At 43.5% G+C, this 115,343-nt stretch carries 84 protein-coding genes, 3 tRNA genes and 1 pseudogene (2 of these 88 cut by a window edge); 55 read left to right on the plus strand and 33 right to left on the minus strand.

Annotated features, from left to right (window positions below):
• Both HMPREF9009_RS18435 and HMPREF9009_RS18440 read right to left on the minus strand, forming a co-directional pair.
• A protein-coding gene (locus HMPREF9009_RS18435; RefSeq protein WP_008997724.1) for a bifunctional DNA primase/helicase crosses the window boundary here: on the minus strand, positions 1 to 570 show its 5' end (the start). It extends 1,224 nt beyond the left edge of the window; 570 of the gene's 1,794 nt are visible here — the first part of the coding sequence; its start codon is at positions 568 to 570; its stop codon lies beyond the left edge, outside the window.
• A gap of 181 nt (positions 571 to 751) precedes the next feature.
• Positions 752 to 1,720 (minus strand): DUF7833 domain-containing protein, encoded by a 969-nt coding sequence (locus tag HMPREF9009_RS18440; protein ID WP_008022120.1) that lies wholly within the window; start codon positions 1,718 to 1,720, stop codon positions 752 to 754.
• Between the two features lie 148 nt (positions 1,721 to 1,868).
• On the opposite strand from HMPREF9009_RS18440, the gene HMPREF9009_RS18445 reads away from it, so the two are divergent.
• The 12 genes from HMPREF9009_RS18445 (at position 1,869) to HMPREF9009_RS18500 (ending at position 17,056) form a co-directional block, all read left to right on the plus strand.
• Positions 1,869 to 2,207, plus strand: coding sequence for a hypothetical protein (locus HMPREF9009_RS18445; RefSeq protein WP_008017359.1), 339 nt, complete (start codon positions 1,869 to 1,871; stop codon positions 2,205 to 2,207).
• Positions 2,208 to 2,281: 74 nt separating this feature from the next.
• Positions 2,282 to 3,397: a glycosyltransferase family protein gene (locus HMPREF9009_RS18450; protein ID WP_049702948.1), complete on the plus strand. Its 1,116-nt coding sequence runs from the start codon at positions 2,282 to 2,284 to the stop codon at positions 3,395 to 3,397.
• 41 nt (positions 3,398 to 3,438) lie between these two features.
• Positions 3,439 to 4,407: a glycosyltransferase family 2 protein gene (locus HMPREF9009_RS18455; protein ID WP_004315921.1), complete on the plus strand. Its 969-nt coding sequence runs from the start codon at positions 3,439 to 3,441 to the stop codon at positions 4,405 to 4,407.
• Positions 4,400 to 5,851 carry a lipopolysaccharide biosynthesis protein gene (locus HMPREF9009_RS18460; RefSeq protein ID WP_004315922.1) on the plus strand — a complete coding sequence of 484 codons (1,452 nt, stop codon included), beginning with the start codon at positions 4,400 to 4,402 and terminating at the stop codon, positions 5,849 to 5,851. Before HMPREF9009_RS18455 ends, HMPREF9009_RS18460 begins: the two co-directional genes overlap by 8 nt.
• A gap of 43 nt (positions 5,852 to 5,894) precedes the next feature.
• The gene (locus HMPREF9009_RS18465; RefSeq protein WP_004315923.1) at positions 5,895 to 7,040 is read left to right on the plus strand and encodes a glycosyltransferase family protein; all 1,146 of its coding nucleotides are present in this window, start codon (positions 5,895 to 5,897) and stop codon (positions 7,038 to 7,040) included.
• 4 nt (positions 7,041 to 7,044) lie between these two features.
• A complete protein-coding gene (locus HMPREF9009_RS18470; RefSeq protein WP_008770970.1) occupies positions 7,045 to 8,211 on the plus strand; it encodes a glycosyltransferase family 4 protein in 1,167 nt (388 codons plus the stop codon).
• Complete coding sequence (locus tag HMPREF9009_RS18475; RefSeq protein ID WP_004315925.1) at positions 8,208 to 9,059, plus strand: glycosyltransferase family 2 protein; 852 nt, start codon at positions 8,208 to 8,210, stop codon at positions 9,057 to 9,059. Before HMPREF9009_RS18470 ends, HMPREF9009_RS18475 begins: the two co-directional genes overlap by 4 nt.
• 4 nt (positions 9,060 to 9,063) lie before the next feature.
• Entirely contained in the window at positions 9,064 to 10,155 is a 1,092-nt protein-coding gene (locus tag HMPREF9009_RS18480) for a hypothetical protein (RefSeq protein WP_004315926.1), read from the plus strand.
• Positions 10,156 to 10,321: 166 nt separating this feature from the next.
• Positions 10,322 to 11,962: an LTA synthase family protein gene (locus HMPREF9009_RS18485; protein WP_015531241.1), complete on the plus strand. Its 1,641-nt coding sequence runs from the start codon at positions 10,322 to 10,324 to the stop codon at positions 11,960 to 11,962.
• Positions 11,963 to 11,970: 8 nt separating this feature from the next.
• Positions 11,971 to 13,185, plus strand: a complete 1,215-nt coding sequence (locus tag HMPREF9009_RS18490) for a glycosyltransferase family 2 protein (protein WP_008770969.1) — start codon at positions 11,971 to 11,973, stop codon at positions 13,183 to 13,185.
• Between the two features lie 70 nt (positions 13,186 to 13,255).
• Positions 13,256 to 15,913, plus strand: a complete 2,658-nt coding sequence (locus HMPREF9009_RS18495) for a hybrid sensor histidine kinase/response regulator (RefSeq protein WP_049702949.1) — start codon at positions 13,256 to 13,258, stop codon at positions 15,911 to 15,913.
• 45 nt (positions 15,914 to 15,958) lie between these two features.
• A complete protein-coding gene (locus HMPREF9009_RS18500) occupies positions 15,959 to 17,056 on the plus strand; it encodes an endonuclease/exonuclease/phosphatase family protein (RefSeq protein ID WP_008022106.1) in 1,098 nt (365 codons plus the stop codon).
• A gap of 47 nt (positions 17,057 to 17,103) precedes the next feature.
• Here HMPREF9009_RS18500 and HMPREF9009_RS18505 read toward each other — a convergent pair whose 3' ends face one another.
• The gene (locus HMPREF9009_RS18505; RefSeq protein WP_004311593.1) at positions 17,104 to 20,349 is read right to left on the minus strand and encodes a TonB-dependent receptor; all 3,246 of its coding nucleotides are present in this window, start codon (positions 20,347 to 20,349) and stop codon (positions 17,104 to 17,106) included.
• A gap of 216 nt (positions 20,350 to 20,565) precedes the next feature.
• A complete protein-coding gene (gene ettA, locus HMPREF9009_RS18510) occupies positions 20,566 to 22,257 on the minus strand; it encodes an energy-dependent translational throttle protein EttA (protein ID WP_004311592.1) in 1,692 nt (563 codons plus the stop codon).
• Between the two features lie 121 nt (positions 22,258 to 22,378).
• On the opposite strand from ettA, the gene HMPREF9009_RS18515 reads away from it, so the two are divergent.
• A tRNA-Lys gene (locus HMPREF9009_RS18515) sits at positions 22,379 to 22,451 on the plus strand.
• A gap of 73 nt (positions 22,452 to 22,524) precedes the next feature.
• Here the strand turns inward: HMPREF9009_RS18515 and HMPREF9009_RS18520 are convergent.
• Positions 22,525 to 24,396, minus strand: coding sequence for a PAS domain-containing sensor histidine kinase (locus HMPREF9009_RS18520; protein WP_049702950.1), 1,872 nt, complete (start codon positions 24,394 to 24,396; stop codon positions 22,525 to 22,527).
• 192 nt (positions 24,397 to 24,588) lie between these two features.
• Entirely contained in the window at positions 24,589 to 25,974 is a 1,386-nt protein-coding gene (locus HMPREF9009_RS18525; protein WP_049702951.1) for a GDSL-type esterase/lipase family protein, read from the minus strand.
• 91 nt (positions 25,975 to 26,065) lie between these two features.
• Here HMPREF9009_RS18525 and HMPREF9009_RS18530 point away from each other — a divergent pair, with 91 nt between their 5' ends.
• The 3 genes from HMPREF9009_RS18530 (at position 26,066) to mtgA (ending at position 29,018) form a co-directional block, all read left to right on the plus strand.
• Entirely contained in the window at positions 26,066 to 27,418 is a 1,353-nt protein-coding gene (locus HMPREF9009_RS18530) for an MATE family efflux transporter (protein WP_049702952.1), read from the plus strand.
• A gap of 162 nt (positions 27,419 to 27,580) precedes the next feature.
• The gene (locus HMPREF9009_RS18535; protein WP_004306354.1) at positions 27,581 to 28,297 is read left to right on the plus strand and encodes a YiaD family glycine zipper/OmpA-like lipoprotein; all 717 of its coding nucleotides are present in this window, start codon (positions 27,581 to 27,583) and stop codon (positions 28,295 to 28,297) included.
• Positions 28,275 to 29,018 carry a monofunctional biosynthetic peptidoglycan transglycosylase gene (gene mtgA / locus HMPREF9009_RS18540; protein WP_049702953.1) on the plus strand — a complete coding sequence of 248 codons (744 nt, stop codon included), beginning with the start codon at positions 28,275 to 28,277 and terminating at the stop codon, positions 29,016 to 29,018. Before HMPREF9009_RS18535 ends, mtgA begins: the two co-directional genes overlap by 23 nt.
• A gap of 144 nt (positions 29,019 to 29,162) precedes the next feature.
• Here mtgA and HMPREF9009_RS18545 read toward each other — a convergent pair whose 3' ends face one another.
• Entirely contained in the window at positions 29,163 to 29,666 is a 504-nt protein-coding gene (locus tag HMPREF9009_RS18545; RefSeq protein WP_004300346.1) for an RNA polymerase sigma factor, read from the minus strand.
• A 240-nt stretch (positions 29,667 to 29,906) separates the two neighbouring features.
• Between HMPREF9009_RS18545 and HMPREF9009_RS18550 the strand changes: the two genes are divergently transcribed.
• The 3 genes from HMPREF9009_RS18550 (at position 29,907) to HMPREF9009_RS18560 (ending at position 32,155) form a co-directional block, all read left to right on the plus strand.
• On the plus strand, positions 29,907 to 30,467 hold the full coding sequence (locus tag HMPREF9009_RS18550; protein WP_004311585.1) for a LemA family protein: 561 nt from the start codon (positions 29,907 to 29,909) through the stop codon (positions 30,465 to 30,467).
• A 45-nt stretch (positions 30,468 to 30,512) separates the two neighbouring features.
• Positions 30,513 to 31,475, plus strand: coding sequence for a M48 family metallopeptidase (locus tag HMPREF9009_RS18555; protein WP_008643886.1), 963 nt, complete (start codon positions 30,513 to 30,515; stop codon positions 31,473 to 31,475).
• A gap of 182 nt (positions 31,476 to 31,657) precedes the next feature.
• Complete coding sequence (locus HMPREF9009_RS18560; protein WP_008022096.1) at positions 31,658 to 32,155, plus strand: DUF4251 domain-containing protein; 498 nt, start codon at positions 31,658 to 31,660, stop codon at positions 32,153 to 32,155.
• A 198-nt stretch (positions 32,156 to 32,353) separates the two neighbouring features.
• Here HMPREF9009_RS18560 and HMPREF9009_RS18565 read toward each other — a convergent pair whose 3' ends face one another.
• Positions 32,354 to 32,977, minus strand: a complete 624-nt coding sequence (locus HMPREF9009_RS18565) for a trimeric intracellular cation channel family protein (RefSeq protein WP_004311582.1) — start codon at positions 32,975 to 32,977, stop codon at positions 32,354 to 32,356.
• Positions 32,978 to 33,069: 92 nt separating this feature from the next.
• On the opposite strand from HMPREF9009_RS18565, the gene wecB reads away from it, so the two are divergent.
• From wecB to HMPREF9009_RS18585, 4 genes are all read left to right on the plus strand, one after another.
• Positions 33,070 to 34,155 (plus strand): non-hydrolyzing UDP-N-acetylglucosamine 2-epimerase, encoded by a 1,086-nt coding sequence (gene wecB / locus HMPREF9009_RS18570; protein ID WP_004311581.1) that lies wholly within the window; start codon positions 33,070 to 33,072, stop codon positions 34,153 to 34,155.
• A gap of 366 nt (positions 34,156 to 34,521) precedes the next feature.
• Positions 34,522 to 37,098 (plus strand): DUF5686 and carboxypeptidase-like regulatory domain-containing protein, encoded by a 2,577-nt coding sequence (locus tag HMPREF9009_RS18575; RefSeq protein ID WP_049702954.1) that lies wholly within the window; start codon positions 34,522 to 34,524, stop codon positions 37,096 to 37,098.
• 6 nt (positions 37,099 to 37,104) lie between these two features.
• Positions 37,105 to 38,376, plus strand: coding sequence for a replication-associated recombination protein A (locus HMPREF9009_RS18580; RefSeq protein WP_004316871.1), 1,272 nt, complete (start codon positions 37,105 to 37,107; stop codon positions 38,374 to 38,376).
• Positions 38,377 to 38,523: 147 nt separating this feature from the next.
• Complete coding sequence (locus HMPREF9009_RS18585; RefSeq protein ID WP_049702955.1) at positions 38,524 to 39,480, plus strand: D-2-hydroxyacid dehydrogenase; 957 nt, start codon at positions 38,524 to 38,526, stop codon at positions 39,478 to 39,480.
• A 360-nt stretch (positions 39,481 to 39,840) separates the two neighbouring features.
• Here HMPREF9009_RS18585 and cydB read toward each other — a convergent pair whose 3' ends face one another.
• From cydB to HMPREF9009_RS18600, 3 genes are read right to left on the minus strand one after another with little or no spacing between them, the layout of a single operon-like run.
• The gene (cydB, locus tag HMPREF9009_RS18590) at positions 39,841 to 40,983 is read right to left on the minus strand and encodes a cytochrome d ubiquinol oxidase subunit II (RefSeq protein ID WP_049702956.1); all 1,143 of its coding nucleotides are present in this window, start codon (positions 40,981 to 40,983) and stop codon (positions 39,841 to 39,843) included.
• A gap of 33 nt (positions 40,984 to 41,016) precedes the next feature.
• Positions 41,017 to 42,564, minus strand: a complete 1,548-nt coding sequence (locus HMPREF9009_RS18595) for a cytochrome ubiquinol oxidase subunit I (protein ID WP_049702957.1) — start codon at positions 42,562 to 42,564, stop codon at positions 41,017 to 41,019.
• A 20-nt stretch (positions 42,565 to 42,584) separates the two neighbouring features.
• Entirely contained in the window at positions 42,585 to 42,821 is a 237-nt protein-coding gene (locus tag HMPREF9009_RS18600; RefSeq protein ID WP_004313359.1) for a DUF4492 domain-containing protein, read from the minus strand.
• Positions 42,822 to 43,039: 218 nt separating this feature from the next.
• Here HMPREF9009_RS18600 and HMPREF9009_RS18605 point away from each other — a divergent pair, with 218 nt between their 5' ends.
• The 7 genes from HMPREF9009_RS18605 (at position 43,040) to HMPREF9009_RS18635 (ending at position 50,265) form a co-directional block, all read left to right on the plus strand.
• On the plus strand, positions 43,040 to 44,437 hold the full coding sequence (locus tag HMPREF9009_RS18605; protein ID WP_049702958.1) for a TolC family protein: 1,398 nt from the start codon (positions 43,040 to 43,042) through the stop codon (positions 44,435 to 44,437).
• Between the two features lie 46 nt (positions 44,438 to 44,483).
• Positions 44,484 to 45,704 (plus strand): efflux RND transporter periplasmic adaptor subunit, encoded by a 1,221-nt coding sequence (locus HMPREF9009_RS18610; RefSeq protein ID WP_049702959.1) that lies wholly within the window; start codon positions 44,484 to 44,486, stop codon positions 45,702 to 45,704.
• Positions 45,705 to 45,752: 48 nt separating this feature from the next.
• On the plus strand, positions 45,753 to 46,496 hold the full coding sequence (locus HMPREF9009_RS18615; protein ID WP_004313363.1) for an ABC transporter ATP-binding protein: 744 nt from the start codon (positions 45,753 to 45,755) through the stop codon (positions 46,494 to 46,496).
• Positions 46,497 to 46,673: 177 nt separating this feature from the next.
• Complete coding sequence (locus HMPREF9009_RS18620; RefSeq protein WP_015531250.1) at positions 46,674 to 47,894, plus strand: ABC transporter permease; 1,221 nt, start codon at positions 46,674 to 46,676, stop codon at positions 47,892 to 47,894.
• A gap of 38 nt (positions 47,895 to 47,932) precedes the next feature.
• Positions 47,933 to 48,994 carry a sensor histidine kinase gene (locus HMPREF9009_RS18625; RefSeq protein WP_008643898.1) on the plus strand — a complete coding sequence of 354 codons (1,062 nt, stop codon included), beginning with the start codon at positions 47,933 to 47,935 and terminating at the stop codon, positions 48,992 to 48,994.
• Positions 48,995 to 49,090: 96 nt separating this feature from the next.
• Positions 49,091 to 49,789 (plus strand): LytR/AlgR family response regulator transcription factor, encoded by a 699-nt coding sequence (locus HMPREF9009_RS18630; protein WP_004313366.1) that lies wholly within the window; start codon positions 49,091 to 49,093, stop codon positions 49,787 to 49,789.
• A gap of 263 nt (positions 49,790 to 50,052) precedes the next feature.
• A complete protein-coding gene (locus HMPREF9009_RS18635; protein ID WP_004314093.1) occupies positions 50,053 to 50,265 on the plus strand; it encodes a hypothetical protein in 213 nt (70 codons plus the stop codon).
• Between the two features lie 35 nt (positions 50,266 to 50,300).
• Here HMPREF9009_RS18635 and HMPREF9009_RS18640 read toward each other — a convergent pair whose 3' ends face one another.
• The 4 genes from HMPREF9009_RS18640 to gnd all read right to left on the minus strand — a co-directional run bounded on the left by HMPREF9009_RS18640 (position 50,301) and on the right by gnd (position 55,379).
• Complete coding sequence (locus HMPREF9009_RS18640; protein ID WP_008022078.1) at positions 50,301 to 51,251, minus strand: Dyp-type peroxidase; 951 nt, start codon at positions 51,249 to 51,251, stop codon at positions 50,301 to 50,303.
• 45 nt (positions 51,252 to 51,296) lie between these two features.
• Positions 51,297 to 52,022, minus strand: a complete 726-nt coding sequence (gene pgl, locus HMPREF9009_RS18645) for a 6-phosphogluconolactonase (RefSeq protein ID WP_049702960.1) — start codon at positions 52,020 to 52,022, stop codon at positions 51,297 to 51,299.
• Positions 52,019 to 53,515, minus strand: coding sequence for a glucose-6-phosphate dehydrogenase (zwf, locus tag HMPREF9009_RS18650; protein ID WP_004314090.1), 1,497 nt, complete (start codon positions 53,513 to 53,515; stop codon positions 52,019 to 52,021). The genes pgl and zwf overlap by 4 nt, the downstream gene beginning before the upstream one ends.
• A 388-nt stretch (positions 53,516 to 53,903) precedes the next feature.
• Entirely contained in the window at positions 53,904 to 55,379 is a 1,476-nt protein-coding gene (gene gnd, locus HMPREF9009_RS18655; RefSeq protein ID WP_049702961.1) for a decarboxylating NADP(+)-dependent phosphogluconate dehydrogenase, read from the minus strand.
• Positions 55,380 to 55,488: 109 nt separating this feature from the next.
• Here gnd and HMPREF9009_RS18660 point away from each other — a divergent pair, with 109 nt between their 5' ends.
• The 5 genes from HMPREF9009_RS18660 (at position 55,489) to HMPREF9009_RS18680 (ending at position 62,284) form a co-directional block, all read left to right on the plus strand.
• Positions 55,489 to 56,658 carry a dicarboxylate/amino acid:cation symporter gene (locus HMPREF9009_RS18660; protein ID WP_004316342.1) on the plus strand — a complete coding sequence of 390 codons (1,170 nt, stop codon included), beginning with the start codon at positions 55,489 to 55,491 and terminating at the stop codon, positions 56,656 to 56,658.
• 93 nt (positions 56,659 to 56,751) lie between these two features.
• Positions 56,752 to 57,822 carry a GDP-mannose 4,6-dehydratase gene (gmd, locus tag HMPREF9009_RS18665; RefSeq protein WP_004316341.1) on the plus strand — a complete coding sequence of 357 codons (1,071 nt, stop codon included), beginning with the start codon at positions 56,752 to 56,754 and terminating at the stop codon, positions 57,820 to 57,822.
• Positions 57,823 to 57,929: 107 nt separating this feature from the next.
• Positions 57,930 to 59,000 carry a GDP-L-fucose synthase family protein gene (locus tag HMPREF9009_RS18670; RefSeq protein WP_049702962.1) on the plus strand — a complete coding sequence of 357 codons (1,071 nt, stop codon included), beginning with the start codon at positions 57,930 to 57,932 and terminating at the stop codon, positions 58,998 to 59,000.
• A 422-nt stretch (positions 59,001 to 59,422) separates the two neighbouring features.
• Positions 59,423 to 61,081, plus strand: a complete 1,659-nt coding sequence (locus tag HMPREF9009_RS18675) for an AMP-binding protein (RefSeq protein WP_008022073.1) — start codon at positions 59,423 to 59,425, stop codon at positions 61,079 to 61,081.
• Positions 61,082 to 61,135: 54 nt separating this feature from the next.
• Positions 61,136 to 62,284 (plus strand): LA_2272 family surface repeat-containing protein, encoded by a 1,149-nt coding sequence (locus tag HMPREF9009_RS18680; protein ID WP_049702963.1) that lies wholly within the window; start codon positions 61,136 to 61,138, stop codon positions 62,282 to 62,284.
• A 196-nt stretch (positions 62,285 to 62,480) separates the two neighbouring features.
• On the opposite strand, the gene HMPREF9009_RS18685 is transcribed toward HMPREF9009_RS18680, so the two are convergent.
• The 3 genes from HMPREF9009_RS18685 to HMPREF9009_RS18695 form a co-directional block, all read right to left on the minus strand.
• On the minus strand, positions 62,481 to 64,475 hold the full coding sequence (locus HMPREF9009_RS18685; RefSeq protein WP_008775961.1) for a fructose-bisphosphatase class III: 1,995 nt from the start codon (positions 64,473 to 64,475) through the stop codon (positions 62,481 to 62,483).
• A 65-nt stretch (positions 64,476 to 64,540) separates the two neighbouring features.
• A complete protein-coding gene (locus tag HMPREF9009_RS18690) occupies positions 64,541 to 66,205 on the minus strand; it encodes a putative transporter (protein WP_008019318.1) in 1,665 nt (554 codons plus the stop codon).
• Positions 66,206 to 66,576: 371 nt separating this feature from the next.
• Positions 66,577 to 67,023 carry a hypothetical protein gene (locus tag HMPREF9009_RS18695; protein ID WP_008644218.1) on the minus strand — a complete coding sequence of 149 codons (447 nt, stop codon included), beginning with the start codon at positions 67,021 to 67,023 and terminating at the stop codon, positions 66,577 to 66,579.
• 213 nt (positions 67,024 to 67,236) lie between these two features.
• Between HMPREF9009_RS18695 and HMPREF9009_RS18700 the strand changes: the two genes are divergently transcribed.
• The 4 genes from HMPREF9009_RS18700 (at position 67,237) to HMPREF9009_RS18715 (ending at position 70,869) form a co-directional block, all read left to right on the plus strand.
• A complete protein-coding gene (locus HMPREF9009_RS18700) occupies positions 67,237 to 68,811 on the plus strand; it encodes an AAA family ATPase (protein WP_032842191.1) in 1,575 nt (524 codons plus the stop codon).
• The gene (locus HMPREF9009_RS18705) at positions 68,786 to 70,213 is read left to right on the plus strand and encodes a vWA domain-containing protein (protein WP_049702964.1); all 1,428 of its coding nucleotides are present in this window, start codon (positions 68,786 to 68,788) and stop codon (positions 70,211 to 70,213) included. Before HMPREF9009_RS18700 ends, HMPREF9009_RS18705 begins: the two co-directional genes overlap by 26 nt.
• A 430-nt stretch (positions 70,214 to 70,643) precedes the next feature.
• A tRNA-Ser gene (locus HMPREF9009_RS18710) sits at positions 70,644 to 70,730 on the plus strand.
• 67 nt (positions 70,731 to 70,797) lie between these two features.
• Positions 70,798 to 70,869 (plus strand) — tRNA-Glu (locus HMPREF9009_RS18715).
• 202 nt (positions 70,870 to 71,071) lie between these two features.
• Here HMPREF9009_RS18715 and HMPREF9009_RS18720 read toward each other — a convergent pair.
• Positions 71,072 to 71,893, minus strand: a complete 822-nt coding sequence (locus HMPREF9009_RS18720) for a DUF3845 domain-containing protein (RefSeq protein WP_049702965.1) — start codon at positions 71,891 to 71,893, stop codon at positions 71,072 to 71,074.
• A gap of 15 nt (positions 71,894 to 71,908) precedes the next feature.
• Here HMPREF9009_RS18720 and HMPREF9009_RS18725 point away from each other — a divergent pair, with 15 nt between their 5' ends.
• Positions 71,909 to 72,493 (plus strand): Crp/Fnr family transcriptional regulator, encoded by a 585-nt coding sequence (locus HMPREF9009_RS18725; protein WP_004316331.1) that lies wholly within the window; start codon positions 71,909 to 71,911, stop codon positions 72,491 to 72,493.
• 2 nt (positions 72,494 to 72,495) lie between these two features.
• Here the strand turns inward: HMPREF9009_RS18725 and HMPREF9009_RS18730 are convergent, their stop codons facing one another.
• The 3 genes from HMPREF9009_RS18730 to HMPREF9009_RS18740 all read right to left on the minus strand — a co-directional run bounded on the left by HMPREF9009_RS18730 (position 72,496) and on the right by HMPREF9009_RS18740 (position 77,167).
• A complete protein-coding gene (locus tag HMPREF9009_RS18730; protein ID WP_049702966.1) occupies positions 72,496 to 73,398 on the minus strand; it encodes a helix-turn-helix domain-containing protein in 903 nt (300 codons plus the stop codon).
• A 95-nt stretch (positions 73,399 to 73,493) separates the two neighbouring features.
• A complete protein-coding gene (locus tag HMPREF9009_RS18735) occupies positions 73,494 to 75,236 on the minus strand; it encodes a bifunctional metallophosphatase/5'-nucleotidase (RefSeq protein WP_049702967.1) in 1,743 nt (580 codons plus the stop codon).
• Positions 75,233 to 77,167, minus strand: a complete 1,935-nt coding sequence (locus HMPREF9009_RS18740) for a sensor histidine kinase (RefSeq protein ID WP_049702968.1) — start codon at positions 77,165 to 77,167, stop codon at positions 75,233 to 75,235. The genes HMPREF9009_RS18735 and HMPREF9009_RS18740 overlap by 4 nt, the downstream gene beginning before the upstream one ends.
• A gap of 118 nt (positions 77,168 to 77,285) precedes the next feature.
• On the opposite strand from HMPREF9009_RS18740, the gene HMPREF9009_RS18745 reads away from it, so the two are divergent.
• Positions 77,286 to 79,418 (plus strand): Tex family protein, encoded by a 2,133-nt coding sequence (locus HMPREF9009_RS18745; protein ID WP_008644202.1) that lies wholly within the window; start codon positions 77,286 to 77,288, stop codon positions 79,416 to 79,418.
• Here the strand turns inward: HMPREF9009_RS18745 and HMPREF9009_RS18750 are convergent.
• Positions 79,390 to 80,286 (minus strand): CPBP family intramembrane glutamic endopeptidase, encoded by an 897-nt coding sequence (locus HMPREF9009_RS18750; protein WP_008022056.1) that lies wholly within the window; start codon positions 80,284 to 80,286, stop codon positions 79,390 to 79,392. The two genes, HMPREF9009_RS18745 and HMPREF9009_RS18750, sit on opposite strands and share 29 nt — an antisense overlap.
• Before the next feature lie 103 nt (positions 80,287 to 80,389).
• Between HMPREF9009_RS18750 and HMPREF9009_RS18755 the strand changes: the two genes are divergently transcribed.
• A complete protein-coding gene (locus HMPREF9009_RS18755; RefSeq protein ID WP_008770942.1) occupies positions 80,390 to 81,439 on the plus strand; it encodes a leucine-rich repeat domain-containing protein in 1,050 nt (349 codons plus the stop codon).
• A 91-nt stretch (positions 81,440 to 81,530) separates the two neighbouring features.
• Here the strand turns inward: HMPREF9009_RS18755 and HMPREF9009_RS25845 are convergent, their stop codons facing one another.
• The 3 genes from HMPREF9009_RS25845 to HMPREF9009_RS18770 form a co-directional block, all read right to left on the minus strand.
• On the minus strand, positions 81,531 to 81,632 hold the full coding sequence (locus tag HMPREF9009_RS25845) for a smalltalk protein (RefSeq protein WP_151433306.1): 102 nt from the start codon (positions 81,630 to 81,632) through the stop codon (positions 81,531 to 81,533).
• A gap of 187 nt (positions 81,633 to 81,819) precedes the next feature.
• Positions 81,820 to 82,263: an N-acetylmuramoyl-L-alanine amidase gene (locus HMPREF9009_RS18765; protein ID WP_049702970.1), complete on the minus strand. Its 444-nt coding sequence runs from the start codon at positions 82,261 to 82,263 to the stop codon at positions 81,820 to 81,822.
• Between the two features lie 50 nt (positions 82,264 to 82,313).
• A complete protein-coding gene (locus HMPREF9009_RS18770; protein WP_008644168.1) occupies positions 82,314 to 82,814 on the minus strand; it encodes an HU family DNA-binding protein in 501 nt (166 codons plus the stop codon).
• A gap of 295 nt (positions 82,815 to 83,109) precedes the next feature.
• Between HMPREF9009_RS18770 and HMPREF9009_RS18775 the strand changes: the two genes are divergently transcribed.
• The 4 genes from HMPREF9009_RS18775 (at position 83,110) to HMPREF9009_RS18795 (ending at position 88,482) form a co-directional block, all read left to right on the plus strand.
• Positions 83,110 to 83,355 (plus strand): DUF4248 domain-containing protein, encoded by a 246-nt coding sequence (locus tag HMPREF9009_RS18775; protein WP_004297879.1) that lies wholly within the window; start codon positions 83,110 to 83,112, stop codon positions 83,353 to 83,355.
• A 608-nt stretch (positions 83,356 to 83,963) separates the two neighbouring features.
• Positions 83,964 to 84,221, plus strand: a complete 258-nt coding sequence (locus HMPREF9009_RS26030) for a hypothetical protein (protein WP_009039383.1) — start codon at positions 83,964 to 83,966, stop codon at positions 84,219 to 84,221.
• Between the two features lie 127 nt (positions 84,222 to 84,348).
• Complete coding sequence (locus HMPREF9009_RS18790; protein WP_049702972.1) at positions 84,349 to 86,541, plus strand: VapE domain-containing protein; 2,193 nt, start codon at positions 84,349 to 84,351, stop codon at positions 86,539 to 86,541.
• A 189-nt stretch (positions 86,542 to 86,730) separates the two neighbouring features.
• Positions 86,731 to 88,482, plus strand: a complete 1,752-nt coding sequence (locus tag HMPREF9009_RS18795) for an ATP-binding protein (RefSeq protein ID WP_049702973.1) — start codon at positions 86,731 to 86,733, stop codon at positions 88,480 to 88,482.
• Between the two features lie 222 nt (positions 88,483 to 88,704).
• Here the strand turns inward: HMPREF9009_RS18795 and HMPREF9009_RS18800 are convergent, their stop codons facing one another.
• On the minus strand, positions 88,705 to 90,324 hold the full coding sequence (locus HMPREF9009_RS18800; protein ID WP_004315798.1) for an ABC-F family ATP-binding cassette domain-containing protein: 1,620 nt from the start codon (positions 90,322 to 90,324) through the stop codon (positions 88,705 to 88,707).
• A gap of 330 nt (positions 90,325 to 90,654) precedes the next feature.
• On the opposite strand from HMPREF9009_RS18800, the gene HMPREF9009_RS18805 reads away from it, so the two are divergent.
• The 3 genes from HMPREF9009_RS18805 to HMPREF9009_RS18815 all read left to right on the plus strand — a co-directional run bounded on the left by HMPREF9009_RS18805 (position 90,655) and on the right by HMPREF9009_RS18815 (position 93,977).
• The gene (locus HMPREF9009_RS18805) at positions 90,655 to 91,236 is read left to right on the plus strand and encodes a nucleotide exchange factor GrpE (protein WP_004315797.1); all 582 of its coding nucleotides are present in this window, start codon (positions 90,655 to 90,657) and stop codon (positions 91,234 to 91,236) included.
• Between the two features lie 99 nt (positions 91,237 to 91,335).
• Positions 91,336 to 92,523 carry a molecular chaperone DnaJ gene (gene dnaJ / locus HMPREF9009_RS18810; RefSeq protein WP_008022049.1) on the plus strand — a complete coding sequence of 396 codons (1,188 nt, stop codon included), beginning with the start codon at positions 91,336 to 91,338 and terminating at the stop codon, positions 92,521 to 92,523.
• Positions 92,524 to 92,837: 314 nt separating this feature from the next.
• Positions 92,838 to 93,977, plus strand: coding sequence for a DNA alkylation repair protein (locus HMPREF9009_RS18815; protein ID WP_015531287.1), 1,140 nt, complete (start codon positions 92,838 to 92,840; stop codon positions 93,975 to 93,977).
• 9 nt (positions 93,978 to 93,986) lie between these two features.
• Here HMPREF9009_RS18815 and HMPREF9009_RS18820 read toward each other — a convergent pair whose 3' ends face one another.
• The 6 genes from HMPREF9009_RS18820 to HMPREF9009_RS18845 all read right to left on the minus strand — a co-directional run bounded on the left by HMPREF9009_RS18820 (position 93,987) and on the right by HMPREF9009_RS18845 (position 107,713).
• Entirely contained in the window at positions 93,987 to 95,804 is a 1,818-nt protein-coding gene (locus tag HMPREF9009_RS18820) for a RagB/SusD family nutrient uptake outer membrane protein (protein ID WP_053095315.1), read from the minus strand.
• Positions 95,804 to 98,548, minus strand: coding sequence for a SusC/RagA family TonB-linked outer membrane protein (locus HMPREF9009_RS18825; protein ID WP_049702974.1), 2,745 nt, complete (start codon positions 98,546 to 98,548; stop codon positions 95,804 to 95,806). Before HMPREF9009_RS18825 ends, HMPREF9009_RS18820 begins: the two co-directional genes overlap by 1 nt.
• Positions 98,549 to 98,743: 195 nt before the next feature.
• The gene (locus tag HMPREF9009_RS18830) at positions 98,744 to 100,819 is read right to left on the minus strand and encodes a glycoside hydrolase family 20 protein (RefSeq protein ID WP_049702975.1); all 2,076 of its coding nucleotides are present in this window, start codon (positions 100,817 to 100,819) and stop codon (positions 98,744 to 98,746) included.
• The gene (locus HMPREF9009_RS18835) at positions 100,819 to 103,143 is read right to left on the minus strand and encodes a glycoside hydrolase family 20 protein (protein WP_049702976.1); all 2,325 of its coding nucleotides are present in this window, start codon (positions 103,141 to 103,143) and stop codon (positions 100,819 to 100,821) included. The genes HMPREF9009_RS18830 and HMPREF9009_RS18835 overlap by 1 nt, the downstream gene beginning before the upstream one ends.
• Positions 103,144 to 103,177: 34 nt before the next feature.
• Positions 103,178 to 105,790 carry a beta-mannosidase gene (locus HMPREF9009_RS18840; RefSeq protein ID WP_053095316.1) on the minus strand — a complete coding sequence of 871 codons (2,613 nt, stop codon included), beginning with the start codon at positions 105,788 to 105,790 and terminating at the stop codon, positions 103,178 to 103,180.
• Between the two features lie 291 nt (positions 105,791 to 106,081).
• The gene (locus HMPREF9009_RS18845; protein WP_049702977.1) at positions 106,082 to 107,713 is read right to left on the minus strand and encodes a sialidase family protein; all 1,632 of its coding nucleotides are present in this window, start codon (positions 107,711 to 107,713) and stop codon (positions 106,082 to 106,084) included.
• Positions 107,714 to 107,793: 80 nt separating this feature from the next.
• On the opposite strand from HMPREF9009_RS18845, the pseudogene HMPREF9009_RS18850 reads away from it, so the two are divergent.
• From HMPREF9009_RS18850 to HMPREF9009_RS18875, 6 genes and pseudogenes are all read left to right on the plus strand, one after another.
• A pseudogene (locus HMPREF9009_RS18850) lies at positions 107,794 to 108,291 on the plus strand (MFS transporter); the annotation flags it as partial.
• A 140-nt stretch (positions 108,292 to 108,431) separates the two neighbouring features.
• Complete coding sequence (locus HMPREF9009_RS18855) at positions 108,432 to 109,607, plus strand: n-acyl-d-glucosamine 2-epimerase (protein WP_049702978.1); 1,176 nt, start codon at positions 108,432 to 108,434, stop codon at positions 109,605 to 109,607.
• A gap of 19 nt (positions 109,608 to 109,626) precedes the next feature.
• Positions 109,627 to 111,021: a DUF4434 domain-containing protein gene (locus HMPREF9009_RS18860; RefSeq protein ID WP_053095317.1), complete on the plus strand. Its 1,395-nt coding sequence runs from the start codon at positions 109,627 to 109,629 to the stop codon at positions 111,019 to 111,021.
• 26 nt (positions 111,022 to 111,047) lie between these two features.
• Positions 111,048 to 112,235 carry a discoidin domain-containing protein gene (locus HMPREF9009_RS18865; protein ID WP_049702980.1) on the plus strand — a complete coding sequence of 396 codons (1,188 nt, stop codon included), beginning with the start codon at positions 111,048 to 111,050 and terminating at the stop codon, positions 112,233 to 112,235.
• An 18-nt stretch (positions 112,236 to 112,253) separates the two neighbouring features.
• Positions 112,254 to 113,438, plus strand: a complete 1,185-nt coding sequence (locus HMPREF9009_RS18870; RefSeq protein ID WP_232313617.1) for a hypothetical protein — start codon at positions 112,254 to 112,256, stop codon at positions 113,436 to 113,438.
• Between the two features lie 74 nt (positions 113,439 to 113,512).
• Positions 113,513 to 115,343 carry the 5' portion of a SusC/RagA family TonB-linked outer membrane protein gene (locus HMPREF9009_RS18875; RefSeq protein WP_232313620.1) on the plus strand. 1,268 nt of this gene lie beyond the right edge of the window, so 1,831 of the gene's 3,099 nt are visible here — the first part of the coding sequence; it begins with the start codon at positions 113,513 to 113,515; its stop codon lies beyond the right edge, outside the window.

Below are 115,343 nucleotides of genomic sequence, written 5' to 3' on the forward strand. Positions count from 1 at the left end.
ATCCAGTTCCCCCTCGTGGATGATGCAGGAGGTTTGCCCCAGGATGGAGTCGATGTTGTAGGGAATCAGTTCGGCACCCTGCACCATTTTGAAAAGTTTCGGGAGAGCGCGAAATTTGGTGTTTATCAGTTGTTCCCCTTCAAAATAGTTGAAGCAGATGCAACGTTCCTTTTTGCCGGATTGCGGCATAAATTCTTCCTGTTCGGTGATGCGTAGGGCGGCTATGACGGACTGCGGGATGCAACGCGTCTCCACCAGCCAACGCTCCGTGTCTTCGGAAAGCGTGGTTTTCGAGGCATCAAACACTGGACGCTGAAAATGCTGCGGAATGGCTGCTGCACGACGCTTGCGGGCTGCCACACGTTCGGCATTCTTGCGCTCTTCCACATCATCGGGAACATAAAAATCAGCGCCACAATGATAACAGTGACAGTGGCCCGTGTCGACGTTGACACGTAGCGAACGGTCGCGCTTATTCTTGCGGGTAGGAAGACATTTTTTACAAATCGTCTTGAGGACTCCACTCGATTTACCGTGGATGTCGACATCATAGTTGGCAAAATTTCTCATATTTTTTTCCTTTTTTCTAATTAAAAAATAGTTTAAAATAATCATTCACACGCAGAGGACTTACCTGCCGGACGAGTGTCTGCCACCTGCCGGACGAGCTTCCGTTACCTGCCAGACGAACATCAACAACCTACCAGACGAACATCGGCAACCTACCGGACGAAGCCAGTCATCTGCCGGATTAATGCGCCCATCTTTTCTTCACATCATCCCACACAGCTGATGCATCGGGACGTGGCGGCGCATCAACCGGAATAAGATGTCCCAGATACGTTCGCCGCCCGTCGACGACGCTTTCAAAGCGGTTTACATCCTTGTCGACCGTATTCTCAAGCTCTTTCAGCAAGGTTTCCCTCAACGTGCGACAAGTAACGGAACCGGCCGCGATATAATTTGAAAAATACCGTTTCACGTCCTCCGGAAAAAGCAGTCCCGCTCCTTTGTCATAAAGGCGGATATGTTTTTTGAAGATTTCCAAAATAAGTTTTTGATGGTCTACAAAAAGCTTTCCCAAACCGGAATGCTGCCCGGCCAATTCCATATATGACTGGAAAGTAGAAAGTTGGTCCACCAACTTTTCCCAAGGCAACACGGGTTGTAACGGGCCATGATTGCCTTCATCCGCCAAACGGCTCACAAGAGACGGTGTTTCTATATTACTCCTATTATTGTTTACAACAGAAACACTTCCTTTACTCTCCTCTTCTTTACTTTCCTCTTCTCTCCTCTTCTGGTTTTCAGTGGGTTTTCTCCCTTTACTGACGGGCGTTTCAGCACTTTTTGCCACCTTTTTCGGACGCCCTCCTTTTTTACCGTTTTCGATGTCCATTTTCCGCTTCTCTTCCAAGCTTTTCATCACCCTATCCAAGTAAGAAGAACGAAACATCTGTCGTTCCTCATCCAGTTCGAAGAGATCGAATTCGCGAAGTACCCGCTCCACCGCAACTTCATCCACATCATACCGCCGGGCCATGGCCTTCAGTAAAACCGGTTTGCACGACGCCTCATAAGCATCTTTAGTGCGCAGATGCAACAGCAACATCACGTAAATTCCGAGTGCTTCCGCGGCATTCATCTCTGACATCATACAGGCAATATTGTCGTCATTCAACAAATTTACCTCCAAATTGAAATACTGATCTTTCTTCATTTTCATTTATCATTTATTATTCCACATTTAATACTTCCGGGGCGCAAAGGTGCAAAATGTATTTTATTCCAGCTATCGCAAAAATGAGAGAGGGATTATATATTTTTTATCCGACCTTTGCCAAAAATTATTAATAATCCCAAACAATATGGACACAAAACGCAACCAAACGTTGGAAGAAATAGAAGAAAATAAAATAGTGAACGAGCATTACCAGAACAGAGTAATGCTGATAAAAAAGCTCTTGAAAACGTCACGGCTAGCCACAGTAGACCTCTGCGTGCATATCGACATCAGTGAAGCCTCCTACTACCGTTACATAAATTTCACCAGCTATATGAAAGCAGACATTTTCATACATGCTTGTCTCTTCCTCAAGCAATATATTGAAAGTCACCACATTCCTTATACCCAAGAAGAAAAACGGCTTATAAAAACATTAGACCTGTTTCAGATTTCCTCAAATAGCAACTTAAACTGCAATTAAAACACAGAAAAGGAGAAACTTATCATAAGTTTTATTACATTTGCAATGTAATAAAGGTCTTTAAAACTTAAAAAATGAGTGATAGCGAAACAGACAGCCCATCAATAAAAGCACTGATCGTTTTCAGAGAAAACGGAGAAACCGACAATCTATTTGTTCCTATCTTATGCGATGCTATCAGAATGGCTGGAATCAATGTAAGATACTCCCAAAAAGAATTCTGGGAATCGGATACGACTTATGACATCATCCATTTCCAATGGCCGGAAGAACTGGTGGGATGGACATGCAAAGACCCCGACGTCATCCGCCGCCTGAAAGAACGCATTGATTTTTTCCGCTCGCGAGGAACTCATTTCATATACACACGGCACAACATTCACCCCCACTATGCAAATGATATCATCAGCCGGGTCTACGACATAATCGAATCGGAGAGTGACACCGTAGTGCACATGGGACATTACAGCCAGACAGAATTCATACAAAAATATCCCGACAGCAGGAACGTCATCATCCCGTACCACATCTACCAACACACCTACAAAGAAGATATCAGCATAGAGCGCGCGCGCCAATATCTGAACCTGCCACAAGAAGCATTCGTCGTCACCGCCTTCGGGAAATTCCGCAACCGGGAAGAAAGACGTATGCTGCTCGGAGCGTTCCGCGACTGGGACAAAGAACGGAAACTACTGATAGCCCCTCGCTTATGCCCCTTTTCAAGGCGCAATAACTATGGCGGAAATATCCTCAAACGATGGGCTTCCCGAATTGGCTACTATGTCCTCATGCCGTTGTTAAACCGTATGTTCAGACTACAAGCGGGAGCCAACGACGAACCGATAGACGAGTGCGACCTCCCTTATTATATGTCTGCCTCTGACGTGATATTCATCCAAGAAAGAAATGCACTAAACTCCGTAAATATTCCTCTTGCTTTTCTTTTCCACAAGATAGTCGTAGGACCAAATACCGGCAATATAGGCGAACTATTAAAAAACACAGGCAATCCGACTTTCAATCCGAATCATAAAGCCGATATCATACGGGCACTGAAAATGGCCTGGCAGTTATCTACTTGGGGAAAAGGAGAAATGAACTATACCTATGCACTAGAAAACATGAGTATAGATAAAGTGGGCAAACAATATGCCGAAGTATATAGAGATTTGAACAGCAGATTGTAATGCTGCTGCCAGTATCAATAATTTATCAGAATACGAAATGCATGAAATATAATGAAATAAAAGTCAGTGTCGTCATTCCTGTCTATAACACTGAAAAATATGTTCGTCAAGCAGTAGAAAGCGTGATGTATCAAAGCTTGAAAGAACTGGAAATAATAGTTGTAGATGACGGATCAACAGACAAAAGTTTAAGTATAGTAGAAAAACTGGGTGACACTGACAAACGTATACAAATATATACACAAGCGAATCAGGGACAATCAATTGCGCGTAACAGAGGGATCTCACACGCACACGGAGAATATATCTATTTTATGGATAGCGACGATCTGCTGGAAGAAGATGCTTTGGAATTGTGTTATCATAAATGCAAAGAAGAAAAACTTGATTTTGTATTTTTTGATGCTTTAGTTTTCTTTGAAAACAACGTTGAAAATGCTCCAACACTGAATTACAAACATACAGAGAAATTAGAAGACAAAATCTATACCGGCCAGGAAGCACTTGAAATTCAATTACAGAATAAAGAATATACTCCTTCCGTTTGCCTGCACTTTATTCATAGAAACGTGATAGAAAAACATAATCTATCATTTTATCCCGAAATCGTACACGAAGACCAACTGTTTACTACCTTGCTTTATCTACAAAGCACGAAAGCAGCTTGCATTAAACGAACTTTTTTTCATCGTCGTATGAGAAAAGATTCTACAATGACGAGTAAATTCGCAATGCGGAACATAAAAGGATATCTTGTCGTCACAGAAGAGATTCTTAGCTTTAGAAGACAGACTACCGAAGATAAAAATAAAGAAATTATTGATTTATATTTATCTCAAATGCTTGACGCTGCCATGTGGCAAGCACATTCACTAAAATTACCGGAGCGGATCAAACTCGCACGGTTGTGCCTGCAAAAATATAAAAAGTATGTATCGACAAAAACGATAGGGGCATTACTTTTCAAATTCCTATTTATAAACCATAAAAAAACGGTCGACAATGGCTAGCAACATTAAAAATCAACTCTTTTCAGGAGTGTTCTATACCGCACTGGCCAAATACAGCGGCATTGTCATTTCTCTTGTAATAGCAGGAATACTGGCCCGCCTCCTATCTCCGGACGACTTCGGAATCGTAGCCGTTGCCACCGTAATCATCGCTTTTTTCAGCCTCCTCACCGATATGGGAATATCTCCCGCTATCATACAGCACAAATCACTGACAAAAGATGAACTATCAACTATTTTCTCGTTTACCGTATGGACCGGCATCGGAATCAGCATCTTGTTTTTTGCAGCTTCATGGATGATTGCCGACTATTACGAAAGCGAAATCCTGCGGACACTGTGTCAACTGCTGTCCGTTAATCTATTCTTTGCCTCCGCCACCATCGTGCCGGGAGCACTATTCTATCGGAACAAGGAATTCAAATTCATCGCTATCCGTAGTTTCGTTATCCAGATTTCCGCAGGTGCGGCAGCCGTGACTGCCGCCCTCTGCGGAGCAGGATTATATGCACTGATTATCAACCCAATAATATCCAGCATACTCATATTCGTCATCTCCTACCAGCGCTATCCGCAACGACTGCGTTTCACGCTGGGGCTGACGGCGCTCCGGAAGATATTCTCCTATTCCGCCTACCAGTTTCTATTCAACGTCATCAACTACTTCAGCCGCAATCTGGACAAATTACTGATTGGCAAATACATGAGTATGTCCGACCTCGGATATTACGAAAAATCCTATCGCCTGATGATGCTTCCCTTGCAAAACATCACCCAGGTCATCACTCCTGTAATGCACCCCATCTTCAGTGATTTCCAAAATGACAAAGCAAAACTAGCCACCTCTTATGAACGTATTCTCCGATTCCTCGCTTTCATCGGATTGCCTCTTAGCGTGCTGCTCTTCTTTACAGCAGAGGAAGTAACGTTGATTATTTTTGGAGTCCAATGGCTGCCCTCCGTACCCGTTTTTCGGCTACTCTCCCTGTCCGTAGGAATTCAGATCATACTCTCCTCGTCCGGTTCCATCTTTCAGGCGGCAGGCGATACACGGAGCTTATTTGTATGCGGAGTGTTCTCGTCTGTGCTCAACGTGACAGGCATACTGCTCGGAATCTTCTATTTCGGAACGCTGACAGCAGTGGCTAGTTGCATTGTGGTGACGTTCTCCATCAACTTTATACAATGTTACTGGCAAATGTACCGGATAACCTTCCGTCGAAGTGCGTGGCCATTCATTCGTCAGCTTATTTCTCCGTTCATCATTAGCATTTTGATAGCATTAGCCCTCATTCCCATGCAGTATGCACTGGAAGGGATGAATATTTTTGTGACAATTATAGCCAAAAGTATCGTTAGTTTTATTATCTTTGGCATTTATATACAAATGACGCATGAGTATGACATTATCGGCAAAGTGCGAAGCATCCTGTGTAAGAGATAATAAAAAGAACAGAATAAACAATATATAGAGATTTGAGCAACCAATGAAAGCCTTATTCCTTATATTCCACGGCTTCGACAAAGCCAACGGAATTAGCAAAAAAATACACTATCAGGTAAAAGCCCTCAAAGAATGTGGGTTAGATGTTCGTTTATGTTATTATGACATAAGCCCTTCCGGTGAACGCCGCTGGATGGCAGACAATGCAGTGATTGCTGAATTGGGACAAGGAGTGTTTGCGAAAATTCGGAAACGGTTGGGCCTAAACTGCATAGCAAACTACGTACTTCGCGAAAATATACATTTTGTCTACATCCGTTCATATCATAATGCAAACCCTTTCACCATAAATATGGTGAAACGTATGAAGAAAAAAGGAGCAAAAGTGGTCATGGAGATACCGACTTTTCCTTACGATCAAGAGTACATCACATGGCCTATGAAATTCAAAAGGCTCACAGATCGTTGTTTTCGTCATCGCCTGGCCTCTTTCCTTAATGGAATAGTCACCTTTTCAAACGCTAAAAATATCTTTGGCGAACGAACAATCCGCATATCTAACGGAATTGATTTTGATGCCATTCCTATGAAGAAACAAATGAATGACACGACACATGAGCTACATTTAATAGGAGTAGCTGAAGTACACTATTGGCATGGATTCGATCGACTTATCCGTGGATTAGCTGAATATTATTGTACGAATCCTGACTACAAAGTTTATTTTCATATCGTGGGACCATTATCCGGCGAACGTGAAAAGCAAGAAATCCTTCCCGTCATTCGTGATAATAAACTAGAATCTTATGTTATCCTCCATGGACCACAGCATGATCAGCAACTTGACGCCATGTTTGAGCAGGCAGATTTTGCTATCGGTAGTTTAGGCCGACACCGCAGTGGTATCACACATATCAAAACTTTAAAAAATCGCGAATATGCTGCACGAGGATTGGCATTTACTTATTCAGAAATCGACGAAGATTTTGATAAGATGCCTTACATTTGGAAAGCACCACCAGATGAATCACCTATTAATATTCAACAGTTAATCAGCTTTCAAAAGTCTCTGACTATGACTCCGCAGAATATTAGAGAATCTATCCGTCCATTGTCCTGGACAGCGCAAATGAAAAAAGTCATCGATGAATTGGACATCAGACCACAGCATACAATACTTGAAAAGTAATCCGATGAATAAAAAAGTAAAAATAGCCTATTGCATCCCCTCGCTCTATTATCCTAGTGGAATGGAACGTGTACTTACACTAAAAGCAAACTATTTTGCAGAACATTTAGGGTATGACATACACATCATATTGACCGATGGAAAAGGAAAAGAACCTTACTATAAATTGTATCCATCCATCACCACCCATCAGCTCGACATCAACTATGACGAATTGTATGGCCTTTCCTTACCGAAACGAATTCACCGATATTGGAGCAAACAGAAATTGTTTAAAAAAAGGCTGGAGACATGCCTCAATGAGATTGAACCGGACATTACCATCTCTCTCTTACGACGTGATATAAACTTCATCAATAAGATGAAAGACAAAAGCATTAAGCTTGGAGAAATCCACTTCAACAAGTCCAATTACCGGGAATTCAGCGACAACTGTCTTCCTGGTATCATTCAGCGTGCCGTCAAGCAATACTGGATGTGGCAACTCATCAGGCAGGTGCGACAACTCAAAAGTTTTGTCGTCCTTAGCCATGAAGATGCTGCCGAATGGACAGAGCTCAATAATGTAACCGTAATCTACAATCCACTCCCGTTTTTGCCGGAACAACAATCGGATAACACCCCCAAACAGGTCATTGCCGTAGGCAGATATGTCCCTCAAAAAGGATTTGACCGTTTAATATCTGCTTGGAGCATTGTCAATAAAAAACACCCGGACTGGATTCTCCGTATCTATGGTGATGGTATGCGGGAACAACTTCAGAACCAAATCTACGAACTAGGAATTAGCCCCAGTTGTATTCTGGAGCATAGCACACCGGATATTGTCGATAAGTACTGTAAAAGTTCTATCTTCGTCCTTTCTTCGCGTTATGAGGGATTTGGCATGGTTATTATAGAAGCAATGGCATGTGGAGTACCTCCCGTCTCATTTACATGCCCCTGCGGACCGCGTGATATCATCAGCGACGGAATAAACGGACTATTAGTAGAAAACGGTAATATAGAGGGATTAGCAGAGAAAATCTGCTATCTGATAGAAAACGAAAATGTACGACGAGAAATGGGACGGCAAGCTCGAATGGATATAGAACGTTTCAGGATCGAACCAATCGCAGAACAATGGAAAACATTGTTTGAAAGTATCATTGAAAAAAATAAAGATTTATGAAATGGTATACTAAATATCTGCAAGTTTACGAACAACCTTTCGATTCAGCACCAAAGGAAGCAGTAGATTTCGTAAAAACTAAATTGCAGAAATTATCGGAAAACAAACAACCCTTAGCATCTGTCATTCTCATCTGCTATAATGAAGAAAAGCGTTTGCTAAGTTGCTTATGGTCGCTTTGTGACAACATCTGTGACTTTCCGATTGAAATTCTGGCTGTCAACAACAATTCTTCCGATCGAACTGAAAGTGTGCTCCAACAGTTGGGAGTCACTTATTTCAATGAGCTTAAGAAAGGACCGGGACATGCCCGCCAATGCGGATTAAACCAAGCAAAAGGAACATACCATATCTGTATTGACACCGATACCATGTACCCGAACAATTACATCAAGACACATGTAAAAAAACTAATGCAACCAAACGTAGTCTGCACGTTCAGCCTTTGGAGCTTTATTCCTGATGAGCAACACTCTAAATGGGGATTATGGTGGTATGAATCATTAAGAGACTTTTACCTGCGCATTCAAGCCATACAGCGTCCGGAACTTTGTGTACGCGGCATGACATTCGCATTCAAAACAGAATTAGGCAAGCAGTTAGGATTCCGCACAGATATCATTCGTGGTGAAGACGGCTCACTGGCTTTAGCGATGAAACCTTACGGAAAACTCGTCTTTATCCATTCTTCAAAAGCACGGGTTATAACCGGATATGGAACAGTAGGAGCAGATGGAGGACTGTTTAAAAGCTTCAAAGTGCGTTTTATCAAAGGATTAAAAGGTATTGGAGGATTATTCACCAGAAAGAAAAAATATAAAGATAAAGACAATAATTTAATCAAATAAGCAAATGAAAATAATAAGAAAAATTATTCTAGTTGTTATTTGTGTAATATTAGTTGACTATATATACCAGTATAATCAATTTCAAAAGTATAATCAGGCTCCATTAATTATCAAGACTCCGGAAGGTAGTAACCAACCCTATCACCCATCAGTAATATACATTCCGGAAGGATGGAATGGATATAAATACTGGATGGCGGAAACTCCATATCCCTTAGGTGAGGATGGTGATTGGAAAGGATTGCCTCCATATAGAGAACGATGGGAAAATCCATGTGTGCATGTATCTAAAGACGGAATACATTGGAACGATTTTGAGGACTCTCAAAATCCAATAGATGATTTAGACGAAAACAATATTATAAATAAAGATTATTTTTCAGACCCACATTTAGTCTTTTATAAAGATACTTTAGAGTGCTGGTACCGCATCAGCCATCAAAAAAATAATGCTACTTATATATTACGCAAATATACTCTCAATGGAAAAGACTGGTCTCCCCGAGAGGTGATGATAAATCTACAAGATACCTCTATCATAAAAAATGAAACAGGTAATATGGTTATAAGCCCTGCGATACATAAAGGTACTAATGGATATGTAATGTGGTATGTGAACAGTATAGAAAAGCCAAGAGAAATCTGTAGAAGTTTTTCTACAGATGGGAAAAAGTGGAGCAAAAAAGAAACATGTCATCTACCTGACAATTCTGTTACCCCTTGGCATATTGATTTAGCATATATAGACAAAATATATTATCTAGTTATATATGATTATGATACTAATAACCTAGTATTATACTCCAGTTCCGACGGCTTATCATTTAACAACAAAAAATATATATTATCCAAAGCTCCAATGCTGGGTTCTTTTTATTCCTATGGTTTATATCGAAGTTCACTTATTAAGGACAATGAAAAATATAAGCTATATTTTAGTGCTTTTGAGAAAAAAACTGCTATAGGACTAATGGAAGGAAATTCAATAAGTACATTACATGCTACTTCTGCAGAGGGAAATTTTATATCTTTCTGCAAATTTCCAATTGTATATTTGAGGAATAAAAAACAGTCGCTAAAGGAATTATTTCAATAGCATAGTTGAAAACAAACAATATAATTATGATTGGCGGCACCTTAAGCGTATTTAAAAGTATTTGCAGACAAAATAGTGAGATAGAAATATGAATATAAAATTATTAATCAAACAATTTACATTCCCCTTGTCGTTAATATTACTATGCTATATTAATTTACAATACATGCACTACTCAATTCTTATTGATAAATATTCTCTTACTCCATTCTCATATCTGGAGAATATCATTCATGCTTTTATCGATATATGCCTATTATTCTTTATTCCACTTTATCTAATTGGAAAAAAGACTTATTTATTTTTCATTCCATATACTATCATTACAATACTGGTAATTGTAAATGTATCTTATAGTAGATTCTTCTACACATATATGCCTCCAATATTATATGGAGAATTCAACAATCTTGACGGACTATCAGCTAACGTATTTGCAACTATTAGGTTCTCTGACATTACAATACTAATAACAACTCTTGCAAGTATCTTATCTTATAAACAATTTCATAGAGCTTATTCTGAAATAAGAAGAAAGACACGAAGAATCTTTTCCCTTTACATATTAGGAATTGCATTTATTTTATTAGGAGGATTAATAGCTACAGCAACAATACATTGGTCATCATTAAACTACAAGTATGTTCACCCTTTTAAAAATAGTCCAACAGAAAGTATATTCAAATTCGGAATAATTTATGGGACCATTATACAATGTGCATCAAACAACAAACAAGACTGTAACCCAGAGGAAGTGGCAAAACTGGAACCATTCTTTTACGAATCAAAATATAGTATTGAATATCCACCAAAAGAAAATATTATTCTCATTATAGTAGAATCCCTTCTTTCGTTCCCTACAGATCTAAAAATAAATGGAATAGAAATTACTCCTACCCTCAACAAATTAGTAGAAAAAGGAGCATACTACAATAATAACATGACTTCTCTGATACAATTAGGCGAATCGAGCGACGGACAATTCACATACCTCAACGGACTTATACCCAAAACAAAAGGTGTTACCATTTACGATTATTTTAATAATACTTTCGTGTCCTTGCCCAAACTTTTAAAGAAACAAAAACCTGGAATCGAATGTAGAATGGTTATTCCTACTTCATCTAAAACATGGAGACAAGATGGAGTATGTATCCAATATGGGTTTGATAAACTCTATTCACGAAAGGAATATACATTGAGTAATTATAAAGAAAATTGGTTAAATGATAAGCTTCTTTTTGAATATGCAGCAAGCATAGACAAAAATAGCAAACAACCTTTTTTCTCACTTATCCTCACATCATCAACGCATTCTCCATATACCAAAGCAGTTGAAGACTACCTCATTCCATTCCCTGACACATATTCAGAAGAATTAAAAAATTATCTATCTAATGTGCATTATATGGATAAATACTTAGGTAAGTATTTGAATTTCTTAAAAGAAAATCATCTTTACCACAATTCTCTAATTATAATAGCCAGTGACCATTCCATTTCAAATGACTGGCTTAAATCCAAAGAAGAAGATAATGTTTCTTTTCAAATCCCATTGTATATTGTAAACTCTCCACAAAAGATCGACAAAACAAGCGATTATGTTATCACGCAAGCTGATTTATTTCCAACCCTTCTTGATTTGGGGGGTATTCATTCTGAATGGAGAGGAGTAGGAAATAGCTTACTTTGCCCTGATTCCATTTTGAACACCGAAAGAGAAAAAAAACGAATAATATATAGAGAAAAAATTTCTGATATTATATTAGATAGTGATTATTTTAAAGGAAAGAAAATATCTAAATAAATACAGCTATGAACGAAATCATCACTCTTTGTCTTGAAATAATTTTCTGGTTTGCCTTGTTCATTGTGTTCTACACATATCTGGGCTACGGAATCGTGCTTTACGTTCTCGTCAAGTTGAAAGAACTTTTCGTGAAGCCTGTGAAGCGTTCGTTGCCGGCATCGGACGCTGGTTTGCCGGAAGTGACTCTCTTCATTACAGCATTCAATGAAGAAGATGTTATAGACGAAAAGATGGAGAACAGTCTTGAACTGGACTACCCTGCGGACAAACTGCATATCGTATGGGTGACAGACGGAAGCAACGACGGTACGAACGAACGACTGAAAACCCGTTGGCAGGGAAAAGCGACCATACACTTCCAACCCCTACGACAGGGTAAGACAGCCGCAATGACACGTGGAATGACGCTGGTGGACACTCCGCTCGTCGTCTTTACGGATGCTAACACTATGGTAAACCGGGAAGCAATACAGGAAATCGTACTTGCTTTCCAAGACCCGAAAGTGGGCTGCGTGGCCGGCGAAAAACGGATCGCCGTACAGACCAAAGACGGAGCCGCTGCCGGTGGGGAAGGTATTTACTGGAAATACGAATCAACACTGAAAGCACTTGACGCCCGCCTCTACTCTGCTGTAGGAGCAGCAGGCGAACTATTTGCCGTGCGTCGTGAACTATTCGAAGCAATGGAACCGGATACGTTGCTCGATGATTTTATTCTTTCGCTCCGGATCACCATGAAAGGTTATACCATTGCTTATTGCACCAATGCTTACGCCATCGAAAGCGGTTCGGCAGATATGCGCGAAGAAGAAAAGCGGAAAGTGCGCATCGCTGCGGGAGGATTGCAGTCCATCTGGCGACTTCGTCCGTTGCTGAATCCTTTCCGCTACGGGACACTTAGCTTTCAATATACGTCTCACCGGGTATTGCGATGGTCTATTACTCCGTTCCTGTTGTTTGCTCTCTTCCCGCTGAATATTGCGATTCTGCTGTTAGGTGGTTCCGCGATATTCTACGGAGTGCTGCTTGCCATGCAGGTTCTTTTTTACGGGTTGGGATATTGGGGATATTATCTATCCACCAAACAGATAAAAAACAAGTTGCTTTTTATCCCCTACTATTTCCTATTTATGAATGTCAATGTGCTGAAAGGCATCCGTTATCTGAAAAAGAAAAAAGGAAGCGGAGCCTGGGAAAAGGCAAAGCGCGCTGAAAAGTAAAACAAATGCTATTATCTTTTGTTATCCTTACTATAAGACATTAGTCTCTATCATCTAATAAAAAACAGACATGAACAGAATATTACATGATGCGAATAACGCACAAAGAATATTGAAACTGACGGCAGATACAATGCTATTGGTTGACAGGCACGGAGTCTGCGTAGACATTGAGCCTCATTGTGATCTATGGTTTCTGCAAGAGGATATACTTTTAGGAAAAAATATATTTGAGCTTTTACCAGAATATACGAGAGAGGGGGTGATGCCCATCTTCCAGATTGTACTCGAAGAACAAAGAAGCATCAGCAAGAACTTCAAGTTGGTGCTGAAAGGCGAAACTTTTTACTTCAAATGCCTCATGTTCCCTTATGACGGTATGGTGCTTTGCCAATATCGCGACATCACGCAAAGAAGCAACGTAAAAAGACAGTTGGAACAGGCAAATCTCACCCTGCGGGCTATCCAAAAGGTAGCCCAGATAGGACAATGGACGTACAATACGAAACAGAATATTTTTCATTATCTTGGATATACCGGTGTTTTGTGCGAGGAAAATGTGCAAAACCTTGCCATTGAGAAATATGTGGAACTGATTGTAGAAGAAGACCGTCAGAGTTTTATGGAATGGTGTCGGGTGAACGAAAAAGAACTCAACATGGAAAGCATCAGCTACCGTGTCCGCCTGAACGGAGAAATCTTCTATATGCGTATCCAGACTTATCTGCGTGAACAACGCTCCGACGGTAGTTTCAATATCGAAGGCTATATCCAGAACATCACGGACATACAGCATCGTAGAAATGACATCAATACACTGACTCATGCCATCAACAACGCCAAAGAAAGTATCTTTGCCGCCAAGCCCGATGGCACGATTATCTTTGCCAACCGTCGTTTCCTGTACAATCATGGTATTTCAGAAAACGAAGACATCAGTCAATTAAAGATTTACAATGTCGCCGCAGATATGCCTACACAAGAGGCTTGGAACGAACGTTGCAAAGATGTCATACACGGTGGCAGCAGTAACTTTGTGGCTCATCACCCATCTAAAATCAATAAAGGTATATTGGCTTATGAAGGCACGATGTACAACGTGACCAATGATTCCGGAGAAGAAAGTTACTGGTCGTTTGCCCATGATATTTCCGAGAGGATTCGGTACGAAGCCCAAATCAAACGGCTCAACCAAATCATGGATACAACCATCAACAATCTCCCTGCCGGGATTGTAGTGAAGGAAATCAACAACGACTTCCGATACATTTACCGGAATCGGGAGGCCTACAACCGCGATCTTTATAAGAACGACCCTGTCGGCAAGAATGACTTCGATTTCTACCCGCCTATCGTAGCCGAAAAGAAGAGACAAGAAGATATCCAGGTGGCCACCACCGGAAAAGGTCTGCACTGGACTGCTGAAGGAAAGGACAGAAACGGAAACATGATTATCCTCGACAAACGGAAAATCCGGGTGGACGGTGACGAATTGTCTTCGCCTATCATCGTCAGCATCGAATGGGACATCACGGAGCTGGAAATGATAAAACGGGAACTTCAATCGTCGAAAGAGAAAGCGGAAATGTCTGATAGCCTGAAGTCGGCCTTCCTCGCCAATATGAGTCATGAAATACGTACGCCGCTGAATGCTATCGTAGGTTTCTCGCATCTCATTGCCGAAAGCGACGATGCGGAAGAACGGAAGACGTATTATAACATCGTAAACGCGAACAACGAACGTCTCCTGCAACTTATCAACGAGATTCTCGACCTCTCGAAGATTGAATCGGGAACCATCGAGTTTTCCTTCGGACCGGCTAGTCTCCATAATCTCTGCCGGGAAGTGCACGATGCTCATATATTCCGTACTCCGCAGGGAGTAAGCCTTGTCTATGAATCCTCGGACGAAAGTCTGATGATTGAAACGGACAAGAATCGAGTATTCCAGGTGATTTCAAATCTGATTGGAAATGCTGTCAAGTTTACGAAGGAAGGAAGCATCAGTTATGGTTACAAACTGGCGGACAATCAGATTGTATTCCACGTAACGGATACCGGAACAGGAATTGAACCGGAGAAAGTGGGGCGTGTGTTCGAGCGTTTCGCAAAGCTGAACAATCATGCACAGGGCACTGGGTTGGGATTATCTATCTGTAAGTCTATCGTTGAACGTCTCGGGGGCAAGATTTCCGTCAGCTCCGAATTTGGTAAGGGAACGACGTTTACATTTACTTTGCCATACACGATTGCAAATCCTGCAAATGTGGATTCTTCAAAGAAAGAGAATGGTGAAGGAAACATCGCTGGAATAGCATCTGCCGGAAAAACTGCTGATTCGAGTGTTGACAATTCTGCAAATACACGGCATGCCTGTATTTTGGTTGCCGAAGATACGGACAGCAATTTCGACTTATTGAAGGCTATTCTAGGTAAAGACCATCAGCTTATACGTGCGCATGACGGAATGGAAGCTGTCACGATGTTCGATGAAGTGAAACCGGATCTTATCTTGATGGATATCAAGATGCCGAATCTGGACGGACTGGAAGCTACAAAAATCATCCGTGAACTGTCTGCCACTGTTCCTATTATTGCTCAAAGTGCCTTTGCATACGAACAGGACCGGAAAGCGGCTGAAGAAGCGGGGTGCAATGATTTTATAGCTAAACCAATAGCGGATGATAAGTTGAAAGCAATGATTCATAAATGGTTGCTTCCTTCGTAGAGAGCTTAATCCCTCATGATATAACCAGCAAATAATTTAGATTAAATGAAAGCCTTTTACAGACTGTTTTATTACATATCCATCGTGCTGACCAGTATTTTGGCAGGAGTTACCATTGCGGGTGCTTTCGTAGGCAATGCCGCACCGGATAGTTTCAAATTTATGCCTTTCATCGGTTTGGTACTACCGATACTTTTATTGGCTAATCTTGCTTCTGCTATCTACTGGACGATTCGTTGGCGGTGCTGGGTTTTCATCCCTCTGATTGCTATATTCAGCAATTGGGGGTATATGAGCTGTGTATTACAATCGCCTTTTTTCAGTCCGGCTTCGTCACCGATGGTTAAAATGAATGTATATACTCCGGGGGTGTTGACGGTTGCTACTTACAACGTCGATGCCTTTAACCACGAGCATACCGGCTACTCATGCAAGGAGATTGCTTCTTACATGAGAAACCTGCAAGCAGATATTCTCTGTTTTCAAGAATTTGGCATAAACGATGAGTTTGGCATCGATAGTATATCCGCAGCTCTTTCTAATTGGCCGTATCATTATATTCCTTCTTCGCCCGAAGGGAAAAATCTGTTGCAACTGGCTGTTTTCAGCCGTTATCCTATCAAGGAGGAGCATCTTATCATCTATCCTGATTCGAAAAATTGCAGTCTTGCATGTGATATTGAAATCAATGGTCGCACCATCCGCCTGTTCAACAATCATCTCCAAACAACGGAAGTAAGCCAGAACAAGCGCAAACTGGAAAAGGGACTTCGTACGGATGATTCCCAAAGAGTGGAACATGCTACCCTGGGACTTATCGACGGCTTACATGAGAATTTCCGGAAACGGGCCGTACAAGCTGATCTTCTCAAGCAACTGATAGCCGCCTCCCCCTATCCAACTCTAGTCTGCGGTGACTTTAACTCTCTGCCGTCTTCGTATGTTTATCACACTATAAAAGGTGATAAGTTGCAGGATGGCTTTCAAACGAGCGGACATGGGTATATGTATACTTTCAAGTACTTCAAGCATCTGTTGAGAATCGACTATATTCTCCATTCACCGGAACTGAATAGCACGGATTACTTCTCGCCGGATCTTAATTATAGCGACCATAATCCGGTGGTGATGAGGATGAAATAAAAAAGATGCTCCGTTTATTGAACGAAGCATCTTTTTATATAAATATTCTAGAATGTAAACTTAACGCCTAACTGCATCTGCCATGCACTACCTGTAGAAGCAGTATAATCCCATTTAGAATTTTTCTGGAACACCTCGCGAGAAGATGCATTCATCTGATAAGTAAGAGGTTCTCCTACCTTACTTGCTGTTTTTAACAACCTTACATTATCATAACTCTGCAAACCGCAAGAGCGATAAGCCCCCCACTTCGAATTTAATAAGTTACCAATATTCAACATATCAAGACTTACTTGAATACCGTACTTACGGCTACCAATCTTAGCATAAAAATCCTGTGCTATCTTCATGTCAAAACGGTGAATCCACGGTTCTAAAGAAGAAGCACGTTCTACATACTGCCCCTTGTGATCATTCAAATAAGAGTCATTATTTACATAGTTCCAAAAATCTTCTTGTTGGTCTACCGCCGAATAAGTCACATTATTTTGTTTATCTTTAATATCCACAAATGTCATTTCTTCTTTAGAAGCAGGCACATACATCAAATCGGAATAGTTTCCGTCACCGTTCATATCATTAGAATAGGTATAAGAAAAACGTCCTTGTTGGTAACCTGTATAGAACAAAGAAACAGTCGTTTTCATATTCGCATAAGCAACTTCATAAGAAGCATTAGCTATCAAACGATGCGGGGTAGAAAATAAAGAATAAGAGACACCCGGATCATTCAATGAATTAACTGCAACATTATTCTGCCATACTGAAGCCGCCGATGAACCTGGATTTGCCGTCATATCTTTAGCCATTGTATAAGTGTACCCAAATGAACCTGTAAAGCCAAAATCAAATTTCTTCGTTAATACTGCATTAAAAGAATATTGATAACCTTTTTCATCCCCATTAGTCAACTGTATAACGGTTTTCGTCTTAGGATTGTCATAGTAATTATTCTTAGTCCAATATACACGTCCCGGTTGTTCATTATAGGTTCCAGAAGGGGCCTTTTCGTTCATATTCTTCTGAACAACATTATATATATCACGTGTATACATAGCACCAACAGAAAGCATAAATCCATAAGGTAACTGAAACTCTGCATTTACATTACTACGCCAAACTTGAGGCATTTTAAAATTCGGATCCACATAAGCTATAGCACCGGGGACCTCATTTCCCGGAGTTGATGGAAACATATCCGGATTTTGGGTAAGAGTTTCTTTATAATTTGGATTAAAAGCAAAGTTTGCCGGTAATTCCGAAGTCTCAAATTCGACCATATTTTGCATCTGACCTGCATTTGTCGGTTGGTTAGTGAACCATACAAATGGTAATAACCCTGTAAACAAGCCTGTACCTCCAGTCAAAACAATAGAACGGTCACCTTTTATATCCCAATTAAATCCTAAACGAGGAGATATTAACAATTTACTTTTCGGCCATTCGGATACGTCAACATTCGTTCCATTAAATGACTGTTCTTTGATAGCCGCATTCCCTAACAAATCATCAAAATATAACGGTAAATCAAAGCGTAATCCATATGTCAATTTTAAATTAGGTGTAATAGAATATTCATCTTGTGCATAAGCTCCCAACATACCAAATGTCAGTTCAGCTCCCGGAGCGTCTTTTCCATTATATCCATAAGTAATGCCATACAGCATCGGTTTTTCTCCCGTCATAAAATCGTCCATTGAAGCATAACGATAATATCCATAAGGAGCACGTAAATATGAATTCATGAAATACTGTCTTTCAAATGTTGCACCGGCAGTTATCAAATGGTTTCCTTTATTAATAGTTACATTGTCAGTAACACTAAATACATTATTCTCGACATCATTAAAAGGAGTAAACAATTCTGTACCCAATGTCATATACTGCTTACCGTCCTTGTAAATATCAACCATTGGAAACGCATCTCCCTTAGTTGTACGAGAATCTCGGATATGGGTATAAGTCACTAATAATTTGTTTTGTACTGAAGAAGAAAAATTGCTATTCAACTCACCGGAAAGAGACGTTACAATATTTCTAAAACCATAGTTGGAATTTCCAAATGCAAATGCATCAACCCCATAACGGTTTGAATTAGCTTTAGTGATTACCGAAGAAGTTGAACTAATACTAGCATCATTTTCTGATTTCACTGTGTTAAAACGTAATGACAGTTTATGACTTTTATTAATATTCCAATCCAAACGAGCCATAAGCTTCCAATTTTTACTCTCGAAATCATCAAATTTATCATAACTTCCCGGATCATATCCATATTTATCCTTTACAAAATCACTTATTGTCTTCAAATCCTTTATCCAAGTTCTAGAAATATGATTTTGATTATCCCCACTTCCACCTTCTTCTTGACTAGGAGTCCACAAAATACCAGGGCTAGTACTATTTTCTAATTCTCCATTTACAAAAAAGAATAGTTTATTTTTTATTATCGGAGCTCCTAATGTAAAGCCATACAAACTGGATTTATAACTTTCCACATTAGGAACGTCAACATCGTTAATAGATTTTCCTATAAAATTCTTTGGTTTCTGATATGTATAAACTGTTCCCTTTAATTCGTTTGTACCACTCTTGGTTACAGCATTAATAGAAGCTCCCGTAAAATTGGAATACGTAACACTATAAGGAGAAACATTAACGCTAATTTCATCAATTGCATCAAGTGAAATAGGCTGCGCATCTCCACCCGGCAAATTATTAGTACTCAAACCAAAATTATTGTTCAAAGCTGCACCATCCACAGTTATTGTATTATAACGTCCATCACGTCCGGCAAAAGAATTACTGCCACCCGCATAAGGAGAAAGTTTAGTAAAGTCAGTAATACTACGATTAATAGTAGGCAATGTCGTTAACTGACGCTCACTCACATTCGTTACAGTCCCCATCTTCTCTACTGTTTTCTGTGCTGTTACTATAACTTCATCCAATAATTCAGAACTTTCCTTTAAAACTACATTTAAAGTGTATACTTCTCCTAACGATAAATTTACACCTTTATAAATAGCAGTCTGATAACCAACATAAGAAACTTCAACTTTGTAAGGACCACCGGTACGCATACCTTGCAAATTAAATTGACCACTGATATTAGTCACTGTACCATAACGTGTACCTGACGGCTCGTGGATTGCAACCACAGTCGCTCCAATGATAGGTTCATCTTGTGCTGTAACCTTACCACTCATACTAGAAGTGGTAACCTGCGCACTAACGGTAGCAATGACCATGAGCATCGCCGCTACTAAAAAAGATCGCATTCTCTTTAACATAAATGTAGTTGATTAGTTAATATAAATTGTTTGCTTTTAAAAACTGTGCACAAATATAATTAATAATATTTAGAACTACATTACGATTATACTACAATTTTTTAAGAGAGATAAACGTTTTCCCTTGTTATAAAACGATAAAGGCTCCACAATATTTGCAGAGCCTTTTATTTTGAAACAGAAAGCATTATAAATGCTTCAATCTATTACTTTATACTAGTCAGTCATTAACTTTCTATAACGAACACGTTTTGGTTCTTCATTTCCCAAACGTTTCATTTTGTTTTCTTCGTATTCTGAATATGAACCTTCAAAGTAGAATACATTGGAATCTCCTTCAAAAGCAAGGATATGTGTACAGATACGGTCGAGGAACCAACGGTCGTGCGAGATAACTACTGCACAGCCGGCGAAATCTTCCAAACCTTCTTCCAAAGCACGTAGTGTGTTTACGTCGATATCATTGGTAGGCTCATCGAGCAACAGTACATTACCTTCTTCTTTCAAAGCCATCGCCAAGTGTAAACGGTTTCTTTCACCACCGGACAATACACCGCAGAGTTTTTCCTGATCGCCTCCGGAGAAATTGAAACGGGAAAGGTATGCACGCGCATTCACGTCACGTCCACCCATGCGGATCAACTCATTACCACCGGAAATTACCTGATATACGCTCTTATTCGGATCAATATCTCTGTGTTGCTGGTCTACATACGCCACCTTTACAGTCTCTCCTACTTCAAATTCTCCTTTATCCACTGTTTCCAATCCCATAATCAGGCGGAACAATGTCGTCTTTCCCGCACCATTAGGACCAATCACACCGACAATACCATTAGGAGGAAGCATAAAGTTCAAATCGTCAAACAACAATTTATCACCGTATGCTTTAGCCACATGTTTGGCTTCAATGACCTTATTACCCAGACGGGGACCATTCGGAATAAAGATTTCAAGTTTCTCTTCTTTCTCCTTCACGTCCTCATTCAGCAATTTGTCATAAGAGTTAAGACGTGCCTTACCTTTCGCCTGACGGGCTTTCGGAGCCATGCGTACCCATTCCAACTCACGTTCCAGTGTTTTACGACGTTTACTGGCGGTCTTTTCTTCCATTTCCATACGTTTGGTCTTCTGTTCCAACCAGGAAGAGTAGTTACCTTTCCAAGGGATACCTTCACCACGATCCAGTTCAAGAATCCATCCGGCAACGTGATCGAGGAAGTAACGGTCGTGCGTCACAGCAATAACCGTACCTTCATATTGTTGTAGATGTTGTTCCAACCAGTCAATAGACTCTGCATCCAAGTGGTTGGTAGGTTCGTCCAGCAAAAGCACATCCGGTTTCTGCAGCAACAAACGGCAAAGAGCTACCCGGCGACGTTCACCTCCGGAGAGATTTTCTACCGGCTGATCTTCAGGCGGACAACGGAGAGCATCCATTGCACGCTCCAACTTGCTATCCAGATTCCATGCATCAGTTGCATCAATGATATCTTGCAATTCACCCTGGCGAGCAAAAAGAGCATCCATCTTATCCTGATCCTCATAATACTCCGGCAAACCGAATTTCTGATTGATTTCTTCGTATTCTGTCAGTGCGTCAACAATGGGTTGCACACCTTCCATCACTACTTCTTTTACTGTCTTTGTGTTGTCTAAATAAGGTTCCTGTGCCAAATACCCCACGGAATATCCCGGAGAAAACACGACTTCTCCCTGAAAGGATTTCTCCAAACCGGCGATGATCTTCAATAACGTTGATTTACCAGAACCGTTCAAACCGATAATACCGATTTTCGCTCCATAGAAAAACGACAGGTAAATGTCTTTCAGCACATTCTTATTAGGAGTGAAAGCTTTGCTCACTCCTACCATTGAGAAGATAATTTTTTTATCGTCAGCAGCCATAATGTATGATTATATATTGTTGATAATGGCACAAAGATAAGAAAAATGTTTGAATTCTTTTGGAGTTATAAAAAAATGTTCTACCTTTGCACCCGCATTCGAAAGAAAGCACTGAAGGATTGATTCGCTAGCTCAGCAGGTAGAGCACAACACTTTTAATGTTGGGGTCCTGGGTTCGAGCCCCAGGCGGATCACGAAACATAAAATTAATCCCTTGATAATCAGTCGTTATCAAGGGATTTTTATTTTAATATTCTTCACATATACTTATTCTACAAGCATAGAGCGACACGGTAATTCGATTATAAAAGTAGTACCTATCCCCAGTTGGGAATCGACTAATATCCGCCCGTTCATCTTCTCGACGATCAGTTTGCAGATAGGTAAGCCCAGACCGGCCCCTTGAGCAAAGGAATCCAATTTCTCAAACCTTTCGAATATCTTTTCAAGCATATTCTGTGGGATGCCCCGACCGGTATCTTTAACACCGATTCTGACAGATTGGTGATCTACCTCATAGAAGACTTCCACGTGTCCGGTGGTAGTGTTCTTTAAGGCATTCGAAAGGAAATTACTCAAGATCTGTTTGATACGCAATTTGTCCAGTTCTACCAGAGAATCATGTGCCGGATAGTTAGTCAGAAGTTCAACGCCGGATGGTACTTGATGAACATACTCCGCTACACTCTCGTCAAGAAGCTCGGTAAGGTTAACCCAGTCCGGACGCAATTCCAGATAACCGGATTCTATTTTAGAAAGATCAATTACATCATTAATCAGATTTAATAATAGTTTGTTGTTATGTCCAATCAGAGAATTATATAGTTCCTTTTCCGCTGCATTTTCCGTACTAGTCAACAGGCTTGAAAAGCCGACAATAGCATTTAAAGGAGTACGGATTTCGTGACTCATATTAGCCAGGAAAGCAGACTTTAACCGATCGGACGCTTCAGCTTTATCACGTGCCTTGACAAGCATTTCTTCTGTCCTTTTCAGTTCTGTGATATCATAATTGATGCTGATAATCTCGATAATCCGGTCTTGCGGGGCATATTTCTTTACTAACAGATTGACATGCGTCCATGTGTATGTGCCATCCTCCCTAAGAACACGCATCTCTTTGCTAAGTTTGGTAGTAAGTCCCTTTCGTGCGTCGTCCAAAAACCGAATCAACAAGGCACGGTCATCGGGATGGAAATGCCGGTATGTGCCAAAGATGTCGGACAACGGAGTTTCATCCGCTTCACCCACATTTCTGTACCAGCTTTTTTGAGCATAGCCGTGTCCACTCAAAATATTGAAGTGGGCATAACCGACCTTGGCATAATCACCGACCAGTTCAAAGAACTCCTCAAATTCCTGAATCTTATTATAGGCTACCGTTGTTTCTGTCTTATCCGCATTAATCAATAGATAGTTTATTGGCTGATGCTCACTATTATATAATGTAGTCACTTTAGTCATCAGATCAATCGTACCCTGTTTTTGGGTATTCTGATAATACGATCCAACCTTCGAGAAGTCATAACGGAAAGTAAAGTCGGCATCTTCATTTTTCTTCAGCCGTTCTTTCATTTCTTTCGGAAAAATAGGATTATCAAAAATATTGATACCCAATACGTCTTCTTTCTTCTCTATATGAAACATTTCTAATTCCTTATCGTTCAAATCCACTAATACCCCATCCATATCGTATAATTCGATACCAATAGGCAAACACTTGAAAATGTTAGATAAGAGACGCTCACTGTATTGCAAAGCTTGGTAAGCAGATGCCATATCAGGACCATCTTGCACTTCGGATATACCATAAATGATTTCGTTTCCGTCTTCATCCGTTTCTTGAAAGCATACCTTGCTACGTACCCAAACAGATCCTTTCACCGTATCAAGCAAATACACCACCTCCGGCCGTTGATACACACCATAAGAATGAACAGTTGTAGAAAGTTGTTCCTCTTTCTGAATACGTTTATTGAAATCTTCAAAACTAATAACTCCGGTCTGATCCAGACCTAATAACTCTACTATAAAGTCAGAACATTCATAATTCGCAGTTGATAAATTGGCTTTCCACCATCCCATATTAGCGTTAGCCATCAACTGCGAGAAAAAGGTAAAATCTTGTAGTCTATTCATAACGCTATTTATCATTTTATTATTTTTCGGGCGCAAAAATACAGATTGGTAACAAATCTAACTTTCAGAAAGACACTTTTTTAGCATATTATAAGAAGATTATTTGTGATTAAACTAAAAAATTTCCGGTTAAAACTTTCTCTAAAAGAGATTATTTCAACCGGAAATTTTACAATCGTCAAGTTCCTTATTTTACTTTTTCAAGGACTGATAAACAGCTTTTGCCATCACTTTAGCCCCTTCTTCATTCGGATGGATCTTATCCGGAAACAATTGGGGCATTCCGTCCATTGCTGCGTGAAGATCGATGACAGACAAGTTATTTTTCTTGGCAACCTTCTTTATCATCGGAATGATTTGTTTAGAGATGATATCATCGTTGATATTATCACCGGTCTGATAGGCTTTAGAAGGATAACAAAGATAAATCTTCGGTTGAGCTGGCAGCGCTTTGAAAGCATCGACCATTGTTTGCAAATCTTTCGTGAAGTCGGCCTTATATTTCCAGTTGAATGATTTACTGTCATTCGTACCCAACTTGATAACAACGATATTAGGATTGAAAGCCAGCGCATCCTGATAAGCTTTTTCATTCATATAAGGATGATCGCCCTTGTTCAGCAGAGTGCGGGCACTGACTCCGAAATTCTTTACCCAATAAGCCTCTCCCAACATACGGCTCAACACAGCCGGATAACTGTCACGATCACGATTCTTGATACGTGCTCCATACGTAATACTATTTCCAATGCAAGCTACACGGATAGCATCTTTATGAGGTACTTTGAAACTACGGAGCCAAGACGTCAGTTCGTCCAACATTTCATTCTTATAGAGGAAACCCTCGCGAATTCCCCATCCATGTCCACCGGAAGGATAAATATGAAGCACTGAAGGAACATTGTTCTTGTTCAGCGCCAAATAATAATTAACTCCGTTAGCAGGCGGAACAACTTTATCATCATCACTATATACGATAAAAGCACGCGGTGTATCTTTCGTCACTTGCTTTTCATTAGAATATTCAAGTTCCAATTCAGCAGAAGCATCTTTTCCCAAAAGGTTGTCGTGAGAGCCCCTATGGGTATAAGATTTATCCATCGTAATCACAGGATAGAAAAGAATCTGAAAGTTCGGACGAAGTTCGGGCTTGGCATGAGTGGCAATGGTAGAAGCCAGATGGCCACCGGCAGAAGAGCCCATGATACCAATGTCATTCGGGTTCAAATTCCAGACATCGGCACTGTCACGCACCAATTTCATTGCTGCTTCAGCATCCGAAATGGGTACTGTACGATCACCGTTCGGCATCCGGTATTTTAGCACAATCAATGCAATACCTTGTTTATTGAAATAGGGAGCCCAATCACAGCCTTCGTGTTCGAATGCCAAATGTGAATATCCACCTCCCGGACACGCAACCACAGCACGTCCTGTAGCCAGTTCCGGCGCAGGAAGAAATACGCGAAGTGAAGGTTGTTCAATATCAAAAGGTTTCGGAGCATTTTGCGCTACCACTCGTGAACCAGCAAAAAAGAGAAGCAGCAAGATAAAAATAGTAGAAAATTTCTGTTTCATAGTATCTATGTACTTTGATTAATGAATAATTAGATGCGCGAAGATAGTAATTTTGCGTATCTTTGCACCCCATTTTGATTAGAAAAATTATATGCAAGGAATAAAGAATCTGACACAAGGCCCTATCAATCGTCAACTGTTTAATCTGGCAATGCCGATCATGGCAACGTCGTTTATCCAAATGGCATATAGCCTCACAGATATGGCGTGGGTAGGACGACTGGGAAGTGAAGCCGTAGCCGCCATCGGTTCTGTCGGAATCCTGACCTGGATGTCCGGTTCTATCTCCTTATTAAATAAGGTGGGATCTGAAGTGAGTGTCGGACAATCCATCGGTGCGCAAAGCCAGGAAGATGCCCGCAGTTTCGCATCTCATAACATCACGATTGCTTTGATTATTTCCATCTGTTGGGGCACACTCCTTTTTATATTTGCAGAACCTATCATACGCATCTATGAACTCGAGGATCATATTACGGCCAATGCCATCCAATACCTGCGGATTGTTTCTACCGGATTACCTTTTATTTTCCTTTCCGCTGCTTTCACCGGAATTTATAATGCGGCAGGGCGCAGTAAAGTCCCGTTCTTTATCAGCGGCACAGGATTGATACTGAACATCATTCTGGACCCGCTCTTCATTTTCGGTTTCGGGCTGGGAACCAATGGTGCGGCATACGCTACCTGGATTGCGGAAGCAAGTGTTTTCCTGATTTTCGTCTATCAGTTGCGTTGCCGGGATGCCCTGCTTGGCGGTTTCCCTTTCTTCACGCGGCTAAAGAAAAAATATACACGGAGAATCTTTAAACTGGGATTGCCCGTGGCTACTTTGAATACGCTGTTTGCCTTCGTCAACATGTTCCTTTGCCGCACCGCCTCGGAACAGGGAGGACACATCGGCCTGATGACTTTCACCACCGGAGGGCAAATTGAAGCAATCACCTGGAATACCTCACAGGGATTCTCCACCGCACTAAGTGCCTTCATCGCCCAAAACTACGCCGCCGGACGAGTGGAACGGGTACTTAGAGCCTGGTATACGACTTTATGGATGACGGGAATCTTCGGTACATTCTGCACATTACTATTCGTTTTCTTCGGGAATGAAGTTTTTGCCATATTCGTCCCCGAACAGGCGGCCTACGAAGCCGGAGGTGTGTTCCTCCGTATCGACGGATATTCGCAACTTTTTATGATGCTCGAAATCACCATGCAGGGAGTATTCTACGGCATCGGACGCACCATCCCTCCTGCCATTATCAGCATCAGTTGCAACTATATGCGTATTCCGCTTGCCATCCTGTTTGTACGGATGGGCATGGGAGTGGAAGGAATCTGGTGGGCAGTCTGCATCACCACGGTTGCCAAAGGGTTAATTCTTTTGAGTTGGTTCATTATTATTAAAAAGAAGTGTTTGAGTGTTCCTTCAACGATAAAAGGATAATTATCATTTCCCTTTATTAACAAACAAAGGGGCTCTTCCGAGTTATTTTAACTTAAAAAGTACACGCTTGCCAAATAATATGTATCTTTGCATTGTTATTAATAATGCGAAGTGATTCGTATAAAAACATTTTTTATAAACCAATTAAAAAACATCAACATTATGAACAAGATGAAATTTATGGTTCTCTTCATGAGTATTGCCATGATATTTGGTAGCTGTGGAAGTATGAACAACACTGGTAAAGGTGCTGCTATCGGTGGTGGTTCGGGCGCTGCACTAGGTGCGATCCTGGGAGGTGTTATCGGTAAAGGTAAAGGTGCTGCTATCGGTGCTGCTATTGGTACGGCAGTAGGTGCAGGTACAGGTGCTCTTATCGGTAAAAAGATGGACAAAGCAGCAGCAGAAGCAAAACAAATTGAAGGCGCACAAGTAGAACAGATAACAGACAACAACGGATTGCAAGCCGTGAAAGTAACATTCGACTCGGGTATTCTTTTCACTACCGGTAATGCAAATCTAAGTGCTGCTGCTAAATCTGCTTTAAGCAAGTTTGCCAACAATGTGCTCAACCAGAACCGGGATATGGACGTGTCTATCTACGGATATACCGACAACCAGGGCTGGAAGAACAGTACTGCTGCACAAAGCCAGCAAAAGAACCTAAACTTATCACAAGAACGTGCGCAAAGTGTGTCCAGTTACTTGTTGAGTTGCGGTGTTTCCACCAATCAGATCAAGAGTGTACAGGGAATGGGTGAAAGCGATCCCGTTGCAAGCAATGACACTGCTGCCGGTCGCGAACAAAACCGTCGTGTAGAAGTATACATGTACGCAAGTGAGCAAATGATTAAAGATGCACAAGCAGCCGCTAATTAAAAAATTACTGCGCTATACGCGCAACCTGCTGATTTTCTTCTTTGCATCAACACTACTGGCAGTGATTATTTATCGTTTCATGCCGGTTTATGTAACTCCGTTGATGGTTATCCGAAGCGTTCAGCAAGTTTTTTCAGGAGATAAACCCACGTGGAAGCACACGTGGGTTTCTTTTGAAAAGATATCTCCCAACCTGCCGATGGCGGTCATAGCCTCCGAAGACAACCGTTTTGCCGAACACAACGGGTTCGACCTCGTAGAAATCAAGAAAGCGATGAAAGAAAACGAAACACGCAAACGGAAACGGGGAGCAAGCACCATCAGTCAGCAGACAGCCAAGAATGTGTTCTTATGGCCGCAATCGTCGTGGGTACGCAAAGGGCTCGAAGTCTACTTTACGTTTCTCATCGAACTCTTCTGGTCGAAAGAGCGAATCATGGAAGTCTATCTCAACTCTATAGAAATGGGAAATGGCATCTACGGCGCACAAGCAACCGCAAAAAATAAGTTCGGAACAACAGCCGACAAGCTGACCCGGGGACAATGTGCACTCATCGCCGCCACCCTACCCAACCCGATACGATTTAACTCGGCGAAACCTTCGTCATACATACTAAAACGACAAAGTCAGATATTACGGCTGATGAATCTGGTTCCTAAATTCCCACCGGAAGAGAAAGCCGTTGAAAAGAAAAAAAGCAAAAAAAAGAAAAGCAAATAACAAGAAAGAATTTATAACCTAGTTTAATTTACGATTAGACGATTAGGTGATTTACGATTAAGTTATAAAAAAAGAAAGGAGCAATGAGAATCTATCTCTTTGCTCCTTCTGCTAATAAACTTGTTTATATGTGTTATCCCCCAATTATACAAAATCTTTCAATTCCTGTTGCAGACGTTGCCGCGTGAAAAATATGCGACTTTTCACTGTACCCAACGGTAATCCTAATTTCTCTGCAATTTCGCGATATTTAAAACCAGATACGTGCATAGAGAAAGGAATCTTATACTCCCGGGGGAGTGCGTTGACGATGCGGTGCATTTCTTTCAGGTCGTAAGCACCTTCCGTACTTTCAAATCCTGAATCTTGTGGCAGATTTAAGTGATAATAATTATCGGTTGTGTCAACAAAAGTTTGATCGCGTACTATTTTACGGTAGTTATTTATAAAGATGTTGCGCATGATAGTGTACATCCATCCTTTGAAATTTGTGTCCGGAACATATTTTTCTTCATTATCTAATGCTTTTAAAGATGTTTCCTGCAATAAGTCATTTGCTTCTTCACGGTTGGCCGTCAATTTATAAGCAAAACGAAGCAACTCTTCCTGTACTCCAATTAAATCTTTTCTGAAACTTAAACTTTTCATACTTTAATGGTTTTATGGTTAATATTTCGTTTTTCTCGATGTTTGCAAGTTTAAAGGTATTTTGCTTATCAAGCAGGGTAGGATCCGTTATTTTTTAGGGTGAAATTCTATCAATTGACAGATTTTAGGTGCTTTCTGACAGTTTTTAGGTGGTATTTGCGAAATTTACCCCCTACTACTTGGTTAAAAGAACCAAATAGATTACTTTTGATTTTATATTATTAAATAAAACAAAAAGCTATGACCATACTTATTATTGTAGGGATTATTGTATTGCTGGGCATCTTCTTTGCTTCCATGTACAACTCATTAGTGAAATTGAGAAACAATCGTGAAAATGCGTTCGCCGACATCGATGTACAGTTGAAACAACGCCATGATCTCATTCCCCAACTGGTAGACACCGTGAAAGGATATGCCGCACACGAAAAGGAAACGCTCGACCGGGTGATTCAGGCACGTAACGGTGCAGTCGGCGCAAAAACGATTGATGATAAGATAGCTGCCGAAAACCAGTTAAGCTCTGCTCTTGCAGGATTGAAAATCACTCTCGAGGCTTATCCCGATTTGAAAGCTAATCAGAATTTCCTGCAATTACAGGAAGAAATTGCTGATGTAGAGAATAAACTGGCTGCTGTCCGCCGTTACTTCAACTCGGCAACTAAAGAATATAATAACGCCGTACAGACATTCCCATCGAATATAGTAGCAGGAATGACCGGATTCCAAAGAGAAATCATGTTCGACCTAGGGAAGAATGAACGTGCGAATCTGGATCAAGCACCTAAAATAAGTTTCTAAACTCATTATTCACACCGTCCACTCAATTACAAAAGTTGAACACGCATGCAATACGTCGGAATCCAAACACAGCAGAGCCGGAATAATCTGCGCTCTGCGTTTCTACTGTTCCTGTTTCCCTGTCTCGTGGCAGCACTCCTCTATTTATCCTGCTACCTGTTGGTTCTTTTTGGATACGGAAAGAGTATGGAAATAGAAATAATGCCAATGGTCAATCATTTCTTCCTCTCTTCGTTGCCATACACCATGGGAATCGTAATCATCTGGTTTCTGATTGCCTACTGGGCCAACACAAGTATTATCAATTCTGCCACCGGTTCCAAACCGCTGGATCGTATAGAGAATAAGCGCGTTTACAACCTGGTGGAAAACCTATGTATGTCGCAAGGCATGAAGATGCCGAAAATCAATATCATCTATGACAGTTCTCTGAATGCATTTGCAAGCGGCATCAATGAACGTACATACACTGTTACCCTCTCGGAAGGTATCATCAAAAAACTGAATGATGAAGAACTGGAAGCAGTGATTGCGCATGAGCTAAGTCATATCCGCAACCGTGACGTGCGCTTGCTGATAATATCCATCGTCTTTGTCGGTATCTTTTCCATGCTGACAGAAATCACCCTATATACCATCACACACATACGTGTACGCAGCAACAGCAAAGGTAGTGGCGGCATTTTTCTTTTCATTCTACTCGCTTTAGTGATAGCCGCCATCGGTTATCTTTTCTCAAGCCTGATGCGTTTTGCCATTTCACGCAAACGCGAATACATGGCAGACGCGGGATCGGCAGAAATGACGAAGAATCCGTTGGCACTGGCCAGCGCTCTCCGCAAAATATCAGCAGATCCTGCCATAGAGGCAGTAGAAAGGAAAGACGTGGCGCAATTATTTATACAGAATCCTAAAAAGAAATCGAAAAGTATATTCAGCGGAATCAACGGATTGTTTGCCACTCATCCTCCCATTGAAAAACGAATTGAAATACTGGAACAGTTCTAAAAGCCTGTTCTAATTTTCTTCCCAAGCGTTTTTATTCAAAAGTTGATTATGCCCTTAATTGGTCTAAACTTATAAATAACAGGGATTTCTGTTTAATTTTCATTAAAGGAAACAGAACTATCCCTGTCTTTTTCTTATATTTGGTTGTTATACATATATACATCAACCTAAATACAACTGATATGAGAACGAAGAAACAAATCTTTATGCTGTTACTAGCCTTGCTAGTGGGCATCCCTACCCTTTCGGCTCAAAGTAAAAAGGAAAAGAAAGAACAGAAGAAAGAAGCCGTAAAGAAGCTGATTGAATCTGAAAACTACAAGATAGATGTCAACACCGCCATGCCGATGCGCGGACGCTCCATCCCTTTGACATCTTCCTACTCACTGGAAATCAGAAACGATTCGGTCATTTCTTATCTGCCTTATTATGGACGGGCTTACAGCATCCCCTATGGCGGAGGCGACGGGCTAAATTTTAAAGCTGTGCTCAAAGAATACAGTATGGAAATGGATAAGAAAGGAAATGCCGTCATCGAGTTTATCGCACGCAATCCCGAAGACAGGTATGAATACAGAGTCAAAGTATTCCCCAATGGTTCGGCAAGCATTGATGTCAATATGCAAAACCGTCAGTCCATTAGTTTTCAGGGGGAGCTGTATATAAAGGAAGAGAAGTAAGAAACAGAAAACAAGTAAGAAGAACGGGCTAAATATTTTTGTATTATTAGGCGTGGATTGCACGGATTACACGGTTGTTAGAATGATGATTACCATACAGCAACCGTGTAATCCGTGCCTAATTTTATAATATAAACTATTAATTCTTAGCTATCCGATAGAAACAATATGAACACATTCACTCGGGCAATATCTTTTTTATTCTTCCGGCTCTTCCCCACCTTTTAATATAGGCAGGCAAATGTGATATTTCACAGCTAAGATGCGAGTCAGAAATACGGCTGATCCGCCAATCAACTGACAAGCGTAGGACTCCATACCTGCGAGATCGCAAATCCAATATGCAATACCGCCTACGACGCAAGCCATTGCGTAAATCTCCTTTCGGAAGATAAGAGGTATTTCATTGATAAATACGTCACGAATCACCCCACCGGCTGCTCCCGTAATGCTACCCATGATAATCGCCACCCAAAAAGGATACCCCAGAGCAATGCTCTTGCCTACACCTACCACGGTAAACAGTGCCAGACCGATGGTATCGAAAATGAAGAAAGTATTATTGAGCCGGATGAGCCAGCGTCCGAAACAGATGACCCATAACAAAGCCAGTCCTGTACAAATCAGATAGATAGGGTCAGTCATCCATCCCGGTGTCACGTCGAGCAGTACATCACGGATGGTACCGCCGCCGATAGCCGTAGCAAGTCCTACCACATAAGCGCCGAACCAGTCGAAACGTTTCGCCGAAGCTAGCCGGATACCACTAATAGCAAAGGCAAATGTGCCTATAAAATCAAGAATTTGAACGAATGTGGGCATATATTTGTTATTTTGTATGCAAAGTAACGAATAAATTCCGTAAGAAAATGTACTTTTGCTTCACGAATTAAACCGAATTAGGTAGAAACAATATGAAAATAACAATTGTTGCGGGGGCACGCCCCAATTTTATGAAGATAGCTCCCATTACACGCGCTATTGAAGCCGCACGGGCGCTGGGTAAAAGTATCTCTTACCGACTGGTTTATACAGGAAGGAAAGACGATACGAGTCTGGATGCTTCTCTCTTTTCGGATCTCGACATGAAAGCTCCTGATGTATATCTGGGAGTGGAAAGCAGTAATCCAACGAGTTTGACAGCCGGAATCATGGTAGCCTTTGAACAAGAACTGACGGAGAATCCGGCACACGTAGTCCTTGTGGTAGACGACTTGACCGCAACCATGAGTTGTGCCATCGTTGCCAAGAAACAAGGTATCAAGGTAGCACATCTCGTAGCCGGAACCCGTTCTTTCGATATGAAAATGCCGAAAGAAGTCAACCGTATGATTACAGACGGACTATCCGACTATCTGTTCACAGCCGGCATGGTTGCCAACCGCAACCTGAACCAGACGGGAACGGAAAGCGAAAACGTATATTATGTAGGCAACATTCTGATTGATGCCATCCGCTATAACCGGAACCGCTTGCTCAAACCGATATGGTTCTCCGTCCTGGGACTGCAAGAAGGAAATTATCTCCTATTTACTCTCAACCGTCGTGTATTACTCGGCAATAAGGAGAATCTGCGTCAGTTGATGAAAACAATCATCGACAAGTCCGCCGGTATGCCTATCGTTGCACCGCTACATACCTACGTACGTAATGCCATTAAAGAGTTGGACATCGAAGCTCCGAATCTCCATATCATGCCGCCGCAAAACTACCTGTTCTTCGGTTATCTGATAAACAAGGCGAAAGGAATCATAACAGATTCAGGAAACGTAGCCGAAGAAGCGACCTTCCTGGGTATTCCTTGTATCACGCTCAACACGTATGCCGAACATCCGGAAACGTGGCGCATGGGAACCAACGAACTTGTCGGAGAAGATCCTGCCCTGCTTGCCAAAACCATGGATACACTGATGCACGGTGAATGGAAACGTGGCGAACTTCCCGAACGTTGGGACGGACGTACCGCAGAGCGTATTGTACAGATACTTACGAGCAAATAACATTTACCCGGCATGTTCCATTCCGTTTCCCGGCATGGGACTGTTAGTTTCACGCCTTGAAACTAATAGTTTCACACCGGGAAACAAAGTGTTTCACACCGAGAAACCAACAGTTTCATGCCGGGAAACAAAAAGTTTCAAGGGTCGAAACAAAAAGTGTCCTACAACGGGAGCAAAGGTTTCAAATACCGAAACCGGGAGAACGAAATGCGGAAACGGTCTTATCAAAAGGATTAACAGCGGGATGTTCTTTGAATTATCGTACGATATATGCTTGTAAACAACAAAAAACGATGGGTAAAAAAAGTTATATATTCTGTTATCCTTAGAGTTATTTGTTAACTTTGCAGCCCTACTACAAACGTTATGATACAACGATATAACAAAATACTTATACTGTTCTTACTCGTATTGGTAGCTTCCAATGCTTTTGCGCAGCAAATTAAAGGGGTAGTCACTGATTCGGTTACCCACGAGCCATTGATGTATATCTCTGTTTACTACCAGGAAAAGAGAGATATGGGTACCATCACCAATATTAACGGAGAATACAGTCTTGAAGCCCGCAGAAACGGAGGAACACTGGTATTCTCCGCTGTAGGTTATATCAGTAAAACGGTTCGGGTTGGTTCCAACAATCAGACAGTGAACGTTAAGTTAGCTCCGGATAATGTGCTCCTGAACGAGGTTGTCGTGAAACCTCAAAAGGAGAAATATTCCCGCAAAAACAATCCGGCAGTGGAATTCATGAAGAAGGTAATCGAACACAAAAAGGCACAAGTCCTCGAAGTGAACGAGTACTATCAGTACGACAAGTACGAGAAGATGAAAATGTCTATCAACGACCTCACACCGGAAAAGCTCGAAAAAGGTATCTACAAAAAATATTCATTCTTAAGAGACCAAGTGGAAGTGTCGGAAACAACCAATAAGTTGATTCTCCCTATTTCCGTACAAGAAACGTCCTCGCAAACCATCTACCGCAAAAATCCCGAAAACAAGAAAACGATTATCAAAGGAAAGAACTCCAATGGTATAGAAGAATTTTTCTCTACGGGAGATATGCTTGGCACCGTACTGAAAGACGTATTTGCCGACATCAATATCTACGATGATGATATCCGGTTGCTTCAGCAGCGTTTCGTCAGTCCGATCGGTAACAATGCCATCTCATTTTATAAATATTATCTGATGGACACATTGATGGTAAACAAACGCGAATGTGTCCACCTCACTTTTGTTCCGCAAAACTCGCAAGACTTCGGATTCACCGGACATCTGTATGTATTGAATGATTCTACATACGCCGTTCAGAAATGTACAATGAACCTGCCTAAAAAGACCGGAGTCAACTTTGTCAACCGCATGGACATCACGCAACAGTATGAGCAACTGCCCAACGGCAACTGGGTGTTGGCGGATGATGACATGACCGTAGACCTTTCCTGGAATTCCAACAAAACAGCAGGTGGATTGCAGGTGGAACGAACCACGAAATATAGTAATTATAAATTCGATCCTATTGAACAACGACTGTTCCGGTTGAAAGGCAGCGTAATAAAAGAAGCGGATATGCTCTCGAAAAGCGATGAGTACTGGGCGAGTGTCCGTCAAGTACCATTGACAAAGAAAGAAAGTTCGATGGACGTATTCGTCAACCGTCTCGAACAGATTCCGGGATTCAAATACATCATCTTCGGAGCGAAAGCACTGATTGAGAACTTTGTAGAGACAGGAAGCAAAGAGCATCCGAGCAAAGTGGACATCGGCCCTATCAACACCATGATTTCGAGCAATTACATTGACGGTACCCGTTTCCGGTTGAGCGGTATGACTACGGCTCATTTCGACAAGCACTGGTTCTTGAGCGGATACGGAGCGTACGGTCTGAAAGACGAACGCTGGAAATATAGCGGAACGGTGACTTATTCGTTCAACAAACGCGATTATGTGGTTTGGGAATTCCCGAAACATTATCTTTCGGCAACGTACAGTTATGACGTAATGTCTCCGATGGACAAATTCCTGTTTACGGATAAAGATAATATCTTCTTGTCAGTCAAGACAACGACAGTAGACCAAATGTCGTATATGCGCGACGCCACCATTAATTATGAACTCGAAACGCTGACCGGATTCGGAGTGAAAGCCATGTTGCGCCACCGTAACGACGAGCCTACCGGCAAACTGGAATACCTGCGCAATGATGCCGCACAAACCCGTGTGCACGATGTCACAACTTCCGAAGCAAGTCTGACGCTGCGCTATGCGCCGGGCGAATCATTTGTCAACTCCAAGCAACGCCGCGTGCCCGTGTCGCTGGACGCTCCTATCTTTACGCTCACTCATGCTATGGGTTTCAAAGGAGTATTGGGCGGGGATTATAACTTTAACCGCACGGAAGCAAGTGTGTGGAAACGTTTCTGGCTCCCGGCTTCCTGGGGAAAGATTGATTGCAGCGTGAAAGCAGGTGCAGAATGGAACACAGTTCCTTTCCCGTTGTTAATCCTGCCGGAAGCCAACTTGTCCTACATCACCCAGCGCGAAACGTTCAACTTGATTAATAACATGGAATTCCTGAACGACCGTTACGCTTCCATGTCATTATCCTACGACATGAATGGAAAACTCTTCAACCGTATTCCTCTTATCAAGAACCTGAAATGGAGGGAAATGTTCCGTGTACGTGCTTTGTGGGGAACATTGACGGACAAGAATAATCCGTTCAAGAGCAACAATCCCGATTTGTTCCGTTTCCCGACACGCGACGGTAAGTTCACCAGTTTCGTGATGGACCCGAAAGTGCCGTATGTCGAAGCAAGTGTAGGTATCTACAACATTTTCAAGTTGCTGCACGTTGAGTATGTACATCGTTTCACTTATCGTGATAATCCGGGTATCAACAAAAACGGTATCCGCTTCATGGTATTAATGGTATTCTAAAAAATTATGCAACCACTAGCAGAACGGTTACGGCCAAAGACTTTGGATGATTATATCGGTCAGAAACATTTAGTTGGACCGGGGGCTATCTTGCGGAAAATGATTGACGCAGGACGCATCTCTTCGTTTATTCTCTGGGGACCTCCCGGAGTGGGTAAAACAACCCTTGCGCAAATCATTGCCAACAAACTGGAAACACCTTTCTATACGTTAAGTGCCGTGACTTCCGGTGTGAAGGATGTGCGCGAAGTGATAGAACGTGCCAAGAGCAACCGCTTCTTTTCACAGTCCAGCCCGATTCTGTTTATTGATGAAATCCATCGGTTCAGCAAGTCGCAGCAGGATTCTCTGTTGGGAGCGGTAGAGAACGGAACAGTCACGCTGATTGGCGCAACAACGGAGAATCCGTCGTTTGAGGTCATCCGCCCTCTCCTGTCCCGCTGCCAGCTTTATGTGCTCAAATCTTTGGAGAAAGAAGATTTATTGGAACTTCTGCAACGTGCCATCACCACGGATGCCGTATTGAAAGAGCGCAAAATTGAATTGAAAGAAACAACAGCCATGTTGCGCTTCTCCGGTGGAGACGCCCGCAAGCTGCTTAATATATTGGAACTCGTTGTGCAATCGGAAACGGAAGAGACTGTCGTCATCACCGATGAAATGGTGACCGAACGGTTGCAACAAAATCCGCTGGCATACGACAAGGATGGAGAGATGCATTATGACATTATCTCCGCTTTCATCAAGTCTATTCGTGGCAGTGATCCCGATGGAGCGATCTACTGGCTGGCCCGTATGGTGGAAGGAGGCGAAGATCCTGCTTTCATTGCCCGCCGACTGGTGATTTCGGCTGCCGAGGACATTGGTTTGGCAAACCCGAACGCACTGCTTCTCGCTAACGCCTGCTTTGAAACATTGATGAAAATCGGCTGGCCCGAAGGACGGATTCCTTTGGCTGAAACAACGATTTATCTGGCTACCAGTCCGAAGAGTAATTCGGCATACAGCGCGATCAATGACGCACTGGAGTTAGTCCGTTCAACCGGCAATCTGCCTGTCCCCTTGCATCTGCGCAATGCTCCGACCAAACTGATGAAGCAACTGGGCTACGGACAGGAATATAAATATGCACACAGCTATGAAGGTAACTTTGTCAAACAGCAATTCCTTCCGGACGAACTGAAAGACAAACGGATATGGCAACCGCAAAACAATCCGGCAGAGCAGAAACATGCCGAACGGATGATACAGTTGTGGGGAGACAAATTCAAGAAATGATATTTTCAGGCATAGATTACACGGATTACGCAGATGCTTCATGCAAAGCATATTTTAAGAAAACGTGAAATCCGTGTAATTCGCGCCTATAATATCAATATATTGTTAAGAAAACACGTATAACTTATTATTAATATTGAAATTGAAATGAAGATTGTAGTTTTAGACGGCTTTGCCGCCAATCCCGGAGATTTATCCTGGGAAGGTATGAAAGTTCTTGGAGAATGTACAATTTATGATCGTACAGCTCCGGAAGAGGTATTAGAACGTGCAGCCGGTGCAGAAGCAATTCTGACTAACAAGGTAATCATCAATGCAGACCACATGGCTGCACTGCCCGAACTGAAATATATCGGTGTATTGGCTACCGGATACAACGTGGTAGACACAGCTGCTGCCAAAGAACGGGGAATCGTCGTTACTAATATTCCTTCATACAGCACCGCTTCCGTTGCTCAAATGGTATTTTCGCATATCCTGAACATCACTCAACAAGTGCAACACCACTCCGAAGAAGTGCACAAAGGCCGTTGGACAAACAACAGGGATTTCTGTTTTTGGGACACTCCGTTGATGGAACTTCGGGATAAGAAAATCGGTCTGGTAGGACTGGGAAACACCGGATATACCACAGCGCGTGTTGCTATCGGTTTCGGTATGCAAGTATACGCATTGACTTCTAAATCTCACTTCCAGTTGCCACCGGAAATCAAAAAGATGGATTTGGATCAATTGTTCAGCGAATGCGATATTATCAGTTTGCACTGCCCGCTTACACCGGATACACGCGAAATGGTGAATGCACGCCGTCTTGCTATGATGAAGCCGACAGCTATCTTAATCAATACCGGTCGCGGACCGCTTATCAACGAACAAGATCTTGCAGATGCTTTGAACAGCGGTAAGATTTATGCAGCCGGCGTAGACGTGCTTTCTACCGAACCGCCTTGTGCCGACAATCCATTGCTGACAGCAAAGAACTGCTACATCACTCCGCACATTGCCTGGGCAACCATAGAGGCTCGCGAACGTCTGATGAATATTGCAATCAGCAATCTTCAGGCTTACATTTCCGGCAAACCGGAGAATGTAGTCAATAAATAATTAACATTAGTGTAATTCATAATGAGGATATCATAATGCCCGAATTGAAAGATTTACCTCTGCTACACATTGAAACTGAACTGCACCCCAAAAGTTAGTCACAAAACTTTAGGTGTGCAGTTCAAGTTATGTGTGGCAAGGGGATTTTTCTAAAGAAAAGTGTTTAGGCACACCGCTGAATATAATATATAAAAAGCTCCCCTTATTTTATCTCTCTACCATGACTTAGAGTGATGTTAAATAAGGGGAGTTTATTTGTTCCGACTAGAATCTCTATTTCGAAATTCTATATGGACAAAGTATGAGTGTATGGACAAAGTTATTAGTACACAGACAAAAGACTAATATACAAATGATATATTAGTATGAGTGTCCTCCTTCATCCATTTCTTTCTCGGTAATCTTATGCCGGTCGATACTACGCCAAGCGTAGAAGATATAAGCAATCACAAACGGAACAAGAATGGAAACATAAGCCATTGTTTTCAGTGTAAATTCACTGGAGCAGCTATTGGCTAATGTCAATGAGCTTTGCAGGTCAGTGTATGACGGATAATAGGCAGTGTTGTTGTACCCTGCTACCAGTAGCAAAGACAAAACAGTCAGCACCGTACCGATTCCTGCAAACCAGATACCTTTGTCAAAAGTCTTTTTAAGCAAAGTCTTTCCGATACCGAAAAGAACCAATACCACCCCAATCAGGAATAAAGCCAGCACTATCGGCATTTCGATAAAGTTTGTGAGATACTTGTATGGCTGCATATAAATCTCCTGTGTTTCCGGGTTAACGGCAAAACCTTCGGACACCAGTGTACGAATGACAAACGACAAAAAGAATACAAGGAACAAGACTGTGTTATTGCGTACTGCACGACGACATTTGTCGGTCAGTTCTTTGTCATCAATATTATTAATGAAATAGAGTGCTCCCAATACACGGGCAAGGAAGAAGACAGCCAATCCGAGAATTACATTCCAGATATTCGTCAACGCATCCAATCCGTGCCAGCCATTTCCCCAATGACTGATTACCGGCATAATAGTGTCTGTCATATTGGCCTTATTAATATAGAAATCAGAACCGGTGAAGAAAGTAGCCACCGCCCCGCCAAGCAACACAGGACCCACTACCCCATTAATCACCAAGAAAGTCTGATATGTCTTTTTACCTAACAGATTTCCTGCCTTACTCTGAAACTCATAACTGACAGCCTGCAATACAAAACTGAAAAGTATAATCATCCAAAGCCAATAAGCACCACCGAAACTGGTACTGTAGAACAACGGGAAAGAAGCAAAGAAAGCTCCTCCAAACGTCACCAACGTAGTAAACGTAAACTCCCACTTACGCCCGGTAGAATTCACCATCATCTTACGATGCTCTTCGGTTTTACCCAGACAGAACAATAATGAATTACCTCCCTGCACAAACAATAAGAACACGAGTATGGCTCCCAGCAAGGAAACGACAAGCCACCAATATTGCTGCAAAAATATATACATAAGTTTCAAGTATTAAGTAATAAGTATTAAGTATTATGCGTCCGGTCCTTTCTTGATAGCTTTCACCATAATTCCGACACCTGCAATCAGCATCACTGTAAACAGGAGCAGGAAGATAAAGAACGTAGTTTGCACGGAGCTTACATCCAGTTTGGAGATAGCAGCCATCGTAGGCAACATATCGCGGATAGCCCACGGCTGACGACCACATTCGGCAACCACCCATCCGGCTTGTCCGGCGATGTAACCCAAAGGAATTGTCAGCAGAGCAATCCAGTGCATCCAGCGCATCTTACTCAAATCCTTTTTATAGATAAAGAAAAGAACGACTATAAAGAACAAGATGAAATATCCGCCCAAGATTACCATTATACGGAATGCGTAGAAGTTAAGAGGAACATTCGGAACCAGTTGGTTCACGTCTTTGATATATCCGTAGCCAAAATAGGGAATATTTTCCTGCAATACATTATATGCAATCTTCGCATCCTCCTCGTGTCCGGCACTCTTTGCAGCACGATAGGCAGCTAATGCGCCGATAGCCGTTTTACCACGTTCTATCTTCTCGACAGCAGAGAGAGCCTTCGATCCGTCTTTCAACTGATACCCACCTTCGATGATATTCGTAATGCCCGGAACGTAACCGTCCACATTACGCTCGGCAAGGAAAGAAAGCATACTTGGGATTTCAAAACGGAAGAGGAAAGGATCTTTTCCATCGTTGTAAGTCTTCTTTTCAGGGTTCAATACTCCTATTCCGACCAGACCGACATTCGTTCCGCCTTCATACAGACCTTCCACAGCAGCCAGTTTCATCGGTTGTGTCTGGGCAATCTGATAACCGGAACCGTCACCCGTCCAAACAGAAAGCAACGATGCTACCAATCCGAAGATTGCACCAATCTTGATGCTGGCCAGTGCAAACTCACGATTACGTTTCTTCAACAAGTACCAACAACTGATACCGACTACAAAAATAGCACCCAACACCCAGCCGGACAATACCGTGTGGAAGAACTTATTGACTGCTACAGGCGAGGTAGCCACCGCCCAAAAATCAACCATCTCATTACGGACAGTGTCAGGATTGAATTCCATGCCTACCGGATGCTGCATCCATGCGTTGGCAACGAGAATCCACCAGGCAGAAATCGTAGCTCCCAATCCCGTCAGCCAGGTGGAAGCCAAGTGGAAACGTTTACTTACTTTTCCCCATCCGAAAAACATAACCGCGATAAACGTAGCTTCCATAAAGAATGCCAAAATACCTTCAATAGCCAACGGAGCACCGAAGATATCCCCTACAAACCACGAATAATTGCTCCAGTTCGTACCGAATTCAAACTCCAGAATCAACCCCGTTGCCACACCGATGGCAAAGTTAATACCGAAAAGTTTCATCCAAAACTGGGCAGTCTTTTTCCAAAATTCGTTGCCTGTTTTATAATACAGCGTCTCCATGATTCCCATCACCACTGCCAGTCCGAGTGTGAGGGGAACAAAAATCCAGTGGTACATGGCTGTCATCGCAAATTGGGCTCTCGACCAATCGATCAGCGAGGTGTCAATACTTTCAATCATAATCCTATGTAGTTTAAGAGTTAAAAATCAGTAGATTTATCGGGGATGGCACGTTCTATCAGTTCATTTCCCACGTATGTACCTTTGTCGGCATCCGTTGGGTGGTCGCCGAGGAAATCAGGGAAAAAGAACATTTTGAGGATGAAGAACATGACGAATAATTTCAGCAAAATAATAACCCATAGAGTACGTCCTAAGGTCATACTACGGAAACCCTCCAAATAGAAGTTCCAGATCGTAAGCAGTGTATTCTTCATATGTTGACGTTATAATTTGTAATGAGTACAAATATACATTTTTTATAATTAAAACAAACAAGTAGTCAAAAAAGTTGCAAGATTTGTCGTGTTTTTCTTCAAAAACCTACCTATCGACAGAAAAAAATCATTTAACGGCGAAATAACGTCATCCGTCTATCGTTTTTGCGGCATATATAATATGTACGTACCTTCGCTAACAGTAAATCAATAGAAGTATGAATATGATAAATGTAAGAAGATTGACAGTGATGACATTTCTTGGAGCAGGTATGCTGTCCAGCATATCTGCCCAGGTTTCTCCGCTGCAAGTCGATACGCTGAAAGAAACGAAAATCCCGGATCAATGGGACTTGCAGTCATGCATCGACTATGCAAAGGAGCAGAACATTACAATTCGTAAGAACCGGATCACTGCAGCCAGCACGCAGATTGATGTGAAGACAGCTAAAGCTGCCTTGTTCCCCAGTCTTTCGTTTTCTACCGGCCATCAGGTGGTGAATCGTCCGTACCAGGAGACAAGTAGCCGGGTGAGCGGTAGCGAGATTATCAGTAGCAACAGCAAAACGAGCTACAACGGTAATTATGGACTGAATGCTTCGTGGACTCTATATAATGGTAATAAACGACTAAAAACGATCCAACAGGAAAAGTTGAATAATCAGATGGCCGAGCTGGATGTGGCGACTTCCGAAAATAATATTCAGGAGTCCATCGCTCAAGTATATATCCAGATTCTTTATGCAGCCGAATCTGTGAAAGTAAACGAAAACACCCTGCAAGTTTCCATTGCACAGCGCGACCGAGGACAGGAACTTCTGAATGCCGGAAGTATTGCCAAAAGCGACCTCGCGCAACTGGAAGCACAGGTGAGCACCGACCGATACCAACTTGTCACAGCGCAAGCCACTCTTGAAGATTACAAATTGCAACTGAAACAACTACTCGAACTGGATGGGGAGAATGAAATGAACATCTACCTCCCTGCCCTGTCCGACGAAAATGTGCTGGCTCCGCTGCCTACCAAAAGAGATGTGTACATCAGCGCATTGAGCCTTCGTCCGGAGATTGAAGCGAGCAAACTGAATGTAGAGGCTTCTGAACTGGGTATCAATATCGCTAAATCGAGCTATTTCCCTACCATCAGCCTTAGCGCAGGAATCGGAACCAACCATACCAGCGGTAGCGACTTCACCTTCGGAGAACAAGTGAAGAACGGATGGAACAACTCTATCGGACTGTCTGTCAGTGTGCCTATCTTCAATAACCGTCAAACGAAAAGTGCCGTACAAAAAGCTAAATTGCAGTACGAAACGAGCATGTTATCCTTGCTTGACGAACAAAAGGCACTGTACAAAACCATTGAAAGCCTTTGGCTGGATGCCAACAGCGCGCAACAGCGTTATGCTGCCGCAAACGAAAAGCTGAAAAGTACACAAATCAGCTATGAGTTGATTAGCGAACAGTTTAATTTGGGAATGAAGAATACCGTAGAACTCCTTACTGAAAAGAATAATTTGCTGCAAGCACAGCAGGAACAGCTTCAGGCTAAATATATGGCTATACTGAATACACAGTTGCTGAAATTCTATCAGGGAGATCAATTAGCTTTATAAAGAGTATAAAATCAGCATTATAAATAAGTAAAAGCATAATAAACGAATGAAAACGAAAAAGATTATTCTAATCGCCGTAGTAGTCGTTGTGGTTGTAGGAGCAGGAATATGGCTCTTTGCCGGTTCACCGGCCAAACACAAAGTGACGTACGCCACCGCTACTGTCAGTAAAGGCGATATTTCAAATTCGGTGACTGCTACAGGGACCATCGAACCGGTGACGGAAGTAGAAGTCGGTACGCAGGTGTCCGGTATCATCGACAAGATTCACGTAGATTACAACTCGGAAGTAACCAAAGGACAGCTGATAGCTGAAATGGACCGCATCACATTGCAAAGTGAACTGGCCTCACAGCAGGCAACTTACGATGGTGCGAAAGCCGAATATGAATATCAGAAGAAAAATTATGAACGCAGCAAAGGCTTGCACGAAAAGTCACTGATTAGTGATACTGACTTCGAACAGGCTCTCTACAATTATCAGAAAGCGAAAAGCAGCTATGACAGCAGCAAGGCATCGCTCGCGAAAGCGGAACGTAACCTGTCTTACGCTACCATTACTTCACCGATTGACGGAGTTGTTATCAGCCGTGATGTAGAAGCAGGACAAACCGTTGCTTCCGGATTCGAAACTCCGACCCTGTTCACCATTGCTGCCGACCTGACACAGATGCAGGTAGTAGCTGATGTGGATGAAGCGGATATAGGCGGTGTAGTGGAAGGTCAGCGTGCCAGCTTCACGGTAGATGCTTATCCGAATGATGTATTCGAAGGTGTGGTTACACAGATTCGTTTGGGCGACGCAAGCAGTACGAGTAGCACGAGCAGCACTACCACCGTAGTTACCTACGAGGTAGTCATCTCTGCCCCCAACCCCGACTTGAAACTAAAACCGCGTTTGACGGCTAACGTAACGATCTATATTCTTGATAAAAAAGATGTACTGTCTGTTCCGAACAAAGCCTTGCGATTCACACCGGAAAAACCGTTAATCGGCAATAATGATATCGTGAAAGATTGCGAAGGCGAACACAAACTTTGGACTCGCGAAGGAACTACATTCACCGCTCATCCGGTAGAAGTGGGAATCAGCAACGGCATATCCACCGAAATTATCAGTGGTATTCCTGAAGGGACAAAGGTGGTAACAGAAGCTACTATAGGTGTAATGCCCGGTGAAAACATGGGACCTGAAGGAAATATGGAAAATGGCGGAGAAAGAAGTCCGTTCATGCCAGGCCCTCCGGGAAGTAAGAAGAAAAAATAATTATTCAATGTGCCAATAACGAATTGGCGCATTAGCACATTATTTACGATGAAAAAAGTAATTGAAATACAAAATATCAAACGTAACTTTCAGGTAGGCGACGAGACCGTTCACGCATTGCGGGGCGTTTCGTTCAATATCAATGAAGGGGAGTTTGTCACCATCATGGGTACTTCCGGTTCGGGAAAATCCACGCTGCTTAATATATTAGGCTGCCTGGACACCCCGACAAGCGGAGAGTATCTGCTCGACGATATTCCAGTACGTACGATGAGCAAGCCTCAACGTGCGGTACTAAGAAACCGGAAGATTGGATTCGTGTTCCAAAGCTACAACCTGTTGCCTAAAACAACGGCAGTGGAAAATGTGGAACTACCGCTGATGTATAACTCTGCCGTCAGTGCTTCCGAACGTCGTCGTCGCGCTATCGAGTCTTTACAGGCCGTAGGATTGGGGGATCGTTTGGAACACAAATCCAACCAGATGTCCGGCGGACAGATGCAACGGGTGGCCATTGCACGTGCATTGGTCAACAACCCGGCAGTGATTCTTGCCGACGAAGCGACCGGAAACCTCGATAGCCGTACTTCCTTCGAGATACTTGTACTGTTTCAGAAACTTCATGCAGAGGGACGTACGATTATCTTTGTGACACATAATCCCGAACTTTCGCAATATAGCAGCCGGAATATCCGTCTGCGTGACGGGCAGGTTATTGAGGATACTGCCAATCCGAAAATTCTGTCTGCCGCCGAAGCGCTGGCTGCATTGCCGAAGAATGACGAGGATTAATCAATGTGATAAGGAGTAATGAAGTTATAAGAAGCAATTCATGTGATAAGGAACAATGAAGTTATAAGATGATATGCTTAGAGCATCACGCCAACATTTTACAGTCTCATAACTTTATAACCTTATAATAGCCTTATACCTTCAGAACCCCATTAATAACTCCATAACTTTATAAACATGAATGGAACTAATTTATTTAAGATAGCTCTCCGGGCATTGGCGAACAATAAGCTGCGTGCTTTTCTAACCATGCTCGGTATCATTATCGGTGTTGCTTCCGTCATCACGATGCTGGCTATCGGACAAGGTTCGAAGAAAAGCATCCAGCAGCAGATTTCCGAGATGGGATCGAACATGATTATGATTCATCCGGGAGCCGATATGCGTGGAGGTGTCCGGCAGGACCCGTCTGCGATGCAGACTTTGAAGCTTGCCGATTACGAGGCCTTGCGCGATGAGACCAGTTTCCTGTCTGCCATCAGTCCCAATGTCTCGTCATCGGGACAGCTTATTGCCGGTAACAACAACTATCCGGCTTCGGTGAACGGTGTCGGAACAGAATATCTCGATATTCGCCAACTGACTGTTGAGAATGGAGAGATGTTCACAGAAGCCGACATACAGAGTTCGGCCAAAGTGTGCGTGATCGGAAAGACCATAGTAGACAATCTTTTTCCGGACGGAAGTGATCCGGTAGGTAAGATTATCCGTTTCAGCAAGATACCTTTCCGTGTGGTAGGTGTGCTCAAAGCAAAAGGGTACAACTCTATGGGACAAGACCAGGATGCCGTAGTGCTTGCGCCATATACCACCGTAATGAAACGTCTGCTTGCCGTTACGTATTTGCAGGGAGTATTTGCCTCTGCCCTCACCGAGGATATGACGGACTATGCAACTGACGAAATCAGTACAATCCTCCGCCGCAACCATAAACTGAAGGCTTCGGATGATGATGACTTCACCATCCGTACCCAACAGGAATTGAGCACGATGCTCAACTCAACCACCGATCTGATGACCACACTGCTTGCTTGCATCGCAGGTATTTCGCTGGTAGTGGGTGGTATCGGGATTATGAATATCATGTATGTATCCGTTACGGAGCGTACCCGTGAAATCGGTCTGCGTATGTCTGTTGGCGCACGCGGGGTCGACATTCTAAGTCAATTCCTCATCGAAGCCATCATGATTAGTATCACGGGAGGTATTATCGGAGTGATTATCGGCTGCGGAGCCAGTTGGATTGTCAAGAGCGTAGCGCATTGGCCTATCTATATCCAGCCGTGGAGCGTATTCCTCTCCTTCGCAGTATGTACAGTTACAGGGGTCTTCTTCGGATGGTATCCGGCTAAGAAAGCAGCAGATTTAGATCCGATAGAAGCCATCAGATACGAATAAAATGGATAATTACCAATAAAAGAATTATCTTTGTCTTTATGAAACAAACCTTTACATCCGCACGTCGTCCCCTGGAAGTACTGATACACATTATCAGCTGGGGGATTATGTTCGGTTTCCCGTTCTTCTTCGTCGAACGTGGGAACGGGAACATTAACTGGATGGCTTATACACGCCATCTCGCCGTACCACTCTCTTTCATGATTGTGTTCTACGTGAATTATTTCATTCTTGTGCCGCGCTATCTTTTCCAGAGTCAGGCCAAAAGATATGTGGTCTACAATATTATCTTTTTATGCGCCATCGGTGTGTTGCTTCATCTCTGGCAAAGTCTGACGTTCGATCCGTCATTCGCTCCCAAATCAAAAAGACCGGGGATGCCTCCGGGATGGTTGTTTTTCCTTAGGGATATGTTGAGTCTCGTATTCACTATCGGACTAAGTGCCGCTATCCGCATGAGTGCCCGATGGACACAGAATGAAGCTGCCCGAAAAGAGGCGGAACGGAACCGTGCGGAAGCGGAACTGAAGAACCTGCGGAACCAACTGAACCCTCACTTTCTGCTGAATACGCTGAATAACATCTATGCATTGATTGCATTTGATTCGGACAAGGCGCAACAGGCAGTTCAGGAGTTGAGCAAACTGCTTCGTTATGTGTTATATGATAACCAGCAGACATACGTTCCTCTCTGTAAGGAGGTCGATTTTATCCGCAATTACATCGAACTGATGCGCATCCGTCTGTCCGCCAACGTGCAGATGATTACTAAATTCGATATTCAGCCCGACAGTCAGACGCTCATTGCCCCGCTTATCTTTATCTCTTTGATAGAGAACGCTTTCAAACATGGCATCTCTCCTACTGAATCGAGTTTCATCAGTATTCATATTTTGGAGAATGATAAGGAAGTGATTTGTGAAATCCGCAATAGCAATCATCCTAAGACAGTGGAGGATAAGAGTGGCTCGGGCGTGGGATTGGAACAAGTCAGCCGCCGGTTGGAGATACTTTATCCCGGAGCTTATACGTGGTTGAAAGGCGTCTCAAAAGACGAAAAGGTATACGAATCGAGATTGAGTATCAAGATTAGAGAGTAGAAAGAAAAACGTTCAGTATAAAATGTCAAGTACCAATGTTTAGTATAAAGCGTCAAGTACAAGATTTTGGATATAAAACTTTAGATATAAAATAGTATGATGTTACGTTGCGCAATCGTTGACGATGAGCCTTTAGCTCTTAGCCTGTTAGAGAGTTATGTGAATAAGACTCCGTTCCTGCAACTTGCAGGAAAGTATTCCAGTGCGGTTCAGGCGATGAAAGAATTGCCGGGCGAAGAGGTCGACCTCCTGTTTCTGGACATTCAGATGCCGGAGCTTAACGGTCTGGAGTTCTCGAAGATGGTAGATCCGCATACCCGTATTGTATTTACCACCGCTTTCGGACAGTATGCCATCGACGGTTATCGTGTCAACGCACTCGATTACCTGCTGAAACCAATCTCATACGTTGATTTCCTGCAAGCTGCCAACAAAGCTCTCCAATGGTTCGAACTCGTGCAGAAACCGGAAGAGATAGACAGTATCTTTGTGAAAAGTGACTACAAACTGGTACAAGTGGACTTGAAGAAAATCATGTATATCGAAGGACTGAAAGATTACATTAAAATATATACGGAAGACGCTCCCAAACCTATCCTGTCACTGATGAGTATGAAAGCCATGGAAGAGCTCTTGCCATCCAGTCGTTTCATACGTGTGCACCGCTCCTTCATCGTACAGAAAGATAAAATACGTGTGATTGACCGCGGACGTATCGTGTTTGACAAGACATATATTCCTATCAGCGATAGTTACAAGCAAGTTTTTCAGACTTTTCTTGACGAAAGGAGCTGATTATTCATTATTTTATCGGTAAAAAAGTGATTTTTGTCGATTATAGTTTGCCAAAATCCGTTTTATATCTACCTTTGCAAAGAACAGAAAGGGATTGTGAAATTCCAAGAATAGAATAGTTTAGTTAAGTCTAGTTTAGTTTTTGTGTTGATAGCTCCCTCGTCGGCGGACGAACTAGGGAGCTATTTTTATATATTACAGGAATATTATTGCACAAAATATACATATTTTCCATAACTTTGCAGCGATAAAGTCTCACACAAATGGAATATAGCGTAGAAGAACTAAAAAATGCATTAATTGAGAGATGCGAAAAAGAGGGTATTCTATATGCAACGGTGGCAATGGATAGACGTACCAAAGAGATGATTCTTCCTGATACTTTAGAAGGAGCCCTGAAACATCCGGAATACTTTGTATGTACCTGCAGGAGAGTGAAAGATCAATATATAGTGGAGGAGATTACCAAAGTGTAATCCTCCTCCAATCTTTTATTCTTATTTTTCTTTTTTTATTCGCCCAATTCTCCCAGCAAATCGTAGGAAGGAGCAAAGAAAAGCGTTCCTGTTACAGCTGTGCTGAAGTCAAGCAAACGATCGGTATTCCCTACCGGATTGCCGATGAACATACTTTCCAACATCTGCCGGGTCGTACTGAACGTACTTGCATAACCGATGAAGTATGTGCCATATTCTCCCTTAGACGTATTGGCAAACGGCATGTTGGCACGTACAATTTTCAGGTCATCACCAATATTAGTGACGGCATTATGCGCATTTTGAGGTTTCTCCTCGTCAGACAGCTCGACATCGTTAAACTTACGACGACCGATCACTTTCTCCTGTTCTTCCACAGGCAGAGCGTTCCATGCAACCATATCGTGAATGTACTTCTGTACAAAAACATAACTTCCTCCTGCAAAATCAGCATCCTCCTCTCCTACCACCGCAAAATGATAAGGATTCTCATCAACTGCCGGATTCTCTGTTCCGTCTACAAAGCCGATAATAGCCTTGCCGTCCATATATCTGAAACCGTGAGTTTCATCGACAGGTTCAACTACGCCCTGGAGCTTCTCGTCAATGATGGAAGCAAACTCAAAACACAACCCCATCTGTTTTGCACGGATATGAAACAAGATGTCGCCCGGAGTAGAGACTGCCGTGTGCTTTCCGCCTTTGATCTCTTCAAAAGTGTTCAGTTCTTTCGGCTTTCCCTTTTCCGGGAAAAGACGGCTCCAGGCATCGGCGCCAAAGCCCATCGTACAACTGAACATCAGTTCGGGGAAACGATTACGCATGCTGCGAATCATGCCCGAGAAATTAGCGCATACATCTTTTACTTTATCAAGAGTTTCGGGAGTATCTTTTAGAGTATAAACAATAAAAATGACATTTTCACCTTGTTTCCCGGCTACGTCCTGCGGGATATTACCTCCAAATGAATTTTGATAAGGATTCATATTTTTCTTTTTTTCTGTTAGTTTCGTCAACGAAACAGTTCTAATTCATTTTTTATTACTATCGTCAATATATGCGGCAGCCGCTTTATCCACAAATAGCTCTACATTCTGCGCGTGATGAGCTATATAGGCTGCGGGACCAGTGTCTCCCGAATTACAGATTTCTTCTACTACGTCGACTTTATTTTTTCCGGTAATCAGGAAAATGACATAGCGGGCATTCTGAATGGGGTATCCCGTCATTGCGATGCGCTTCTGCCCGTTACGGGGATGAGCGCTGACTACATAAATAGAGTTTGAAGTCAGCAAATCTTCTTGTCCGGGAAAGATGGAAGACGTGTGTCCGTCGTCTCCGGCCCCCAACAGTACAATATCAAATTCGGGCCAACCACGCTTCAGCGGCACTTGCTGCCGGACTAACTCCGAATAACGGACCGCTTCTTTCGCAGGCTTCGCCTCTCCACGAATACGGAATACATTTTCATACAAAATAGGAGTCAAACCCAAAAGGAGGTTGCGCATCATTCCGTAATTACTGTCCGAATCATCGGGAGGCACACAACGTTCATCCACCCAATAAATCCGCATACGATCCCACGGGGTAATTTCCATGTATTCATTCGCCCACAAATCGAACATCAGAGCAGGTGTGTTGCCACCGCTGACTGCGATATTGAACACTCTGTCCGGCTCTTCATTCATGATTTCCACCAAGCGGAGTATCAATGCTCGTGAAGTTTCAATAGATGAAGGAAAAACTGATAGTTTCATAATTCACAATATTGATCTGTATTCGTCAAATTCTTACAAGGATTCGTCCAGTCGGCCCCATGTTCGTGCATCATCGCTTCGCTTTCCAAAGGTCCCCACGTACCTGCGGGATAACCGTAAAGAGGTGCGTCGGGGTTGTCTTTCCAATAACGGAGTACCGGATCGAAAAATTTCCATGAGGCTTCTACTGCGTCACTTCGAGTAAATAAAGTCGGATCACCCTGGATGCAGTCGTCTATCAGACGGGCATAAGCGTCGCCACTGGGTACGCCGCCCAACTGCGCGTAACTGAAATCCATCGTCACCTGGCGCACTTCAAAACCTGCGCCGGGTACTTTCATTCCGATTTTGAGCACTATTCCTTCATTCGGTTGCAAACGAAGAATCAATTTATTAGCCCGCGGACAGTTGCCACCGGCACAATGAAACATCTGATGAGGTGTCTCACGGAAATGAACGACGATTTCCGTTACTTTCGTCGGCATTTGTTTACCTGTACGAATGTAGAACGGAACGCCACTCCAGCGCCAGTTGCTAATGCCCAGTTTCATGGCAATATAAGTATCCGTACGCGAATCGGGAGCCACTCCTTTTTCTTCACGATAGCCTTTTTTATTGCCGGAGGCTGTATATTGTCCACGAACGATATGTTCGTTCAAATCCACTTCATTCAACGGGGTGAGAGATTCGTAGACCTTCACCACTTCGTTGCGGAAATTGTCCGCGTTGAAAACAGCGGGCGGTTCCATAGCCGTAAGGGCTACGAGCTGTATCAGGTGATTTTGCACCATATCCCGCAGTGCACCTGCCGTCTCATAGAATCCGCCACGTTGTTCGATACCCAGATTTTCTACGGCTGTGATTTCTACGTAGTCGATATAGTTACGGTTCCAGAGAGGTTCGAAGATACCGTTGGCAAAACGGAAAGCCAGTACATTCTGGGCTGTTTCCTTACCGAGAAAATGGTCGATACGGTAAATTTGATGCTCATTGAAAACAGAAGCATACGTTTTATTCAGTTCACGTGCCGATTCGAGATCATAACCGAAAGGTTTCTCGACGATGATACGTGAATGGGGAGTGTTGAGTCCGGCAGCTTTGAGGTATAAGGGCACTACTCCGTACAGTGACGGCGGAGTGGCTAGGTAGAACAGCAGGTTGTCCGGGTCTACCTCACCAGTTAAGTCGACCAGACGTTGGCGGAGTTGCGGGTAACCTTCTTCTTTTGCCGGGTCCATCGGTAAATAGTAGAGATGGGAGACAAACGAAGCCATCAGAGCTGTGTCCTGTTCTTCGGACTTTACGAACTGTTGCAGTTCTTCTAAGATATAGGAACGGTAGTTATCGTCAGAGTAGACCGTACGCCCGATACCCAATATAGAATACTCTCCGGTCAACCGCTTTTCACGGTAGAGGGAGTAAAGGGCGGGCATCAGCTTACGCTTGGTCAGATCACCCGACGCACCGAAAATTATCATTGCAAATTTATCCATTTTTCAAGAGTTGTTTTAATTTCTGTTTTGAGATGGTAAATGATAATTTTGCGGAGTGCCCTGAAAGGGCTTAATTATATAGCGTAGGGCAACGCCCTACGTAAAAACGATAATCTGAATTTGCGCCCTGAAAGGGCATAATTGTATACAGTTCCGCCCTTTCAGGGCTTGTGGCTGGTGTGTCTTTTTCGTAGGGCGTTGCCCTACGCTATGTAATTAAGCCCTTTCAGGGCACCCCAATAAATATATAATTGTAAGGCTTTCAGCCTAACCGATAAATTCTCATTCAACCGATAAATTCCCATTTAACCGATAAATTCCCATTTAACCGCTAAATTCCCATTTATCATTTCAAATTCCCATTTATCATTTCAAAACTGTTTTCTATTTAAACATTATATGTACCCGATTTCGTATCTCCTCCGTGACCTGTCCAGTTCTCGTGGAAGAACTGTCCACGCAACTCGTCTTTGCGCTCGAAAGTGTGCGCGCCGAAATAATCGCGTTGTGCCTGCACAAGATTGGCGGGCAGATCGGCAGATGTGAGCGAATAGAAATAGTTCAGCGCAGAAGAGAAAGCAGGAACAGGAAGTTCTTCTTTCATGGCTTCCGCCACCAGGTTTTTCCATCCGAGAAGCAATGTTTTCATTTCTTCTTTAAAATAAGGAGCCAACAACAAGTGTTTAGGCTTGTCGGTGGCTTCGAAGGCGGCAGCAATGTCGTTCAGGAATATACTGCGGATGATGCATCCTCCACGCCACATACGGGCAATGGAAGCCAGGTCGAGATGCCAGTCGAAAGCGTCGGAAGCACGTTGCAACACGGCGAATCCCTGGGCATAAGAGACGAGTTTGGAAGCATAAAGAGCAGAAAATATATTCTTTACGAGTTCCACCTTATTATATATAGGTTGTGTATGTTGACACTGATATTGTCTGGAAGCCAGATGACGCAAGTCTTTCTGTGCAGAAAGGCTTCGTTCGAATACCGCTGTGGCAATCAATCCCAACGGCATGCCGAGTTCCATAGCGTTGATAACCGACCATTTGCCGGTTCCTTTCTGTCCGGCCGCATCCAAGATTTTATCAATCAGATACCCTCCGGATTTGTCTTTATGCCGCAGGATGTTGGCGGTGATTTCGATCAGGTAGCTGCGTAGTTTGCCTTCGTTCCAACGGGCAAAGACATCAGCCATTTCCTCATTGGTCAGATCCAGCAACTTTTTCATCACCCAATAGGCTTCAGCAATCAGCTGCATATCACCATATTCGATACCGTTGTGAATCATCTTCACAAAATGACCCGATCCGGCAGGGCCTACCCATTGGCAACAGGGAGTGCCGTCCGGTGCTTTTGCCGCAATGCTTTGAAGGATCGGTTTCACTTCCGGCCATGCTTTCTCCGAACCGCCGGGCATGATAGAAGCTCCATTCAAGGCTCCTTCTTCACCGCCAGACACTCCGCTACCGACGAAGAGAAATCCTTTCGACTCCGCCAGTTTGACGCGGCGGTTGGTATCTTCATAATTGGAGTTACCACCATCAATAAGAATATCTCCCGGTGAAAGCAACGGGAAAAGCTGATCCATCAGTTCGTCAACCGGACTTCCGGCACGAACCATCATCATTATCTTACGGGGAATAGCTATCGAATCTACAAATGCTTTTATATCTGTGAATCCTTCGATGTTTTTACCTTTTGCACGACCATTCATAAAGCGATCTACCACTCCTTCCTCTACTCCGGGAACTGTACGGTTATAAACCGATACATGCCATCCCTTACTCTCCATGTTTAAAGCAAGATTCTCGCCCATCACAGCCAAGCCGATAAGTCCGATATCTGTTTTATTCTGATTTGCCATAACTTATATATTTTGAATATTCTTTATCTTAGTAACAGTTGAAATGCACATTTGTTCGCAATATTTTAGATTAAAATATTATTTTTGTGGTCTACAAATAAAATCAAGGATGAAGAAGATCAAAATCGGTTTGTTGGCACGCATCGTAATCGCCATCATTTTGGGTATTGCCATCGGCACTTTTTTCCCGGCTCCGCTAGTGCGAATATTCGTTACTTTCAACGGCATTTTCAGCGAGTTTCTCAATTTCTCTATCCCGCTGATTATCGTCGGACTGGTAACGGTGGCTATTGCCGACATCGGAAAAGGTGCAGGAAAAATGCTGCTCGTGACGGCTCTGATTGCTTATTTCGCCACCCTGTTTTCGGGATTCCTCTCCTACTTCACAGGAGTCACCGTGTTTCCGTCACTCATCGAACCGGGAGCGCCGCTTGAAGAAGTGAGTGAAGCACAAGGAATCCTCCCCTACTTCTCCGTCTCCATCCCACCGCTGATGAACGTCATGACGGCCTTGGTATTAGCCTTCACCTTGGGCTTGGGACTGGCGTCACTGAACAGCGACGCATTGAAAAACGTGGCACGTGATTTTCAGGAAATTATCGTACGAATGATTAGCGCAGTCATTCTGCCTTTGCTGCCGCTTTATATCTTTGGCATATTCCTCAACATGACACATTCGGGACAAGTATATTCCATCCTGATGGTGTTTATTAAAATTATCGGAGTCATCTTTGCTCTTCACATCTTCCTGTTAGTTTTTCAGTATTCCATTGCGGCACTGTTTGTACACAAAAACCCGTTTAAATTACTTAATAAAATGCTGCCGGCTTACTTCACGGCATTGGGCACACAATCTTCGGCAGCCACCATCCCCGTAACGCTGGAACAGACCAAAAAGAACGGGGTATCTGCCGAAGTGGCCGGTTTCGTGATTCCGCTCTGTGCCACCATTCATCTGTCGGGCAGCACACTGAAAATCGTAGCCTGCGCACTGGCATTGATGATGATGCAGGGAATACCGTTTGACTTCCCCTTGTTTGCCGGATTTATCTTCATGCTGGGCATCACAATGATAGCCGCTCCGGGGGTTCCGGGCGGAGCTATCATGGCCTCTCTGGGAATTCTTCAATCCATGCTCGGCTTCGACGAATCGGCACAGGCTTTGATGATTGCGCTTTACATCGCAATGGACAGTTTCGGCACAGCCTGCAACGTGACGGGCGACGGAGCTATCGCTTTGATTATCGACAAAATAATGGGGAAAAACCGTGCTGAATGACTGTGCTGAAAAATAATTGGGTAGTAGCTTGGCTGGCTCACAAAAAATGCCGACATTTGCACCCACATTTTCAATTATATTAAATAATAGCGTATGAAAAAAGCCCTAATTTCAGGCATCACCGGGCAGGATGGTTCTTATCTTGCCGAATTTCTATTGCAAAAAGGTTACGAAGTACACGGTATACTCCGTCGTTCTTCTTCGTTCAATACAGGACGTATTGAACATTTGTATTTTGACGAGTGGGTGCGCGACATGAAACAGAAACGTACGATCAATCTGCATTATGGGGATATGACAGATTCTAGTTCGTTAATTCGTATTATTCAACAGGTGCAACCGGATGAAATCTACAATCTCGCTGCTCAAAGCCACGTGAAGGTTTCATTCGACGTTCCGGAATACACGGCCGAAGCGGATGCTATCGGTACGTTGCGTATGCTCGAAGCGGTACGCATCCTGGGACTGGAAAAGAAAACCCGCATCTATCAGGCTTCTACTTCCGAATTGTTCGGTAAGGTGCAGGAAGTTCCACAAAAAGAGACAACTCCATTCTATCCCCGTTCTCCGTATGGGGTAGCCAAACAATATGGTTTCTGGATTACTAAAAACTACCGCGAAAGCTATGGTATGTTTGCCGTAAACGGAATCTTGTTCAATCACGAGAGTGAACGCCGTGGCGAGACATTCGTTACCCGTAAAATTTCGCTTGCTGCCGCACGTATCGCACAGGGCGAACAGGACAAACTGTATCTGGGTAATCTGGATGCACGTCGCGACTGGGGATATGCCAAGGATTACATCGAATGTATGTGGCTGATTCTGCAACATGACGTTCCCGAAGATTTCGTAATTGCTACCGGAGAAATGCACACAGTGCGCGAATTCGCAACGCTGGCATTCAAGGAAGCAGGCATCGAACTTCGTTGGGAAGGTGAAGGCGTGAATGAGAAAGGTATCGACGTAGCTACCGGAAAGTCTTTGGTAGAGGTTGATCCTAAATATTTCCGTCCGTCAGAGGTGGAACAACTGCTGGGTGACCCGACTAAAGCAAAAACATTGTTAGGATGGGATCCATGCAAAACATCATTCGAAGAACTGGTAAGTATCATGGTGCGCCACGATATGGAAAAGGTGAAGCGGATGATTGCTACCAAACATTAAATGAATTTCATTTCACCACAGATTAACACAGATTTCCACAGAGTTTTTTTATATCTATAATCTGTGGAAATCTGTGTTAATCTGTGGTGAAAATAATAAAAGATAGAATGGAAAAGAATGCAAAGATATATGTAGCAGGACACCGCGGACTTGTGGGATCTGCTATCTGGAAGAATTTGCAGGATAAAGGATACACCAATCTGATAGGCCGCACGCACAAAGAGCTTGACCTGCTGGATGGAATGGCTGTCCGTAAATTCTTCGATGAAGAACAACCGGAATATGTATTCCTTGCCGCTGCCTTTGTGGGTGGTATCATGGCGAACAGCATCTACCGTGCCGACTTTATATACAAGAATCTGCAGATTCAACAGAACATTATCGGAGAGAGTTTCCGTCACAACGTGAAAAAGTTGCTCTTCCTCGGTAGTACGTGTATTTATCCACGCGATGCCGAACAGCCGATGAAGGAAGATGTATTGCTTACTTCACCGTTGGAATATACCAACGAGCCGTATGCAATCGCCAAAATTGCCGGACTGAAAATGTGCGAGAGCTTCAACCTGCAATATGGAACGAACTACATCGCCGTGATGCCGACAAACCTTTACGGCCCGAATGATAATTTCGATTTGGAACGCAGCCATGTATTGCCTGCCATGATTCGCAAGATTCATTTGGCACACTGTCTGAAAGAAGGAAACTGGGAAGCTGTACGCAAGGATATGAACCAACGTCCGGTGGAAGGTGTCAATGGCGACAGCTCGAAAGAGGACATTCTGGCTATTCTGAGAAAATACGGAATCAACGAAACAGAGGTCACTCTCTGGGGTACGGGTACTCCTCTCCGCGAATTCCTCTGGAGCGAAGAAATGGCGGATGCCAGTGTCTTCGTTATGGAGCATGTGGACTTTAAAGATACCTATAAAGAAGGTAGCAAAGATATCCGCAACTGCCATATCAACATCGGAACCGGTAAGGAAATCACCATCCGCCAACTGGCCGAACGGATCGTTGAAACAGTAGGTTATCAAGGTAAACTGACCTTCGACAGCAGCAAACCGGACGGCACAATGCGCAAGCTAACCGATCCTTCAAAACTGCATGCACTGGGCTGGCACCACAAAATTGAAATCGAGGAAGGCGTACAAAGAATGTACGAATGGTACTTGAAATAAGAAATGAAGTTACTGTAAATATGCTATTAGCTGAATGTTTTTTGCTAATAGCATATTTTTTTTAGCTATAATGATAATTAAATTAGCTATAATGATAATCAGTTTTGCTATAATGATAATCCTATTAGCTATAAGCATAATCTGTTGAGCTATGAGCATAATCTTTTTTATACTACGAGTCAATCTATTTTATTATAAGTTAATCCCTTTTGTGATAAGCCTTCATCCAACTAAGCATCATTTATTCAACCATAAGCACCATTCATTCAATTATAAGCCTCATCCATTGTATTTATAACGTATCGCCACACAAATTCCCCCACTACTCTCTCCTCCATTTCCAAAAAATCTTCACTCTTAATTCTTCATTCTTAATATAATTGCTATATTTGCACAATTTAATACCAAATGTGCAAAAAACAATGGAACAAAGTTTTATAGCCTATATTGAGAATAGTATCAAGAATAATTGGGACCTGGATGCCCTGACCGATTATAAAGGTGCAACTTTACAGTATAAAGACGTAGCTCGTAAAATCGAGAAACTCCATATCATCTTTGAAGAAAGCGGAATCCGCAAAGGAGACAAGATTGCCGTTTGTGGAAGAAACAGCTCTCACTGGGGAGTTACTTTCCTTGCCACACTGACGTATGGAGCCGTTATTGTACCTATTCTCCATGAATTTAAAGCAGATAACGTGCATAATATCGTCAACCACTCCGAAGCTAAATTACTGCTTGTAGGAGATATGGTATGGGAAAACCTGAACGAGTCGGCAATGCCGCTATTGGAAGGTATCCTGATGATGAATGACTTCACCCTATTAGTGTCACGCAGCGAACGACTCACGTATGCACGCGAACATCTGAACGAAATGTTCGGCAAAAAATATCCGAAGAATTTCCGTAAAGAGCATGTCGCTTATCACAAAGACGAACCGGAAGAACTGGCAGTTATCAATTATACTTCGGGAACAACGAGTTATTCCAAAGGAGTAATGCTCCCCTACCGCAGTCTGTGGTCGAATACCAAATTTGCTTTTGAAGTGTTGGAACTGGAAGCCGGAGATAAAATCGTTTCCATGCTTCCTATGGCACACATGTACGGATTGGCTTTTGAATTCCTTTATGAGTTCTCCGTAGGTTGCCACATCTACTTCCTCACCCGTATGCCAAGCCCTAAGATTATCTTCCAGGCTTTTGAAGAAGTGAAACCCAGTCTGATTGTTGCCGTACCACTCATCATCGAAAAGATAATCAAGAAAAGCGTACTTCCGAAGTTGGAAACTCCGGCGATGAAGATATTGCTGAAAGTGCCTATTATCAATGACAAGATAAAGGCAACAGTGCGCGAAGAGATGATTAAGGCATTTGGCGGAAACTTCAAGGCAGTCATCGTAGGAGGTGCAGCGTTCAATCAAGAAGTGGAACAGTTCTTGAAAATGATTGATTTCCCTTATACGGTTGGATATGGAATGACGGAATGTGGCCCGATTATCTGCTACGAAGATTGGAGAAAGTTCAAACCGGGTTCTTGCGGAAAGGCTGTGCCACGGATGGATGTACGGGTATTGTCATCTGATCCCGAAAATATTGTTGGTGAAATCGTATGTAAGGGCCCGAATGTGATGCTGGGCTATTACAAAAACGAAGAAGCCACTCAAGAAGTCATCGACAAGGACGGTTGGTTGCATACCGGCGACTTGGCTTTGATGGATGAAGAAGGTAATGTTACAATCAAAGGACGCAGCAAGAACCTGTTATTGAGCTCCAGCGGACAGAATATCTATCCGGAAGAAATTGAGGATAAGTTGAACAACCTGCCATACGTGGCTGAAAGCATTATCGTTCAGCAAAACGAGAAACTTGTCGGACTTGTTTATCCCGACTTTGACGATGCGTTCGCCCACGGCCTGAAGACTGAAGACATCGAACAAGTAATGGAAGAAAACCGCGTGACACTGAACACTATGTTACCGGCATACAGCCAGATATCCAAGATGAAAATCTATCCGGAAGAATTTGAAAAGACACCGAAGAAGAGCATCAAGCGTTATTTGTATCAGGAAGCAAAAGGCTGATAGATTGTCAGCTGCATAGAGAAAGATATAACTTAAACCGAAAAAGAGAAAGGAATGAAGATAAAGAAAACAATACTTACGGCAGCTATACTAATGGCTGCCGTTTCTTTACCGGCACAGAACAAGAGTGCAGGGATCAATATATCCATCTGGAAAGATATATGCACGCAACCGCATGATAGTACACAGACGACATACATAAACATCGGCCTCCTGTCTACCATGAACCGTCTGAACGGTGTGGGTATCAATGCGTTGGGAAGCGTGGTTCATGATGACATGAACGGAGTACAAATCACCGGATTAGCCAACTTGGCAGGGGGCACTATGCGAGGCGTTCAGCTGGCCGGTATCAGTAATATCAGCGGCGATAACACCGTAGGGCTTTCTGCTGCCGGATTGGTAAATATCACCGGCGACAAAGCACAGGGAGTAGTCATATCCGGGCTAACGAGCATCGGCGGAGACAACAACTCGGGGTTAATGATTAGTGGTTTCATGAATGTGACGGGCAATATGGCTTCGGGCTTACACTTTTCCGGAGTAGCAAATATCACCGGACAGAGCTTCGGTGGTCTGATGGCTTCGGGACTTTTAAATGTAGTAGGCGAACACATGAACGGTTTGCAGATAGCAGGAATTGCCAATATAACCGCATCAAAGCTGAATGGAGTGCAAGTAGCATTATGCAACTACGCTACGAAAGCGCGCGGACTTCAAATTGGTCTTGTCAATTACTACAAAGAAGATATGAAAGGTTTCCAACTTGGTTTGGTGAATGCAAATCCTGATACAAAAGTGCAAATGATGGTATACGGTGGAAATGCAACGCCTGCCAATATCGGGGTACGGTTCAAGAACCAGTTGTTTTATACAATATTGGGAGTGGGTTCCATGTATCAGGGATTGAATGATAAGTTTTCGGCCAGCGCATCCTATCGTGCCGGTCTGTCTTTCCCCCTTTACAAGGGGTTATCCATCAGCGGAGACCTCGGATACCAGCATATCGAGGCTTTTGACAACAAAGATGAGGTCATCCCGAAACGCCTGTACGCATTGCAGGCACGTGCAAATCTGGAATATCAATTTACCAAGAAGTTCGGCATCTTTGCAACAGGTGGATATGGGGTAACCAGATTCTATAATAAATCGAGCAATTACGATAAGGGAGCTATTATCGAAGCGGGTATTGTTCTTTTCTAAACTTATTCACCACAGAGGACGCAGAGGACACAGAGGTTTACTATTTTTTATTTACTATAGAGTAACACAGAGTCTCACGTATTTAGAATCGTATTTATCGCTCTGTTTTACTTGCAGAAAAAAAACTCTGTGTCCTCTGCGTCCTCTGTGGTGAATAAATTCAGAAACGTGCAACTTTGAGCATACTGATTACTAATTATACCTTTTCTTTTATCAGACCGGTACGATAAGCAACGAGCAATTTCTTCAAATCCTGTATTTGAGTCACCAGTTCTTTTCCTTTATCGGTATCTTTCACCATCATCCGTTGCGAATTGAACTCCAGGACAAAGTTGGTAGATTTGATATCAAGTCCCTCTTCGATAGCTTTCTGACGAGACTGGAACGGCTCGTGCTGCACAAGCTGCATACCATGAGAGTGATAAACAAGCGTATATCCCGCAATTCCCGTTTCCGGCTGATAAGCTTTTGAGAATCCGCCATCAATAACGAAAAGCTTGCCATTGGCTTTCATTGGCTGTTCTCCCTGAATTGTTTTCACAGGCACATGCCCGTTGATGATATGCGAGTGAGGGCCGGAAGCTCCAAACTCTGCCAAAATCTGATCGCAGACATCTTCCCGGTTACGCAATGTATAATAATAACCTTTCTTCTCTTTATGCAATTCTTTATCTTCTACGAAATAACGCTCAAAGGTCGCCATCTTATCCTTATCGAACAAGGGAGCTTCCGGACCACACCACATATACCAAATGTAATCCATAGCAAATTCCTTATCCTCCTCCCCTTCTTCATCGAAGTACGCAGTACGAATCAGTTGATCGGCTTTATCCAGCAATTTACGCCCCCAATACTCCTTACCACGTATTTTGACATGCTTAAAGCTGCCATCCTCATTCAGAGGGACAGAAGCGTGATAAAGAAGATTTGAATTTGAAACCAGATACATTCCGCCATAGGTAAACAGGCAACGCATGTGTTTCTTCAGCTTTTCACTATTCATAAATGAATAATGAATCTTTTCTACCAATTCGCGTTCTTCTTCCGTCAACCGGTAAGGATCGGCAGGATCTACGGTAGGGAAGTTGGTATCGCGCAAAGCATATTCTTTTCCTTCGTATACAAAGACGCCACGCTCAAAATCAATCTTTTCCAGCAGTTTGCGGTTGGTCATCCCAAACTCCGGACGACGGTCGATGATTTCGGCTTCCAGTTTAAACTGGATAATGGTAATGGCCTTATGCATTTGAGTGATCAAGCGCAGAGTCTTCTCATTATAATGAGCGTCGGCAAAATTCATCTTCGGCATGAAGATGGTGCAAGGATCATCGGCATACGTATCCATTGCAAAAGTAGCCAATGGAAGCAGATTGATTCCGTATCCGTCTTCAAGCGTGCCCAGGTTGCCGTAGCGCATGGACATACGTATCACGTTGGCAATACAGCTGTCGTTACCGGAAGCTGCACCCATCCAGAGAATATCATGATTTCCCCATTGAATATCGAAGTTATGGTAATTGCACAACGTATCCATGATGATATGCGCGCCAGGACCACGGTCGTAAATATCGCCTACGATATGAAGAGAGTCAATAGTCAGACGCTGAATCAGATTGCACATAGCGATAATGAAATCGTCGGCACGCTTGGTAGTGATAATCGTACTGATAATTACATTGATATAGGCATGCTTGTTCGGCTCGATGGAAGATTCGTGCAATAATTCCTGAATAATATATGAGAACTCGGCAGGCAGCGATTTACGAACCTTCGAACGGGTATATTTGGAAGATACATTCTGACAGACCTTCACCAGTTGGTTCAGGGTAATCAGATACCAATCATCCAGATCCTTTTCACGGGCTTTCACTAATTGAAGTTTCTCTTCGGGATAGTAAATCAACGTGCAGATTTCTTTCTTTTCAGCCTCGCGGAGAGTGTTGCCGAATATTTCATTTACTTTACGTTTTACCGCACCTGAAGCGTTTTTCAGTACGTGCTGAAAAGCCTCGTATTCTCCATGAATGTCAGTCAGGAAATGCTCTGTCCCTTTAGGTAGATTTAAGATAGCCTCCAGATTGATTATTTCCGTACTAGCATCGGCAATCGTAGGAAAACTTCGGGAAAGCAGTTGCAGGTAACGGAGATCGCCCACAATGCTTTCAGGAGTTATGTTACTTTGAGCAGTCATTTTATTTACTATTTTACTATTTACAATTTACTAGTTACTAATTACGATTCAGCAATGTACCATTCTCAATTTAACAAGAACATCAACAACACTTGGGCGATAATTACCCGCAAGAACATACATAGCGGATAAACAGTCGCATAGGCTACGGATGGGTTGTCGCCGGGGATTGTATCGTTTACATAGTTCAGTGCCATCGGATTTGCCATACTTCCGCACAACATACCGGATACAGAACCGAAATCGATCTTCATCATCTTGAAGGCCACGAATCCAACCAACACTGTTGGAATGATAGTCAATCCGGCTCCCAAACCAATCCATAATAAGCCTTCCGGACGGAATACGGTATCGAAAAAGTGAGCTCCCGCATCCAGTCCCAGACAGGCAAGGTACATGGAAAGTCCCAAGGCACGCAACATCAGGTTCGCGCTACGGGTGGTATAGGTAATCATGTGTATCCGTGGTCCAAAAGTACCCAGAAGGATACCGACAATGATCGGTCCGCCCGCTAATCCCAACTTCACAGGAGTACTGACACCCGGAAAAGAGAAAGGAATAGCCCCCAGTGCCAAACCAAGCACGATACCGATAAATATAACAACCAGATTGGGTTCTTTCAGGCTTTTCACGGCATTTCCCAATACTTTCTCCACATTCTGGATAGCAGCAGCCTCGCCCACCACTGTCAGGCGGTCGCCCAACTGAAGTATCAATCCCGGAGTAGCAAGCAGTTGCACCCCCGACCGGTAAACACGGCTGATGTTAATACCGTAATGGTTTCTCAACCGGAGTGCACCGAGTTTCTTACCATTCAGTTCGGGACGGGTGACAACGATACGCTGCGAGATCAATTCGCTGTCAATCGCATTCCAGTCAATGTCCTCTTTATTCCAATCCGTATTTTCCTGTTCACCAAAAAGCACTGTCAGGGCCAAAGCGTCTTTTTCCGCAGTTACCACCAGCAGACGGTCGCCTTCTTTCAGAATCTTGTCTGAAGTCGGAATACTGACATGTCCGTCACGCCACAAACGGGATATGACAAACTTCGGGTAACTCATACGAGCTATATCCTTGATACTTTTATTGAAAATAGCAGGATTGTGTACTTGAAACGCTGCAATATAAGTTTTGTTCGCATCGTCTTTCTCTTTTATCTCCAAATCTTCTTTGCGAACCAATACTTTACGGATTAATAAAACGGCAAGGATTACGCCGACTACTCCCATCGGATAGGCCACCGCACATCCTAAAGCAGGCGTACTGCTGTTTATTCCCATCTGTTTCAGAGTTTGTTGCGCAGCTCCCAATGCCGGAGTGTTTGTCGTTGCTCCACAAAGGATGCCCACCATATCAGGAAGAGAGACACCCGTTGCATAACTAGCCACCACCGTCAACAACGTTCCCAGCAGAACGACTCCCAACGCCAACATATTCAGCGTTACCCCACCTTTACGGAAAGAGCTAAAAAAACCGGGACCGACTTGTAGCCCGAGGGAATAAACGAAAATGACCAGTCCGAAACTTTCTGCGTAGTTTAACATCTGCGGATCGACCGAAAGCCCGAGATGGCCGGCCAGGATACCCGCAAAAAAAACAAAAGTGACTCCCAGGGAAACTCCCCAGAAATGCACTCTTCCCAAGCCCAAACCAATGGCAGAAATCAGTGAAAGTACCACAACAGCCTGTAAGGCAGAATGTTCGATAAATAGACTATATAACCACTCCATGTATATAAAAACTAATAGGGCGCAAAGATAAAAACTATTTAGTCCGGTTCAAAACTTTTAAGCTTTCATTTCGCGCCCTAATTATACCCTGATTCATATATCCTGAAATCTTATTGATTACCCTTTTACACTGTTACCTGTTATTTTGTTTCTAATATCTGTTATATTTCTATCTTAACAATCTTATCCTTTCTCTTTTTACCCGCATCTTGTTATCCTTCCAACGATGCTTTTTTACCTGTTTCTTCCTTTACGCTTACCTATCTCTTTATCTTTTTCTAATTTCTTTATCTCTCCTAATTTCTTAACCTTTTCTTTTTTCTTCCTGCTTCACGTTTCTTCCTGCTTTACGCTTCATCTTGTTTCACGTCTCATCTTTTCCCTTGAAACTCCACAAAGTTATTTCGTCCGTCCAGATAACCGCTCAATCTGTTTCCACCGATATATACATCATCCAAGTATGAAACATCATTCGGTCCGTATGACATACGAATGGAAGTCTGTGCATAATTTTCCCAACTCCAACGGAAATTATATTCATATTGATCGACTGTTCCATTAGGATATTCCACCCGTATATAGTCGATTCCGGTACGGTCTAAAAAGAAGTCCAGTTCCTGACGGCAATAGTTACCGTCCATGTCGCGGTAGAAACTAACCCAAGTACGGCTACATAAATCAGCCGAACGGTTATAGTACCCTGCACCATTATTATCATCATCATAGAAACTGTCTATTTCCACTTCGCAAGAGGTAAAACTTACCATCAATATAGCCATCAACGCCAAACCGAAGTATTTAAATGTGCTCGTTTTCATATTCCTTTATTTTTAATGGTTCTCTAATTATTATATATCATTTATCTTTCGATAGAACAAAAGTAGAGAATGAATTTTCCCCATGAAACTGAAAACTCCTACTTATCGGGAGGAAATTGCCTAAATCTAGGAGTAAATCCCTCCGGTGAAGTCTATTTCAAAGAATTCTTGTATCTTTGCCTCTTGCTAACAACACATGAAATTATCCGTCACATGAAGTCTATCAAATCACATATCACCCAATTATTGAAGTCCCTCAATGAGGGAGTATTCGAAAAAGAGCATACCATCGCACTGTCTCTGCTATCCGCCATGGCAGGGGAAAGTATCTTTCTGCTGGGCCCTCCGGGAGTAGCTAAAAGTTTGGTAGCACGCAGGCTAAAACTGGCATTTAAAGACGCAGATGCTTTTGAGTATCTGATGTCCCGCTTCAGTACACCGGACGAAATATTCGGCCCCGTCTCCATTTCAAAATTGAAGGATGAAGATACGTACGAACGCATCACAAAAGGATACCTGCCGACAGCATCAATTGTCTTTCTGGATGAAATATGGAAGGCCGGCCCTGCTATCCAAAATTCCCTTTTGACGGTAATCAATGAAAAGATATACCGCAACGGACAATTTACGGTGCGTGTACCCCTGAAAGCATTAATTGCCGCTTCCAACGAACTGCCGGCAAAAGGTGAAGGACTGGAAGCCTTATACGACCGTTTCCTGATCCGTCAGTTTGTCGGATGTATCGAACAGGAATATGCGTTCGATCAGATGATTTCTTCTACGCGGGAAATAGAACCTGAAATCCCTGAAAAGCTCCAGGTGAACGATGAATTATACAACCAGATACAAGCTGAAAGCGAAAAAGTAGGTATTCACTATACCATTTTTGAGCTGATTCACAATATCAAACGAGAAATTGAACAATACAACACAGGACGGGATGAAAACACCCCTCCCATCTATGTATCCGACCGCCGCTGGAAGAAAATAGTAGGTCTACTCCGCACATCAGCCTATCTGAATGAATCTCCGGGAATTCATTTCTCCGACTGCCTATTGATGAGCGCCTGCCTATGGGATGAAATTTCGCAGCTCCCCATTATCGAAGAGATTGTAGAACAGTCGATAGCACGAGGCATCAACACCTATCTGTTAGGAGAAAAACGACTGGAGCAAAAACTGGACACACTGAAAGAAAACATGAAGTCCGAACACAGCCTACGTGAACTTAGCGATCCGGGAATCCAAGTCGTAGACACCTTCTATCATCGCATAGAAGGTTATCACATTGCCGGAAATCTACTCATTTTTGCTTCCGATTACCAGTCTTTGAAGAAAGACAGCAACCGACTGTTTTATATCCAACAAGATAAATTCCGTCCGGTCAACAAAATCCTAAAAGCCTACGATTTTGTAAAAAACAGAAATATCGCGCAAAAGAATATCTATTCCCTCCGAAAAGGAAGACGGTCTGTTTTCGTCAACAATCAGGAATATCCGTTACTATGTTATGACAATTGTGATCCTTTGCCTGCACAACAGGATGGCAACACTCCGTTCGAATTTACATTGCAGGAAGTGATCGACTTGCTGCATCAAATGGAAGTGGAATATAAAACAATCTCCGAGCGGGAAACAGCATATACAAAGGAGCATCTTTTCTTAAGCTCATCGCAAAAAAGCAAGATCAAACGAATTTTAGGAGAGACTGCACATATCATAGAGAATTACCGAAACGAACTCCGCATCATCGCTCACGCCCATGAACAAGAGAACAGAGAGTATTAGGCTCAAACACCTGCAAGACATTTATTACGAAAAATTGCAGGGAATAGCCTACGATGTGTACGACGAACAACTGCACAACCTGGTTATCCGTCCCGAAGAACTGGATGCGGACATTCACCGGTATTTTCGTCACACGCAACCCTCCCTGCAAGATTTCTACTCCCACTACGCGTCGCAATGGGAATACTTTCATGAAATGAATGAAGCATCCGACACCAAGTTTCTCCATTTCCTGAAAAACAGCGCCTACACGTTCTCAATGAAATATCACCTGGTAGACCTCAACGTAAAATACTACCTCCAGCGTTTTGACGCAATCAGCCCGCGCTCTAAAGAATGGAAAGCGTTGCGGACTCTCTTCTTCGACAAATGGCACACACTGCTCTCGAACAACGAGTTCAACTATCAGATGGAACATATCGAGCGGCTTTGTGATGATTTCTACCGTCTTCAGCTATCACTTGCCAAAAACCTTCCGGTGCGTGGCGGCTCACGCCTCGTCTGGTTACTCCGCAACCATAAACAGATAGCAGAACAGATTTTAGAATACGAAGAAACGATCAAACGAAATCCCGTTATCCGTGAACTGGTAGAAATCTTGGGCAAGAAACACCAAAGCAGCCGGAAACGTTTCAAAATGACTGCCGGTATTCATCGGGAACAAATTATATCTCATGCCACCCGAAGCGATATTACAGGTATTTGCGAAGGAAACGACTTAAACAGCCTTCTTCCCTTGGAATATTGTTATCTGGCCGAAAAAAGTCTGCAACCCATTTTCTTTGAGCGTTTCATTGAGAAGAGATTGCAAGTCATCGACTATCAATCACACGAAAAGCAAACCATCAACGACAAGAAAACAATAGGGAACGAAGTTTCCGAAGAAGCCGAAGGCCCTTTCATTGTTTGTCTGGACACTTCCGGTTCCATGGCAGGCGAACGGGAAAGAATCGCGAAATCCACCCTACTTGCCATTGCCGAACTGACGGAAGTGCAACATCGAAAATGTTACGTCATCCTGTTTTCCGATGATATCGAGTGCATTGAAATCACAGACTTAGGCAGCAGTTTCGATCGCCTGGTCGATTTCTTATGCCAATCCTTTCATGGCGGAACCGATATGGAACCTGTCATCACGCATGCTTTGCGAAAGATCAGCGAAGAAGGATATATGGAAGCGGACATTATCACCGTATCGGACTTTGAGATGCGTCCTGTCGATCAACTACTATCCCGGACCATCGAACACGCAAAAGCGAAACAGACAAAGATGTACGCTATTTCTTTAGGTGGCAAGAGTGCCGAGACCAGCTATCTGAAATTATGTGATAAATATTGGGAATATAGCATTCAAAACGCCGAAAGTCTTAATAAAAATAGAATCGAGGAATCAAATATTTAATCAATGTTATAAAACATCTCTTTTTTCTTGTTTTATTTGCAAAGTTGACAGAAGTCCGTATATTTGTACTGTGTTTTTCATAGTATTAGATTTAAGGTTAACAAAAAGATTGGCTGTCTGGGATAGATAGCCTTTTTTTATGTCCTTTTCTTACGTCAAATATACCGTCACTATCCCATCCGGATGTTTACCCTATCCCATGAAGATACCGTCACTATAATAAGCGGATAGCGTCAATATGTTTCAAGTTCCCATTCCATCGATAAAAATTAAAAGCTTTCGAAAAAAAAATTCTTCCGTTTAACATTTGAAACATAGCAGGTTATCTCATTTTACAAAAAACAGGTAAAAAAAATCTTGCTAAAAGATTTGCGTAGTCCAAAAGTTCCCCCTATATTTGCACCGCATTTGAGAGAGAATGCGGGTTCAAGGAAGTTTGGGTGAGTGGCTGAAACCACCAGTTTGCTAAACTGACGTACTCGTAAGGGTACCGGGGGTTCGAATCCCCCAGCTTCCGCAAAAAATCTCAATATAAAAAAGAGCTAAGTTTTAAAGACTTGGCTCTTTTTAATCTATCAAACTCCGGTGGGTTCGTCTAACGGTTAGGACACATGCCTCTCACGCATGTAATACGAGTTCGATTCTCGTACCCACTACTATCTGATTATCAGCCTCTTACTAACAAGTAAGGGGCTTTTTTATTGCCTTATATTTATCTCAAAATATCGTTTTTAAGCGATATAAAGAGGTATTTTCAAAAGAAAAATGCAAATTTTGCGCAAATTTTCATCTCGCATAGTTATCGTGCTATCCCATTAATGTACCTACCTACAAAGAAAAAGAGGAAATGCAGCTAAACTACATTTCCTCTTTTTCTTTATAGATCTCAAAGTAAGATTCTTTATCTATTCTCAACCGGACTCTTTCTTCCCTCTTCTGCCCAGCCAGGTTTACGAACAAGTTGAAATACAGTTGGCTGAAAGAAAGGTTGGAACGATCATAGGTTATATCAAACGTCCAGGTTCTACGGAAAGAATCGAAAGTAGCGAATGGTTGCTCACCTCCTTTACACATAAACACTTCCGGGAAAGACGTAGGCGGATAAGGCTGGAATAAGCCCGCTAATTGGGCATACACATAGTCAATCATCCATTCGTCTCCCGTCAAGGTCAGTTCCCCTTTCAAGCGGAGTTTGATTGCATAACTGGCAGTCACATCAGACGAGGTATAAACAGGGACTTGGCTTTCTACCGGATAGTTACCGTCTTTATATCCAAGACTCATCGTTAGTTTAGACCGGCCGACGCCATTAAATCCATCTACTTCCTGATCCGCCGACTGATTTTTCAGGTTAATCATAAATGTCAGTTTACCGAGAGTCGGGTCACCCGGATATTGCGCAAGCGTGTCCAACACATAATCTTCGGTATTATAACTTCGGGCTATCAAATCTCCCTTTCCTGCCTCCAAAGCCGGACCGCCTCTTTCCACATCCACGTTGCCAACCGGATAATAAATAGCATCATTATCCCTAACGCAACCACTCAAACAAAACAGCAACACTGCCAAGCCTATTATCTTATTCATAATCACCTTACTTCTTGATTTTGCGGACAAAGATACATCTTTTTTATACCACCCTTGATTTATGTCAACCGTTTTTAGTATTTTTGCACACATCAAGACAGAAAAGACATGGATACACTATTAAGAGAGACTGTAAATGCTGTTGTCAATTCCCGCTTTCCGGAGATGAGTATAGAAGGAAGACGGCAGATAGAAAGCATACTGATTCGTGAAGAATTTCCCAAAGGAGCCATAGCGCTCAACGAAGGAGAAGTAGCCCACGAACTTGTTTTTGTAGGAAAAGGCATGCTTAGGCAGTACTATTACAAAAACGGGAAAGACGTGACCGAACATTTCTCATACGAAGGATGTATCGTGATGTGCATTGAAAGTTTTCTGAAACAAGTACCCACCCGGCTAATCGTAGAAACTCTTGAACCTTCCATTATTTACTTATTCCCCCGCGACATGATACAAAAATTAGCGAGGGAGAACTGGGAAATCAATATGTTCTATCAAAAGATATTGGAATACTCTTTAATTGTATCACAGGTTAAAGCAGACTCCTGGCGTTTCGAATCCGCTCGCGAACGCTATAACCTCCTGCTCGAAACACATCCGGAAATCATCAAACGCGCGCCTCTGGCACACATCGCTTCCTATCTTCTGATGACACCGGAGACACTAAGCCGTGTACGCTCCGGTGTCCTATGATTTTAGCGGCTTTTCCGGTATTCTTTTGGAGACATACCGGTGTAATGCTTGAAGTATTTCCCAAAGAAAGACTGGTTTGCAAAATTCAGCTGGTCGGCAATCTCCTGTATATTCATACTTGAAGAATTCAGGAGGGCTTTCGCTTCCAGAATCACCAACTCGTCAATCCACTCTCCCACCGTTTTTCCGCTGACTTCTTTCACTACTCCCGAAAGATGCTTCGGCGTCAGACACAGTTGATCGGCATAGTATTTTACGCTGCGTTCAGACTGGTAAGACTCCACCAGAGACTCATAAAAGCGTTCGAAGATATACTCTTTCCGGCTTTTATTCTTCATCGTAGTAGCGTTTGCGGGTGCATGATTAGTGAAAATAGTGCAAAGCTCGAAAAAGAACCCCTGCATCAGTCCCATTACCACTTCCCTACGGTATAAAGCCTCCTTATTCCTCAACCGTTTCCTGATAAACGCGTGATACTCCTTCACCACCTCCTGCTCGTGCGGAGTGAGGTCGAAACACGGATAATCTTTCAGATAGAAAAACAAAGAAAGCACATTTCCGATCTTAGGCAACGTCTCCAGCAAGTTCTTCGACACAGCAAAGAAAATGCCTTTAAAATCGTGACTGAAATACCGCTGCTCGATAATCTGATTAGGCAGTGCTATCACCATCAATCCGGGACACAATTGAAATTCACGCAGACTGATCTTAAAAGTACCGGTACCCTCCAGACAAAGCCCCACCGTCAACACTTCCAGTTTGGTAGGCCCGTTATACAACGATATAACGCTCTCCGTATCGAAAAGCGCTATATCATTATCAACAACATCAATGTTGTCGGCATCTATATGTTTAGAATGAACTACCGAAGAAATACCTACTTTCGGAACACTTTGAATATCCATACTCTCTCTTTTTTTGGCGACAAATATACCAGCATTTAATCAGATATACAAGCCAATCGGGAGCATTATCGGACATAATGAACACTTTTAGATACTTATCGAACAGACCGGAACAGATATTCATAATCACGTTTGGCAGCCGGCACCGTCCACTTTTCCGGGACAAACTTCCACTGATTGAGCGCTTTCGGGTCCATCGTTCCTTTCTTCTCAATATAATTCATCAGATAGAAACGGAGGTCCTTATCCGTAGAGAAAATAATGCGGTCTTTCAATTTCTCCTGCGGGATGCCCGACCCTTTCGTCAGCAATTCTCCGCCACCATTGCCACGGTAAGAATTCAAGGCCACCTTATATATCTTATCCATGCGGAAAGGAGAACCATCGGCCATGCTTGTAATCGTTATTTTTTCACCCTGCGGTTTAGTGACATCCACCGTATAAATAATGCCCGAAGCCGAGTCGAAATTAAAACTGTAATTCTGGAAAGACGATCTATCCTCCGCACTTTCACGACGCTTCTCCTTGAACCAGAGCAGATGATCCTCCGGCGATTTCATCCGGTTCGTCCACATATAATAAGACATCTCCAAGAAATCCTTAATCTCCTTTCCGGACAGAGTCATCACATACAGCATGTTCTCATACTTATATAAATTGAACATATCACTCACGAATACATCCCCCTTCTTTATTTCCGAATCAAACGAAAGCGGAGCGGCAAACGAGATGTCGGCACCGGTGATGTCGAGCTGCAAGGTATGTATCAGGTCGATAAAGGCAGAAGGGCCGAAGAAAGCAGGATGAGTGGAGATACTTTCGGTAAAAGTGCCGATCTTCTTCGAAACGAACTTCTGCACCGTTTCATATTGCGGGGCAAAACGCTTCATAAAGTCCTCGCTGATTCCGTAAGCCTCCGTTTCCGTCAAGACACCCTTGATATCCTTGCTCTGCACCTTTCCATCTTTCAGTTTCAAGGTCACATCTACGTTAGACAAAACAATCCCATTGCTGGCCGGATCGATAATCAACACCGAGTCTCCGGCAACATTCATCACCTTCTTACATTCGCGGGAATGATCGTGCCCCATCAATACGATATCGAATCCCGGCACATTCTTCGCTACGTTGAGAGAAGCGTTCTCGTTGTATTTGCCCGACATTTTGAAAGCCTCCTGTCCGGCATGGAACAAGCCGATCACCAAATCCGGGTTCTCTTTTTCACGGATAACCTTCATCCATTTGCGTGCCGTCTCTTCCATATCATCGAAACGCAATCCTTTCCACAGATTTTCAGAGAGCCATGCAGGGATGGCAGGGGTAATCATTCCCAATACCACGATCTTCACGCCCTCACGTTCCAACACTTTGTAAGGAGCCAGATGGGGCTGTCCCGTAGATGTATCTATGATGTTGGCACCCAACACTGGGAAGTCACAAGTGGCGATCCAACGGTCGAAAACGGCACGTCCCGTTTCCACGTCATGGTTACCCATGTTGCCGGCATCATACTTCATATAATTCATCATTTCCGAGCAAAGATGGGGAGACACCGTATCTATATAATTATAGTAATAGGCAGTGGGCTGTCCCTGCAAAATATCACCGTTATCCAGCAATATCAGATTCTCCTTATATTGCTCGCGCTCTTTCTGCACGAAAGAATAAATCCGTGCCAGACTCCCCTTCCACTCGTGGCGGGTTATAAAATTATAAGGATAATAATTGCCGTGTACGTCACTTGTTTCTACAATCTTCAGTTTCACCACCTTCTCCTGCGCCGCAACAGACAGAGCGAGGCAGAAAAGCAAGCCATAAATTAATACGATTCGTTTCATTCTTTTTCTATATTTAGATTTAACGGATGAGAGAATACAAACCGCGCCCCACCGGTATAGTCAGGGTCGATCCATATACTTCCTTTCCATTTGTGCACAATCAATTTACAGATAGACAATCCCAGTCCGGTACCCTGGGCATATTCATTCAGCTTCTCAAAACGCTCGAACACAAGTCCCTGTTTTTCTTTCGGGATACCGCATCCGGTGTCCGTCACCGAGAAGACAGCCATTTGCGTTTCCTCGTTCACAGAAAAGTCCAATGTGATCTTACCGCATTTCGTAAACTTGTTGGCGTTGGACAGCAGGTTAATCATCACTTGCTGCATACGCTGCACATCCGTCACCATCCGGAAAGATTCGAAAGAAGTGGTAAACAAGAACTGGTTTTCCGACGACTGCCGAGAAAAACTAACAGACGCCACCACCTGGCTGCACAGCTGCACCACATCACATTCCTCCCAAGTCAGCGTCACCCGGTTGGCCTCCAGACGTGAAAGGTCGAGAATATCGTTAATCAGTCGAAGCAACAAATCCGAATTGGTTTTGATAATCTGATAATAAGACTGCTGTTCCTCCTCCGTGCTACCGCCAACGGCCAATACATCCGAGAATCCCACAATCGAATTCAACGGTGTGCGTATCTCATGGCTCATATTGGCAAGGAAAGCACTCTTCAGACGATTAGACTCTTCCGCCCTGTCTTTTGCTACGCGCAAGTCCTTCTCCGATTTCAGCAGCTCATCTTTCAGGCGTTTCGTACGGAAATAATAGAAGAGAGAGATGCACAAGCCGAGCACCAGTATCACAAACAAAGCACAGGCAGACCATATTTGATAAGTATATTGCTGATAGAACGAAACCGGCTGGTTGACAAGCTGCACTTTAAAAGGCAATACCGCCGGGTCCAGCCCCCATTCCTTCACCTTCCGGCTATCCAATACCGCTTTGCAGCCGATTACCGAAAGATGTTTCGCCGTATCCTGCGGGTGCGTATCCATCCGTACAGACTCCATAGCCATTTCTCCACCCACTTTCCGGTAGTCGGGCAACACCCCTCCTATCGCCCAATGACCGAGACTCACCGATGAAGGGGTAAAAGCCGGAATGGTAGGGGTAACTTCCATCATGGCATACGTGGCATTTCTCATGAAATACCCCTCATTCATATCCACCCGCCACGTTCCTACCAGGATCACCGTATTTTCGGGCAGTTGCCTCAACTCCTCAACGATGGTATAAATAGAATGTTTCCGTCCATCCATCAGAATCAAATCCAGATCGGGGAATTTCTTCATTTCTTTTCGTACCAATGCTTGCATGGTTACTCCGCCATACGTGTTGTCCGAAATAAAGGCAATGTGTTTCGTTTTCGGATAGAAGGCTTGAATCATCTGAATATTACCCTCTATATCATATTGGTTGATAAATCCCGATTTGAGTTCGGGGATATTCAGATGGTCGTCGAAAATATCGACAGATTCGGGCATCCAGCTGTCCAGGCTTCCCACGGTATCTTCCGGCAATATCACCACGTTGCTACTGGCCAGACTGCACATCACGGGCACTTTCACCTGCATTTCATCCCGCTGAGACAAATAAGCGGCCCATGCTTCCTGACCTAACAAGATAATCTGCGCCGGATGCTTTTCCCCCTGGTATTTAGCAAGAATCTGTGTCATCATTTTGCTCCATAGCGGAGCTTCCGAGAAGCTTTTACAGTTCATATTCTCGATGATGATGTCGCGCTGTCCTCCCAACTTGCTATATTCATCCATATAATCGGAAATAGTGACCGATGTTTGGTGCGCTGCCGGATTATAAGAACAGATAATCAGAATAGGTTTCTTATCGTTAGAGACAGCCAAGACCTTCGATGACTGCAGGAGCCAAAGAAAACAGATAAAAAAATACCCAAGACGTCCCAGCATAATAATGCAGTTTTGATGTGTTAATTCATTAATTGAGTTGCAAATATAGTAAAACTTGTCGGGTTTAACAGATTTATATGTATTTTTGTCGCTCATTTACTGTCAAAAAATACAAATTATGGAATTATTTCACAAGATGATTTCCGGATTTCTGGGCATACCGGAAAGACAAATAAGCAGCACGCTCCATCTTTTGGGCGAAGGTGCTACGATTCCTTTCATCAGCCGATACCGCAAAGAAGCCACTGGCGGGCTGGATGAGGTGCAGATAGAGCAGATAAAAGAGCAACACGATAAGTTGTGCGACATAGCCAAACGGAAAGAAACGATTCTCGGCACCATCACCGAACAGGGCAAACTGACTGCCGAACTGGAAAAGCGCATCAACGACACCTGGAACCCGACGGAACTGGAAGATATATACCTCCCTTACAAACCCAAACGGAAGACACGTGCCGAAGTGGCCCGCCAGAAAGGACTGGAGCCGCTTGCCACCATCCTGCTGTTGCAACGGGAAAACAACCTTAGCGCCAAAGCTGCTTCCTTTGTAAAAGGTGAAGTGAAAGATGTGGAAGACGCACTGAAAGGTGCGCGTGACATTATCGCGGAGCAGGTGAACGAAGACGAGCGTGCCCGTAACGCGGTACGTAACCAGTTCGGGCGCCAGGCAGAGATTACGGCCAAACTAGTCAAAGGAAAAGAGGAAGAAGCAGCGAAATACCGCGATTATTTCGATTTCTCCGAGCCACTGAAACGTTGCACGTCCCACCGTTTGCTCGCCATCCGCCGGGCAGAGTCGGAAGGGTTGCTGAAAGTGTCTATTAATCCCGACGACGAGGCCTGCATCGAACGTTTGGAACGCCAATTCGTACGTGGCAACAACGAATGTAGCCGGCAAGTGGGCGAAGCCACGACGGATGCTTACAAACGGTTGCTCAAACCTTCCATCGAAACAGAATTTGCCGCCCAATCCAAAGAGAAAGCCGACGATGAAGCGATTCGCGTATTCACCGAAAACCTCCGCCAACTTCTTCTCGCTCCGCCATTGGGACAAAAACGGGTGCTCGCCATCGACCCCGGATTCCGTACCGGATGTAAGGTGGTTTGTCTCGACGCACAAGGCAATCTGTTGCATAATGAGAATATCTATCCGCATCCTCCGATCAACAAGACCGGCGAGGCTGCTTCGAAACTTCGCAAGATGATTGAGGCCTACCAGATAGAAGCCATCTCCATCGGCAACGGAACGGCAAGCCGGGAGACGGAAGATTTCATCAACAGTCAGAGTTTCGACCGTCAGATACCCGTGTTTGTAGTCAGCGAGCAGGGGGCTTCCATTTATTCGGCTTCCAAAATTGCTCGTGACGAGTTTCCGGATTACGACGTAACGGTGCGTGGGGCAGTCTCCATCGGACGCCGCCTGATGGATCCGTTGGCAGAGTTGGTGAAGATAGATCCAAAGTCTATCGGCGTGGGCCAATACCAGCACGATGTAGACCAGACGAAGCTGAAGAAAGCACTCGATCAGACGGTAGAGAATTGCGTGAATCTGGTCGGGGTAAATCTGAATACGGCAAGCAGTCATCTGCTCACCTATATATCCGGTCTGGGCCCCCAACTGGCACAGAACATTGTCAATTACCGGGCGGAGAACGGAGCTTTCAGTTCGCGGAAAGAACTGATGAAAGTGCCGCGCATGGGCGCCAAAGCCTTTGAGCAATGCGCAGGATTTCTTCGCATCCCCGGAGCTAAAAATCCGTTGGATCATACCGCCGTGCATCCGGAAAGTTACCACATCGTAGAGCAAATGGCCAAAGACCTGAAATGCACCATCGACGAGTTGATAGCCGACAAGGAACTTCGCCGGAAGATCAATATTTCCGACTACATCACTCCTACCGTCGGCCTGCCTACCTTACAGGACATTCTGCAGGAGCTCGACAAGCCGGGACGTGACCCGCGCAAGGCTATCAAAGTCTTCGAGTTCGACAAGAATGTACGCACCATAGCCGATTTGCGCGAAGGGATGATTCTTCCGGGCATTGTAGGCAATATCACTAATTTCGGGGCGTTTGTCGATATAGGAATTAAGGAGAACGGTCTTGTACACCTTTCTCAATTAGCGGAACGGTTCATTTCCGATCCGACAGAAGTGGTGTCCATCCATCAGCACGTCATGGTGAGGGTGATGAATGTAGATTATGACCGGAAACGGATTCAACTTAGCATGATCGGGGTACCGCAAGACTGATTGCTTCTCTTTTCTCTCCCCACCACACGATCAGAATCGTAAATACAATCATAAGTACTGTGCAAATGAGCGAGCCTTCAAAACCGAAGGCTCCGCCATTCAGTACGTTTTCTTCGGGCATACGCAAAGTCAGCATACTGGTGGTGAAGTTGTTTCCGCTTACCTGATAACCGAGGATGGGGCCTTGAATCCAATTCCAGAAAAGATGAAGCGAGATAGGGAAACACAGGTTCCGCGTATATAGATAGGAAGCTCCCAGCAGCATACCTGCCAGCAACAGGTTGAGCATAGGCAGGAAAGCTATTTCGGGATTGAAGATGTGCATAAAGGCAAATAACGCTGCCGAGACGAAAAGCGCCAGGAATTTATTCATGGTGGTATGCAATAGGCGTCCGAGGATATAGCCGCGCATCAGTATTTCTTCGAACAAGGCGACCAGCAGGAAAAACACCCACGAGCCCAGCAGATCCAACGGCTTGAACTGGAAACCGGTGACTTCTATCTCTCCCAAGACGAACGAGATTCCGAAGCCGAACAGATAGAGCAGGATTGCCATCAGGAAGCCATACCACAGTCCCTTAACGTGTCCTTTTAAGGAGAGCCCCAAATCAGAAAACGGACGGCGTTCGAAGCGGAGCATAGGAATGGCGGCGGTCAGAACGGCGAGCAGCATACTGGCTTCGAGGATAATGTATCCCATCACTCCCGGATGGCGGGCTTCCACACCCAACACCAACGACAAACATCCGCGGGCCAGCGTACCATACAATCCAAGAAGTATGAAAAGTATCACAATAAACAGCGGGATACAAGCCCACACAGGAAGTCTTTTGGGTTCTTTGCCCCCAGCAATGTTGTCTGCCTCCATTTTTACAATTTGTTAATCCGGCTACAAAATTAGATATAAAACATAAAAAAACATCATGTATTCTCTATTTTTCCTATATTTGTCAGAACAAATCTACAAAATTATGAAAATAAAACTACTATTGATAAGTTTCTTATTGGCCGCTAATGCGTTAGGAGCAGCCGCCCAAGTGAGTAAAACGTATTATGTGAGTAAGCCCGGTACGCTGATTTCCATGATGACTGAAGAGGAAGCCAACAGTGTCACCCATCTCACACTGACCGGAAAACTGAACGCGGAGGACTTCCGCCATCTCCGTGACGAATTTGATAATCTGAAAGTATTGGATATTTCGAACGCTGAAATCAAGATGTACAGCGGAAAAGCGGGCACTTATCCCAACGGGAAATTCTATATTTATATGCCGAACTTCATTCCTGCATACGCATTCTCGAATGTGGTGGACGGAGTGACCAAAGGCAAAGCCACGCTGGAGAAAGTGATTCTTTCGGAGAAAACAAAGAATATCGAAGATGCCGCCTTCAAAGGTTGCGAGAACCTGAAAATCTGCCAGATCCGCAAGAAGACAGCTCCCAACCTGTTGCCGGAAGCGTTGGCAGACAGTGTTACTGCTATCTTCGTCCCCCTGGGCAGCAGCGACTCTTACCGCTACAAGGACAGATGGCAAAACTTTGCGTTTATCGAGGGGGAACCGGTAGAAACTACCCTGCAAGTGGGCGCCATGGGCAAACTGGAAGAAGAGATTCTGAAAGCGGGACTGCAACCCAGAGACATCAACTTCCTGACCGTTGAAGGTAAACTGGATAACGCCGACTTCAAACTGATCCGCGATTATATGCCGAATCTCGTCTCTGTCGATATTTCCAGAACGAACGCAACGGCTATCCCCGACTTCACTTTCGCACAGAAGAAGTATCTGTTGAATATGAAATTACCTCATAATCTGAAATCTATCGGACAGCGTGTATTTAGCAACTGCGGTCGCCTTTGCGGTACGTTGGAGCTGCCGGCCAGTGTGACGGCTATCGAGTTCGGTGCTTTTATGGGATGCGATAATCTCCGCTATGTGTTGGCTACCGGAAATAAGATTACGACGCTGGGTGATAATTTATTCGGGGAGGGAGTTCCGAGTAAGTTGGTTTATAAGAAATAAATATACGATTTATTTTATGAGTAATAAAAAATAGAGAGGGTGGAATAGAAAATCTATGCACCCTCTCTAAAATAAACTAATCCTCTGTTTCTTACAGACTCATCGCATTAGCTCCAAATACGCCTGCTACTGCTGACGCCACCGCGATGACTACTTTCAAAATCATATCCCAAAGGGATTTCTTACTTGCCATAACTCTACACACCTCCTTTCCGAACTCTTTAAATGATTCATTACTTCCTATGACCTGCGCACTACTTCCTAAAAAAACGATTCTCACTACATGATGTCGTTATCCGGCTGAACGCATATCAGCGTTGTCTGGTTGGACACATATTGTTGTTATCCTATTGATAACTAAGATTTTACTCATCAGGAGTTCAAAATTCCGCTTTCACCTCAAAACACGGACACGCTTTGATCCATTCTTCCGGTTCAATCTCCCCGTTTCCGTTGCGGTCGGGACTTAAATCCCGGTGACCGCACACCCGGCTACCGGGGAAAGTCTCAAGTAATTGATGTACCAGCAGTTTGAGTGCCGCCCGTTGTTCCGATGTCCGCGTGTCTGCCGGACAACCGTGGCCATCCAAACCGCCTTCGTAGCAGATACCGACACTGTTCGAGTTAAATCCTTTCACGTGCGCACCGATACGTTCAATCGGTCGGGTGAGGTGCACTGTTCCATCCTTGCGGATGTAGTAGTGATAACCTGTTCCGTTAAATCCACGCCGACGGTGTTGCATCTCCAAGTCATCCAGGGTGAGAGAACGGTCGGCACGGGTGGCGGAACAGTGGATCACGATCAAATCAATCTTTCTCATCATAGTGCCACTATTTTTCTTATCAGTTGTAAACATTATCTGCACTCTACGAATTAAGCTGCCGGATCCGGAGCTTCACCACTACCTCCACCGGAGTCTCCGCCACCTTCATCACCGGGATCTTCACCATCGGTTTTCTTTTTCTTGGGCGCGTCGAGATCCAGAAACTCGATTTTCTCACCGGCACGGGTAGACGTCAGATTAGGACGGACACTGCTCGAAGGACGGAAATTGATGTTCACCGTCTTGATGTTCTTCATCGTACACTCATCTTTCGTGTCCACTCCCCGCGTGGTAGCGGAAAGGCTGAATACACCAAAATCATGGATATTGACGGATTTACCGTCGAACAGCGCCGTACGCATCGCTTCTACGAGATTAGTCAGCACACTCTGAATGTCACCCAACGACAGGGAACTTTTCTCTTTCATCGTGTAAGCAAGTTTATCCAGGTCTACACTCTGTCCCTGCGTCACAAGTTGCGGATGATACTTCACCACCCCATCAACCTTTCTCGGGTCTTTACGACCCATTCTTTTAAATGGTATTGCCATGATAAATTAAAAATTGAGAATTAATAATTGAAAAATAAATATTACAGATTGCGGTTGTCGCAATCAATATCGGAAGAGAGGAACGAGCTCTGTTTCTTTTTCTTTCGATACCTCAAAGGTAGTGTATTATAAGGGGATGAAATGACGTACTTTGTCTTACTTTGACCTAGTTTGTCTTACTTTCATTCAGAATGTATTTACTTTTATTCAGAGTGATTTTATTTTACTTATATACTTGGACAAGCGGGAGATTTTCCGTATATTTGGAATACGATAAAATTAATTTTCCGAAGATATGAAAGCAGAAAAAGAAGAGATAGCAGAGGAGCCGTTTGTCATACGTCCGTATTTGAAATCGGAGCTGGCACATTTATATAATCCGTATGTACCGTTGGTGTATGCCATGCGAAAAATGAGGGAGTGGATCAGAAATAACAAGGAATTATATGACGCAATGTATAGCGGCGGCGAAGGAAAAAACGACCACGCTTATAGTGCAAGGCAGGTGCGGCTCATCGTGAGGTATCTCGATGAGCCATGAATCTCTTTAGGGCAAGTGCTGATTAGCTATAACGAAAATAAAATTAGCTATAATGAAATCGAGATTAGCTATAATGAAATCAGAATTAGCTATAATGAAATCAAGATTAGCTATAATGAAAACAAAAGCGGTTATGGGGGTATTCTGTCCAATATCTGTTTTATAATGCCAGCCCTGCAACTGTGCCCTGTCGACATTATGATAGGACTCCGTATAATACATGGTATCTTGAGGACAAACAGGCTGTGTGTTTTCTTATTGAATGCTGTTAGTTTTCTTATTTAATAATGTACACGTGCGCAGGCGCGAGAGAATATTCTTTTTATATAGAAAAAGCGTGTAATTGAGGTGGAGGGGTTCCACCTCAATTACACGCTTTTTCCATCAAATAAAATATATAAAGAGAATAAAAAGTATAAGTAAACGATAGAAACAAAATAAAACGTACCTTTGCGTCTTTTTAGACCAACATTTTTTAACATTAATCAAATAACACTTAAAATCATGAGAAAAAAGACATTTTTTCCGAAGGCTTCGTTTACCAGAACAAACAGGCTGTAACACTCGAAAAGGGAGAATTTCCCCAAGTATCCCAGTTTATCACGCAAATGCTTGGCACTGTCAACAATTTGTATACCAACAGAATAGAGGTAAGTCCAGGCGACCGCAAGAAGTTTCTCCTCCCCTTTGTCCATCTCTGTTATGACCATGACTCTGTTTTTAACATTAAAAGCCCCAAATACTTTGCAGAGTTGTTGTTTATGGCTGTTGATTTCAAGAAATCGGATGATTCGGACGAATCATTAAGCGTGGAAGAGATTGATTATGAGATACAAAGAATGAAAAGAACGCTTCTTGAGGATTAACACGAAAGAGCCGACTGTTAAAAAACTGCTTTTTGAGTACCAAAAGCAGTTTTTTTATTCTACATGAAAAGCCGTCCTTTGCAGTGTGTTAATATTGACACGACTTACATTCATATCAATAATTAAAATGGAAAATATCTCAATAACGACATACAGGGGATTATCACTCGTATCAGGAAGTATCAGTATCCGGCAAATGTTCGAATTTATCCGGGGAGATATCTATCGCGACAGAATCCGGAGACTCCGGGAAGCAATGGATGCAGGAGAAACGGTGAAAGCAGACCACATGAAGAAGCAACTGCCCTACTGCACCATCACGGCTACTTACGCCAAGGAAAGGCTGGCTTACAGTCTGGACACGTATCAGGACATCATCACGCTCGACTGTGACGATATGCCGGCAGAAAAGATCCCGGAATTCCGCCAACTAGTGAACGATTGCCCCGACACGCTAGGCAGCTTCGTCAGCCCCCGGATGCACGGGCTGAAGATCTTCGTCTATCTTACCGGCAATGAGGCGGAAGCCTTACGCGCCGAACTGAACGCATTGGGAACCGTAGACTTCCTCACCCTCGAACGCTACCACCACCGCATGTACGCTCTGGCAAGCAGCCAATATGAAAAGCTGCTCAATACCAAAGTAGACACCAGCGGAAGCGACCCGGGACGCGGATTCTTCGTGTCGCACGATCCGGACGCTTTCCTCTCTACCGAACGACTGGAAAACGTGAAGCCGCTGACCGTAAAAGTGACACTGCCCACTGAAGAAGAATGTAAAAACAAGAAGCGCAAGAATCCGGGAAAACGATCCCCGCTCCTCCCCGTGCAGGAGAATGCGTCGCCCATCGACCTGCAAGTGCAACTCGACTTCCGCAAGGCACTGGAGTACACCAAACGCAAAGAACGTCTCGAGATAGGCAACCGGGACAATTTCTTCTATTGTCTCGGCAATCAGTGTTACCACCGCCATATCACGGAAGAGGAATCCGTCAGTCTGGCACACAGTCATTTCGGCGACCTACCCGACTTCGACCTCACTCTCCCCCTGCACAATGCCTACCAATACACCTCAAAGACCGACCAGGCAGAAGAAGAAAGCCAACAACCGAGAATATGCCAGGTCATCAAATTTATGGACGAACACTACGAAATCAGGAGAAACGTGGTGAAAGAGCAAATCGAGTTCCGGAAAATAATACCTGATCTCCCTAAAACAGAGCAGCCGCCTTTCAGCACACTGCGCACAAAGGATGTCAACACATTCTATATCAACGCACAGATGAAGAAGATATACAGTTCGCAAGCTAATTTGAAAGCACTGGTGGACTCGGACTATGCAAAGCCGTTCAACCCGTTTGTCCATTATTTCACCTCACTCCAGACATGGGACGGGAAAACAGACCACATCGGCCAACTGACAAAAACAGTGAAAGCGGCAGACCAGGCTTTTTTTGAAGACAGCTTCCGCCGCTGGCTGGTGGGAATGGTGGCATGTGCCATCGACGACGAAGCGCAAAACCACCAGTTGATGCTGCTCCACGGCGCACAGGGAAAAGGCAAGAGTACTTTTGTCCGCCATCTCCTCCCACCGGAGCTGAAGGATTATTATCGCAACGGCATGATTAGTCCCGACAACAAAGACCATCTCCTGCAAATGTCGTCCTGCCTGCTCATCAATCTGGATGAGTTTGATACGCTCTCTCCCGCACGCATGCAGGAGTTGAAAAGTCTCATCACGCAAGATGTAATGAACGAACGGAAGGTTTACGACATCCAAAATTATACGTTCATCCGCCGCGCATCATTCATCGCCAGCACCAACAATCCGCACTGTCTGCCGGACATCGGCGAGAACAGGCGCATCCTGTTCAATACGTTGCTGGAAATAGATTATCACACGCCTGTCAACCATCAGGGGATATATGCACAAGCATACGCACTCTACCGGCAGGGGTTTCAATATTGGTATGAGAACCAAGAGATTACGTTTCTCAACAACCGCAATGAGGCGTTCCGCCAAAAAGATCCGGTAGAGGAGAATCTTTTCTTCTATTTCCGGGCAGCCAGACCGAACGATATTCAGGCGCAATGGTATCCTGCCTCCTACCTGCTGTCGGTATTGAGCATGAACGGGCGCACACAAGCCAACGCACAGATGAAACAAATGCTGGTCACGGTATTGGAAAACAACCATTTCCACTCACGGAAGACCTCCAACAATATCACGGAATATTGGGTGGTGGAGTATTCGGCCGAAGAGCGCAAAGAAAATTCAATACGCCCGCAGCTCCCGGTGCAGACGGGGTTGGAGTTGTAGTTTTCCCGCGAAATGGCAGTTTTCACACGGATAGTCGTTTTTCCACAAAATAGCTTTTTCCTCCAAATAGTCGTTTTTGCACGAAATAACAGATAAACGGATAAATTAGTGGCATTAAACGTGTCACTTTCATCCGTTTTTCCGTATATTTGCTCGATATGAATGATGAATAAAGAAAGGAATCGCAATATGATGAAGCAAATACCATACGGATTGACGGATTTCGGTCGCATCCAAAAAGAAAACTATTATTATGTGGATAAGACGATGTTTATCGAAAAGATAGAAATGCAACCGTCTTATCTGTTCCTGATCCGTCCCCGGCGCTTCGGGAAAAGTCTGACGCTGGCGATGCTGGAGGCTTATTATGACGTTCGGTATGCCGACCAGTTCGACGAATTGTTCGGCAATCTGTATATCGGGCAGCATCCTACGCCGATACATAACCAGTTTCTCATCATGAGATTCAATTTCTCGGAGGTGAGCTCGAATATCAATGAGGTGGAGGAATCTTTCCGGTTGCATTGTTGCGGGAAACTAAGACATTTTCTGCAAAAGTACGAACATATTTTGGGAAAGGAGATCTGGAACGTGCTGAACGAAGAAACGCTCGAAGAGCCGGGAGCACTGCTATCCGCCATCAATTCGTATGCCACCCTCAAGGGAGACATCAAAATCTATCTCCTGATTGATGAATACGATAATTTCACGAATACCATTCTTTCTACTTACGGCACGGACTTATATCGAAAAGCGACGCATGGCGAAGGATATATCCGCAGGTTTTTCAATGTAATCAAAGCCGCCACGACGGGAATGGGTTCTGCCGTCAACCGTTTGTTCATCACGGGAGTAAGCCCGGTGACGATGGACGACGTGACAAGCGGATTCAACATCGGAACGAATATCACCACCGACCCGTGGTTTAACGACCTTGTAGGTTTCAGCGAGAAGGAATTGCGCGAGATGCTGACGTATTATAAGGAACAAGGCGCTCTCCCGATGTCGGTAGACGATGCGGTGACAATGATGAAGCCTAACTATGACAATTATTGCTTCAGCGAGAATAAATTAGCAGATTGTATGTTCAACTCGGACATGGTGCTCTACTGCATGAAGTCATTGATATTGCACGGAGTGAAACCTAAAGAGATTGTAGATCCCAATATCCGTACGGACTTTAACAAGCTTGCCTACCTTGTCCGTCTCGACCATGGACTGGGCGAAAACTTCTCCGTCATCAAGGAGATTGCGGAGCAAGGCGAGATAGTGACTGAAATAGTCACCCATTTCTCCGCACTGGAAATGACGGACGTGGGCAACTTCAAATCTCTGCTGTTCTATTTCGGACTGCTTTCTATCAAAGGGGTGGATATGATGGGACGCCCCATCCTGCACATTCCCAATCTGGTGGTTCGCGAACAGCTATTCAATTTCCTGATTCAGGGATATGCCCGTCATGACATCTTCAAGCTCGACGTGAACCGTCTGCGCACTCTGTTTGAGAATATGTCCTTCAAAGGAGACTGGAAACCGTTGTTCGAATTTCTAGCAGAGGCCATTCGGGAGCAGAGCCGGATAAGGGAGTACATAGAAGGGGAAGCTCATATCAAAGGATTCCTCCTCGCCTATCTAAGTATGTTCCGCTATTATCAACTATATCCGGAATATGAGATGAATAAGGGTTTTGCCGATTTCTTCTTTAAGCCCAGTCCGGCGGCACCTGTATCTCCACCGTACACGTATCTATTGGAGGTGAAGTATGCGAAAGCAGGAGCGTCGGAGAAAGAGATACGCGCACTTGCCGATGATGCACGGGAACAGTTGATTCGCTATAGCAAGGATGAATGTGTGGCAGAAGCTCGTGAGAAAGGGGGATTGAAACTGGCAACGATCGTATGGCGCAGTTGGGAATTGGTGCTGATGGAAGAGGTATCATAAAGTACTTGTCACATCACAAACACCGATTTAGGTATGCACTCACCTCCACATCTGATATTGGGCTAAATAAATAATCTCATCAGAACAGGTGAATGGAATCCTATCTATAAAAATCAGGCGCGGATTACACGAATCGCACGATTTCTTTAAAATCAGAAACGTGTTATCCGTGTAATTCGCGCCTAAGTTTTATACGATGGCTACGACGTCCAAGACGGGAAATTACTTGTCCCCGTACATCTTCGCTCTCAATTCCTTGATGTGATCGGACGTGATATATTCGTCATACTCCATCATCTTGTCGATGATACCGTTCGGTGTCAGTTCGATGATACGGTTGGCAACCGTCTGGATAAACTCGTGGTCATGAGAAGAGAAAAGGATGTTTCCCCTGTACGTCTTCAGGTTGTTGTTGAATGCCTGGATAGATTCCAAATCCAAGTGGTTGGTCGGAGTGTCCAGAATCAGACAGTTCGCATTGCGGAGCTGCATACGGGCAATCATACAACGCATCTTCTCACCTCCGGAGAGTACGCTTACTTTCTTCAACACCTCTTCGCCGGAGAAAAGCATACGGCCGAGGAAACCTTTCATATACACTTCGTTTCCTTCACCAAACTGGCTCAACCAGTCCACCAGGTTGAGGTCGGTATTGAAGAAATCGGTATTATCCAGCGGCAGGTAAGCAGTGGTAATGGTTACCCCCCAGTTGAAGGTACCGGCATCCGGCTTCATGTTTCCGTTGATGATTTCGAAGAACGCAGTCATCGCACGCGGGTTGCGCGACAGGAATACCACTTTGTCACCTTTCTCTACGTTGAAATTGACGTCGTTGAAAAGCACTACGCCTTCTTCCGTCTTCTTGCTCAATCCGGAAACTTCCAGAATCTGGTTGCCCGGCTCGCGTTCGGGAGTGAAGATAATGCCCGGATACTTACGTGAAGAAGGTTTGATTTCTTCTACGTTCAGTTTCTCCAACATCTTCTTACGGCTCGTGGTCTGCTTGCTCTTCGCTACGTTGGCGCTGAAACGGCGGATAAATTCTTCCAACTCTTTCTTCTTCTCTTCAGCCTTCGCCTTCTGGTTCTGCTGCTGACGGAGAGCCAACTGGCTGGATTCGTACCAGAAACTATAGTTACCGGCAAACATATTGATTTTTCCGTAGTCGATGTCTACGGTGTGCGTACATACAGAATCGAGGAAGTGACGGTCGTGGCTCACTACCAATACGGTATGCTCGAAGTTGGAGAGATACTCTTCCAACCAAGTCACTGTCTCCATATCCAAGTCATTGGTAGGCTCATCGAGCAAGAGGTTGTCCGGATTTCCGTACAATGCCTGCGCCAGCATGACACGCACTTTTTCCTTACCGCTCAACTCACCCATCAATACATAATGCTTATCTTCTTTCACGCCCAGTCCGCTCAACAGCATGGCTGCGTCGCTTTCCGCATTCCATCCGTCCAACTCGGCAAATTTCTCTTCCAACTCGGATACTTTCAGTCCGTCTTCATCTGTGAAATCTTCTTTCGCATACAATTCTTCGCGTTGCTTCATGATGTCCCACAACACAGTATGCCCCATCATCACAGTATCCATAACGGTATAAGAGTCCCACTTAAAGTGGTCCTGGCTCAACACCGAAAGGCGTTCGCCCGGTCCGAGCGCAATGGTACCCGTTGTCGGGTCCAAATCTCCGTAAATCGTACGAAGGAAGGTAGATTTTCCCGCACCGTTAGCACCAATAATACCATAACAATTACCACTCGTAAACTTCAAGTTTACGTCATTAAACAACACTCTTTTACCAAACTGTACCGAAACGTTCGAAACTGTAATCATCTTCTTTATTTACTATTTTACTAGTTACTATTTTACTATTTTGCTAGCTACTATTTTACTATTTCGTTAGTTACTATTTTAGTATTAACTATTTTAGCGTGCAAAGTTAGACATTTAAAATGAATTATGAGCTATCTGATATGTGCCAATCTGACATAAAAGCGTTACCTTTGCTGCGTTTTTTGGCAAAACAGCCAACTTGGCAAAGTTTTTGCAGACAAAATCAATGACATCCGGTCAGCCCGGTATGTTTATTGGCGTTATTCTACCAAGTAAGATAACGTGTGTGTTAAATAGTAAATAGTAACTAGTAAAATAGTAAATACCAAGATGGATCCGAAAGAAAAAAAAGTGAAGGAAGAAGAACTGAACGTTGAGGAAACTCAAAACCATGCGGAAGAACAACCGCAAAACGAACAAGCGGAGGACGCCACTCCCCTGACTCATGAAGAAGAGTTGGAAAAAGAACTGGAAAAGGCCCAAGAGGAGATTGAAGAGCAGAAGGATAAATACCTGCGCTTGTCTGCCGAATTTGACAACTACCGGAAACGCACCATGAAGGAAAAGGCCGAACTGATTCTGAACGGTGGCGAAAAGAGCCTTAGCAGTATTCTTCCGGTGGTGGACGACTTCGAACGTGCCATCAAAACAATGGAAACGGCAACAGATGTCAATGCCGTAAAAGAAGGAGTAGAACTGATTTACAATAAATTTATGGCTGTCCTGGCACAAAACGGTGTGAAAGTCATCGAAACAAAAGACCAACCACTGGACACTGATTACCATGAAGCCATCGCGGTAATCCCCGCACCGTCGGAAGCACAGAAAGGTAAGATTCTGGACTGTGTGCAAACGGGATATACACTGAACGACAAAGTGCTCCGCCACGCTAAAGTGGTAGTAGGAGAATGAAAAGAATTATGATTTATGATTTATGATTTATGGCTGCGCTATCCTACTGCAGAGTAAATCATAAATCATAAATCAAAAATCATAAATCAATAAATGGGCATGGCAGAAAAAAGAGACTATTACGAAATATTGGAGGTGACGAAGACAGCCACAGTAGAAGAAATAAAGAAAGCATACCGTAAGAAAGCAATTCAGTATCACCCCGACAAGAATCCGGGCGACAAGGAGGCTGAAGAGAAATTTAAGGAGGCGGCCGAGGCATACGACGTGTTGAGCAATCCGGAGAAGCGTTCGCGTTACGATCAGTTCGGTCATGCGGGAGTGAGCGGTGCGGCAGGCAATGGCGGTCCGTTCGGTGGTTTCGGTGGCGAGGGAATGTCGATGGATGACATCTTCTCTATGTTTGGCGACATCTTCGGTGGCCGCGGCGGCGGTTTCGGGGGAGGCTTCGGAGGATTCAGCGGATTTGGCGGCGGTGGCGGTTCACAGCAACGCCGGTATCGCGGCAGTGACCTCCGTGTGAAAGTGAAGCTGACATTGAAGGAAATCTCTACCGGAGTAGAAAAGAAATTTAAACTCAAAAAATATGTGCCGTGCGACCAGTGTCATGGCACGGGTGCCGAGGGTGACGGCGGATCGGAGACTTGTCCTACTTGTAAGGGTAGCGGCTCGGTGATTCGTAACCAGCAGACCATTCTGGGCACGATGCAGACTCGCGTCACTTGTTCTACGTGTGGCGGCGAGGGAAAGATTATCAAGAATAAATGTAAGAAGTGTGGTGGCGACGGAATCGTTTACGGCGAGGAAGTGGTAACCGTGAAAATCCCTGCCGGAGTGGCAGAAGGGATGCAGCTCTCTATGGGCGGCAAAGGAAATGCCGGCAAGCACAACGGTGTGGCAGGCGACTTATTGATCCTCGTTGAGGAAGAACCGCATCAGGACTTGATTCGCGACGAGAATGATTTGATTTATAATCTGTTGCTTAGTTTCCCGACGGCTGCACTGGGCGGTGCTGTGGAAATTCCGACAATCGACGGCAAAGTGAAAGTGAAGATTGATTCGGGTACTCAACCGGGTAAAGTGCTTCGTTTGCGTGGCAAGGGGTTACCGAATGTAAACGGGTACGGTACGGGAGATTTGCTGGTCAATATCAGTATCTATGTGCCGGAAGCTCTCAACAAGGAGGAAAAGAACACGCTCGAAAAGATGGAAGCTTCAGACAATTTCAAACCTAACACGTCGGTAAAAGAGAAGATTTTCAAGAAATTCAAGAGTTTCTTCGATTAGTCTTTTTGCTATCATATTATCATATATAAGGTATAAGTGGGCTGCAATCTTTTTGTGGCCCACTTTTTTTATGATATTCTCTAAATAGCCCCCCCTCTCGCACAATCTTTTCATATAGTTTACCTAAATAAGGCGCAATATAGGGCTATCCTAAAAAAAATGGCATATATTTGTATAACAAACAAATAGATCGGCATAAAATAATTATCAACACTTTAAAATTCAAATTATAAAAAACGAATTTATCAAAGAAACATTATTTAGTCGTTCCATAAAAAAACAATAACTGTTTAACTAAACTATATATTTAAAGAATGGCAGAACCTTTTAAAAACATGTTTAACGAGCAATTTTTCGATCTGTTTACGAAAGATTTGAAACTTGTTATCGACGATTTTGATGCTTGCGAGTTTGTATCTCAAGTGATGGACGATGAATGGGAAGGCAGGGAACTTAAACAACGCTGCATGCACATCACAACGGTGCTAAGAAAGTTTTTACCGGCAGATTACAAAGAGGCGATCGCTAAGATACTTGAATTGTTGGATCATATAAAAAAGACACGGCCTGATTTCTCGGTGATAGACGACACGAAGTTTGGTTTGACTTTGGAGTATGGGGGAATTCTGGATAATTATGTCGAACAATATGGGCTGGACGATTACGAAACTTCTGTCAAGGCGATAGAGAAAATCACGCAGTTCACAAGTTGCGAGTTTGTGGCTCATTCTTTTATTATCAAATATCCGGATCAGATGATGAAACAGATGTTGGTTTGGTCGAAACACGAACATTGGGGAGTCAGGCGGCTTGCGTCAGAAGGTTGTCGTCCGCGTCTTCCCTGGGCGATGGCGTTGCCGAACCTGAAAGAGAATCCTGCGCCTATCATTCCTATTCTGGAAAATCTAAAAAATGATCCGGCAAGATTTGTGCGGTTGAGCGTTGCCAATAATTTGAATGATATCGCGAAAGATAATCCCGAAATCGTCATTGATTTAGTGAAGAAATGGAAGGGAGAATCGAAAGAGGTGGATTGGATTATTAAACACGGCTGCCGGACGCTCTTAAAACAAGGCAATCCGGAGGTGATGGAGTTGTTTGGCTTCAACTCTACTATCAGCAATATCTGTGTGGAGGATTTCCAAATTTCAAGCCCGGAAGTGAAAGTCGGGGATTCGTTGGAGGTTAGTTTTAAACTGTTGAACAAGAACGATCAAACAACCAAGATACGACTCGAATATGGAATCTATTACCAAAAAGCAAATGGAACGTTGACGAAGAAAGTGCATAAAATCAGCGAGAAAGAATATGTCAGGAACTCAACCACGCGAATCACCCGAAAACATTCTTTCCGGGTGGTTACAACGAGGAAGCTCCATCTCGGACTTCATCAAATTGCTATGATTATCAACGGGAATGAATTTGAAAAATATAGTTTTGAGTTGATTGAATAATAACTGCTGTTAATAACCCGGATTCTGCTTCAACTTTGTATTCATCACCCGTATTTTCTCCGGTATAGGGAACACGGTAGTATATCCGTTTCCCTCATCCGGCAATTGCGGACGGCTACTGTAAGCTCTTGTAAACTTCCCGAAGCGAACCAAGTCTTGACGTCTCCAACCTTCCCAAGCCAGTTCCAGTTGGCGTTCGGCAAGGATATTCTCTAAAGTGGCAGTGCGGGAGGAGGCATTGACGCGGCTACGGACTTCATTCAGTTCTTCATCTCCACTGGCTCCATTGCGCACTTTCGCTTCACTCTTCATCAACAGAGCATCCGCGTAGCGGAACAATACAATATCATTCTCCATCAACTTACCGTCTTTTGTGGCAGTCGGGTCAACTTCGTACTTCTTCATACGGGCTCCTGCTGTTTGTTCATACGGGGTATCTGTAATATCCAGAGCTACTTTCCAGGGCAGATACTCCAATACGGTGCCATCATCCAGCTTGATGATGTTTCCTTTCAGGTCGCGCACTACTCCCGCAAAATAGCAAATATCAAAGCGGGGATCTTGTTCGGCTGTTTCATAACCGAAGGTTTGGAGGGCTTCAATAGTTGCACTGGGGCCGTTCTCACCGCTTAGGCCGTACGCCTTGGCATGGTTGTAGTGGCGGGAGCGGAATAGATATTGCATTTGATTGGTGTACAAGGTTTTATTCATCGGAATGGTAAAAATATTCTCTATCGATGATTCATTAAAAATGGAGAAATTGGTTTCGTATTTTGGTTCCAATTCATTGTAGCCCATCGCCTTTAGCTGGTCACAGTAGTAGATGACTGTTTCCCACGCATTGAGTTCGTTGCCGTTCACTGTAAACTTTATGTTTTTTCCGTCCGGACGTTGTCCGTCTGTCCAATCATTATCCGTATAGACTTCGGAATTCAGAGCCAGTTTAGCCAATAGGAAAGTGACTACCGGACGGGTGATACGGCCATAATAAGGACCGGACTGGTTACTGTGCGCATCGCTCAACAGAGGAGCCGCTTCCTGCAATTCCTTGAATACAAACTCAAAAACCGTTTTCCGTTCACTCTGGACAACCTCTTTCATTGCCACTGAAGAGGATTGAACCAACGGGATGCGTCCGAACAAATCCATCAGATAATAATAATACATGGCTCGCATGGCCTGCACTTCCGCCCGGTATGCCGGAAGTACAGCATCGGAATGGGTTTCGGCAAACTTGTCTATCCGTTCGAGCGATTTGTTGCTTAGCATGACGACTTTGTAAAGATATTCCCATGTAGCTTGGATAGCGTCATTCTCTACTCCCCAATCGTGCAGGTAAAGTCCTTGCCAAAAGCCGCCATCGTACCAGTCGCCTCCACGGGTGGGGATAATGGCTTCGTCGGAAGTGAAAGTGTTCAGGTCGTAGACTCCCCTACCCGTTCCCTGCAATCCCTGACTGTCGCTATAACCGCCTATGTAAGTATAAAGTGAAGCTACCGCATTGAGATATACTTCCGAGATCGTATTGTAGACATCCTCTTCCGGTAGTTTGTCTTTCGGATTTTCCTGTAAGAACTTATCACAGGAAAATAAGGTTAGACTCGTCACCAGAAAAAATAATAATATTCTTGAAGGGTAGATTATTTGCTTTGAGAGTCGTTCTACTCTCCTTAAAATCGGCTCTGTATTTTGTACTAATTCTGTTTTACTCTGCAAAAGAGATTCTGACTTTTGCGACAACTGTTGACGACTTTGTATAAACAGTTCAACCTTCTGCAAAAACTGATTTCTATTTTTCATATATCGTTTCATCCTCTCCTCCTCCATTAAAAGTTAATACTCAATCCTAAGGTGTACGTCCGTGCCAACGGATACCCCCGTTTATCGTCCACGCCCAACGTTGAGTTCACCGTGGAACTGTTAATCATGGGCGAAAGTCCCGAATAACCGGAGATGGTTGCCAGATTGTTGACAGTAAATGCTAAGCGCAGGGAACGGACGTATTTCTTTAGTTTCTGCACCTTCTCAATCGGCACGTTCCAGCCCAGCGTCACATAGTCGAAGTTGACGTAATCTCCCTTTTCCAGCCAATAGTCGGTGGCAGTCTGATCCTTGATGTTCTGTTGCGGAGCTTTCTTCATTACATTGTAGTCGGGGAAGATATTCATGTTCATATAGGTCAGGGAAGTTCCGTTGTAGATTTTATGTCCGAAAGCTCCGTTGATCTGCAAAGACAGGTCGAAACGCTTGTAACGGAAACTGATGTTAGATCCCAGAATCGTTTTGGGTACGGCTTGTCCTGCCACGTAGCGGTCTTCACCATCTTCCAGACTGACGCCTCCGCCATTCAGGTCGGCAATGCCATAGGTATATCCACCGTTTCCGTCGGACTCCAGTCCGGTGCTGTGAGGGAGATAGAACACGCCCAACGGTTGCCCCACCATCTGATAAACGATGTGGTTGTAGCCGCCGTGGAAGCCGGCTCCATCAAGGCTGGCAAGACTTTTATATTCGGAAGCGGAAAGCATTTCGCCGTTATACATACCGCTCAATGAAAGCAGTTTGTTGCGCTGAAAGGTGATGTTGGCATTGATATTCAGTTCCATGTCCTTCGTTTTCAAAGGGGTGATACCGATGGCGATTTCCGTACCCCAGTTGCGCATGGAGCCGATATTGGCAAGCAAGGTGTTATAGGTGAAAGGGGGCACGCTTACGTTGTAAAGGTAAAGCATATCCGTGGTGCGGGAGTTGTAATAGTTGGCGGAAAGCAACAGGCGGTTGCCGAATAAAGCGATGTCGAAACCGGTATTAAAGGTATGTTTCACTTCCCATTTCAGATCGGGATTCGTATTCCGGAGATCTCCCAAAGATACAATGGCGGAGTTTCCGACGGGGACGACACCGTTCGGCTTGACAAGATTCAGTGTTGTGTATGAGTCAATCCCGCTTTGGTTACCTGCCAGACCGTAACCGATACGGAATTTCAGATTGTCTATCACGGGGAATTGCTTCATAAATTCTTCTTCACTAATCACCCATGCCGCGGATGCAGAGGGGAAAAAGCCCCATTTATGGTTGGCTCCGAATTTGGAGGAAGCATCTGTACGGGCGTTCAACGTCAGTACGTAGCGGTCGGCGTATGTATAATTGAAGCGTCCCATGAAAGATGCCAGGCGCGGTTGCTCGTAGTAGGAATTAGTGCCTTCCCACAAACGGAGCGCTCCTGCCTGAAGGTTATTATACCCGAACTTATCGGTGCTGAAATTGCTGACTGTGGTATAATAGCCTGTGTAAGTCTCTTTCTGAAGTTCGGCAAGTGCCAGTACGTCAAAGAAATGCTTTTTCCAGTTTTTCTTATAGGTCAGCATCATGTTTCCCAATAAGGATTCGCGCTTTTTGGTTCCTTTGTATGCCTGACCGTTCGCCCAGACGGAAGTGGGGAGGTATTGCGAATTTTCTACGATATTGTAAGTATAAGCTCCGAACAGGCTTAGTTTCAGTCCTTCCATCAGATTGAAAGTGAGACGGGCGTGCGTACTGATGTGCGAAGTGGCATCATCGTCCTGCACTTCCATCCATGCCAATGGATTGGTGATTTGGCTGGCGGTCGTTATTCCGTCCCACGAATTGGTGACAGGGTCTTTATGATTGGGATAGGTAGGATTGAACGTAGCTGCCGAATAGAACGTTTTCTGATAATCTACCAGGTTATGATTCTTCTGAATGGAGCCGAACATTCCCAGTTCGCAGTTCAGGAAGCCGTCGAACATTTTCTGATTCATGTTCATATTTGAAGTGAAATTCTTCATGTCTTCATTCAGAATCACTCCCTGACGATCCATAAAACCGAGGGAAACACGATAACTGGACTCACTGGAACCGCCATAAAAGGCGATATGATGATTCTGTTGCAGTCCTGTCTGCTCAATCTCTTTCTGGAAATCGGTATTGTTCCCTTTGTCCAGAATGGAAATGCCTCGTTCCGATGCTACGCGGCGGAATTCATCACCGGACAGCATTTTCAAATTCTTGTAGACGGTGGAAATCCCGAAGCTACCGTTGTAAGCCACCTGTGTCCTGCCACTCATCCCTTTTTTGGTGGTGACTTCTATCACACCGGATGCACCTCGCGAGCCGTACTGTGCGGTTTCGGAAGCGTCTTTCAGGATGGTAAAACTCTCAATATCCGTAGGGTAAATGGAGGTAAGCATACTCAAGTCGCCAAATACTCCGTCGACGATAATCAAAGGGTCGTTGCCGCTGGTCAGTGAGGTAGTTCCCCGCAGGCGCACCGCATCCAGAGCCGCCGGTCCGTTGGAGCCCCGCTGGATGGTCAAACCCGGCACACGTCCACGGATTGCTTCCAAAGGGTTCGTTATCTGGTCTTTGTTCATCTGTGTCTCCGTGATTTTCTCTACGGAGCCGGACAGGGTTTTCAAACTTCCGGTGGCATATCCTACGGTAATCAATGAATCTATGGGCGCGACGGAAATCTTCTGTGCCAACGTGCCCTCGCACGGGATTACCAGAAGAAGAAGGCTGTAGAAAATGAGTCTAGCGTGTTGTACCATATTCTTAGTTTTTAAGGTAATAATACAAATATAACAAAAAAAGAGGGAATCTGGTTGAGTAGATTCCCTCTTTTATTTAAATGATATTGACAGGTTGAAATCAGCAAGTCCGGATGATACGGATTACACGGTTGCTTTAGGCTGGAATAATCCTAAAAAAGCGCATCATACGTATTATCCTTATGCCTGCAATATTTATTTCACAATAATCTCATCCGTAAATATCCAGCCTCCGAATTCACTTCCGGCCTGTGCCTGATAGCGTACGTATCTTCCTTTGGCTTCGCCCTGCCATGAAATATCCGTAAAGCGGATGGGTGTTTCTTTGCTCACTTCAAAGTGTTGTTTGCACAACTCGGTGAAATGGGTTCCGTCATCGGAAATGGAAATCACCACAGTCTCCGGCAGGAATACTTCCGCTCCTACCACCTGCATAAAGGCGGCAGTGACGGAATGGATGGAGGTTTCTTTTTCCATATCAATCGTCACATCGAGGCGGTTGTCCGAGATGAATCCTTGCCACGAGCCATCACCATAGGTCCAATCGCCGCGTATGCCGTCCGTCAGAGCAGTGTTTCCCTGTGCCGGATAATGGGAGCTGTAAGGTGAATTATAAATCACCTTTTTACCCAATGCCAAATGGCTGACCGGTTGAAGCGACTCGGGACGGCTGCCGATTTCTTTTTTCAAATCGAAAGGATGGTATCCTTTTGCCTGCAAATCGGCCACTGCCGACAATGCACGGGTATGGAAATCCGGCCATGACTTACGTTCCGGAGCCGACCAGGCTGTTTCCGCCAATGCCAGGATTCGGGGGTAAATCATATACTCCACGTGTTCGGGAGTGGGAATGTATTCCACCCATAGGTTGCCCTGCACACCGTAAACCAACTTCGCCTGTTCCGCAGTTAAAGAAGCGGGAACGGGATTGTAAGAATATACTTTCTTCAACGGCAGGTATCCACCGATGGCTTCCGGCTGCGAATATGGGGCATCCTGATAACTGTCCAGATAGCAGTAGGCACCCGGCGTCATGATGGCACGATGGCCGGAGGTTACGGCAGCGATACCACCCTCTTCTCCACGCCATGACATGACGGTTGCGTTGGGGGCAATGCCTCCTTGCAGAATCTCGTCCCATCCCAGCAGATGACGTCCATGATTGTTTAGGAACTTCTCAATGCGGTGTATCAGGTAGCTTTGCAGCTCGTCTACATTGGCAAGATGCTCGTCTTTCATTCTCTTCTGACATTTCGGGCAGGTCTTCCAAGCCGACTTGCCGACCTCATCGCCACCGATATGAATGTATTCGGAAGGGAAAAGTTCCATGACTTCCGTCAACACATTTTCCAGAAACGTGAAGGTTTCTTCATTGCCGACACAGAAATCGGAGTTCTTGTAAGGTTCGCCCGAACAGGATAACTGCGGGTAGGCTGCCAGCACTTCTTCCGAATGGGAGGGCATCTCAATCTCGGGAATCACCGTGATATAATGCTGACGGGCATATTCCAAGATTTCACGAATATCATCCTGGGTGTAATAACCGCCGTAAGCTCCGGGAGCATCGAAACGGACATATTTACGTCCGCCGTTCCACCATTGCTTCCAGGTGGGATCTGTACGCCAGGCTGCAAATTCGGTCAGCAAAGGGTATTTCTTGATCTCTAGCCGCCAGCCTGCCGCATCGGTCAGATGCAGGTGCAGACGGTTGATCTTGTAATACGCCAGTGCGTCTATCTGTTTCTTTATAAATTCTTTGGTAGAAAAGTGGCGGGACACGTCCAGCATCAGTCCACGGTAAGCAAAACGGGGAGTGTCTTCTATCTCGACAGAGGCTATGGAATAGCTGCCTGCCCCCGAAGGTTGTGCCAACTGCAACAGGGTTTGCATACCATAGAATAATCCGGTTCCCGAAGTGGCGCGTATCAGGATTTGTTGCGGAGTGACGGAAAGGGTATAGCTTTCCGGCGATGGCAACTGGTGGTTCTTGGGGGTTATCAATAAGAGAAGCATCTGTTTCCTTTCTTTCTTTCTCGCTTCCTTTAATTGAACGGGTAATGCCTTCAGGTAATTCTCCCAGAGCTTCGCTTCTCCACCTTGTAGGTTTGTATAAAGTCTTGTCTTTTCTGACAGTAAAAAAGAGCCCGTCCCCTTCTCCATTTTTAATGGGACAGGTATGACGGACTGTGCCAGAATGGGATGTGCATGAAAGCACATCCCCAGTATACATAAGAAAAGACAAACTTTAGTGTATTCTTTTCTTATATTCATTAATCAATTTTGATTTCGTCTACAAATAAAAATGCGTTTTTGCCTTTTCCACCATGCCATTCCGGAAGCGTTTTCTCCGGTGAAGCAATGACTCTCACGTATTGGGTAGTCACAGGAGCAAATGTAAGTTGATGGTCAACAACTCCGTCTTTGTCCGTCTCTTTCATTGCCGGATATTCTTCGGAAGCAATCTTTTTGAAAGTCTTTCCATCGTCTGAAACTTCTACAGACAGGTTTCTGGCGTCAAACACCCAGTCGCCCTTTGCAATATTGACAGAGATGGCCACACTCGAAATTTCAGTAGGTTGCTGAAGGTCGATCGTCATGTCCATGTCGTTTCCGTTGAAGGCGATCCAACGGCCTGACCGGTAACTGCTATTTCCTTTCAAACCATCGTTTAACGTGGAAGCTCCTTTGAAGAGGTATTGTTCATTGATAGGTTGATTGGCTACAATCGGCTTCATGCTGGATTTGCTGAAGTCAATCTTCTCTGTCAATGTCTGGCTCTCGCCGGTAGGACGAATGGCTTTGGCGGACAGAGTGGCATTTTCTTTAATTTTCAACACTCCTTCGTAAACGGGAGAAGCAGTAGTGGGTTCTGTGCCGTCCAAAGTGTAGTGGACAGGGGCATTGTCGATAGTAGACAAAGTAACGTCCATCGTTCCTTCTGCCGGATTCGGTTCAAACTCGGCTTGTACGCCGAACGCGTGTTTAGCGTAGTTGTATCCTTCGGCATCATACCACTTAATCAGTTGAGGAAGACGAGACAGGAAGTCGGCATAGTTTTTCTTTTCAGGGCTGGACCACTGAATTTCACACAATGCAGCCCAACGAGGCAATACCATGTACTGCGCGTGAGGGAAAGTAGCGATGTATTCTGTCCAGAGGTTGGCTTGCACACCCTTGATATATTTCTGTTCTTCCGGAGTCAGAGAAGCCGGCATCGGTTCGTAGCTGTACACTCTTTCCAACGGCAGGTAACCACCGATACCAAATGGTTCGTTATCTACGTCTTTAGCTTGGTAATAGTCGAAATACAGGTATGTGTTCGGTGTCATGATGACATCGTGTTTCTGTTTCGCTGCTTCGATACCGCCCTTTTCACCACGCCATGACATAACAGTAGCGTTTGGAGCAAGTCCGCCTTCGAGGATTTCATCCCAACCGATAATCTGACGTCCGTGGTCGTTGAGGAATTTCTCGATATGGTTGATAACGAAGCTCTGCAGACGTTCTTCCTTGCTATGCTTATCATCCGACTTCAAGCCCAGCGCCTTGATACGTGCCTGGCATTTCGGACATTTTTCCCAACGTACTTTCGGACATTCGTCACCACCTACATGAATATATTCTGAAGGGAAGATTTCAATCAGTTCGCTATATACATCTTCGAGGAATTTCAAGACTTGATCGTTTCCGGCACAAAGCACATCTTCTGATACTCCCCATTGTCTCCATACTTCGTACGGGCCACCGGTGCATCCCAATTCGGGGTAAGCGGCAAGGGCAGCTTGCATGTGTCCCGGAAGGTCGATTTCGGGAATAACTGTGATATAACGTTCGGCAGCATACGCTACTATTTCTTTCGCCTGCTCCTGGGTATAGAAGCCACCGTAAGGTTTGCCGTCGTATTCACCGGAGTTACGTCCGATGACTGTTTCTGTCCTCTTGGAACCTATTTCTGTCAGCTTCGGATATTTCTTGATTTCCAGACGCCAACCTTGGTCTTCGGTAATATGCCAGTGAAAACGATTCATATTGTGTAAAGCCATCATATCAATATAAGTTTTCACTTCATCTACTGTAAAGAAATGACGGCTGGTATCGAAGTGTGCACCACGATAGCCAAAGCGGGGAGCGTCATTGATTTCTACAGCGGGCATGGAAATGTCTGCGCCGACAGCCACAGGCAATGATTTGCGCAGGGACTGGATGCCATAGAATACGCCGGCCTCGGTAGGACCGGCAATCGTGATTCCGTCACCGGTTACTTTCAACTGATAGGATTCCGGATTTTCGTTTGCCGTGCCCAATGTCAGTACGATTGCATTCTTACCTTCCGTTCCGGCTTCGATAGCGAAATCTTTTCTGGTAGCGGTTTTCAGATAGTCGGCTAGAAATTGTGCGTTGCGCTGCATCTTCTCGTTTCCTTCCGGATAGAGGATTTTCACACCGCTCTTCAGAATGAAGGGATTTCCTTGAGCTGTTACAATTTCTTGTGGCATGGGGATAATCTGGTAGTTGGCTTCCTGTTGCGCCGATTGGCAAGAGGCAAAAAGTCCTGCTAGTGCCAGACATCCGGTTAACTTTAAGAGTTGTTTCATAAACTAAAAAATTAAGTGTTAAGTTATTAATAAATTAATTATAGGTTTCACGAATATGTTTGATTGTCAAAGGCAACTCCTCTCCTTTCTTTATTTGGGGAGAAGTGATGACAACTGTCTTATGCTCTCCGGGAAGGAGGTCGAAAAAGTTGTCACTGAAACGGGCTCCCTGCAAAGGGATTTCAATAAAGACGTCTTTGGCTAGACAGGGAGAAAGCAGGGTCAATTCGCATACGCCGTCTTTCTGTTTTATCTTGCAGGAAACGGTTGTCTTGGGCAGAAGCAGGTCTTTCGTCTTTCTAAAGAAGTAGACTGTTTCGGCTACCGTATGCCCGGATTTGTCTTTCAAGGTCAGTTGCATGAAGCAATGGCGCAGGTCATCCGCAAGCGGGCGCTTTGCAGGAAAAAACAAAGTGGTGAGCGAAGTGCGATATACACATTGGGAAGTGTTGGCCGGAAGAGTCAAAGAAGGAAGGACAACCGTTCTTCCGACTTTCTTTCCTGCAAAATTCGTCAGTCTCATTTCCAGCGTCAGTTTCTCCCGGGTGTCAAGATGATCGGAAAGCAGGTAAACACACAGGTTGTCACCTTCCAGCAAAGGGTTGATATGAACGGGAGCAAATGCACGCTTTGCCTGATAATGCAAGGCTTTCCAGTTACCGTAGTAATCAATACCCGACCATGACACTACCGGCCAACTGTCATTCAATTGCCAATATAATGTACCCATACAATAGGGACGATTGCGGCGGTGCGCTTCCAGACCGTGACGTATGCCATGTCCCTGCAATACTAGTCCGACATAGACAAAGTCTTCAAATTTTTCGGGAATGATATAGTCACGTTCCATATAGGTGCGAATCAGGGCATTGCCGATGCTGCTTTTCTGATGGGCATTCATCACCTCCGATTCGATTTGATAATCTTCAGGAGCCGCAAAGGTGGCAATAGTCTTCATCTCCGGGAAAGACTGGAAACCGAATTCGCTCATGAAACGAGGGAGGTCTGTATCTAGTGATTCGAAAGTTTTTTGGCCATACCATACTCCCCAGTTGTGGCTGTCTCCTATCCCCCATGATTCGGGGCGTCCCCAATTGGCTAAATATGGGGAGCTGTGTATATAAAAACGGTCGGCATCCAGCTCTTTTACCTTGGTAGGAAGGAGTTGGTGGAACAGTTTGTCATAGCCTTGGAACATTTCCTGATAGATTTCCGGCGTGAATTTCTTGTCGAATCCCCAATATTTCAAGGCTTCCAGTATTTCATTATTGCCACACCACATCGCCAGGGAAGCATGATTGCGAAGACGGCGAATGTTGTAGCAAGCTTCTGCTTCTACTCTTTTCAGGAAGGTTGGATCGGACGGATAGGGAGTGCAGGCAAACATAAAGTCCTGCCATATCAGTATTCCGTTTTCATCTGCCAGGTCATAGAAACGGTCGTCTTCGTAGGTTCCGCCTCCCCACACACGAATGACATTCATGTTGGCTTCTTTGATGTCCCGGAATAAGGTTTGGTAGCGTTCGGTAGTGACGTTGGTCAATAGGGCGTCCTGGGGAATATAGTTGGCTCCTTTGGCAAACATCGGAACGCCGTTTACTTCAAAATAGAAGGATTCTCCGTCCTGATCTTTTTCATTGACGAGGCGAACGGTGCGCAGTCCTATCCGGTGGGATTGTTGAGCTACGACTTTATCTTCTACGATTATTTGAGCAGAGAAATCATACAAGGCGGGCTTTCCCCAGCCATTCGGCATCCAACGTACCGGCGACAGCACTTCGGAAGGAATAGATATATGATTGATTCCGGGCTGTAGGGTGATTGCCTGGCTAATGCCTTTTTCTGTGTTTCCTTCGAAGGAGGTATTGATTCTCACCTCTGCTTGAAGTGCTTGAGGGAGTATATTATTTATTTCCAATTCGTTGGATAGTTTTGCCAGTTGGTCGGTCAGCGAAAGTTGCTTTACGTGGTAGTCGCTGATAGAGGCTGCGTCGTAATAACGGATGGTTACCGGACGCCAGATACCACTAGTCACCATGCGGATTCCCCAGTCCCAACCATAACTGTAAGGGGCTTTACGGGAGAATACGCTTACATGTTTTTCGTGATGGTCGTTGTCTGCCGGATAGTTGAATCCGTTAGAGTTATATTGAGGCATTGTCTGCCGGATGGGTGAATGAAAATAGATGTGAAGAAGGTTTTCTCCGAGACGGAGTTGTGACTTGACGGGTATCGTATAGCCGACGAACATGTTATCGGCTTTCAACAACAGTGCTCCGTTGAGGTATACATCGGCGTATGTATCAAGACCTTCAAAGACTAATTGGGCGTCGTCCCGTTTCAGTTGCTCGGGGGTAACTGTAAAAGCAGTCCGATACTCCCAGTCTTCATTTTCCACCCACTGAATCTTCTGTTCATTGATACCGTAAAAAGGATCGGGAATTTGTTTATGATAGATAAGATCCTGATGAACGGTGCCGGGAACCTGTGCCGGTCGCCATAGCTCCGTGCCTGCCTGGGAAAATTCCCAACCTGCATTTAAAACCACAACTTCGGAATTGTCATTGCTCTGCGCATATGCCATACTGCAACAGCATAGTAGTCCACATGCTATTTGAGTCTTTTTTCCGATTAAATTAATCATCATAGTGGGGGCATTAGATATTAACGGTTTCAAAGATATTACTTTTTCAGCAAATTTCACTGATAATTTAACAAAATATGTTGTTTTAGCGTGAGCTATCCAGAAAGCCACAATTAAATCGCCTAAAGTTTCAGTTTATAATTAGTTAAATAAAGAGTAGTATTCTGTCCTCAAATGTATGCTAAAATGGCGTTTTTTTTTATTATAACGATATTCTTTTTCATTATAGCTAAATCTTGCTACCTATAAATCGTAAGCATAGATTTAAATCTTCGGACTTTCGGGACAGACTCTTTATTCCTTTATTATATCTGTCAATTTTATCGCTTGAAAGGTTATATGTGCGACGCTACTCTCATATAGTATACCAATTGTCTCTTTATCAATCATTGTCAGACAACTATACCCCCATCCTTCTGCCTCGTCGAGCATTAATTGATGTTCCGGCAACCAGGTAAGTCCTTTGTCCAGACTTGCTTTTATTGTTATATGATTACGTCCTTTGGTCGTATTCGGGTTCGAAAACAGCAGGATATCTTTATTTAATATGTTGTCTTTGGCATCTACATGAATCAGACTAGCCATGCATACCGGTTCCTGAAGTGCTTGGCGGGAAGATGGGTGTTCTGTCCATGTTTCTCCCAAATCTTTCGTTATGGCAATAGCCCGGCTTCCTCCTCTATTATCACGCATATTCAGCATCAATACTCCCGGTTCTATTTCCGCCACTTGCGCTTCCGTTGTATTGGTTCGTGCCATATTGTGCATTTTCCATGTTTTCCCCCGGTCTTTACTATACATGATTCCTGCATTCGGAACACGGGTAGAGTCTATAAATTGCGTTGGAAATACCAATGTGCCATCACTCATCGTTATTCCACGTCCGGGACCTTGAAGCAGGAAGTACCAGGAAGGATCTTTCACCTGCTCTGTTATATTGATAGGCTTCGACCAGGTTTTACCATCGTCTGTGCTTTTAGCCAATACCAACTGTGCCGTATGATTCAGATTCATTCCCGGATGGGAATTCCACCAGGCGCGTTGATTACCCATACCATGTGTCCATGCGGCAACCACCCAGACGGTATTCGTCTTAGTATCTACTAAAATAGAAGGGTCTCCTACCCCATTCTGTGCTTTAGGCAGACCACCATACTCGCCAAATGAAAGCGGAAGACGCATCTTCTCCCAATTCTTTCCTCCATCGATGCTACGGCTCAAACCCACGTCAACATATTCCTGTAAATCGACACTACTGTTGTATCGAACATCATACACGCCTAATAAGGTTCCTTTATTGGTAGTCACCAACCCGGGAATACGGAAAGAAGCAGAACCGTCATCACCGGCATGACGAACTCCAACTGCCATCCGGTGAACAATATTCTTTGGAGAAATAGATTTACAACATAGTTCTTTCCCATCTACTTTAACGGCACATAAGTCAGAGAGTATCTTAGTCTGCAAAGAGGCATCTTTTTTCATCTGCAAACTGATCCAAAAATAATTTACACCCGGAAATAAATTGTAATTACCTTTTAATACTACTTTTTCTGATGATTCCACCTCTGCACATTTGATCGAATAGGAAGGAATAGCCGCCAATGTCCCACCCGGACGGTGGCTGGATATGTACTCTACTGGAGCAAAGCGATTTTTGTCTTTGTCCTGCAACGCCTCTGTTCCTCCATAATAGAGTTTGATTGCCTGAATATCAGTCAGATTCGTATTTTTACTAAAATCTAAAATGATTTCATCGAGCTTCTTACTTTCTTTTGCATCCAAACGAAGATAGAACAGAACATTGTCTTGCCGCTCTATCAAAACCGGAATTTGTGTTTCATGGATAAATACTGTGTCTGAAGCTTTTACGTCAAAAGAATATCCTAAAAGGATAAGGAAAAGTAAATAATAAATTCTTCTCATAATGGGGGTATTAGTTAGTTTAACGCGATAAAGATAAAACTTTTCTACTATAATATTACTATGCAAACAGTAAACTTTGATTTTACCAAGTTCTGGTAGGACTAGTCAATACTTTGACCACGGTTCTGGCTCTTGTCATCATCGATAAGGTGGGCCGCAAGAAGCTGGTTTATTACGGAGTTTCGGGCATGGTGCTCTCTCTGATCCTTATCGGTCTTTACTTCCTCTTCGGAGATTCCCTAGGAGTATCCAGCCTCTTCCTGCTTGTTTTCTTCCTGTTCTATGTATTCTGCTGTGCCGTATCCATCTGTGCCGTGGTGTTTGTACTCCTCTCGGAGATGTATCCCACCAAGGTTCGCGGACTGGCCATGTCGATAGCAGGATTCGCTCTGTGGATCGGAACGTACCTGATCGGACAGTTAACCCCCTGGATGCTCCAGAACCTTACCCCCGCCGGAACATTCTTCCTGTTCGCCGTTATGTGCGTACCGTATATGCTGATTGTCTGGAAACTCGTGCCGGAGACCACCGGGAAGTCGCTGGAGGAGATTGAAAGATACTGGACCCGTTCGGAATAAATATAAAACAGACCTTGATTATTTTAATGTACTAACAAGTGGGATTGTAGAAATGGCAGAAGATGTTTTTTTGTATGGCCATTCAATAAACGTTTATCATCTGAATAGCTGTCGATACAATCCAGATAATAGATTATATTATGGATTTTAAGAATTTAGCAAATCAATATAAGGATGAATTGTTACACAATGTTCTTCCTTTCTGGCTCCAAAACTCTCAGGATAAAGAGTTTGGTGGCTACTTCACCTGTATGGATCGTGAAGGCAAAGTCTTTGATACAGATAAGTTTGTTTGGTTGCAAGGGCGTGAAGTATGGATGTTCTCTATGCTCTACAATAAAGTGGAGAAACGTCAGGAATGGTTGGATTGTGCCGTTCAAGGTGGCGAATTTCTAAAAAAATATGGACATAACGGAGAATATAATTGGTATTTTTCCCTTGACCGATTGGGTAGACCATTGGTAGAACCATATAACATTTTCTCCTATACTTTTGCAACGATGGCTTTCGGACAATTGAGTCTAGCAACTGGTAATCAGGAGTATGCCGACATTGCCAGAAAAACATTTGATATTATCCTTTCCAAAGTTGATAACCCTAAAGGAAAATGGAATAAGCTTCATCCTGATACACGCAATCTAAAGAATTTTGCCCTTCCGATGATTCTCTGCAATCTTGCTATGGAAATAGAGCATATTTTAGGAACAGATTATTTGGAACAGGCGATAGATGCTTGTATCCATGAAGTAATGGACGTCTTTTATCGTCCCGAACTTGGTGGAATCATAGTTGAGAATGTAGATGTAAGCGGTAATCTTGTGGATTGTTTTGAAGGTCGTCAGGTAACTCCGGGACATGCCATTGAAGCCATGTGGTTTATCATGGACCTGGGTAAACGTCTGAATCGTCCGGAATTGATAGAGAAAGCGAAAAAAACTACTCTTACCATGCTTGAATATGGTTGGGATAAAGAGTACGGTGGTATTTATTACTTTATGGATCGCAATGGTTGCCCTCCACAACAGTTGGAATGGGATCAAAAACTTTGGTGGGTACATATTGAGACACTTATTTCTTTATTAAAAGGATATCAATTTACAGGTGACCGTAAATGTTTGGAGTGGTTTGAAAAAGTACACGATTATACGTGGGCACACTTTAAGGATCCCGAATATCCTGAATGGTTTGGATATCTGAACCGAAGAGGAGAAGTGTTGTTGCCACTCAAAGGAGGAAAATGGAAAGGATGCTTTCATGTGCCAAGAGGATTATTTCAATGCTGGAAGGTATTACAAAATTTGAGTGAAATAAAATAATTAATGAAAAATGTCACATATGAAAAGGATATTTATAATAGCATGTATTATTTTGACCACTGCTTCTACAGCTTTTGCTGAAGAATGCAGAGTTGGGCTAACCCTGATTCCTCCAGGCACAATTACGAATAAAGTAGATTTGGACATACGTGCAGGTATTGTCAATAAAGGGAATACTCAACAGGAATTTTATGTCTCTATTTATTTGAATGACGTAAGTCAAGATTCATTAATTCATTTTTCTCGTATAACATTGGCACAGGGGAGTGCTCGGGAAATAAAGTTCTCTTTAAAAACAACTGACAAAATTGGTAGGAATCGCATCATCCTTAAAGTCAAAGAGAAAAATGAAGAATTTACAATTTCTAAAGACTTTGAAGTTATTAATTCAGAAATTCGATCTACGCGTCTGATAGACGGAGCATGGGCAGGCCTTTATCATTGGAGCGAGACAGAAGGAAAGCATTGGAATCCTGATATAAAAAAGATGACTGATGATCAATGGCGTGAGTTAGTGCGTTCTATGCATAGTATAGGGATGGATGTTATAGTTCTTCAAGAAGTTTTTCGCAATCAGGACTATGTAGGAAAACATGATTTGAATATAAACAACTACCAAGGAAAAGCATTTTATCCTTCCACTCTTTATTCAGGAAGGATGCCTATTTCTGCGAAAGACCCAATAGGAGCTATTCTTTCTGAAGCAGACAAACTAGGAATGTCAGTTATGATGGGAGTAGGAATGTTCGCTTGGTTTGATTTTACTGTAGAGTCTCTTGAATGGCATAAGCAAGTTGCCAAAGAATTATGGGATATGTATGGAGATCATCCTTCTTTCTATGGCTTTTACGTATCCGAAGAATGTGCCGGTAATCTGTATAATTCAGAATCGACCAATGAAGGACAGATGATACGTAAGAAAGAGATTGTGAATTTCTTTCGTGAGTTTAAGAAATACACCTCCCAATTTGCTCCGGAAAAGCCCGTAATGCTTGCTACCAATAGTATGGAAGTACTAAAAGGTGCAGACACTTATCCCGCTTTATTACAAAATCTCGATATATTATGTCCATTTGGTTTTGCACGTATGCCAAAAGGAGACCTTACAGGAAAAGAAGCAGCCGATATTTTGCAAAAATTCTGTGATGATGCCGGTGCGCACTTATGGTTTGATCTTGAAGCTTTTTTATTCAATCCGGATAATTCTCTTTATCCTCGTCCGATAGATGAGATCATCTGTGATTTGAACTTGCTTGACAATTTTGAGAAAGTACTATGCTATCAATATCCAGGAGTCTTTAATAATCCAAAGATGTCGATACGTATAGGAGAAGAACGTACAATTGATCTGTATAATGCCTATAAGACTTACATGAAGAAAATAAAAGCAGATCGTTATAACAAAATCAAATAACCTTTTCACTTAATAAATTCATTATTATGAAAACTATCGCACAATCTATTTTTATTATTTTGTGTTTATCAGGTAAGATATTCACTTCATGTGCTGATGGTGATTTCGGAGCCAATCCGTATGATCCGAATACCCCAATTACGGTATCACAGCTACCTAAAGTACTTTCTTTCACTCCTACAGAGGGAAAGGAGGGTGATGTAATTACTATTACAGGAGTAAATTTTACAACTGCCACTAATGTCGCTTTCGGTGGGAAAGGTGCGTCTAGTTTTGAAATTATTGATGATGCTACTATTGAGGCCATTGTTAGTTCGTATGGAGGTACAGGTGCGGTAGCAGTTACAAATCATAAAGGTACACGTTCATTGGAAGGTTTTCTATTTATCAAAGAAATTGACCCAACAGAGAACCCGAATCTGGCATTGAATGGCTACGCAACAGGTTCGGCTGCTATTAGCGGAAGTATCTCGAACATCAATGACGATAATGATAAATCCTGGTGGCAAGCTGCAGGTAACGACAATGAATGGGTGAAAATAGACCTCGGGAAAATGTATAGCATTAACACCGTAGTGATGACATGGGATATGAACGCAGCAGGTACTGATTGTGACCTTATGATTTCGGAAGACGATGTTAATTACACAACTATCTATTCTATCAAAAATTGGGATGCTGTCTCTAATGATGGAATTAACAAAGTCAGCTTTGACAATGCCAATGCCCGCTATGTCAAATTAGCAAATATGAAGAATTCTGCTACTCCATATAATATGACATTGTTTGAGGTTGAAATATATAATACTCCACCGGCAGAAAATTTGGCATTACAGAAGATTGCATCCGCTTCTTCTAATAATGCGGCGGCTTTCAATGCAGTCTATGGAAATACTTCATTTATGTGGCAAGCAGAAGGTAATGATGACGAGTGGTTCAAGGTAGATCTAGGAAAGACATATACTATTAATAATGTTGTAATACAATGGGATGCGGGTGCTTATGCCGCTGATTGTGAAATCCTCATTTCTCAAGACGATGTAGAATATACTTCGGTTTATTCTATTACAGGATGGGACTCTGCTACAACAGAAGGTGTTCAGGATATGAGCTTCGATAATGTGGATGCTCGTTATGTCAAGGCTTTACTCAAGAATGGAGCTACACCTTGGCGAATGACAATCAAGGAATTTGAGGTATATAAACAGTGGTAATATTTATAATTTAATAATATGGAAAAAATAATATCAATTCTGTCAATATTAATAGTGCTTCCTATACTTACACTTTCATCCTGTGATACAAGCACTGCTCCGCCTCCTACCAATGAGGAGAACTTGACAGAACAGACTATGGATGTAGTATATGATAATGTGATGACTTATCAGCTCTCTTATATCCGTTCTTTGCAGCTTTCCAGTGGAGCTATAAAAGATACAGATGCTTCGAACAGTAAGATTACTCCTTATTTTGCTCATTTTGCAGTTCTGGCTTTGCTAAAAGATCCTACAAGCCCCAATATAGATGCAGTAAAGAAATACATTAAATGGTATCTTGGCAAACTGAATGGCATTACGAATCCTTATAAAGGAGGCGCAGAAATAGAAGGTTCTATCTATGACTATTTTGGTGATTCGGAAACTACTCAAGGAACGTATGACTCTGTAGATTCTTATGCAGCTACTTTTTTGGAAATCATCATGGAATTTGCTCAAACATCTGGAGAAAATAAAAGCTGGCTTGAACAGTATAAGAGCAAAATCTCTTTGGTAGCAAGCGCAATGGTGAAAACGATCGATACCGATTTTAACCAGTTACCAGGCACTATCACAGAAGATGAAAATGATGGTCTTAGTGTTGCTTCGTATGTTTACGATGTAAAATACCTGATGGACAATTGCGAAGTAAACATAGGACTTAAGGCTGCCAAGTGGCTCAAAGATAACAGTCTGATCGATAATGATTATGATTTTGCGGGCCTATTGGCAAAAAATACGGAAGGTATAGGTGCATTATGGAATGGAACTACTTATGATTGGTGGAAAAGTAGCTCTGTAACCACCGACTGGAAACAATTCTATCCTGACGCAACAGCTCAACTTTATCCAGGCATGTTTAATGTGATTGAACCGAATAGTCAGACTGCTAATAAATTGTATACTCAATTTAATAAAACATATACTAGTTGGGCCAACGGGGTAACTTACTCATCTTTCCCTTGGACAATTATTGCATATGCAGCAGCCACTATTAATGATACAGTACGAGTGAATACCTACCTGAAGCATATTAATTCCTTAAATATTAAAGGACAGCAAAAAACGAATTGGTATAGTATGGAAGCAGGCTGTATTGTTCTGGCTATCGATAGGATAAGGAATCCGGTTATTGACAGTGAGTATACGCCTATAAATTAATACTATAAAATAGATTACATATGAAAAACTATTATAATGAAAATAAGAGCCAAAGCTTGATATTAACATTATGCATGATAATATTTCTGCTTTCACCATCTGTCTTATTCGCACAGAAACAGAATATAACGGGTAAGGTGATTGATGTTCAGGGGCAGCCGGTTATAGGTGCTACTGTTTTATTGCAAAACACTACTACAGGTGTGATAACAAATATGGACGGAGAGTTTGTACTAGTCAGTCCCGCTAAAGAAAACACGATCACTGTTAGCATGATAGGATATAATTCTGTCACTGTCAAAGCGGTAGCCGGTCAACGGGTTTCTATTACTCTGATAGAGAAAACGTATGAGCTGGATGGTTTAGTCGTGATTGGATATGGTTCTATTGCTAAGAAAGATATTACGGGAGCTGTTGGAGTTGTCAGTGGAAAAGAGCTAAAAGATATGCCTGTAAGTAGCATTAATAATGTTCTTCAGGGTAAAGTTCCCGGTCTGACTGTTACTTCCAGCAGTGGTACTCCGGGTGCGGGAAGTGTTACCCATATCCGTGGTATTGGTTCTATTACAGGTTCTACAACCCCTCTGTATGTAGTAGATGGTCTTCCGCAAACCGGTATTGATTATCTGAATCCGAATGATATTGAGTCAATAGCCGTTCATAAGGATGCTTCGGTAGCTGCTATTTATGGTTCTCGTGGAGCAAACGGAATTATTATCATTACAACTAAATCAGGTAGCCTTGAAAACAAAGCGCAAGTTAGTTATGATGGATATATCGGTTGGCAAACACCTTGGAAACGTCCGCATATGCTTAATGCCGCAGATTACATCACTTATAAAAATCTGGCAGCTGACAATGCCGGTCAGGAGCGTGTTGCCGCTTTTGCTACCCAAGAAAATATTGACGCAGTTCTCAACTTCGTTAATAAAAATTCAGGTCCCAATGGAACTGACTGGTGGAAAGAGATTATCAATGATGGTGCATTTATGCATAATCACAATATTAGCGTCAATGGCGGAACCAAAAATATAGGAATACTTTCCAGCCTAGCTTACACAGACCAAGATGGTATAGTTAAAGGTTCGAACTATAAACGTATTTCTTGGAGAAATAACTTCAATATGAAGATTTCAAAACGCGTCTCTTTAACTGCTAACGTCGGTATCATCGATGAAAAACGTCAATTGATTGACGAGAATAACCCTGCTACCGGTACTGTATTCAGTGCAATGGGAGCAGATCCTATCACACCTGTATTCCGTAATAATTTGGTTGACGTACCTATTTTTCTAAGTCAGATTTACAATGGGTATGAACCGAATAATCTCTATTCGCAGTATTCTGGGATCTTATTCTCCAATAAACGCAATCCAGTGGGACAGATTCAAAGAATGAGACAGAGTACTTATGAATATCTTTATGTAAAAGCAGGAGCAAATCTGGAGATTAAATTATTTGATTTTCTGAAGTTCAATTCGCGCTTCGGCATGGATATTAGTAGAAGCCTAACTGATGGATTTCAACCTAAATACACCCTCAATGCCAATGATTACGCCAATGAGAATACAGTGATACAGGATAATTCCAGAAGCAACTATTTTGTATGGGAACAGACTCTTTCTTACGATCAAAGCTTCGGGAAGTTTAAGATAGGAGCATTACTCGGTACTTCAGCTGAAGAAACAAGCGTTTCGAGTGTCAATGCTTCTATACAAGGGGTGATAAATAATGATAAGGATATGGCTATTCTTAATGCAGGCACAACAAACCCGGCAGTATCCGGCTATCCTTATGACAACTCGATGTTATCATTCTTCGGACGTGTCAGTCTGGATTATGACAGCAAATATCTTATTGCTGCCAATCTACGTCGTGATGGTTCCTCTAAATTTGCCGACGGAC

The organism is Bacteroides sp. 3_1_13 (assembly GCF_001185845.1).
GTDB classification, from domain to species: domain Bacteria; phylum Bacteroidota; class Bacteroidia; order Bacteroidales; family Bacteroidaceae; genus Bacteroides; species Bacteroides xylanisolvens.

Coding starts and splice junctions, on each gene's coding strand:
- HMPREF9009_RS18440 (WP_008022120.1), bottom strand. CDS start 1,720: ATGAAGAAAGATCAGTATTTCAATTTGGAGGTAAATTTGTTGAATGAC.
- HMPREF9009_RS18445 (WP_008017359.1), top strand. CDS start 1,869: ATGGACACAAAACGCAACCAAACGTTGGAAGAAATAGAAGAAAATAAA.
- HMPREF9009_RS18450 (WP_049702948.1), top strand. CDS start 2,282: ATGAGTGATAGCGAAACAGACAGCCCATCAATAAAAGCACTGATCGTT.
- HMPREF9009_RS18455 (WP_004315921.1), top strand. CDS start 3,439: ATGAAATATAATGAAATAAAAGTCAGTGTCGTCATTCCTGTCTATAAC.
- HMPREF9009_RS18460 (WP_004315922.1), top strand. CDS start 4,400: ATGGCTAGCAACATTAAAAATCAACTCTTTTCAGGAGTGTTCTATACC.
- HMPREF9009_RS18465 (WP_004315923.1), top strand. CDS start 5,895: ATGAAAGCCTTATTCCTTATATTCCACGGCTTCGACAAAGCCAACGGA.
- HMPREF9009_RS18470 (WP_008770970.1), top strand. CDS start 7,045: ATGAATAAAAAAGTAAAAATAGCCTATTGCATCCCCTCGCTCTATTAT.
- HMPREF9009_RS18475 (WP_004315925.1), top strand. CDS start 8,208: ATGAAATGGTATACTAAATATCTGCAAGTTTACGAACAACCTTTCGAT.
- HMPREF9009_RS18480 (WP_004315926.1), top strand. CDS start 9,064: ATGAAAATAATAAGAAAAATTATTCTAGTTGTTATTTGTGTAATATTA.
- HMPREF9009_RS18485 (WP_015531241.1), top strand. CDS start 10,322: ATGCACTACTCAATTCTTATTGATAAATATTCTCTTACTCCATTCTCA.
- HMPREF9009_RS18490 (WP_008770969.1), top strand. CDS start 11,971: ATGAACGAAATCATCACTCTTTGTCTTGAAATAATTTTCTGGTTTGCC.
- HMPREF9009_RS18495 (WP_049702949.1), top strand. CDS start 13,256: ATGAACAGAATATTACATGATGCGAATAACGCACAAAGAATATTGAAA.
- HMPREF9009_RS18500 (WP_008022106.1), top strand. CDS start 15,959: ATGAAAGCCTTTTACAGACTGTTTTATTACATATCCATCGTGCTGACC.
- HMPREF9009_RS18505 (WP_004311593.1), bottom strand. CDS start 20,349: ATGTTAAAGAGAATGCGATCTTTTTTAGTAGCGGCGATGCTCATGGTC.
- ettA (WP_004311592.1), bottom strand. CDS start 22,257: ATGGCTGCTGACGATAAAAAAATTATCTTCTCAATGGTAGGAGTGAGC.
- HMPREF9009_RS18520 (WP_049702950.1), bottom strand. CDS start 24,396: ATGAATAGACTACAAGATTTTACCTTTTTCTCGCAGTTGATGGCTAAC.
- HMPREF9009_RS18525 (WP_049702951.1), bottom strand. CDS start 25,974: ATGAAACAGAAATTTTCTACTATTTTTATCTTGCTGCTTCTCTTTTTT.
- HMPREF9009_RS18530 (WP_049702952.1), top strand. CDS start 26,066: ATGCAAGGAATAAAGAATCTGACACAAGGCCCTATCAATCGTCAACTG.
- HMPREF9009_RS18535 (WP_004306354.1), top strand. CDS start 27,581: ATGAACAAGATGAAATTTATGGTTCTCTTCATGAGTATTGCCATGATA.
- mtgA (WP_049702953.1), top strand. CDS start 28,275: ATGCACAAGCAGCCGCTAATTAAAAAATTACTGCGCTATACGCGCAAC.
- HMPREF9009_RS18545 (WP_004300346.1), bottom strand. CDS start 29,666: ATGAAAAGTTTAAGTTTCAGAAAAGATTTAATTGGAGTACAGGAAGAG.
- HMPREF9009_RS18550 (WP_004311585.1), top strand. CDS start 29,907: ATGACCATACTTATTATTGTAGGGATTATTGTATTGCTGGGCATCTTC.
- HMPREF9009_RS18555 (WP_008643886.1), top strand. CDS start 30,513: ATGCAATACGTCGGAATCCAAACACAGCAGAGCCGGAATAATCTGCGC.
- HMPREF9009_RS18560 (WP_008022096.1), top strand. CDS start 31,658: ATGAGAACGAAGAAACAAATCTTTATGCTGTTACTAGCCTTGCTAGTG.
- HMPREF9009_RS18565 (WP_004311582.1), bottom strand. CDS start 32,977: ATGCCCACATTCGTTCAAATTCTTGATTTTATAGGCACATTTGCCTTT.
- wecB (WP_004311581.1), top strand. CDS start 33,070: ATGAAAATAACAATTGTTGCGGGGGCACGCCCCAATTTTATGAAGATA.
- HMPREF9009_RS18575 (WP_049702954.1), top strand. CDS start 34,522: ATGATACAACGATATAACAAAATACTTATACTGTTCTTACTCGTATTG.
- HMPREF9009_RS18580 (WP_004316871.1), top strand. CDS start 37,105: ATGCAACCACTAGCAGAACGGTTACGGCCAAAGACTTTGGATGATTAT.
- HMPREF9009_RS18585 (WP_049702955.1), top strand. CDS start 38,524: ATGAAGATTGTAGTTTTAGACGGCTTTGCCGCCAATCCCGGAGATTTA.
- cydB (WP_049702956.1), bottom strand. CDS start 40,983: ATGTATATATTTTTGCAGCAATATTGGTGGCTTGTCGTTTCCTTGCTG.
- HMPREF9009_RS18595 (WP_049702957.1), bottom strand. CDS start 42,564: ATGATTGAAAGTATTGACACCTCGCTGATCGATTGGTCGAGAGCCCAA.
- HMPREF9009_RS18600 (WP_004313359.1), bottom strand. CDS start 42,821: ATGAAGAATACACTGCTTACGATCTGGAACTTCTATTTGGAGGGTTTC.
- HMPREF9009_RS18605 (WP_049702958.1), top strand. CDS start 43,040: ATGAATATGATAAATGTAAGAAGATTGACAGTGATGACATTTCTTGGA.
- HMPREF9009_RS18610 (WP_049702959.1), top strand. CDS start 44,484: ATGAAAACGAAAAAGATTATTCTAATCGCCGTAGTAGTCGTTGTGGTT.
- HMPREF9009_RS18615 (WP_004313363.1), top strand. CDS start 45,753: ATGAAAAAAGTAATTGAAATACAAAATATCAAACGTAACTTTCAGGTA.
- HMPREF9009_RS18620 (WP_015531250.1), top strand. CDS start 46,674: ATGAATGGAACTAATTTATTTAAGATAGCTCTCCGGGCATTGGCGAAC.
- HMPREF9009_RS18625 (WP_008643898.1), top strand. CDS start 47,933: ATGAAACAAACCTTTACATCCGCACGTCGTCCCCTGGAAGTACTGATA.
- HMPREF9009_RS18630 (WP_004313366.1), top strand. CDS start 49,091: ATGATGTTACGTTGCGCAATCGTTGACGATGAGCCTTTAGCTCTTAGC.
- HMPREF9009_RS18635 (WP_004314093.1), top strand. CDS start 50,053: ATGGAATATAGCGTAGAAGAACTAAAAAATGCATTAATTGAGAGATGC.
- HMPREF9009_RS18640 (WP_008022078.1), bottom strand. CDS start 51,251: ATGAATCCTTATCAAAATTCATTTGGAGGTAATATCCCGCAGGACGTA.
- pgl (WP_049702960.1), bottom strand. CDS start 52,022: ATGAAACTATCAGTTTTTCCTTCATCTATTGAAACTTCACGAGCATTG.
- zwf (WP_004314090.1), bottom strand. CDS start 53,515: ATGGATAAATTTGCAATGATAATTTTCGGTGCGTCGGGTGATCTGACC.
- gnd (WP_049702961.1), bottom strand. CDS start 55,379: ATGGCAAATCAGAATAAAACAGATATCGGACTTATCGGCTTGGCTGTG.
- HMPREF9009_RS18660 (WP_004316342.1), top strand. CDS start 55,489: ATGAAGAAGATCAAAATCGGTTTGTTGGCACGCATCGTAATCGCCATC.
- gmd (WP_004316341.1), top strand. CDS start 56,752: ATGAAAAAAGCCCTAATTTCAGGCATCACCGGGCAGGATGGTTCTTAT.
- HMPREF9009_RS18670 (WP_049702962.1), top strand. CDS start 57,930: ATGGAAAAGAATGCAAAGATATATGTAGCAGGACACCGCGGACTTGTG.
- HMPREF9009_RS18675 (WP_008022073.1), top strand. CDS start 59,423: ATGGAACAAAGTTTTATAGCCTATATTGAGAATAGTATCAAGAATAAT.
- HMPREF9009_RS18680 (WP_049702963.1), top strand. CDS start 61,136: ATGAAGATAAAGAAAACAATACTTACGGCAGCTATACTAATGGCTGCC.
- HMPREF9009_RS18685 (WP_008775961.1), bottom strand. CDS start 64,475: ATGACTGCTCAAAGTAACATAACTCCTGAAAGCATTGTGGGCGATCTC.
- HMPREF9009_RS18690 (WP_008019318.1), bottom strand. CDS start 66,205: ATGGAGTGGTTATATAGTCTATTTATCGAACATTCTGCCTTACAGGCT.
- HMPREF9009_RS18695 (WP_008644218.1), bottom strand. CDS start 67,023: ATGAAAACGAGCACATTTAAATACTTCGGTTTGGCGTTGATGGCTATA.
- HMPREF9009_RS18700 (WP_032842191.1), top strand. CDS start 67,237: ATGAAGTCTATCAAATCACATATCACCCAATTATTGAAGTCCCTCAAT.
- HMPREF9009_RS18705 (WP_049702964.1), top strand. CDS start 68,786: ATGAACAAGAGAACAGAGAGTATTAGGCTCAAACACCTGCAAGACATT.
- HMPREF9009_RS18720 (WP_049702965.1), bottom strand. CDS start 71,893: ATGTGTGCAAAAATACTAAAAACGGTTGACATAAATCAAGGGTGGTAT.
- HMPREF9009_RS18725 (WP_004316331.1), top strand. CDS start 71,909: ATGGATACACTATTAAGAGAGACTGTAAATGCTGTTGTCAATTCCCGC.
- HMPREF9009_RS18730 (WP_049702966.1), bottom strand. CDS start 73,398: ATGGATATTCAAAGTGTTCCGAAAGTAGGTATTTCTTCGGTAGTTCAT.
- HMPREF9009_RS18735 (WP_049702967.1), bottom strand. CDS start 75,236: ATGAAACGAATCGTATTAATTTATGGCTTGCTTTTCTGCCTCGCTCTG.
- HMPREF9009_RS18740 (WP_049702968.1), bottom strand. CDS start 77,167: ATGCTGGGACGTCTTGGGTATTTTTTTATCTGTTTTCTTTGGCTCCTG.
- HMPREF9009_RS18745 (WP_008644202.1), top strand. CDS start 77,286: ATGGAATTATTTCACAAGATGATTTCCGGATTTCTGGGCATACCGGAA.
- HMPREF9009_RS18750 (WP_008022056.1), bottom strand. CDS start 80,286: ATGGAGGCAGACAACATTGCTGGGGGCAAAGAACCCAAAAGACTTCCT.
- HMPREF9009_RS18755 (WP_008770942.1), top strand. CDS start 80,390: ATGAAAATAAAACTACTATTGATAAGTTTCTTATTGGCCGCTAATGCG.
- HMPREF9009_RS25845 (WP_151433306.1), bottom strand. CDS start 81,632: ATGGCAAGTAAGAAATCCCTTTGGGATATGATTTTGAAAGTAGTCATC.
- HMPREF9009_RS18765 (WP_049702970.1), bottom strand. CDS start 82,263: ATGATGAGAAAGATTGATTTGATCGTGATCCACTGTTCCGCCACCCGT.
- HMPREF9009_RS18770 (WP_008644168.1), bottom strand. CDS start 82,814: ATGGCAATACCATTTAAAAGAATGGGTCGTAAAGACCCGAGAAAGGTT.
- HMPREF9009_RS18775 (WP_004297879.1), top strand. CDS start 83,110: ATGAAAGCAGAAAAAGAAGAGATAGCAGAGGAGCCGTTTGTCATACGT.
- HMPREF9009_RS26030 (WP_009039383.1), top strand. CDS start 83,964: ATGCTTGGCACTGTCAACAATTTGTATACCAACAGAATAGAGGTAAGT.
- HMPREF9009_RS18790 (WP_049702972.1), top strand. CDS start 84,349: ATGGAAAATATCTCAATAACGACATACAGGGGATTATCACTCGTATCA.
- HMPREF9009_RS18795 (WP_049702973.1), top strand. CDS start 86,731: ATGATGAAGCAAATACCATACGGATTGACGGATTTCGGTCGCATCCAA.
- HMPREF9009_RS18800 (WP_004315798.1), bottom strand. CDS start 90,324: ATGATTACAGTTTCGAACGTTTCGGTACAGTTTGGTAAAAGAGTGTTG.
- HMPREF9009_RS18805 (WP_004315797.1), top strand. CDS start 90,655: ATGGATCCGAAAGAAAAAAAAGTGAAGGAAGAAGAACTGAACGTTGAG.
- dnaJ (WP_008022049.1), top strand. CDS start 91,336: ATGGCAGAAAAAAGAGACTATTACGAAATATTGGAGGTGACGAAGACA.
- HMPREF9009_RS18815 (WP_015531287.1), top strand. CDS start 92,838: ATGGCAGAACCTTTTAAAAACATGTTTAACGAGCAATTTTTCGATCTG.
- HMPREF9009_RS18820 (WP_053095315.1), bottom strand. CDS start 95,804: ATGGAGGAGGAGAGGATGAAACGATATATGAAAAATAGAAATCAGTTT.
- HMPREF9009_RS18825 (WP_049702974.1), bottom strand. CDS start 98,548: ATGGTACAACACGCTAGACTCATTTTCTACAGCCTTCTTCTTCTGGTA.
- HMPREF9009_RS18830 (WP_049702975.1), bottom strand. CDS start 100,819: ATGAATATAAGAAAAGAATACACTAAAGTTTGTCTTTTCTTATGTATA.
- HMPREF9009_RS18835 (WP_049702976.1), bottom strand. CDS start 103,143: ATGAAACAACTCTTAAAGTTAACCGGATGTCTGGCACTAGCAGGACTT.
- HMPREF9009_RS18840 (WP_053095316.1), bottom strand. CDS start 105,790: ATGATGATTAATTTAATCGGAAAAAAGACTCAAATAGCATGTGGACTA.
- HMPREF9009_RS18845 (WP_049702977.1), bottom strand. CDS start 107,713: ATGAGAAGAATTTATTATTTACTTTTCCTTATCCTTTTAGGATATTCT.
- HMPREF9009_RS18855 (WP_049702978.1), top strand. CDS start 108,432: ATGGATTTTAAGAATTTAGCAAATCAATATAAGGATGAATTGTTACAC.
- HMPREF9009_RS18860 (WP_053095317.1), top strand. CDS start 109,627: ATGAAAAGGATATTTATAATAGCATGTATTATTTTGACCACTGCTTCT.
- HMPREF9009_RS18865 (WP_049702980.1), top strand. CDS start 111,048: ATGAAAACTATCGCACAATCTATTTTTATTATTTTGTGTTTATCAGGT.
- HMPREF9009_RS18870 (WP_232313617.1), top strand. CDS start 112,254: ATGGAAAAAATAATATCAATTCTGTCAATATTAATAGTGCTTCCTATA.